Source organism: Bradyrhizobium sp. B025 (assembly GCF_042257955.1).
In the GTDB taxonomy this organism is placed as follows: domain Bacteria; phylum Pseudomonadota; class Alphaproteobacteria; order Rhizobiales; family Xanthobacteraceae; genus Bradyrhizobium; species Bradyrhizobium diazoefficiens.
On record NZ_CP170150.1, the window covers coordinates 8,249,802 to 8,359,950 of the forward strand.

Below are 110,149 nucleotides of genomic sequence, written 5' to 3' on the forward strand. Positions count from 1 at the left end.
GAGAATCCTTCCACTCGACCGAGCGGCGCTGAGCGTGGTCGGAGGCGAGCACCTTCGCTGCCACGTCTCGCGGGCCGCCACCCAGGTCGTGGACGTCGAAGGCGTGCAGGAGCTGAATCAGTCGCCGTTTCTGAAACGACGTCAGCCGCAGCGCCGCCGGGAGAAGACCGGTGCGCTGGCCGCTGAGGCGACGCACGAAGTGTAGCGCCACGTCGGCCCGCAGTTCGCCCATGCCGTCGAGCGGCACAAGCACGGCGGGACGGCGCGCGGCCTGCTCGTCGCGCAAACTGACATGGAGCTCACCCGAGCCGTCGGCGACAACCAGCTCGCGACCGTCAGCATCTGTCCGCCCGACGATCGACAGTCCGAAAGCGTTGCGATCAATCGAATGAACGGTCTCGAAGTCCGGCGGCGCGGGCGTCAGGATCAATGTTCCCGGTGATGCCTCGGGCAGCCAAATGGCTGGTTCGGGCCAAACCGGAGAGGCGGGGTCATGGGCGACACCGCAACCTCCATCGACGTGCGAAACTGGTTCGGATGGTGTTGGGATCGGATTCGCCGCGCGCGATCTGTCGCTCAGTGCGGGCGAAGTCGCGGCGGTAGTCGGCATTGCGACGAAGGAATTCGAGGGCAAAACCCGGGCGCTCAAGACGATTCAGGCGTTCGATGGTCTCCGGCGAGCGCCAGTACTGGGTCGGCATGGTCTGTCTTCTCGTCTTTTTGTTCTGTGCCCCGCACCACGATCCCTAAAGACGCTACAAGAGACCAGACCCGGAGGTTGCATCACGCGAGATCGCAATTTGCGTGATTGGGGCGCAAATCACTGCATCCGCGGTTCCAAAAGGCCCTGATATCCGGCTTCCACCATCCATCGCGCGCGGGCGAGATGGCTATCATGGACATTTTTGGCACGATCTGGTTCGCGCGTGGGGTCGAGGCCGAAGATCACGCTGACCACCTCGCGCCAGTCGGCGCCCTCCTCTTCGGCCATCAACAACCGAACGTAGATAGCAAGATGTTTCTCGTCATAGGCGTTGACGCGATCCGTTATTGGCGGCCGGTCCTGGAATGGCGCGCCGTTCATTGCAATTGCCCCTCAGCATTGATGCAGCGATTAGAATTCATCTAAGCTCCAGAACTTTGCAAGCTGGGAAATCGTCACACTCGAATTGTGCCGTGATGCGCAGATCGCATCGCGGCGCTCCCCGGAAGCGGCACACCAGGGCCTAGCCAGACGATATGAATAGCACAGTGACGCACGAATCGGAACGATCGTTCCTGGAACGATCATTCCGATGTGAGTTCCCTTGTTGCCATGGATCTCAAGGAGGTCATGGCGGTCAATCTGCGTCGGATACGTCATGTGAAGAAAATGACGCAGGAAGAGTTGGCCGATGGCGCTGGACTAAGCGTCCGTTACGTCGGCGCAATTGAACGCGCAGATGTGTCGGCCAGCGTGACCGTGCTTGGCCGAATCGCGGAGGCGCTCGGCGTCGAAGCAACCGATCTCGTCAAGCGAACGACGGTTCATTCCCATCGGGCTCGATGACGCGACAATTTTGTGCCCCACCGCAACACCGGCACGTCGTGAATCAACTCCGCATTGCCTCACGCATAAGTTGATAGTCGGCTTTACGTAAATCTGATCTGTCTCCAAAGCGCATGCCTAGTTCAGAAACGGACGAGCATGCTGGGGAGATGGAGTAGGCCTCATGACTCTGTACGAGCACTTGCCAGCCGACATTCGCGAGACAGTGGATGCTCTGGTCACGGAACTCAGGCCGCAACCTTGGCCAACGCGGTTCTTTGCGCTGATTGGCCTGCTCGGAGAGAAGTTGGAGGCGCGGCGCGAGGCGGAGCCGTGGCATCTGATCCAACAGTGGACCGGCATAGTGACGGCAACGATGGAGCACTTGCTCCCCGACAGTTCGGTTGTCGAATGCCTGGGACTGATGAGCATTAGTTTCAACGACCAGTGGCGCGCTCAGGCGCTTGGCCAGATCGAACGGGATCCCACAGTGCTGGATCGTCTCGTCGCCATTTGTCCGGACTGGGAAGACATCGTCGAGAGCGTGATCGAGGCCAACCAAAGACGTCCAATCAAATCGGCACGCGGCCGCTGATCGGCATCGGTTACGCCCTTGCCGCTTGCGCCGTCACGGCAAACGAGGTGCCTTCGCGCTTCCTCAGCGTGGCGGTGCCCCGCCCGGGCCAGCCGGGCGGGGCATTGCGGATCGGCTCAGTCGCCGTTGCGACGGTTGGGGCGAGACCAGATCAGGCTGAAGCCCTCGCCCTCTTCATCGGCGAAGAGGTTGGCGAAGATCGGGGCGGTGAAGCTCGGATCGTCGAGCTTGAGGCCGAGATAATCGCGGCCTTCGTTGGAGCGCTTGGACCAGGCGGCCCCGATCTCGACCCGGCCGACATAGATCCGGTGGCTGGGGGCGTTGTCGCCCGAGCGGCTGGTTTCGGGGACGATGCGGACGTTCCTCGCCTGGAGCGAGAGAGTGACGATCTCGCCGTTGAACTCGTTGTTGCCGGTCTTCTTGAAGGTGCCGATGGTCGCCATGGTAGTTCTCCTTGATCTCTGTTTTCGAGCCCGCACCTTGCGGCCTCGATGGTGATCGACAGGCCGGAGGCGATCGACGGCGCACCCCGAAGGGGCTGGACAGCAAAGGAGGAACTTTCTTGTCTCGCGCGAGGAATGGCGGCGCAGCCGGCAGGGGAAGAAAGTTGTGACGCCGCTGTTGCGCCAAAGGCGGTCGAGGCTTCAGCCGTCCTTCGGCCAGATCCATCCATCGAAGAGGCCGTTGGTGCGCTCGATCCAAACAGAGCTGACATCAAGGAGAACGTGGCGATTTGGGAGCCCACCGAGAGAGCTGGCCCAACGAATCCAATGCTGCTTAGCCCTCTGTAATCGAGACGGACGGATCTCCGCTTCCGCGATCGCGCGTCGGCAGCACGCCCCATTCACGAGAGCGGCTGGCCGTAGTTGTGATCCGTCACCGTTTGGTCGATGCCGCACAACGACTGCCACGAAACTGCCACTCTGCGATGATCGGTCGTGTCTCGATGCTTGGCCGCTCTGTGTGAAGCTCACAGACTAGAATGCGAGCACGCTGGATGTCTGATCGAGTCAGCCCCTTCCAATGGACGCTGCCGGCTTGCGCCAGGCCTTCCCGCCCCTACAGGGGTTACGACAATTCGCCGCGCGGACCCAGAGGAGGATCTCGCGCAAATGATGACCGCTAAGAGCTCGAGTGAGAAGAGAACCGGATGAGCGACAAAAGCGATCTTGAAAACAGAGCCATCGAAGCGATATGGAACTATCGTGAGGCCTTCGCCGTGGTCGGCCGCCTGGAGCGAAAAGAACGTTCCGCGCATCGAGCGGTGACCAGGATACTGCCTGAATTGGGGCGCGCCTTACGCAGCCAAGACACGCGGTGTCTTAAGAATAGCATTAAGATCGGCTCGGCAGCTGTCTCGCGGCAGAACGAAGCGTGGGCCAACCTAACTGAGGCGACCGCACGTTTGGATTCAGCCCACTCGACTTTGGCCGCCCTCGAGCGCCAACTAGGATATCTTCCAAAGGTCTCAAAACCACGAGATTCAGGCTAGCTCAAAGTATGCCAGGACGTCGAGCTGCGCCTTATCCTAGGCGGAGATTTTCTGCGGCTTGTTTGCCGCTGCGGTTCATCACCAGCTCGTAGCTGACCTTCGCGCCTTCAACAAGCGAGGTATAGCCGGCCTTCTCTACCGCCGAGATGTGCACGAAAACATCGTTGCCACCGTCGTCCGGCGCAATGAACCCATAGCCTTTGGTCGGGTTGAACCACTTAACAGTCCCTAACGCCACGTCATTTGCTCCAAAAAGAAAAAACACCTTCCCATCTAAATCATTGAACGAGCCGATCGCAAGTCTCCGCGCGAAAGCGGCTCGATGGGATCCGTTGTCCCGCCCGTTCGTAGGTCTTGGACAGAAGAAATAGAGTGCCCCACTCGATGAAATGAACGAGCACGCTGAAATCGGCCGGCATTCAAGAACGACGAGGCGAAGGTCACATTTTCTTCGAAAACTCCGTGCTAACTGTCGCCTGCTTGTCGCGGCCGGATGTACGTCGTGGCATCACGGGAGCCCCGGCTTTCATGCCGGGGTTTTTCGTTTCCGGCGCGAGAAGCAGCTTGACCGGATAGGCTCGTCAAATGGCGCAGCCCACTGCGACAATTCGACTTGGATGCGTAAGAATCATCCGGAGCGGCACAGAGCGAAAAGCCGAATAGCAGGCAGATATGGCGCAGAATATCTACGACAATCCCGATTTCTTCGCTGGCTACAGCCAATTGCCCCGGCAGGTGCATGGGCTGGACGGCGCTCCTGAATGGCCGGCGATCCGGGCCATGCTGCCCGATTTGGTCGGGAAACGTGTCGTTGATCTCGGATGTGGCTTCGGCTGGGCCTCGCGCTGGATGCGCGAGCAGGGCGCGGCCTCGGTTCTGGGTCTCGATCTGTCGCAGAACATGATCGAGCGTGCCAGGGCGGACACAGCGGATACGGCCATTGAGTATCGCATCGCCGATCTCGACACACTGGACCTCCCTGAGGCGGCTTTCGACCTCGCCTACAGCGCACTGACCTTTCACTATGTTCAGGACTTTGGCCGTCTCGTACATGTGATCCGCAAAACGCTCGTTCCTGACGGGCATTTCGTCTTTACGATTGAGCATCCGATCTTCATGGCCGCGGCACATCCGCACTGGATTTCCGATGAGGAGGGCCGCAAAACCTGGCCGGTCAATCGATATTCCGTCGAGGGCGAACGTCGGACGGACTGGTTTGCCAAGGGCGTTCTGAAATACCACAGGACACTTGGCACTACCTTGAATACGCTGATCGGCGCAGGCCTTCAAATTCGGCGGATCGAGGAGTTTGCCCCAACACGCGAGCAGATCCAGCAGATGCCGCAATTGGCCGAAGAACTCGAACGCCCCATGATGCTGATTGTATCTGCGTCCACATCGATCGGCGGTAAGCTTCGAAGCCTTCGTGATATCCGGCCGGATTAGGTTCCTGCCGGGCCCGCCCCGGTATTGATATCAGCCCGGCGTCAAGCGCTATCTTGCCGGCCCGTCTGCGGCCATGCCGGTGAAGCGAGCCAAGGCCGTGATGCTGACCGCAACGGCCCCGGCGATCGCGAAGACCGTTTGCCAGGTGGGCGAAGACATCGCCATCTGGGCGATTCCATGCGTCGCGCTGTAACCGGCGACGGTCGCGGGCGCGACATAGAGGATGATGATTAAGAGCCGCAGCCAAGCCCATGTCACGAGGGCGAGCGCGAGTTGGCCGATGCCGAAGGTTACGGCGCCAGCCGCGAACGCAACCGCGATTCCGCCCAGAGCGCCAGCCCCTGTGTGGAAGGCCCGAAGACCAATCGTCACGCCGGCGAAGACGGGCACCGCGAAGACCGCAAGCGTGAAGAGTAGCCAGGCGAAGAAGCCTATGGCGAGGAAAATAAGCAGTGGTCCCAAGGCAATCATGGTGGTGGGCTCCGTGAGATAGGGGTCTGACGGTCGCGCCTTCCACCACCACCACGGCGCAAACGCAGTATAGCAGCAAATGCCAGCGACCGGAATCGTCACAAATCCGGTTGCGGGCGAATGACAAAATGACCATATTGAGCGTCAGGAGCCGATCGCCCGGGCTGCAAGCGACCCAAAAGGCGGCATCTCGATTTCCCAATCGAACACCCGAACGGCAACCATTCTGCCGGCGCGCGGTGGTCATGAAGCGCTTGTGACTGCCACTAAGACGCCGGTGTGAAATGGATTTGCCATGTCTACCATCCAAAAGAAGTGCGCAGACTTTCTGCGTATGACCTTCAACGATCTGGCCGGCGGCAAGCTCGGATCAGGTCACGCCCACGAGATCGTGGCTGCGTATTTCGGCTATGGTACCGCGGCGGCTCTAAGGGCCGAGCCGAAGTATCAGCTTGCGGCTTTGGATAAAGCCGCGATCCTGATGCCTGATCTGCGCTTGATGGATCAGCGCGTGCAGCACCTCAATGGTCTCCCTGCAGGTCTACCCAATGTTGACGAGCTGGCTTCGCTGCTCTCGAGCTTTCTTAACGCAAACGGCTACTTTTCAGGTGAGGTTTGGTACACCCGAGATCTCGAGGAGTATATCGATGTATCCTTCATTCAAGAAGATCCCATGATGATCGAGGACGCTCTCTCGGGTGAGATGGCTATGACGAATGCTTTTTTTGACGAGCTTTACATAGACAAAGTAAGCCTAGACGTCGGAGACGATGTGCTCGTGGCAAATGTCTCAGGTTCTCTCAATGGAGAGAACGATCCGGATAAGCCGTTCCACGGGGATTCGATCGCTTTCACGACGATGATAACATTTGAGCGTGTGGCCGGTCGAACCGGCTATATGCGGCCGGAGCTGGAGACGTCGGGCGCCATTGATGACTCACATTACTATGATCAGGACGCCTGAGGGCAGCTAGGCATTTCATGGCACGATTGGGCTCTCATTTCGTCTGTCGTTCTGCACGACAAGGTACGGCGGCGCTCACGAGCCGCCGTACCTCCAGACCGGGATGCCTAGCTTCTTCGCTTTGTCAGCGAGATTGTCTTGGATGCCGGTGCCAGGAAAGTGCATCACGCCGATGGGTAGCGTCTCCAGCATCGCATCGTTGCGTTTGAACGGCGCGGCCTTGGCGTGCTTTGTCCAGTCGGGCTTGAAGGCGATCTGCGGGACCTTGCGATTGTCGGCCCACTTGGCGGCAATCAGCTCGGCGCCCTTGGGCGATCCGCCGTGCAGCAGCACCATGTCCGGGTGCTTGGCGTGCACCTGGTCGAGCTTAGCCCAAATTAGCCGGTAGTCGTTGAAGTCGAGTCCACCGGTGAGCGCGACTTTCGGTCCGCGTGGCATGAGCACCTGATTTTCGGCGCGCTTCTTCGCGGCCAGGAAATCGCGGCTGTCGATCATCGCTGACGTCAGATTGCGGTGGTTGACCTTCGATCCGTTGCGCGGCCGCCATGCGGAATGGGCGTGGCGTTCGAACTCGTCGGCGGCCTGGTCGCGCATCAGCTCGAAGGCGTTGCGTCGCTCGATCAGCGTTTGCCCTTCTGCCGTCAGACGCTCCAGCTCGACGGATTTGATTTCGCTGCCGTCCTGCTCCCGCTGCGAGCGCTGCTGGGCCAGCTCGTTATCGTCGAGCTCGCGCTCGATCCTGTCGATCGCACGATGGAAGACGTTTACCATCGACCAGAGCAGGTCGTCGAGGTCGGGCTCAAGACGGGTATCGGACAGCGCCACCACCAGGGCATCGAAGATGTCGGCGACGCTGCCGGCGAGGATTCGCGCTTCAGGAAGCCCCCGGGGATCGGGATCATCGTGGAAGGGACGGTAGCCATGGAGCTGGAGTTCCTGGAGGACCTGGTCGGTCGGGGATGAGCTGTGGTGCGGCTCGAAATCGTTGTCGTGGTCGGCGGTCATTGCGGTTTTCCCTCGTCGGATCGACCGCGCCCATCGCGGCCTTCATGGCGACGAAAGCGGCAGGCGGAACGGACTTGCACCCGCAGCGCAGCGGAGGGCCGGAGCCTTGGCGGAGGACCGAAGGGGGCCGACTATTTTGTCTCGCGATGTAAAGGCGGCTCTGCCGCCGACGGAAAATAGTCGGCCCACGAGGTTGCCGGTCCGGGCCGCCTGCCGCCCGATCGCCCTCTCAGAAGGCCGTGGGGCAGTCCTCTGGCGCCGAGGGGAAACACGTTCACCGACCGTGCGGTAACGAAGCGGCCGCGTCGCCCCTCATCCCGTTTCGGCTATGCCGCCAGCTCCATAAAGCGCGCGACGTCCTGCGCCGCGATCTGTACGCGGCTTGCGGCCCGAAGGGCGTCAAATCCGAGCAGGCGAAGATCCTCGTTGAAGTCGCCAAGCTGTGGCGAGATCACGATTGCCTCGATGCCGGCCTCCTGCGCCCGATCCATCAAGGTCGCCATGGCGCCGTCACCGGCAGGATCGTCGTCCCGGGCGATGTAGAGCCGGCGGAGCGTATCCGGAAGAAGGACGGCGGAGAGATGCGCTGCCGAGAGAGCTGCGACCATCGGCATGGTCGGCAGGGCGCAGCGGAGCGACAGCATCGTCTCGATGCCCTCACCGGCCGCCATGACTTCACCAGCGACGCCAAATCGAACAGCGTGACCAAGCAGGTCGCCCATCGCCCGCTTTGGCGTGTCGATTGGCGCCTTGCCCAGCGTCGCCTCGCTGAAACCATGCGGGTCGAGCCAGGTGCGGTGTACGCCAGCCAGCTCGCCGGACAGATCGGTGACGGCGGCGATCATCGCCGGCCAGGTCTCGGTCGGGCTGTGGTCGTCGGGCCGGTAGTAGCAACGTGGGTGAAAGCGCAGGCTTCCGGTTTCGTGCAAAGACGTAATGCCGCGATTGCGGAGATACGCTTCTATGAGTGTGCGTTCGATCGGCTGCGACATGGCAAAGAGCCGACGAGCGGCCTCCGGCGATCCTCGTGCCGCGCTGGAATTGCGGAGCCGCGGCTGATTGGGCTCGGGCTCTGGATGCGGCAAGCTGAGAAACAAGCGCGCCTCGTCGAGGACGTTCTTGAAGTCGACCAGGCGGCAACTCTCGCGAATGACATCGAGCAAATCGCCATGTTCCCCGGTGGCGGCATCGGTCCATTTGCCGGCGGCTCCCTTCGCCGACTGCTTGAGCCGCACGAACATTGAGCGGCCAGGCGTATTGCGGACGTCGCCGACGAGCCAATAGCTACCTTCCCGTCGTCCGGCAGAGAGGTAGTGACGGCACACGGACTCAGCCTGCCGGCCGAGACGCCGTGCGAGATCGTGTGCGTTATCGGCCATCGTCATCCCCAAAAAGAAAAGGTCCGCCGTCGCCAGCGGACCTTGTTGTTGCTCTCGACGGCTTATTCGGCTGCCATAATCTGCTCACCGGCTCGCTGATTGTGGGCGGTCCGCTCTTCTTCGTCTTCCAGTTTGTTTTCGCTAGGCTGCTCTGGAGTTTCCTCGACTATAGATTCGACCGCCGGTTCGTCGCCAATGGCTCGGCCCAGCGTGCGAAGCGGTTCGGGCAGCCAGGCCGTGTCGGTGAGCAAGGTCTGCGCCTCGGCAGCCATGTCACCCTTCTTCAGATGCTCGATCCGATCGGCGGCGCGCTGCCCTTTTGCCTCCACCACGGCCTGGAGGATTCGCGTCTTCGTCACCCGACCGAAGAAGTTGTCTACGGTCGGTTTCCACCCCGCCGCAGCCATGTCGAGATCGACAGCCCGGGCGAGACGGTCGGCGTGAGCGAGCGCACGCGGCCGCCGATTCCAGGGTTCATGCACGGCGTTGACCGACAGGCTGACGACATGGGCAAAGAGCATCGCCTGGCTGTCGCCGTCCCACGCCTGAAGTGCGTCCCAGAGGTCGGCCGATTCCTTCGGCAAAGCCTTCGCCCAGCGCTCGTGCCGAGCGCGGATCGCCTCGGCTAAGGCGCTGTCGTTCAGGCCGAGCGCCTGGGCGCCGAAACTCACGCTCTTCAGATCCAGCTCCAGGCAGCTATCCGAGCCGTAGTGGTAGAAGGTCTTCAATGTCAGAGCATGCAGGGCCGCATGAAAGGCGACCTGCGGCTGCTCACCGAGGGCATGACGCAGGCCGAGTGTCCGATGGGTGGTGAGCTCGGTCATCAGCCGGTCGGAGATGGGCGAAAGGCCCTCGTCCTCCTCCTGCTCGGCGCCGGGCTCGACCGACACGTTGCGCTCGCCGCCTTCGTAGCTCGCGGCCTTGGCCCGTTCGGCCTCACCATCTTCTTCAGCAAGACCGGGCTCCGGCTCCGCCGACGGTTCGTCTTCGGGCCGGACGTAGCCGCGCTCAACACGAAGCTCGCCTTCAGCGCCAATGCTGACGAAGACGCCTGCGCGCACGATCTCGGCCGGGTCGAAAACAACCGGCCGGCTCTCGAGCCCCTCCAAAGCTGTTTCCAGCTCGGACAACCGTTCGTCGACCTCGTCGGGCAGTTCATCGGCGTCCGCGTGTTTCTCAGACAGCTGATCGAACTCTGCTTGCAAGGCGTTGCGGGCCGCTTCCTCCTCGGCAGTGAGGGTGACGATCTCGCCGCGAAGTTGTCGCAGACCGAAAGCGTGGCCGTAAGCGAAATCGGGGGCGACCTCGGTCCACTTCCAACCCTCGGCGGCAATCGTCTCGGATTCCGCCTTCAGCTTGTCGGCCACCATCTGGTCGACGAGCGCGACATCCTGCATCCAGCCGCCATCGTCGCCCTGAAACAGATCTCGCAGCACCGTGCCACCGGCGGCAGTATAGGCGTCAACCCCGATGAACAGCGCCCGCTTGTCGGAAGCGCGGACCGCGCCTTCTGTCAGCATGCGGCGGATGACGTAGGGCTGCTTGTCGTGGGACGCCTTCAGCCGCTCGAACACAACTTCCTGACGCTCGTGGTCGCCAGATACAGCGAAGGCCATGAGCTGGTCGAGCGTCATGCCGTCCTCCGCATAGACGTCGAGCAGCGTCGGCGAAACCGACGCGAGCTTGAGGCGTTGCTTGACGACGTTGACGGAGACGAAGAAGGCGGCAGCGATCTCCTCCTCCGACTGGCCCTTTTCGCGCAGCGCCAGGAATGCCCGGAACTGGTCGAGCGGATGAAGCGGAGCGCGCTGGACGTTCTCGGCGAGCGAGTCTTCCTCAGCGATGCCGCTATCGCGGACGACGCAGGGAACCGGGGCGGTCTTGGCGAGGCGCTTCTGCTTGACGAGCAGCTCCAGCGCGCGGTAGCGCCGGCCGCCAGCCGGGATCTCGAACACGCCGGTCTCGGCGCCGACCTGGTCGACGACGGGCCGGACACTGAGGCCCTGCAGAAGGCCCCGGCGGGCGATGTCCTCTGCTAGCTCCTCGATCGAGACGCCGGCCTTCACGCGCCGGACGTTCGACTGACTCAGCACGAGCCTGTTGAAGGGGATATCGCGCGAGGGCGAAAGGGTGATCTTGCGAACGGTAGTCGCCATGGGATGATACTCCGCGACGGGCGCCGAGAGCCTCTCTCTCGACATCAACTCGTCACGAAGCGCAGCGCCGCCCTCTCACTTTGGAGGGCGGCGTCGCAAAGCCAACGAACAGGAAAGACGGAAAGCCTCGGAACCGGAAAAGCACCGTTCCGTATCTCCGGTTGTCCGGGAATCAGGCCGCGCGGTCGAGCAGCTTCTTCGCCCGTGCCTCCATGTCGAGTCGTGCGTCCTGATGAGTCTTGTCGCGCGCGACGGCTGTGATGCCCTGGACGAAATCAAACACGCTCTCGGGCTTCCGGCCTTCCTCGGACAGAACTGTGTCGATGATCTTCGCCGTCTCGGTCTTGGAGAAGCCGCCCTTGCGCAGAAACTCGCTGCGGTCCTCGTCGGTCCGGGCGACGATCCGCTCCCGCGCCGATTTGATGCCGTTGACGAAGGGCATCGGCGAAGAGTTCGCGAAGCGTGTCAGCGCCGGCGCCGCCTCATGGGCGAAGCGCGTCGCGGCGTATTTCGAATGGCGGATGGTGATCTCCTCGAAATCCTGAACACCCCACAAATTCCGATTCTGACAGACGGCGCGAAGATAGAAGCTCGCTATGCCGAGCGTCTTCGCGCCCACCTCGGAATTCCAGCAGTAGAAGCCGCGGAAGTAGAGGTCCGGCAAGCCGTCGGGCAGCCGGCCGGCCTCGATCGGATTGAGGTCGTCGACCAGAAACAGGAAGACATCGCGATCGGAGGCGTAGAGCGTCGTCGTATCCTGGGTGATGTCGACGCGCGGGTTGTAAACGCCAGTCGACCAATCAAGCACGCCTGGGACCTTCCAGCGCGTGTCACCCGTGCCATTGCCGGCGATGCGCTGAACAGCTGCCACGAGTTCGTGGTCAAATATACGCCCATATTCCGGACCCGTCGCGGCGCGAAGCTCGAGGCGACTGCCCTGCACCTCAAGCGTTTTTATCTGCTCGGCTCGATGAAAGCTGAGGCCGAACTGCAGGTTGATGCCAGCGAGCGGTGCCGGAAGCTGACGGAGGTAAGCCGCCGGCGCTCCGACCAAGCTGGCAAGTTGACCGAAGCTCCAATGAGTCGGCGCGATCGGCGCGTCGCAACCGGGTAGCATCAGCGTCAGGCGCTCGGCATCGTCGCGGTTGGCCTCCACTCGGATCGCGGTGCTCTCGACCGTTCGGGTCCGGCTGCGCTCGCTCCGGCTGCGCACGGCGGAGTAGAGATCCGACAAGGACAGATAGCGTTCGTCCGCCGGCCGCGAGAACCATTCGGATGAAACGCGGCCGATGCGCTCGCCGCGACTCACATCCACCTTGTAGCCGCCGGCGCAGTCGTGGGCAGCGATCAAAACTTCTGCTTGGGTCATGGGACAATCTCCATGACGGGCGCCGGAGGCCTCTCCTCCGATCATCAACCCGTCACGGCGAAGCCGATCCGTCCTCTCACTCTAATGGGGGCGTTGCGGGGTCTCCCCGCAGAAGGGGGTGCGTCGGCGACCGCGGCGCCGACCAGGGGGAAGGCTTTCCCCTCAAAGGCGCACCGCCGGAATTCGCCATATCATCGGAGCAACAGGCTGCGTAACCCGATGGACCAGCTCGGAAAGTTAGTGCGCGCGCAAACAAGGGGAACTGAACATCGGAGCCAACTGGCGGGTGCTTTCGCCATTTTCATACGACAGCTTGACTTGACGTCCCACACACCGGCAGAACGATCCTCCACAGACCACAACGTCAGCGATTGAAACGAAAATGACGTTCGATATCAGGGGCAGCATCAAGAATACGAAGATCAGCTCGAACCTGTATGTCGTTTTTGAGGAACCGATCTCAAATGCGACCGACTCATTCCTTATCCGCAAGCACGAAGACGCCTCTGAAACGGACATGCTGGTTGAAATCGACGTCTAATTTATTCGAGCTGACATGCTCGACGACCGAGAGTCCATGATCGTTTCCTGCAAAGACAACGGATACGGGTTGGGAGACGATCAGCTCAAGGCATTTCTAACCAAAGACACTTCCTACAAGGACGACCTTCCGATCTTCGCGATTGGTCAGTGTACCTGCGGCCGAGAGCCGCAAGTATTTTTGCTACGCTCCGTTACGCTATCTTGCGGCTATCAACGCAGGCTGACGCGTTAACTCGCTCGCGTTTGACGCGAGCTATGCGGGGTCATCGAGAATATCGTTTTCTTCCGTCATTCTGGGTGCCAACATCTCAGTCATCTCGACCGTGACGTTTCGTGCGGCGGAGTGATGGAGAAGACGAATGACGGAGTCCAAATTCCTGACACCGGAGGAAGTGTCTGCACGATACCGTGGCGAGGTCTCCGTGGGTACGCTGCGGAATTGGCGCGCAATGCGAACTGGGCCTGCATACATCAAGATCGGCAAAGCCGTCTTATACCCGGTGGACGAGCTTGACGCATGGGATCGGGGAAATCTGGTGATTTGTAGTGCGTCGAAAGAACTGAACGTGAGCTAGCTTGAGAAAAACAAAATCGCGCTCTAATATGATGACTCAATCCGCTGGCACGCTCGAGACAACGACTCGGTTGCTGTGCTCGGAATGATAGGGAGCTAAAATCGCGAACCGCGCTGCGTTTCCCCTGTTCAGCGGTGCACCGTCAGACCACCGCTTTCATCATAAGTCGGCTCAACACTGACGCCATGTCCTCGCGGCACTCCGTCCGTGACCAAATACTCAGCGCAGAGAAGGCGACGTTGAGTTGAGCGCTCCGAACCGGTCGGTTCAGGCAATCAGCCGTGTCCGATAGGCCTCAAGCCGCGCCAGTCGATCCTGCAGATACGTGCGATATTGGATCAGAAGATCATCTGGACTGGCGAACTCGCCAAGCACCCTTTCCGTCTCTGCCATCGCCTGATCGATGGTGAGGCAGCCCGAACCGTCGCCTGTCATCTGATCGGTCAAGTAGCGCTCGACCTCCAATCGAGTAGGTTCGGGGAGAACCGAGCGCGCTTCGAAATAGATCAACCGGAGCCCGAACCAGCGCAGTCGCTCGTCCTCCATGCCCTGGACGATCGCGAGGCGGTCCTCCCATCGCGCATCGTGGAACGCGGCAATGCGTGCCTCATCAGCAGGACCGGGAAAGCCGCTATAGATGCGCTCTTCGAGGTGCGGAGATAATGCGTAGGGCTCGCGCGCAGCCATGTAAGCAGCCACAAGCCGCGCGCACAGACCAGTGTCCGCCTTCATGAGACAGGCCCGGTCTCCGGTGGCGCCCATCGAACCGCCATCCAGCATATGCTCGGGAGCGTCGTAGAACGCCGTCAGCGTGGGCGCGGCATTGATCCTGAAGCGACGAATCGGACTTGGCTTCTGCGTCAGATGAACTTGCAGTTCGAGATCGCTCATCGCGGCAAGCCGGCCCATGTCTTCGTTGAGACTCAAGCAAAGCCGGCCATTGGCCTGATCGGGATCCCTGCCGATGCAGACGACCGACGTATGATAAGCTTGGCCGCCGAAAAACTCGGTCAACACGAAGCCGTCTTCGACCTCAATGAAATCCGCGACGGTCGCTTTGTTCGAGAAGCGCACGAAGCGCTGCCACAACTCCGGAGACCTTCGATAGACCAATCGGCTCAGTTCGAGCGTCGCAAGCACATCGGACATCGCGTCGTGTGCCCGAGCATGTGCGACGCCATTTGCCGCCGCCAACTGTTGCAAGCGAAATGTCCGCCGCCCTTCTTCGCTGACCGGCACAACTAGTTGCGCAGGCGACACGGCATCGGCGGCCATCACCAGACTGAGCGCATCGGCGCGGCAGTTTCGATGATTACTTGTCAGATATGCCGGATATAGGCACTGGAAGAGGGCGTGGCGCAGCATCTCCTCGTCGAAGCGGATGGAGTTGAAGCCGACGAAAACCGCAGGGCTCCAGGAAATCAAGGTCCGGCGAATATCTCCTACCATGGTGTAGTGCGACGGCAGGCTGGAATCAGTCAACGACTCGATCGGCAATCCGTTCGTCCGAAGCGCCGAAGGATGGGGAAGCACATGTGGCTGAAGGCGCGAGCGCGTCTCGAACCGAGCCACCTCGTTCAGGTTTTCATCGGTGCGAACAGCGGCGAAGTGGAGAATCTGATCGAAGCCACGCTTAAGCCCCGTCGTCTCGGTGTCGAAAAAGACGAAGCTCATGGGTGTGCTACCAACGAGTCAACCGGAAACGCATCGCCGCCGGGCTTACCCTAAACCGGCGCGCGAGACCCTCAATCGCTGCCTCGTCCTCGAGATCCACACCACCGCCTTCCAAGACGGCGGCTAAGAGGTCGCCGGGGATCAACAGCTCTGAGGCGAAGGCGTTGGCTTCGATCTCTATCGGTTCGGTTCCGAGCGCTGAGATATCATCTCGGAAGAGAACGCGTATCCCCTTGTCGACGTGAACGGCTTGTCTGATGTCTTCGTCGTGCAGCACATGATGGGCGAGTTCATGGGCGGCGGAAAAACGCTGGCGGTTGGGATGATGTAGCGCATTGACGCCGATGATGCCGATGCCGTCCTTGATATAGGCCATGCCCGAAAGATCCTCCTCCAGCGGTGCGTACTGAAGGACGATCTTGCGCGATTTAATGATGCGTTCGACAGGGACGGGCGGCGCTGAAACGCCGAACTCCCGAAGGATCGAGCGCGCAGCTTCGCGCGCTCGACCTGGATCAGCGTCCCTCACGATCCGACCTTAGAGCCGCGGCGTGGCGCGAGCGCGCTGCTGATCAAATCAGCGACCTGGGCGCCCGCGTTCTCGGACAGCGACTCCTTCGAAAGCTTCTCATTGACCAGCGTCATCTTCAATTCCTCCCCGATGGACTTATGCGGCATTGGCGGCAGCAGGTCGGCGACCTTCGCGAAATCAAGCGCGGTGGCGAGGGCATAGACATGGTGCAGCAATATGTTCTGCCGGCCGCTCTCGATGTTGGCGATCGACGCGCGAGACATCTTAACTTTGCTCGCCAACTGGGCCTGGGTCAGCGAAAGAGCCTTGCGCCGCGTCGAGACCGCGTTGCCGAACGCTATATAGACCGGATTGCCCGCCATCGCCGATGTTTGCGCTGCTTCGGGCATAATGTCAATCCCGCAAACATTATGTGCTTATTACAAACTTACTAGTGTGATCATTACTTGACATATTGGCCAATCTCAGGAATCCATATCCCGCCGGAGAGCGCGACGCTCACCGACGAGGCGAAGGAACCGAGATGTCGAAGCGCATTCATGTCGTGCCGCACGAATCAGGTTGGGCAACCCGACGTGAGGGGGCGTTGCGGGTGGGGTCCACCCATCACACCCAAGCCGAGGCGACGGAGGCGGCGCGTAGCACTGCGCTTCGCGAGCACGGCGAAGTCGTCATCCACCGTCCCGATGGCCGCATTCGCGACGCCAACTCCTACGGAAACGATCCCTTCCCGCCGAAAGGATAACCCAACGGATCGCTCACCAGGGCGATCCGGTCGGATCGGCGCGCGGAGGTCATTCAAAGAAGAGGACCAATATCGATGTCGAATTTTCCGTCCCTGCGCCGCGATGATCGGCCTGATGATCCCTTTGCCGACCCGCTGGACGCGGTACTCGCCGAGCTTGCCATCAATATTCAGCTTCCGCCCGGCCTGCATGCCAAGGCGGTCGAGCGATATGAGGCGGTCCGACGCTACATCGAACGACCCGGTAGTCCGCTCGAAGGCAGGGTCGCCTGCTTCTATCCCCAGGGCTCCATGGCAATCGACGCAACCACGTCGACCCGCGGCACGGACGACGAGTACGATCTCGATATCGTCGCCGAGATCGAAGGCCCCGACCTCGGTCCCGAGGCGCTGCTGGATGACCTGGAAGCCGCACTCGAGAGCTACCCGGTAAGCAAGGTCGTGCGCCAAACTCGGTGCATCACGCTCTACTACGCCGACGGCATGCATCTTGACATTACGCCGTCGCGGCGGCGGGCGCCGAAGGAGAAGGAAGGCGAGATCCCGCATGCGAAGAAGGGGACTCGCAGCGACCCGGCGCGCTATGTGCCGATGAACTCATATGCCTTCGGGAAGTGGTATTGCGCCCGAACGCCTACCGAGGAGCGGTTCGCGCTGGCGCTGAATCGTCAGCTGTACGAACAGGCCGGAATCGCCTTCGCCGCAGCGGACGTCGAGGACGTTCCGCCGCAAACGCCGCTCATCATCAAGAGCGTGACGACGGTCGCGCTGCAGCTAATCAAGCGGCACCGCAACATCGCCTACGCGACCGAGACGGGCCGGATCCCGCCATCGGTGATGTTGTCGTGCCATGCCGGCCATGCCGCCCGTCCGGGCATGAGGCTTGCGGAAATGCTGATCCGGCAGGCGCGCTGGACGGCCCGCGCGATCGACGACGCCGCGAAGCGCGGCCAGCTCCTGGTCGTGCCCAACCCCGAATTTCCGGTCGAGCGTTTCACCGACCGTTGGCCAGAATCTCAGCTGCAACAGACAACCTATTCTCGCCACCTGCACACCCTCGCTAACGGGCTCGAAGCCGCCCGCACCGGCGACGTGCAGCTGGAGGACTTGCAGGAGTGGTTGCGCGGGCAGTTCGGGGACCGGGTCGTCACGCGTTCTGTCAAAGCTTTCAACCAGCGGCTCGGGCGCCAAGTTCAATCACGGCAGCATGGTTATACGCGCTCCGGCGGCCTGTTCGTTCCCGCCGCGCCGGCGATCATCGGCGCGGCGACCAGCCTGGCGCCAGTCGCGGCTCGCGCACACACCAACATGGGAGAGCGCCGATAAGTGGTGATGACGGTCGACGCCCAGATCACTGACATGGCTTCCTTGTGGCCGAACTTGAAACTCATCGGCCGCCACGGCGCAATCGCGGCGTGGCAGGGCCCTCTCCGGCCTTTGCTTCAGACGTTTCAGGTCGAGATCACTTATCGAGCGCCGCTGGTGATCGAACGGCTCGACGTGCGCATTCTCCAGCCACGCGTCAAAGTCTTGTCACCGCCGTTACGGCACCGTCCGGGCGACCCGGAGGGTAGGCTCCCTCACGTGTACTACGGTTCGGATGGCGAAGTGACGCTATGCATGCTCGATCCCGATTCCGACGATTGGTCGCCGTTCGACAGCCTCTCGCAGACAACTGTGCCCTGGGTGATCGAGTGGCTTGCCGCTTACGAGGGCTGGCGCGCAACGGGTCAATGGACAGCGAGCGGCCGCCACGTCGTAGCAGGTGGCGTCGGTGTCTAAGAGCAGCATTCCGCAAAAGGTCCAATCGGCGCTGTGGGCGCGGGCTGCTGGCCGCTGCCAATATCGTGGATGCAATACTGATTTGGTCGGCGACCTGGTGGCCGGGCGGCAAGACGGGATCTTCGGCTTCATCGCACACATCGTGGCTGACGTCGAAGGCGGCCCGCGCGGCGATCCGATCCGGTCGACTCAGCTCGCGCGTAGTCTGGAAAATCTAATGTTGATGTGCGCCCGACATCACAAGCTGATCGATCTTGACGCCGTCGCCGATCATCCGGAATCTGTTCTGCTAACTATGAAAGCCGAGCACGAGGGCCGGATCGCGATCGTTGCCGGCATCGACGAAGACCGGGCATCTCACGTCATCAGGTTTGGGGCGAGCATTTGTGACAACGAGGCGCTTGTATCGACGCAGGCGATCTTTTCGGCGATGCCGCCCGACCGCCACCCAGCCAGCGGCCAGAGGTTGGATCTTGAAATGGTAGGCTGTGCGTTTCGAGACAACGAGCCTGCCTATTGGACGGTCCAGCGCGAGAACCTGAGACGCCAGTTCGAAGCGAAGGTGCGAGGCCGCGTAGAGCGACAGGAGATTAGGCATCTAAGCGTATTCGCACTCGCACCGCAGCCGCTGCTGATCGAGCTTGGCCGGCTGCTCTGCGATATCGTTCCGGCCGTCGTTCATCAAAGGCATCGCGAACCCGCGAGTTGGCGATGGGCGTCCGATGGCCCCCCGATCACATTCCAGGTCACCGAACCGGATATCGGGCTGTCAGGCTCGGTCGCGCTAAAGCTCGGTGTCAGCGCTACCGTGACCGACGCGCGACTCCAGGCGGTTCTCGGCGACGAAGCCGCGATCTGGTCGCTCTGCGCGGATCAACCTCACAACGACGTCTTGCGGCGAGCTGACGATCAGGCCGCATTTCGGCGCGAACTCCGACGGCTCTACGACCGCATCAAGGCTCGGCATGGCGAGGGAACGCTGCTGCATGTTTTTCCCGCGCTTCCCGCCTCCCTGGCGGTCGAGGTCGGCCGCGTCTGGATGCCCAAATCGGATCTTTCCCTCCGGCTCTACGACAACAATCGATCGCACGGGTTCATACGGACCTTCGATATTCCCTAAACCCGATGCGACAAGCGCGCGGACATCTTCCTGTCCGCAATCCTCCTCGCCGCTGCGATTACCTGGTGGATCAATTAAGTCCGGACCCAAGCCCTCTCTCGTAGAGGCATGTATCCGAACGGGAGAAGCCTATTTTTTCAGGAGGCCACCAAGCCACTTTTGAAGGCTGTCACCGTTCATCAATTCGAGACGCGTCGGCAGAAAGGGAGTTATGAACGGATCAGATATTAGCCTTGGCGGAAAGTCCGACGTTGTAGTCAGGATTCCCTTAGAGGCATTCTGCTCCCCGCTGAGTACGCCCAGCAATGCACGAATGTCATCATATGAAACCTCGTTCCTCGGCTTATACGCCTTCACCGATCCTATGATCTTGATGCAACCAACCCCCTTCGAACAGCTATGACATCCCGTCCGTGATCCCCTGAGCGTGGCGTTAATGTCACCTCGTCGAACCCCGCTTTATCGAAGGCACCAGCGACGATCTCTTCCCAACGCGTCGCAGAAAGTGAATACGCTTGGCTCCAATCCGATTGCAGGCTTGCTACAATTTCATACCAAACCGCTGAGTTTGCCTTTATTAGAAATCCCTCTGCCGTTTTACGATCTGCCAGGACGATCTTGTGATCTGGTGTAATGATTCCCGCTACTCGCAACTCCGCTTGCTTATTCCCCTCGGAAAACCGCCGAGCGATAAACGACTCGAACACTGACGGAAGCCTGTCTTCGTAGATCAAGTCAGTAATTTTGATCTTCTCTGGTGGAATTTCCAGATTCCTAAAATCCACTAGTCGTGTGAACTCTAAAAGAATCGGAAACGCTAATTTCTGCGCAATAGGAAACAGCTTAACGGGCATGTAGAATATCAGTTGCTGCGCTAGGCGAACCCTTACCTCTTCCATCTGCTGCAAAGTAAGCATGGCACGCGCTCTTTACTACAACTGCGCATAGGTTAGCAGTCAGCCGGCTGTCGGGCCTTAACAGCCGGAATAGCCAAATCGCAGTTTCGAATACCGACTCCGTGATCAGCGCCTGCTAAGTTTGACAGATCACGTATCCATGTGCGTTCATTTCGGTACACGCCGAGAAGAATGACATCAACAGCCAATAGAGCTGAACGAAGTATGGGTCTGGCGCTTGGCCGGCTGCGACTTCCTTTAGCGCCTCTTCAACAGCACCGCGGCTCAGCGAAGAGGTCACGATGAAGACCCGACGAATTGCATCCGGCGCAAGCCGCACTTGAGCGAATTCGTTCATTAGCTCGTCGGCATCGCCTCGGACAATCCTCTTGATCCGGGTTTTGACTCCGCTACCGCTTACATACTTGTTGTTCCAACCACGAATTTTCGCTTCCATCGATTCCGGCGGAAGGCTCATACGCTGCAAGTTCTTAATTGCTTGGCTCACGGAGATATGGAACGGCCCAGCACCGAGCGATAGTGGACCATGCTTTGCGTGATAAAAGGTAATTCTAGGCGGGCTGCTGGAGTTGTTTAGCCCAATATAGTCCGCCCATTCGTCGCCAAGATCGTCGCACACAAGCACATCGTCCCCGTCCGCAACACTCGCTTCGATCACACCGAAAGTGGAGTCAGCATCAAAGGTGGCCTTTCGCGTCGAAAAGTTACCCTTTTCATCAGTCACTCCGTCTAGGAGCGGATCAGAGCGCAAATGGCGCAACAGGGCTGCGCCACCATCTACAAAGCCTTCGTCGCGGAACAAGGTCCCGTCGATGTAAGCTAAAGAGAGGGCGTCGAACAGCAATATGAACTTATCCTCGCGATCGATGTAGCGTCGGAGCGAGATCCGATTTGGATCGTGACCGAGAGCATACTCTGTACTTTCGACCTCGATGCCGGCAGTGATCGGCAATTGCAAGTCACGCAATGCTACGCGAGCTTGGTTGATTGCAATTGCTCCAACCGAATCAGCACCGTCGAAGATATCCATCCTCTTTCCGTCGCCGCTGACCCTAAACGCACGATCGAGCTCATTTAACGCTGCATCGATTTCATGCTTGGAGAGTTGAGTGAGTCTACCGCTATCTTCATGTACAAGTCTGATTTCGCGATCGACATGGATCGCATCAACAAATCCCGCAACGTCGACGGCAAAACTTGTTGGACGCGCGGTGCCGCCAATACTCGCCAAATCGATAGCGCGGGCTAAGGTACGGAGAAAGCTGGCAGGTGCAGCTCTTCCACCTACCAGCTCGTCAATTACAGATTTCGCGTACTCCACAAGTGCGAGGTGATCGACCCGATCAGACCGCTGCCCTATCCTGCCGGTGCTAGGAGTTGTAGAATAGTGGTCAGTTCCCGACCGGACCGCGTACGCCTGGGGCACATACCGGTTTGCGCCAGCAGGCCCGACAACATTTTGTAGGTCATCGGCTTCGAACGTTTTACTCCTCATCACGTGCTTGGAGACCGACATGTTTCGAAGCCGAATCTTTTCGAACACCGCTCCCTGCCGTGCGACCGCACGATCCACGCGTTCGGCTGATACTCGACCGAGATAGCGGGTGAAAAATCCTGCCGGAAGATCGAGCTTGGATTTAAGAATCGCGAGATGATCGCGATATTCGATCAAAAGAATAAATCCGCAGATTCGTTCTCGGATTCCTGCGTCTTCGGTTAAGAATGAAGGCGAGCGGTCATAGAGGAAGGAGATCGCAGACCAACGCGCGCGCCCAGCTTGGACGCGCCGATGGTAGAATATGTTTTGGGAGGCCGAGGGCTGGCTTGCCCGAACTTGGCGAAAAAGGTCATCCAATGCGGCATTGCTCATCTGCCGCTTAAGAATGTGAAAATTTGCTGTTTTTGCAACGCGAAGAGAGTCGATCATCCATCCCCCGTCGCGTTTCCACGCGGAAGTACGCCATGTCAATTAAGACGGACCTTCAATATGATCAACTTAAGCGCGAATGCCTCCACGATGCAAATGGAAAGAACATGCCCCCCGCAAAGAAGAGTTAGAAGGCTACTCGATGTCGCGCAGCTCTAGACGGCCTGCTCAATAGCAACGTTAGCCACAAAGTGTCGGCTTATCGACACGTATCCGGTTGATGGGCGTTGAAGGCTATGATCTCTTGACTACGGGGCGACGGCATGCGGAGCGTGCTTGAGGTGCTATGCGACGACAACCCAGTGATCGTTCGATAAAGATTCTGTTCGCTTCTTCGGGGGGCCTATGCGCTTTCCCGGGATGTACAACGCAGCTCGTTCAGCCTCAATCTCGCGCATTACTGGGCGAACTCTGCCACATTCGTGCGGCCTCTCCCGGGGGGCCGAGATTCGATCCCGCGCAATCCGAAGAGTCGCGCAACGACGCAGACAACTTGATCATCCTATGTCCAACGCATCATCGTTTGGTCGATCAGGATCCGACCACTTACACAGCGGATTCGTTGCTTCTCATGAAACGGCGCCATGAGAGCCGCGTCGCAGCATTTCTCAGCTCGGTTGCTGTCGAGCTTACTGACAAGCAGGCTACCGACCTCTCGCGACAGGTGGAGGACGAATCAGTCGACTTCGCAGTTGTCGTCGCGTTGCGGAAGGAATTGGCTGCGCTTAAGCATTATTTTCCTGAGCTGGTACCGATTTCGTCGACATCGGATTCGACCCGCACGTACCTTCGCGGAACGATTCCAACAAGACGCGGCGGCTCGTATCGAGTTGTTGCCACTCTCCTTCATTCGATGGGAAATCTCGATGCCGCACATGCGACATCGGACCTCATCCACAAATGGAAGCCGCGATTTGTACTTGTGAATGGAATTGCTGGTGGAATCTCTAGAAAGGATCAGGGCTTCGGCGATATCGTGGCCTCGAACTCCATTTTCTATTATGAGCTCTCGAAGGTTCGACCCAATCATCAGGAGCATCGAGCTCGGCAATTTCAGGCGGACCCCATCCTCGTGGATGGAATACTGAACTTGACCGACTCAACGTGGCGCGCACATTTGCCTTCAAGGCCCGATGGGAAAAGCGCGAGCGCCATCGAGCCGAGAATTCATGTCGGACCAATTGCCTCTGGAGAGAAGGTGATTGCTTCAAGCGAGGCTGCCCAAGAGCTTCGGTCGTTGCAACGCGATCTCATCGCAATTGAGATGGAGAGTGCAGGAGTCGCTTCTGCGGCATTCAGCGCTGTCAAGAAGGTGGGATTCTTGACGATCCGAGCCATCTGCGACTTCGCCGACGGCAAAAAGAATGACATGTGGCAAGAGTACGCAGCGTATTCCGCGGCTTCGTGCTTGCGAAGCTTCATTGAGTCGCGCCCAGTTTCCCTCTCGGAGGGGGCGTGGCCGAAGTCCGTTGCTTCGGTAGCGGCAACGAAGTCGCGTATTTCGATAGCTCAACGTAAGAAATTGTTCGATGAGCTGTGTACGGCGTTCGATATGGAAGAGTTTAAGAACCTTTGCTTTCTCCTGGGCGTGGACATTGACGAAATTCCCGGCGACCGCAAATCGGCCCGGGTCAGAGAGCTAATTTTACTGTTCGAGCGGCGCGATACGTTGCACGTATTGGAGGAAGCCGTCGATGAAAGGACACGTTAACGGAAAACCTGAGCATTCAGGCTGATGCTTTCGGCGGTGTCCGTAAGCCGTCGATACGCACTGAAATGCATGTCACGGACAGATCGGGCATTGAAACAAGGACTCCAATCGAAGCGGCCAGGACCGAGCGTGAACTCTCGTGACTATCACGAACAATCACCCACTACATGCCCCAGTCTCCGCCTCCTACAGCTCGATCAGAATCTAAAATAACAGCAAACTCAAATAGATAATAGACGCCGCAGGCTCATGCACAACCACCCTAGCGGCGATCCCTCGCCCTCGCAGGCCGACATCCAGATGACGAAAGCGATCATCGACATCGCCAGGCCGCTCGGCATCGCCGTGCACGACCACATCATCGTCGGCAAGAACGGGCATTCCAGCTTGAAGGGGATGAAGCTGATCTAACGACGTCGGCTCTTGGGGCTAAAGCGGACCGTACCGCGAACCTCGCAAAACGACGCGACTGACCCAAAGGCGACATTCAACGTCTGGAGTGATTTCCAGCTTCTGTCTGATCTTCGGATGCTAGCCGGGGAAGTCGCGGAACTCCTTGACGAGATTAAACGGAATTTTCCACCCGGCGCCTCCCCCGCGCATCAGCATCTTGATGTCTTCCGCCCTGTTTTCTTTTCCGGTTTTCGGATCGGTCTCCAGCGTGTGGCCTTGGCTGTCCCAAGGTTTGCTCGCGCTCTTCGAGTAGTAGCCGAGAAAATGGCCGGATTCATGGGCAGACGTGTTAGGCCCGCGTTGCGAGCTGATGAAGGCAAGGTCCAGCGATCGAGCAAATGAGCCATTGGCGGGGCCGCCATTGGACCAAACCTTATCGACGCAAAAAATGGTTAGATGGGCGCCCTGAACTTTGTGTTTGACGAAGAAGCCCTTCAGTTTTTCGACGTCGATCACATCGGGAAAGGTCGCTAGGCTCGCATCCTTCATGCCAGTCGCACTGGCGAGGTCCTGTTTGACGGCAGCCTGCGAGTCGTCGATGACCAGCCAGTCGCTTGGCACCCGCTCGAAGCGGATGTTGGCCTGCGGCCTCCATATATTGTTCATCGTCAGCAATTCATCTTGCTCGTTGCAAGGCTTCTTGGCGTGAAACGCCGGAGCGCCGCCACTCCCCGGAACCATGACGTTACGGAACGCCACCTTGATCTTGATTTCCGGCAGCACGACGACATGGAGCTTGGCTTCGATCTTCCGGCCGGCCGAACGGGCCACCACCTCCAGGCCGGGAAAGCCAATCGGCTTAATCCGGCCATTGATTTCGAAAAACCGTGCATCGCCATTGAAGGTGGTGGGAAGTGACGCCGCCCTGAGCTGCGGATCGATATCGGGTTCGGAGAAGGTGTCTCTGGCTTGCATTACGCGTCTAAGGGTATCGGCGCCATCGATCTCCTTGATCCCGAGGGCATGGGCGTTAGGATCGACTTTGAGCTTTCTTCCGGGATCGATCAGCGCCACGATGTTGGAGCCGCCGAACGGCACCACCATGCCCGGCGGGCTGCGGCGCTCATCGATGCCGGAGCGGCGGAAAACCTCTTGAAAAGCGGCCATGTCTGGTTCTCCTGTCTTAGTTCGGTCCGTCAACGCGAAATTTTGCGCGCGGAATGAGAGCCTCCTTCGGCGGCGGGAACACCATCTGGCCGGCCCCCGCGGCGAGATGCAGAAAATTTCGGCGGCGAAGTTTCATGGCAGTCCCTCCGCAACAATTGGGCACGGACGGCAGTAGGCGTAGCCTACTCCGCTTTGCGGAGAACGCGGAAGGCCAATCAATGTCCGCTTCTGGCCCATCAGAGAAGTGGCGGAACGCTTCATTGAGGTCCGTCCAATCAAACGCCTCATCGGCCGCGCTCCACGGCCAGAACGAAAGCCGTTCCGAGCGATCCGGCGAATGCGCGCGGTGTCAGGCCGGGTATGTGAATGACCGAGGCCACGGCCGACGGCCCGGACTTCCGGCACCACGCACTTTCCTTCATCCGCCTTGAGTAGTCGTAGATCTTGCCGGTGACGATGGGGCGGGCTTGAAAAACGCTCTCAGCGGCGGCAATCTCGGCCTGATTGAGGCCTCGATCTGGAGAATCTCGGCTTATGCCGATCGATGCGAGGATCGACGATGAAGCAGCGGCTTATAATGTGGCTTGCCGTTGTTGCGGGCGTCGCCCTGGTGCTCGCCGTCGCCTGGGCCGCCATCCTGTGGACTCGCCCGGAGCCTATTCGCATCGCCTTCGCCAATTCGCTTTCTGGACCGTCGGCCCCGGCCGGGACGGAAAGCCTGGTCGCGACGCAGCTTGCAATCGACGAGGTGAACGCCAAGGGTGGCGTCAACGGACGGCTAATTGAACTCGTTCTGTTCGACGACGCAAGCGATCCAGCCGTGGCGCGCGCGAACGCGCAGGCGATCGCCGACAGCCCGTGCGTCGCTGTGCTCGGCCATTATCTCAGCTCCGCTTCGCTCGCAGCAGCGCCGGTATATAAGGATGCGCGGATTCCGGCGCTCACGGGAAGCGCGGCTGCCGACGATCTGACATCCACCAATGATTACTATTTTCGTGCGTTGGCGCCGGTCTCCGCGCAGGCGCGCTCGATCGCGGAACATCTGCGCGCCGTGATGAAGGAGCCAAAAGTCCGTCTCGTTCACACGCGCGATTCCTACGGCAAGAGTTTTGAGCATGGATTTGGCGCGGCCTATCCGGCGGAGCAGTTGCACGTGTTCGGACTGGACGTCGCAGCCGGTCAGATCGGATCGATGGATGGGACGCTAGCCGCTGCCGCGCAGGAGCCCGGACCCGGCGTTATCGTCGTCGGCGCGGCACCCGATTTTAGCCCAGACATCGTCAAGGCGCTGCGCCGCCACGGCATCAAGGGAACGATCATCGCATCCCAAGGCGCGGCCCGCGAAAGCTATTTGCAGAATTTCGCCGACGAGCCCGAGGAAAAATCGCATCCGGGTTTCTTCAGCGAGAATCTGTATGCCGCTTCATCGCTGATGTTCGACAGCGCAGGCGTGGCGGCGCAGGCCTTTGCCGTCGACTACAAGGCGAAAGCGGGAACCTCGCCAAGCTGGGTTGCCGGCGGCGCGTATGACGCCGCGCGCCTGATGATCGATGCGCTGAAACGAGCTGCCGTACATCACCGGTTTATGGGGCAGGGGATTCAGAAACGATCCGACAGCAAGCTTGCGGATCGCGACCGGGTGCGCGCCGCACTGGCCGCGATCGACAGTCCGAAATCGGCGGTCGTCGGGCTGACGGGGCGGCTCTATTTCAACGCGAACCGCGACATTCCGCGCCCGATCCGAATGGGTTTCTTCCATTACGGTCGGTTCGTCACGGCGCCGCAGCAACTCGTGCGCATCGATCAGCCTGATGGAATCGATCTCGCCGCGGAACAGGAGAAGGGCCATGTCATCGCGTTCGAGGATCGGCGCTACTGGATTCAGCGCGTCGTCTATACCGGCATCGACATCATTCGCGTCAGCCGGATCGACGTGAAGCAAAATTCGTTCAACGTCGACTTCTATCTCTGGATGCGATTCGCTGGCGACGATGAGGCGCAGACGCACCTCGAATTCCCGGCATTGCTGGATCGCGGGGCGTTCGATCCAGCTCGACCGATTCAGGCTGGACACGAAGACGGCCTGAGCTACCGGCTCTATCGCATCAACGGCGATTTCAAGGCCCATTTCGATCTCCATGATTATCCATTCGACACGCAGCAATTGCATCTACTTTTTCAGAACACGGAACAGCGGAGGGAACTCATCACCTATGTCATCGATCGGTTCGGCTTGCGCCTCGCCGACGACGGAAGCTCGCGGGCCGAGGACGGGGCCTATTCCGGACTTCCGCTCTGGCGATTTCTCGGGCTGAACTATTTCGTCGAATCCCTGTCCAGCGGATCGACGCTCGGAAAGGCGCCTTTGTTTGGTGCCGAGGCAAGGACGGAATTCGCAGGCTTCGATGCGGCCATCATGCTGCGCCGCAGCTCCGCCATCTACATGCTGAAGAACCTACTGCCGCTGTTTCTGCTCGTGCTCGTCGTATTCGCCACACTGTTCTTTCCCGAAACCATGTTTCGTGAACGCGTGACGATCCCAGTGACCTCGATCCTGGCGAGCGCGGTGCTGCTCGTAGCGGTGAACAGTCAGATCGGCGATGTCGGATACACGGTGGTGGTCGAAGAGATGTTCTACATCTTCTTCGTACTATGCCTGATGGCGATGTTGGCGGGCTACAGACATGAAAAACTTCGGGACGCGGGCCGAAAGCGCGTCGCTGTTGTTTCGGATCACGTAGCGCAGATCATTTATGCCGGGACGGTGCTCGCTATCATCGTCGTGCTCTACCGGCGTTATGCCGTGTGAGGAAGCGTGGATACCTCGCCGGCCCGCCACACATCGCCAGGTCGCTCGGCATCGCCGTACACGACCACATCACCGTCGGCAGAAGTGGCCACGCCAGCCTGCGCAGGATGCGGTTGATCCAGGGCTCCAAATCGTGGCGACGGATTGAGAGGAAGTCCCGCCTATCTTATCAGTGCCTGCCGCTGAACCGGCTGCATGGCTCTCAGGCCATCTCACCGAACCAGTTGCCACCCCTTCGGCGTCCAGCGCAGCAGCGCGTCGAGCGCGGCGACGCTGTCTTCGCTTGCATAGAGCACGAGATCGGCCGACGGCGCCGCCACGATCAGGACGCCACCCTGGGCCTGCGCGAGCGGCGCCCAGCTGTCGATCAGCGCAAGCCGGCTGGTCTGATAGTAGTCTCCCTTCAGCGTGCCGAATTGTCCTGATGGGACCGCCTTTGCGGCGGTCGCGAGCGGCTTCATGCTGCTGCGCAGATTGGCGATGGCGATGTCGAAGACCTGGTCCGGCGTCAGGCCGAGCGCAGCACGATCCTTGTCATTGAACACCCGTATCGTCCGCGGCGAATCCAGCACCGGGACGATCACCAGCCCCTCTGCCAGGGGCCGCGTCAGGGCCGGACCGCGCGCATCGACCTCCCGAAGCGCCTGCCGCATGTAATCGGCCGAGCGCACGACCACGCGCAGCGCTGCTCTGGTGGGAGGATCATTCCGATTGCTTGTCGTTGCCACGACGCCGCTGACATAGGTGCCGATCTCCTTGCTGCAGGCGCCCGTGTTGGTCTTGCAGAAGGCGTAGATGCGATCGAGGTTGGCTTGCAGAGGGCCGATCGAAAGCGTCAGCGGCCCCTTGATCACGACAGGGGTGTCACGAATCTCGGCGCGGATGCGCTCGGCCACGAAAGCCGTAAACGCGGGTTCGTCGGCTGGAATCTGTTGCGCGCGGGCGGACCCGGCTCCGACGAGATCGCCCGCTGCGATGACGGCGATCAGAAGCCGGCACATGCGAGATCGGATAGTCATGCGATCCACCACCCCGGGATGGCGGCCCGCGGCCGATGCTCACCCCTCCCCGCCAAGTCAACCGCCGGCCGCCGTCAACCCCGCGACGCCGGCGGCTGAACGATCAATAGCAATATCGGGGATCGACCGGGACGTAGCGGCCGTCGGGGCGCTGCATGTAGCAGCCGCGCTGATAGGCGTAGTAACCGGAGCGGCGGCGCTCGCCCTCGGAAGCGATCGCGGCGCCCGTTCCGGCACCGACGACGGCCCCGATTGCGGCACCGCGGCCTCCACCGATCGCGCCGCCGAGGATCGCCCCGCCGACACCGCCAATGATCGCGCCGCCGACGGCGTCCTGGGCCGCCGCCTCATGCACCGGCATTGCCATCGCAACCGTCAGACACGCAGCGATCCCAAAACTTCCAATGCGAAGACCTCGAAGCATGCTCGACCTCCCCTGTGGTGAGCTGTGTCATAGCGCCGGAAGCGGATTCGGGCCAGAAAAATAGCCAGCGCCGCCACCTGGACGCGCCGTGATGGCGCCGGGGGGCTCTGCGAGGCGGCAGCTCAGACCGTGCCGGGTGCGGTGCACATGCCGGCCATCTCCGTGTCAGGGCTCGATCCAGCGCTGCACGGCCTCGGCGGTGTCGGCGGGCGTGGTGTTGAAGCAGATCGCCGCATTGGGCGCCAGGCGGTGGACGAGGTTGAGCACCTTCTCGAACAGCAGCAGGCGCTGCTTCGGCTCGCGCAGGCCCGCGCCGATCACGATGCAGTCGAAGCTCTCGTCGCGCAACGCCGCCGTCACCGCCGCTTCCGCAGCCGCGTCGAGATCGATCAGGCAGCTCGTGACCTCGTAACCGAGACCGCGCAGGCGCAGCAGCTGGGTCTCGATATAGTTGCGCACGAGCTCCGGCGTGAGCTGCGGGAATGTGCTGTAGTCCGCAACCCCGGGTTCGATGCCGATCGCGAGGACGCGCTTGGCCATGCAAGCCTCCTGAGCAAGCCTCCTGACCGTGTGCGCTGCTAACGGGCGGACGCCCCAGCAGGTTCCAGGATCGCGGTGACCCGCGTTCGCAAGCCACATTCGGCTTGCGACCTCCGACCGCAGTGCTGCCGCCGATTTCCCGCTCAGGCTGTAACCCATTTCACACACGCCGGGCCGGCGACCTGTCACATTCTCGCGGATTACGCCGGCGCCACGCCCTGATTACGGCGCCCGGCTTACTTTGACATGCACGGAGAGTAGATCGTTCATCCATTTGCGGGAGCGGGAAATGTTGTCATTCGAGAGTTTGAAAGACGAATACGAGCGGAATTGGGCCAGCCTCGAGATCAGGCCCTCACGCCTCGCCGAGGCCAATGCGGTCGCACGCAAGGCCCTCAACGGCAAGGCGACCTATCAGCAGATCGAGCGGTTGACCGGCGTCCCCTGGTATTTTGCCGCGCTCTGCCACTATCGCGAATCCAACTTCGATTTCGACACCTATCTCGGCAACGGCGAAACGATCCATCGCGCGACGACCATCGTTCCGAAAGGGCGCGGCCCGTTTGCCACCTTCGTGGACGGCGCCGTGGACGCGTTCAGAATCGAGAATTTCGTTGGCGCTCACGACTGGGGTGTCGCGCGGATTCTGTTCCGGCTCGAGGCGTTCAACGGCTTCGGCTACCACGCCAAGGGCTGCAATTCGCCCTATCTCTATGGCGGCTCGACACTGTACGGCCCGCCCGAGGCAAGGGCCGGCAAATTCGTCCGCGATCACGTGTTCGACTCGAACCACGTCGATTCCCAGCTCGGCACCGCGGTGATCCTGCATGCGATGATGTCGCTCGATTCCTCGATCGCCATCGACGGCAGCACGCAATTCGTCGGCCGCACCGAGCCCGAGGACGACATCGCCTCGACGGTCGTTCTGATGCAGCAGGCGCTCAACAAGCTCGGCGCCAACCCGCCGCTCGCAGAGGACGGCATCAGCGGACCGAAGACCAAGGCTGCGGTCTCGCAGTTTCAGCAGCAGAACGGCCTGAGGGATACCGGCCTTCTCGACGGGGCCACGGTCGCTGCCATCACGCGCGCGACGCAATCGGGCACCGCCGGGCAGACCGGCGATCTGTCCCAGGCCCTGAAGCGGCTCGAGGACCTCGCGCAGTTGCTGCGACCGTCAGCCGGCGGCGTAACGCCGGGGACGACGACACCGGGCAACACGCTGCCCGCCACCAACGACCCGATCAGCCTGTTCGAACGGCTCTTTTCCCTCATCAACAAGACGGCGCCCATGCCAGGACCGGTCACCCCGACCAATCCCGCCCCCGTCGATCAGCTGAAGCAGGTTGTCGACCTGCTCAGCACCTTGCTCAACAAGGACGGCAAGCCCGTGCTCGGCCAGGTCAACGGCGCGCTCGGCGAGACCATCGGCAAGCTGCTCGACGGCAAGAAGACCGCGCTCGGCATCGGCGGCTCGGTGCTCACCGCGCTGCTGTCGTCGGTGACGGCAAGCCCCAATGCGGGCGGCATTGCCGGATTGCTCGGAACGATCGTGTCGGCCGTGCCGGGCCTTGGCCAGTTCGCGATGCCGATCTCGCTGGCGCTCACGGCCTGGGGCGTGCTCGGCAAGCTGGAGAAGTGGGCGCAGGGCACCGCGCCGCCGCCCAAGGCTACAACGTAAAGCCGACGACGTAGAGCCGACGACCTAACCACAACCGCGCAGCCGTTTCAGCGCGCCTCAAGCCATGCCGCCGGCATCGGCAATGTCTGCCGCACGTCGTTCCATCAACCCGCGCTCGCGCGCATTGGTTGCAAGACGGGCGGCGGTCTCGAACGATGCTCGCGCCTCTGCGAAGCGGCCGAGCCTGTGCAGAAGGTCGCCGCGCACGGCCTGAAGATGGTGATAAGTCCTGAGCGCCGGCTCGTCGGCGATCATCTCGACGAGATCGAGCCCGGCCTGCGGCCCTTCGGCCATGCCGAGCGCGACCGCGCGGTTGAGTTCGATCACGGGCGAGCGCACCAGCGTCGCAAGCTGGCCATAGAGCTCCGCGATGCGTCGCCAGTCGGTGCTTGCGGCCGTCTCCGCGGTGGCGTGACACGCGACGATTGCGGCCTGCAGCATGTAGAACCGGCCGGCTCCGCCGAGCTCGCGCGCGCGGTCCAGCGCCCGAAGGCCGCGCGTGATCTGGAGCCGATCCCACAGCCCGCGATCCTGGTCCATGAGCAGGATGGGCTCGCCATCGCGGTCGGTGCGGGCATGCATCCGCGCGGCATTCAGGTCCATCAGCGCCATGAGACCGTGCACCTCGGGCTCGAGCGGCGCGAGCCCGACCAGCACCCGTCCCATGCGCAGGGCCTCGTCACAGAGCTGCGGCCGCAGCCACTCCTCGCCGCGAGAGGCCGAATAGCCCTCGTTGAAGATGAGATAGACAACCTCGAGCACCGAGGCCAGACGCTCGGAAAGCGCCTCGCCGCCCGGCGTTTCGTAGGTGAGGCCCGACCGCGAAAGCGTGCGCTTGGCGCGGACGATGCGTTGGGCGATGGTTGCCTCCGTGACCAGGAAGGCGCGCGCGATCTCGTCGGTGGTCAGGCCGCAGATCATGCGCAACGCGAGCGCCGCGCGGGCCTGCCGCGGCAGCAGCGGGTGGCAGGCCGTGAAGATCAGCCGCAGCCATTCGTCACCGATGTCGTCGTCAAGGGCGGTGTCGAAATCGGGCATCGCGTCCTGTTCCTGCATCAGCTCGTGCGTCAGCAGGTCCTGCTTGCGGGTGAGCATTTTCGCCCGGCGCAAATGATCGAGCGCACGGCGCTTCGCCGTCGCAACCAGCCAGGCGCCGGGATTGTCCGGCACCCCGCTCAGCGGCCAGGCCTCCAGCGCGGCGACGAGAGCGTCCTGGGTCAATTCCTCCGCGAGCGTCACGTCCCGCAGCATGCGCGACAGCGTCGCGATCAGCCGCGGCTGCACGACGCGCCAAGCTGCGTGAATCGCGGCGCGGATCGCGTGATCGATGTCGGCGGCCGTCATCGCCGCCGACCAGAGCCCTTTCCGTTCCGATGGAATCGGAACGGGGCTCTAGATTCTTGTCTTGACGCGTTTTCTTTACGCGAACCGGTATCCGCTTCGCTTGAAAACGCTCTAAGACGAGCGGTGGTGTTCATCAGGCGTGGGCGGCGACCCTGGAATGCGCGTCGATCTCGCACGCCACGTCGACGCCCGGCGTCGCGAATGCCCGCAATTCGCAGGTACCGTCCCATCCCGGCATGTGATCGAGATGCAACTGCATGAATTCCTTCGCCATGGCCAGGGCTTCCGCCTTGTCGCGCAGCTCGAAAATGGCGTAGCCGCCGATCACTTCCTTGGCCTCGACGAAGGGGCCGTCGATGACGCTGAGCTCGCCGTCGACGATCTTCACCCGTGCGCCGGTCGCAAGCGGCATCAGGCCGCCGGTGTCGAGCATTCGACCGGCCTTGATCTCCCGCTCTGATATTTTCTGCATCGCCTCCATCAGTGCCGGGGTCGGGCCCGCCATCGGCTGGCTGGAGGTGACGATGTACATGAAGCGCATGAAAAACTCCCTTGGCGCGAGCAGCGACCGCTCCGGCCGCAAACCGGCTCGCTATGGATGTGACGATTGAGCCTCGGCTAAATCGACATCCCCGAGAGAAATTATTGGCCGGGAGAAATTATTGCCGCAGCATGATCAGGGGATCGGCGGTATCGGGAACGCGCCGCCACTGCGCGTTGTCGTCGGCCTCGAACTGCCAGACATCGCCTGATTTCGACATCAGGATGATCTGGCCGCGTTCGAGCCGCCATTGCGTCGGATTGAACTGCGCGATGCCCGCATCGCATTTCGGCTTCAGGAAGACCTGGAAATTGTCCGGCCCCGCCTCGGTATTGGTCAGCGTCAGCCCGCAGACCGGCTGGCCGTTGGAGCGCACCATCGACCAGTCGCCGATCATCTGGTCCATCGACTTGGCCATCGAACGGGCGGCGGCGAGGTCCTGCAGGATGTAGACACCTTCGCCCTGCCGCAGCCCCTCGAAGATGCCGGCCTCGACCTCGGTGAAGTCGATCACCGCTTCACCGGTCGCATCCTGCAAGCGAACGATGTCGAGACCCCTGACGCTCCAGGCGACGATGTCCTTGGTGAAGGGCAGCGCGGTCTTGCAGGCCGGCTCCAGCTCCAGCTTGAAGCCCTGGCCCGCGGCGTCGCTCTTCATGGTGACCACGCAGGTCTTGCTGCGCTCGGTGGTCGAGAGCTCCCATTGCCCGGGCATCGTCTTCTTCAGGCTCGTCGCATCCTGCGCCAAGGCAGGGCCGACCGCGGCGACACATGCCGCGATGGCCAATGCAGCGACCCGAAGAACGGTCATCAGCGCCCCTTGAACGGCGTTTCCGCAACCGGGGTCAACGGCGCCTTGCCGGCGAACCAGGCCTTGAGGTTGTCGACGACGAGCTGGTCCATCGCGTTGCGCGTCACCACCGAGGCCGAGCCGATATGCGGCAGCAGCACGACGTTCTGCATGCTCTTGAGCTCGTCCGGCACGCTCGGCTCCGCTGCGAACACGTCGAGGCCGGCGGCCAGGATGGTGCCGGATTTCAGCGCCTGCACCAGCGCCGGCTCGTCGACCACCGAGCCGCGCGCGACATTGATCAGCACGCCGCGCGGGCCGAGCGCCTTGAGCACCTCGGCATTGATCATCTTGTTGGTGCTGGCGCCGCCGGGCACGATCACCATCAGCGTATCCACCGCCTTCGCCATCTCGATCAAATCAGGGTAGTGCTTGTAGGAGACGTCCTTGGACGGGTTGCGGGAGTGGTAGACCACCGGCACCAGCGAGGCATCGAGCCGGCGCGCGATGGCCTGGCCGATCCGGCCCATGCCGACGATGCCGACCTTGCGGTCGCGCAAGGAGCCGACGCTGAGCGGATAGTTCTGCGTCTGCCAGAGGCCGGAACGGACGTAGCGGTCGGCCTTGATGAATTCGCGCACGGTGGAGATCAGCAGGCCCATCGCGACGTCGGCGACCTCCTCGGTCAGCACGTCGGGCGTGTTGGTGACGATGATGTTGTGCTCGGCCGCGTATTTGGCGTCAACGTGGTCGTAGCCGACGCCGAAGCTCGCCACCATCTCGATCTTGGGCAATTGCGACAGCGAGTCCCTGTCGGCACGCACCGTGTGATAGGTCACGGCCACGCCGCGGATCTTTTCGCGGATCGCGGGTGTCAGCCGCTCGAGGTCGCCTCGTGTCTCGGCCTTGTGCACGACGAAATGATCGGAAAACCCGTTCTCGAGGATCGGCCGCACCGGCCCATAGATCAGAAGGTCGATCTTTTCGGACGAAATCGAACCGGCGGTCATCAGTTTTCCTTTCCAAGGGCGCTTTCGTGCCAGCGCCGTAAAACGAGGTGGGAAACTAGCGCCAGCACCCCATAGATGACAATCCCGGCCAGCGACAACAGCAGCAGCGCGGCGAACATGCGGGGTATGTTCAATCGGTAGCCTGACTCGGCGATCCTGTAGGCGAGCCCAGAGCCGGCGCCGGCCGTTCCGGCCGCGATCTCGGCCACGACAGCGCCGATCAGCGACAGCCCTCCGGCGATGCGCAGGCCGCCGAGGATATAGGGCAGCGCCGCCGGCAGCTTCAGGAAGCGCAGGGTTTGTGGTGGCGAGGCGCCATAGAGCTGGAACAGGCCGGCCAGATTGCGGTCGACCGAATTGAGCCCGAGCGTGGTGTTGGAGAGCACCGGGAAGAAGGCGACGATGAAGGCGCAGACGACGACCGCGGTCTGCTGCTCCAGATAGATCAGGAGCAGCGGTGCAATCGCGATAACAGGCGTCACCTGGAGGACGACGGCGTAGGGGAACAGCGAATATTCCACCCATTTCGACTGGTTGAACAGCAGCGCCAGCGCGATACCGCCGACGCTCGCTGCCACAAATCCTTCAAGCGTGGTCAGAAGCGTGGTGGCGAGCGATTGTGACAGCACCGCCCAGTCCTTGATCAGCGTCAGGAAGATCACGGAGGGCGCGGGCAGCACGTAAGGCGGGATCTCCCTGATGCGGACCACGAGTTCCCAGGCGAGAAGCCCGGCCGCAAGCACGATGACGGGAAGCACGAAGCGCACCGCGCGGTGCGCGCCGGACGGACTGGCGGTGACGGAGGGCTGCGCGCTCATAGCACCGGTTGCCCCGAATAGGACGGCGCCAGCGCGGCCGACACCTTCCGGCAATAGTCCGAATAGGCGGCCGAGGTGCGAAACTCCTCTCCGCGCGGCTCGACCGTCTCGATGCGGATGTCGGCCTGGATCCGGCCGGGCCGCGCCGTCATGACCACCACGCGCTGCGACAGATAGACGGATTCGAACACCGAATGGGTGACGAAGATGACGGTCTTGCGAAGGCTGCGCCACAGCGCGAGCAGGTCGTTGTTGAGGCGGAAGCGCGTGATCTCGTCGAGCGCCGCGAACGGCTCATCCATCAGGAGAATGTCCGGATCGGTGACGAGCGCGCGCGCCAGCGAGACCCGCATCTTCATGCCGCCGGACAGCTCGCGCGGATAGGCGTCGGCGAAATCGGCAAGCCCGACGCTCGCCAGCGCTTCGTCGGCGCGCCCGCGCGCCTCCGCCTTCGCCACGCCCGCGAGCTTCAACGGCAGCCGTACGTTCTCGCGCACGCTGGTCCAGGGCATCAGGGTCGGCTCCTGGAATACAAAGCCGATGCCATGGCCCGGCTGTGCAGGTCCCTCGTGACGCGCCATCCGCACGATGCCGGACGACGGCGCGCTGAGCTGTGCGATCAGCCGCAGCGCGGTCGACTTGCCGCAACCCGACGGTCCCAGCAGCGAGATGAACTCGCCCTTGCGCACGGCGAGATCGAGCGGCCCGAGCGCCATGACGCCGTTGTCATAGACCTTCGTCACGCCGCGCAGGCTGACGGCGAGCGCCGTCAGGCTGGCCTCGACCCCGGACGAGGTTTTGACTGGTGACATGGACCTTGCGTTACGGCTTGCTCGGGCGCAGCTCGACGCCGACGCCCTTGTTGACGAAGCGCAGCGTATAGGACTTGCGGAAGTCGAGATCCGGCTTCACCACGCCCGCCTTCACCATCTTGTTGAAGAAGGAGGTGTAGCGCTCGTCGCTCATGGCGCCGATGCCGTTCTTCAACGACTCGCCGGAATCGACGATGCCGTATTCCTTCATCCTGGCGACGGAATAGGCGAGCAGATCGTCGGTCATCTCAGGATTGAGCTTCTTGATCATGGCATTGCCGGCGGAATTGTCGCCGTAGATATAGTTGTACCAGCCGATCATGGAGGCATCGACGAAGCGCTGCACCAGATCGGGCTTCTTCTCGGCGATGTCGCGGCGGGTCTCGATCAGGGTCGAATAGGTATTGAAGCCGTAATCGGCGAGCAGCAGCACGTTCGGCTTGAAGCCGGCGGCCTTCTCGACCGCGAAGGGCTCGGAGGTGACGTAGCCCTGCATCGCGCTCTTGGGATTGGCGATGAAGGGCTGCGGATTGAAATTGTAGGGCCGGACGTTCTTCTCGTTGAAGCCGTATTCGGACTTGAGCCACTGGAAGTAGCTGCTCATGCCCTCCTTGGAGACGAACAGAGTCAGCGGCTTGAGGTCCTCGATCTTGGCGACCTTGGCGTCCGGCTGCGTCAGCATCACCTGCGGATCCTTCTGGAACACCGCGGCGATGGTCACGACGGGAACGTTGTTGGCGACCGCATCGAACGACATCAGCGTGTTCGCGGCCATGAAGAAATCGATCTTGCCGGCGATCAGCAGCATCCGGTTGTTCTCGTTGGGACCGCCGGGGACGATGGTGACGTCGAGCCCGTACTTCTTATAGGTACCGTCGGCGACCGCCTGGAAGAAGCCGCCATGCTCGGCCTCGGCGACCCAGTTGGTGCCGAAGGTGACTTTGTCCAGGGTCTCCGCGCGCGCCGGGACGACCGAGACAAGAGCGGCCATCAAGCCCGCCGTTAACGCTCGCCGCAGATGAGAGAGGGTCATAATGGCACTCCGTCGATCGCTTCTGGCCCAATCGCTTCTGGCCCATGTGAAAGCAACGCGATAAAACCGCATGAAGTTCGGGGACGCGAGCCGGCCAGGCCCGCGTCCCCTCATACGCCAAATTACGTGACAAATTCGGGCAAAGAAACCTTGATGATGCCGTCCCGCGACTGGACCGAGATCCGCTGGGCCGACGCCGTCCCTGCGGAGGTGTCGCGCTGGATCGCGGTGCTGCCGCTGGCGGCGACCGAGCAGCACGGCCCGCACCTGCCGCTTGCAACCGACGTGCTGATCGCGGACGCCTATCTGGCGCGCGTGCGCGAGCTTTTGCCCGCGACCATTCCGGCCAGTTTCCTTCCCGTTGAACCGGTCGGAATTTCCACCGAGCATATCGACTATCCGGGCACGCAGACGCTGCCGACCGACGTGGCGCTGAAAAGGTGGACCGCGATCGGCGAGGAGGTCGCGCGGCGTGGGGTGAAGAAGCTCGTCATTATCACCAGCCATGGTGGCAACAGCGCGGCCATGATGCTGGTCGCGCAGGATCTGCGCGCGCATCACAAGCTGTTCGTGGTGACGACGTCGTGGTCGCGCCTGTCGGGCGCCGACAAGCTGTTCCCGGCCGAGGAGGTGCGCCACGGCATTCATGGCGGCGCGATCGAGACCTCGATCATGCTGGCGCGCTATCCCGACCAGGTGCGCAAAGATGCGATCGCGGATTTTCCCGCGAGCAGCGTCGCGATGGAGACGCAGTATCGCTGGCTGTCGACGCAGCGGCCCGCGCCATTCGCCTGGCAGGCGCAGGATCTGAACGCCAGCGGCGCCATCGGCAATGCGACGCTGGCCGTTCCCGAGAAGGGCGCGCAATTGTTGGATCAGGGTGCGCGCGCCTTCTGCGAGCTGCTCACTGAAGTCGATAACTTCGACGTGAACAGGCTCGCCAAGGGCCCTCTCGGCTAGCCAACATCCTCCTGGAATCATTGAGGAAAGGACCTCACCCGGGGGTCGCATCCGCCGTCTTCGAACCGGACGCGCAGAGCCTCCGTCCAACTGGGCACGCGGGCCACAACGGACCGCCTCAACCCGGATGGAGTTTCACATGTCGATCAAGACCAAGATTGCCGCCGCAGCTCTCGCTGCCCTCGCCGTCACCGGCAGCATCGTGTCCACCACCTCCTCGGCCGAAGCCAAGCAGCCCGGCTGGGTCTGGGGTGTGGGTGCCGGCATCGCCACCGCCGCTGTGGTCGGCTCCGCGATCGCCGCCAGCAACGACCCCTATTACTACGGCTATCACCGCTGCGGCTGGGTCGCCCAGTACAACGCCTTCGGCCAGTACGTTGGCCGCGTTCGCAGCTGCTACTGATTTGAGTACCTGAGGCCGATCTCACGTGGATCCTGCGTCCGACACGGGCGCCTCATCCACCCCGTGTCGTGCCCCGACCCCGCCCGGCTGTCCCCCCGGGCGGGGTCAACCATTTGCGGCCAGAAAAGCCCGGCTACCGCTTGGCTCAGACGATCCTTCCGATTGCACGTCTCGCGTGTCAGGATACGGATAGGCGGCTGGAGGGCGAGGGTGAATTGGCGGGTCTCAATTGGATCGATCCTGATTGCGATCCTGACATCGACACAGGCATTTCCCGAGCCGGCCTTACAGCCGCAAACAGCGCCCCAGGGCGACAGCCGCCCCGCCGTGGACCTCGAGCTCGTGATCGCGGTCGACATTTCCTACTCGGTGCAGCCAGATGACCTGGCGGCTCAACGCGAAGGCTATGCCAAGGCCATCGTCTCGGAGGAGTTTCTGCGGGCCTTGCGGACCGGCCCTGTCGGCAAGATCGCGCTGACCTACTTCGAATGGTCATCGACAAGGGATCAGGACGTCATCGTCCCCTGGCGGCAGATCGACGGACCGGAAGCGGCCGAGGCCGTCGCAGCTGAAATCATGAAGGCACCGATCCGCCGCGGTTCGCGCACGTCGATTTCGGGTGCGATCAAGTTCGCCATGCCGCTGTTCGAGCAGAACCCGTACCGGGGCGCGCGCCGCATCATCGACGTTGCGGGCGATGGCCCCAACAACAACGGCGATCCTGTCGCCACCGCGCGCGACACAGCAGTGCAGCAGGGCATCGTCATCACCGGCCTGCCGGTCATGATCAATGCAACGCCTCCTGGTCAGGTGGACATCAGCCATATCGACCATATCGATTGGTACTATGAGGATTGCGTGATCGGCGGTCCAGGTTCCTTCGTCGTGCCCATCACCGATCGCGAAAACTTCAAGGAGGCGATCCGGACCAAGCTGGCGCTCGAGGTCGCGGGCCGTACGCCGGATCAATCGCCGCCCCCCTCAGTGGACAAGAAGCCGCGGGTTCTCTGCACGATTGGTGAAAAACTCTGGCAGCAGCGGTGGGATACGATCGCTCCGGCGACCAATAGTCCGGCGATGAGCAAACCGGCGGCGAACAGTTCGTCGAGCAAGGAGGACGCGCTGCTCGACAAGAAGATCAAGGGCATCTGCCGCGGCTGCTAGGTGCTCCCGCTGGCCAGCGACCGGCCGTCGAGCCTTCGCGATGCCACCACTCTCCCATCCGTCCTGGATAGGTCCTTCCGCAGAGGTCGACTCCGCTCGAGCAGTCGAGATCCTGTCTCCCTGAGCGATGTTGCAGTCACGTCACACAGCGGTGCGAACCATCACTTGCGGCAATCCGCTTCAGTTGCTATTGCGAATTAATCGCAATAAGGTTTGCAGCAGACACGGGGACTTGGGAAGAAATCGCGTCGGATCGAGATCATCTCGGCCGATCGTGCGAACAACCGGAACCTGGTGACAGGACCGTCGCGAATCGGCAGGGATGTCGGCTGCGGCGGATAGAATACATTCGCGTATTGGGGGCGTGCGTTTTGACGTTGAGAGGTCACCGTTACAGGTATTTGCGGACGGCCGCGGCAATCGCCTCGGGCGTGATGGTTTTGCCCGCCGCGAGCCGCGCGGCCGATCTGCCGCTGAAGGCACCGGCGCTGAAGACCGTCTATGACTGGACCGGCCTCTACATCGGCGCGCATGTCGGCGTCACCCGCGGCACGTCGTCGGCGACACTGATCGATCCGACGCTCGCGACCGACGACCATGTGTTTACCGGCGCGACCGGCGGCGTGCAGGCGGGCTACAACTGGCGCCTCAATTCGGGGCTCCTGCTCGGCGTCGAGGGCGACATCTCGTTTCCGAACTATCTGCCGTCCAACCACGTCGTGTCGTCGGCGGCGACCGTGCTGTCGAGCGCGGAGGAGCGCTGGGACTATGTCGCGAGCCTGCGCGCACGGCTCGGCTACGCCAGCGGCAACTGGCTGTTCTACGCGACCGGCGGCGCGGCCTTCACCGGCGAGCGTTTCCTGTCGACGCCGACCGGCGGCACTGAGGAGAAGGTGTTGCACACGCGGTTCGGCTGGACCGCCGGCGGCGGCGTCGAATATGCCTTCGCGCCGCACTGGAGCGCGCGGCTCGAATATCTCTACAGCAAGTTCGACAACGCCAACGTCACCTTCCCGTCCGGCGCGCAATATTCGTCGTCGATGGATTTCCAGAGCCTGCGCATCGGCCTCAATCGCAAGATCGACTGGCCGGGCGTGCCGACCTACAACCCGAAGTCCGACGTCACCGACACCGAGTCCAGCCGCTGGGAGATTCACGGCCAGTCGACCGTGCTGGGGCAGGGCTACCCCGCGTTCCACGCGCCCTATACCGGAACCAACAGCCTGCTCCCGTCGCCGGATTTCCAGCAGACCTGGAGCAATTCGCTCTATCTGAATGCGCGGCTGTGGGACGGCGGCGAGGTCTATTTCAATCCCGAGCTGCTCCAGGGCTTCGGCTTCAACAACACGACGGGCGCTGCGGGCTTTCCCAACGGCGAAGCGCAGAAGTCCGGCTTCCCCTATCCGCACTTCAACGCCTCTCGCCTGTTCGTGCGCCAGACCTTCGGCTTCGGCGGCGAGCAGGAGGAGCTTGCCAGCGGGCAGCTTCAGCTCGCGAGCAAAGTTGACGTCTCGCGCCTCACCTTGCAGGTCGGCAAGTTTTCCGTGGTCGACGTGTTCGACGGCAATTCCTATGCGCACGATCCGCGCAAGGACTTCATGAACTGGTCGATCTGGGCGTCCGGCGCTTTCGACTACGCCGCCGACAAGCTCGGCCTCGGCTACGGCGCGACCGCCGAATTGAACCAGAAGCAATGGGCGCTGCGCGCCGGCTACTTCCTGATCGATGCCGTCTCCAACTCGAACAATTTCGACATGAACGTCGGCCGTCGCGGCGAATATGTCATGGAGCTCGAGACGCGCTACTCGCTGTTCGGCCTGCCCGGCAAGCTGCGCACGCTCGGCTTCGTCAACAGCGCCTTCTCCGGCAGCTACCGCGAGACACTGGACAATCCCGCGTTCGGCGTCGACATCAGCCAGACCCGCCGCGGCCGCCTCAAATACGGCTACGCGTTCAACGTCGAACAGGCCATCACCGACGATATCGGCGTGTTCGGCCGCTGGAGCTGGAACGACGGCCGCAACGAGATCATGGCCTTCACCGACATCGACCGCAGCCTGTCCGGCGGCGTCTCGGTGAAGGGAACGAAATGGGGCCGGCCCGACGACGTCGTCGCCATCGCCGGCGCCATCAACGGCCTCTCGCAGGACCATCGCGACTTCATCGCCGCCGGCGGTCTCGGTCCGCTGATCGGCGACGGCCAGCTCAACTACCGCCGCGAACGCGTGCTGGAGACCTATTACGCCTACGCGCTGAACAAGGCGCTGACCTTCACCGCCGACTATCAGCTCATCGTCAATCCCGCCTACAACGCGGATCGTGGCCCGGTGTCGGTGTTCTCCGGCCGGCTCCACGGCGAGTTCTGAGCGCGCGCGCCTCGTCCTTCGAGACGCCCGCTTCGCGGGCTCCTCAGGATGAGGCTAAGCAGCATTGGTGCCCGTCGAAACTGCGGCCGCGCACTCCGTCCTCATCCTGAGGAGCCGCCAGAGCGGGCGTCTCGAAGGATGGGCCAAAGGGACGTCGCTCTGCAAATACGATTGCGACCCCAGCGGGGAGAGGAGTTCGATTTTCTACGCGGCCCGGATCGCGTCCAGGAACTTTCCGACCTCGGTCTTGAGACGCGTGCTCTCGCCCGACAGCGATCTGGCTGCCGCGAGCACATTCGAGGATGCCGATCCGGTCTGGCTCGCGCCGCGCTGCACGTCGACGATGCTGGCGGAGACCTGCTGGGTGCCGCGGGCCGCCTGTTGCACGTTGCGGGAAATCTCCCGCGTCGCCGCGCCCTGCTCCTCGACCGCCGAGGCGATCGCGGACGCGATCTCGGACATGCGGGTGATGGTGTCGCCGATCGACTTGATGGCGCCGACGGAATCCTCCGTCGCCGTCTGGATTCCCGCAATCTGCTGGCTGATCTCGCCGGTGGCCTTGGCGGTCTGCTCGGCCAGCGCCTTGACCTCGGAGGCGACGACGGCAAAGCCGCGGCCGGCCTCGCCGGCGCGGGCTGCCTCGATGGTGGCGTTCAGCGCCAGGAGATTGGTCTGGCCCGCGATCTGGCTGATGAGCTCGACGACGTCCCCGATCCGGCCGGCGGCCTTGGCCAGCTCGCCGACGTGATCGTTGGTCCGCCCGGCCTGCTGCACCGCTTCGCCGGCGACGCGCGCGGAGTCCTGGACCTGCCGGCTGATCTCGTCGACCGACGAGGCCATTTCCTCCGCCGCCGCCGCAACGGTCTGCACGTTGGTGGAAGCCTGCTCGGACGCGGCCGCGACGGTCGCAGTGACCTTTTCCGATTGATCGGCCGTGCTCGTCAGCGTTCCCGCCGAGGCCTCCAGCTCCGAGGATGCCGACGCCACGGTGTTGATGACGTCGCCGATCATCGCTTCGAAGTCGCGCGCGATCTGGTCCATCCGCTGGCTGCGACGGAGCTTCGCCTCGGCTTCGACCGCGGCCGCCTCGTCGGCCGCCTTCTTGGCCGCGAGCGAATCCTTGAAGTGCCGCAGCGAGCCCGCCACCTGGCCGATCTCGTCGTTGCGGCCCGTCGCGGGGATCTCGACCTCATGCTGTCCGGCGGCGAGCGTGCCGATCACGTCCGCGAGCCGGCTAAGCGGCGTTACCACGCGGCTGCGCAGCATCATGGTCACGCCACCGAGCGTCCCGAGCAGCGCCAGCACCGCCACGCCCGCAAGCGCGAGCATCGCCAGCGCGCCATCGCGCGCGGCCGCGGCGCGCTCGGCCGCTTCGGCCAGCGCGGCGTCGCGCACGCCGTAGAACATCTGGATGGCCGGCACGATGACACCGGCCAACTCTTCGGCGTTGACGCCGTACTTGCCGTCGCTACGCGCCGCCGGCATTTCCTTATCCACGACGAGCGCGGCTTTGCCGAAATAGGAGTCCGTCGCCGCCTTCAGCGCGATGGCGATGCGGGGCGGGCTTCCGAGCTGGTCGATGCCGGCTTCGATTCGCTCGCGGTCGGCCTCGACACGCCCCTGCATGCGATCCATCAGCGAGAACTCGGCCGCGGTGAGCGGCCGGCGTACGCTCAGCGCCGGCGACAGCGTGGCGGCGCGGCTGCCGGCCGAGACGCGCAGATCCTGCGCCGTCCGTGCCAGGCTCAGCAGCGCCGCAAGCGAGGAATCGGCATTGACGACCTTCGCCTCGAGCCGGTTCATGACCGGCTCGATATTGCCGAGCACCTCGGCAACACCGGGCAGGAAACCCTTGATCGCGGCGCTGTCGCGCGCCGCCAGCGGAACACTCATCGCGCGATCTGCCGCAGCGTTGATCTCCTTCAGCCGCCGCGCGGCACGGTCGAGATGCTCGGCAATCGCTCCGCTGTCATCCAGCACCATGATGGCCCGCCTTGCGTTCTCGAAGGCGGTCTCGGCGGCTTTCGCGGCCTTCGCGGCAGCGTCGATCTGGGCCTGCGTCGCAGCGGCTTCCTGGAAGATCGGTCCAATGTAGGGGGCACGGAGACCGGCGACCTGCTGGCTGACCATCAGGGTCGCACCAAAAGCGTCAACCGTCTTGATCGCATCGGAGCGGTTCGTGAAGATGCGCGCCTGGGGTATCAGCACCTCGGCGCCGAGGATGACTGCAAAAACCGTCACCGTCAGCATCGACAGCGCGAAGAGCTTCCCGATCCGCATCCTTGGGTCCCCGAATACATTGCTACAAATGTCGAAAACCTAGCTGGCGGCCACTAAGGGCCCGTTAAGCAACGGCCCGTAGTTCAGCGGAGTGCCTTGGGCCGCGCGGGTCGCCGGAACGCTGTCATCGCCGGGTTCCCCGTGGTGCCAGATGCGACAGAATTGCCGGGATTTTCCTCGCAAAACGCCTATATCAATGCTTGCGTCGCCATCCGGCCGCACTCGCATACCTCCGGAACATCAATGCTCTCGGTCGAACTCGTCATCGTCGTCGTCCTGATCGTCATCAACGGCCTGCTCTCCATGTCCGAGCTGGCCGTGGTCTCGTCCCGTCCGGCCCGCCTCTCGCTGCTCGCCGCCAAGGGCGTGCGCGGCGCCGACCGCGCGCTGACGCTGGCGGCCGATCCCGGCAAATTCCTCTCGACGGTGCAGATCGGCATCACGCTGGTCGGCGTGCTCTCGGGTGCGTTCTCCGGCGCGACGCTCGGGCAACGGCTGGCGCAATGGCTGGTCGAGCTCGGCCTGTCCGCCGGCATCGCCGACATCGTCGGCGTCGGCATCGTCGTCACGCTCATCACCTACGCCACACTGATCGTCGGCGAGCTGGTGCCGAAGCAGGTGGCGCTGCGCGACCCCGAGAGCATCGCGGTCAAGGTCGCGCCCGCGATGCATGTTCTGGCGCGGATCTCGCTGCCGCTCGTCTTCCTGCTCGATCTCTCCGGCAAGCTGATCCTCACGCTGCTCGGCCGCGGCGGCAAGGCCGAGGAGAAGGTCTCGGAAGACGAGATCCATCATCTCGTCAGCGAAGCCGAAAATGCCGGCGTGCTCGAGCCCGGCGAGAAGGAGATGATCGCCGGCGTGATGCGGCTCGGCGACCGGCCGGTCGGCGCCGTCATGACGCCGCGCACGGAGGTCGACGAGATCGACCTGAACGACGCACCGGAAGCCATTCAGCAGATCATCGCCAAGAGCCCGCATTCGCGCTTTCCGGCCTCGGACGGCGAACGCGACAAGCCGATCGGCGTGCTCCAGGCCAAGGACCTGCTGGTCGCGTTCATGAGCGAACGCACGCCCGATCTGCGGGCGCTTGTTCGCGAAGCGCCAAGCATTCCCGCCTCGGCGGATGCCCGCGACGTGCTCGCGATCCTGAGGGCCGCTCCGGTCCATGTCGGTTTCGTCTATGACGAGTACGGCGCCTTCGAAGGCGTGGTCACCGCGGCCGACATTCTGGAATCGATCGTCGGCGCGTTCCATTCCGAGGAAGGCCCGCCGGAGCCGGCCTATGTCAAGCGCGCAGACGATTCGCTGCTGGTCGCCGGCTGGATGCCGGTCGACGAATTCTGCGAGCTGCTCGGCATCGAGCTGCCGCCGCACCACCGCTTCTACACCGTGGCGGGCCTCGTGCTGCAACACTTCAACGTGCTGCCCAATGTCGGCGACGCCTTCGACCTCGGCGGCTGGCACATCGAGGTGGTCGATCTCGACGGAAGAAGGATCGACAAGATTCTGGCGAGCCGTCGGGGTGAGCAGGCGGCGGCGTGAGTGCGCGCTTGCGTGAAGTGACGCATGCTGTCGCGCCAATCTCCACTCGTCGTCCCGGACAAGCGCGCCTCAAGCGCGCGCCGATCCGGGACCCATACTCCCAGGAAGCCGTTTGGCGAAGACTGGGTGTTCGGTACTACCACCAACCGCAATCGATCGATCACGCGGTATGGGTCCCGGATCTGCGCTGACGCTTGTCCGGGACGACAGCTGAGATTGTGGCTCGCGCTCATGCCAGATGCAGGCGCCTACCCGAACCTCACACCGATCCGCTTTTCCTTGCGCCAGACCACGGTGCACGCCAGATGCTTTCCGTCGGCCTGGATGAGCAGGGTGAAGTGTTCGGGAATGCCGACCGGGCTGGTAACGTCGAGGGCTGCGCCGGTGTCCGAGAAATTGCGGACGGTGCAGTCGATCGCGCCGCCGCCGAACTCGATCGTTCCGGCCTTCAGCACGCGATGCCTGGCTTTGTTGCGTCGCTCGTCCATGGGATGAACTATACCCAAAGTTGAATCAGACGTTAAGCCCCCGCTCTGCTCGCGACAATTTCATGGTCTCGCGCGGGCCGCATCATGCCGTGGCCCGGCGCCTCACAGCGCCGGCTGGAACGTCTCCGCCCGCGCCATCCGCCAGGCGTCGCGGAAGCGCGGGTCCTCCGTGCCTTCGAGCAATTCTCCCGGACGCAGCGCCGGATAGAGCTGCGCGAAAGATTGCACCTGGGTCGTCGACCTGCGTTGGCTGAAGTGGATCGGGCGCAGCTGCTGGGGATGTTCGAGGCCGGCCGCGGCGATCAGCTCGGTCAGCGAATGCAGCGTGGCATGGTGGTAATTGTGCACGCGGTCGATCTTGAGCGGCACGTAGAGCGCGCGCGCCCGCGTCGGGTCCTGCGTCGCGACACCGGTCGGGCAGCGGTCGGTGTGGCAGCTCAGCGACTGGATGCAGCCGAGCGAGAACATGAAGCCGCGCGCCGAATTGCACCAGTCGGCGCCGATCGCCATCGCCCGCGCCATGTCGAACGCGGTGGCGATCTTGCCGGAGGCGCCGAGCTTGATGCGGTCGCGCGCATTGATGCCGATCAGCGCGTTGTGCACGAAATTGACGTCCTCGCGCATCGGCATGCCGAGATGGTCCATGAACTCCAGCGGCGCCGCGCCGGTGCCGCCCTCGTTGCCGTCGACGACGATGAAATCGGGATAGATGCCGGTCTCCAGCATCGCCTTGCAGATCGCCAGGAATTCCCAGGGATGACCGATGCACAGCTTGAAGCCGGCCGGCTTGCCACCGGAGAGGCGGCGCATCTCAGCGATGAACTGCATCATGCCAACGGGCGTCGAGAAGGCGCGGTGCGAGGCCGGCGAGATGCAGTCCTCGCCCATGGACACACCGCGGATCTTGGAAATCTCCTCCGAGACCTTCGCCGCTGGCAGCACGCCGCCATGGCCGGGCTTGGCACCCTGGCTGATCTTGAGCTCGACCATCTTGATCTGGTCCTGGCCGGCGACGCGCGCGAACGCTTCGGGATCGAACGAGCCGTCGAGATGGCGGCAGCCGAAATAGCCGGAGCCAATCTCCCAGATGATGTCGCCGCCCATCTCTGCGTGATAGGGGCTGAAGCCGCCCTCGCCGGTGTCATGGGCAAAGCCGCCCTTCTTCGCGCCGGCATTGAGCGCACGCACCGCGTTCGGGCTGAGCGCGCCAAAGCTCATCGCCGAGATGTTGAACACCGAGGCCGAGTAGGGCTTCTTGCAGTCCGGTCCGCCGACGACGACGCGAAACTTCTCCTCGGCATGCGCCTTCGGCGACACCGAGTGATGCATCCACTCATAGCCCTCGCGGTAGACGTCCTCCTGGGTGCCGAACGGACGCTTGTCGAGCTGCATCTTGGCGCGCTGATAGACCACCGCGCGGGTGTCGCGCGAGAACGGCATGCCGTCCTTCTCGCTCTCGAAGAAATACTGCCGCATCTCGGGGCGTATCTCTTCGAGCAGGAAGCGGATATGCGCCGAGATCGGGTAGTTGCGCAGCACCGCATGGCTCTTCTGGAGCAGGTCGCGGACGCCGAGCAGCGTCAGGGCGCCGAAGATCAGGATCGGGATCAGCAGGATGTCGAAGATCTTGCGGTCGGCGATGCCGAAGCCGATCAGGAGCGCGGTGACGACCGCGCAGATCGTCAGCACTATGAAGCGCGGCGAGAATGGCATCAGCAGGGTTTCCATGGCCCCCTCTTCCAACGGCCCACGCTTCGATTTTGGCGCTTTGCTATTTTCGTCGGCCACGATTCCCATCCTCTCGCCAGCTTGAGGCGGTACGATACGCCCGCGCCTGTCATACGGATATGACGCGGCCCTTGTTTCAGGCTAGCGAATTCCGCCGCCGCAGATCAATCCGCCGAGAGGTTAGGCTTTTGCAGTGCAGCAGAGGGAGTGGGGATGGGAATAGTGGGGCGGCCGGGCAAGGTGCTTTACCCACCGCCGTCGTCCTGGCGAAAGCCAGGACCCATTACCCCTAAACGGGGTTGCGCGAAGACTGACAACGACCAGCCTTCGCCAAACTTGACTCGGTGGGTATGGGTCCTGGCTTTCGCCAGGACGACACCGAGAGGATAAACGAGCGGTGCTTACCGCTCGACGAACGCCTTCTCGATCACGAAATGGCCGGGCTTGTTGCCGCTTCCCTCGATGAAGTCGCGGCCTTCGAACATCACCTTCAGCTCTTCCAGCATCGCCGGGCTGCCGCACATCATGATGCGGTCGGTTGCGATGTCGAGCGGGCCCTGTCCGATGTCGTTGAAGATCTGCTCGGAGCTGATGAGGTCGGTGATGCGGCCCCGATTGCGGAACGGCTCGCGGGTCACGGTCGGATAATAGACCAGCTTGTCCGCGAGCAGCTCGCCGAACAGCTCGTCCTCGCGCAGATTGGCGACGAGCTTCTCGCCGTAAGCGAGCTCGGAGACCTGGCGGCAGCCATGCACCAGCACGATGGTCTCGAACTGCTCGTAGACATCGGGGTCCTTGATCAGGCTCGCGAACGGCGCGAGGCCCGTGCCGGTCGAGAGCAGCATCAGCCGCTTACCCGGGATGAGGTTGTCGGTGATCAGCGTGCCGGTCGCCTTGCGGCCGACCAGGATGGTGTCGCCCTCCTTGATCTTCTGGAGGCGCGAGGTGAGCGGACCGTCCTGAACCTTGATCGAGAAGAACTCGAGCTCTTCCTCGTGGTTGGCGCTCGCCATGCTGTAGGCGCGCAGCAGCGGACGGCCGTCGACCTCGAGGCCGATCATCGCGAACTGGCCGTTCTGGAAGCGGAAGCCGGTATCGCGCGTGGCGCGGAAGCTGAACAGCGTGTCGGTCCAGTGCTGGACGGAAAGAACCTTCTCTCGGTAAAACGCGCTCATGATTTTCGATATTCCGAATAATTGCGGTTTTAGGGCAAAAGCGTTGCCCGGCCCTGAAAGCGGGGCGGACACCATTGCCATGGCGGAGGATTTCGCGTGTGTGATCTACGCCATTGAGACCAATAATCAACCTCGTTTCGGATGCAATTGATGCCGATCAAACCGGCATTTGCGGTGGAATTGGCCGCATCATTAATGAATCTGCTGCGTGGCACGCACAGAGGGCAATTTCTTTTCCCTTTCGGGCTCGATGGCAGCACTTAATTTCCGTCGCGCTCGCGAGAATTTCATTAAGAATAGCTCTGATCTTCACCCCGGCTTGGCGCCGATGCCCGCATTTTTGCGGCTTTTGGCGACAGGAATGACTGAGACCCATGGCCAGCAGCGAACGCATCTTCGTCCAGGCGATCAGGCGCTATTGCGCCCGACATGGCATTGCCGTCGACATCCGCGCCGGTGGCTGGCTGATCGCGATGCGCCGGGGCGAGGCGCGCCACTTCGCCTTCGGCTACGACATCGGCCTCAACAGCGCCATCGCGCATCGCCTCGCCAACGACAAATCGGCGACCGCCGAGGCGCTGTCGCTTGAAGCCGTGCCCTGCATTCCTCATCATCTCTTCCTCAACCCGAGCATGGGCGCGCATGTCGCCGGCCCTGGTTGGCGTGAAGCGATGCTGGCGCTGCTTGCGCAGCACCCGCAAGGTGTGGTGGTGAAGCCGAACGAGGGCACGTCTGGACGCGCGGTGTTCAAGGTGAAGAGCGCTGCCGAGCTCGATCGCGCCGTCAGCGAGGTTTTTTCGTCGGGCCTCGGCCTCGTGATCGCGCCTTATGTCGAGATCGAGGAGGAGGTCCGCGTGATCCTGCTCGATCGCAAGCCGATGATCGTCTACCGCAAGGACCGGCCGTCGGTCGTCGGCGACGGAGAGCATACGTTGCGCGAGCTCGCGATCGCGGCGGGACACGACAGGCAGCTCCGCGAGCTCGAAGCGCGCGAGGTGAATGCGGTCGTCCCGAACGGCAAGCGGCGCATCCTGAACTGGCGGCACAATCTCGACGCCGGCGCGCGGCCGGTGCTGATGGAGAATGGCGAGGTGCGCGCGGCATGCGTGAAGCTCGCCGTCGACGCCGCCAACGCCATCGGCATCGCCTTCGCCTCGATCGACGTGGTGCGCGTGGATGGCGCCTGGCGCGTGCTCGAGATCAATTCCGGCGTGATGATGGAGGCGCTGGCGAAGCTCCATCCGGAGCTGGTGCAGGAGACGTACGACGCGGCGCTGGACCGGGTGTTTGGGAAGAGATAGCAGCCGCGAGCTCGCTGCGCCCTCTCCCCTTGTGGGAGAGGGTGGCTCATCGCGTAGCGGTGAGACGGGTGAGGGGTCTCTCTCCGCGCGTGAAACTCTTGCGTCTGAATTTGCGGAGACAACCCCTCATCCGGCGCTTCGCGCCACCTTCTCCCACAAGGGGAGAAGGGAAGGCAGCGAGCCTGCGGCACGGCGCGATCACTAATTATTCGCGCTCGCCGAATCATCCATCGCCTTGAAGGCTTCCTCGAGTTGCAGCGAGATCGGCACGTTGAGCCGTTCGCCGGTCGGAAGCCTGGCGGTGAACCATTTGTTGTAGAGCGGGACGAGGTCGCGGTTGGAGCCGAGCTTGCGGAAGGTGCGCTCGACCACGGCCGACAATTGCGGCTCGCCTTTCCTGAACATGATGCCGTAGGGGTCGTAGGACAGATAGTCGCCGGTGACGCGGTACTTGTCCTGCGCCTTGTGGCGCGCGATCAGGCCGGAGAGCAGGATGTCGTCGGTCGCGAACGCATCCGCCTTGCCGTCCGCGAGCATCTGGAACGATTGCTCGTGATCGGCGCCGACGGCGATGGTCAGCCCCAGCGAGGATTTCTTGTCGGCCGCCTGGATCGCCTGCTCATTGGTGGTGCCCTTCGTCACCACGATGGTCTTGCCCTTCAGGTCGGTCAGCGACTGGACGCTGGACGCCTTCGGCACCATCAGCTTGGTACCGGCGACGAACATCAAGGGGGAGAACGCGACGCGCTTGGCGCGCTCGGCATTGGCCGTGGTCGAGCCGCACTCCAGGTCGATCTTGTTCTGGAGCACCGCTTCGATGCGGTCGTCCGAGGTGACCTTGACGTAGTCGATCTTGAGATTGGGATCGTCGACCTCGACGCCGATCTCCTCGACGATGGCCTCGCAGAGTTCGAGGCTGTAGCCGATCGGGCGGCCCGACTGGTCGAGGAAGGAGAACGGCGGCGAGCTCTCGCGATAGCCGAGCCGCACGACATGCGCCTTCTTGATGGCCGACAGCGTCGGGCTGAGCCCTTCGCTCCCGGTCTGGGCGAGTGCTGTGGTCGCGAGCAACGATGCCGCGAGCCAGAGGCAGCCGCCGATCACTGACCTTGTCAGTGTCTGGCCCATGGTGTGCTCCTAACCATGGCCGGCCATGGCGGGCACTTCGCCCGGCACCATGTCATCAGGAACGGCGTCGCCCGGTCCCATCGCATGCTCGGGCCCAAGCTCGCCTTCCCACTTCGCGACGACCGAGGTCGCGAGCGTGTTGCCGATCACGTTGGTCGCGCTGCGGCCCATGTCGAGGAAGGTGTCGATGCCCATGATCATGAGCAGGCCGGCCTCGGGGATGTTGAACTGCGCCAGCGTCGAGGCGATCACGACGAGGGAGGCGCGCGGCACGCCGGCGACGCCCTTCGAGGTGATCATCAGCGTCGCCAGCATCGCGAGCTGCGTGCCGAGCGGCATGTCGATGTGGTAGCTCTGCGCGATGAAGATGCTCGCGAAGGTGCAGTACATCATCGTGCCGTCGAGGTTGAAGGAATAACCGAGCGGCAGCACGAAGCTCGAGATCCGCGACGAGGCGCCGAAGCGGTTGAGGCCCTCCAGCGTCTTCGGATAGGCCGCTTCCGAGCTCGCGGTCGAGAACGCGATCATCAGCGGCTCGCGGATCAGCTTCAGCAGGTGGCTGTAGCGCGGCCCGATCACCATGAAGCCCACGATCACCAGGATCGTCCACAGGAGCGCCAGCGAGAGATAGAAGCCGCCCATGAACACGACGAGCTTCCAGAGCACCAGCAGGCCGTTCTTGGCCACCGTCGCCGTGATGGCGGCCCACACCGCGAGCGGCGCGAACAGCATCACATAGCTCGTCACCTTGAGCATGATGTGGCCGATATCGTCGATCAGCGCCAGGATCGGCTTGGAGCGCTCCGGCATCGCGCCCATCGCCACCGAGAAGAACACGGCGAAGATCACGATCTGGAGGATCTCGTTCTGCGCCATCGCGTCCGCGATCGAGGTCGGGATCAGATGGGTCAGGAATTTCTCGATCGAGAAGGCCGAGACCGGCAGGCCGGTCGATTGGCCTGCCGCAGGCAGCGTGCCGGGGAAGTTGGCGCCGGGCTGAAGCAGATTGACCATGATCAGGCCGAGCATCAGCGAGACGAAGGAGGCGCTGATGAACCACCCCATGGTCTTGGCGAAGATGCGGCCGAGCTTGGCGCCCGAGCCCATATGGGCGATGCCGCCGACCAGGGTCGCAAACACCAGCGGCGCGATGATCATCTTGATCAGGCGCAGGAACATCATGGCGATCAGGTTGATGGACGAGGCCCAGTCGGCGCGCGTATCGGGCAGGAAGTTGTAGATCGCCGAGCCCATGATGATGCCCAGCACCATCGCGCCCAAGATGTATTGCGTAAACCTGTTCGACATTGCTTACCCCCACGTACACCGGCGCTTCATGATGTCGCAGATATGACGGCTGCGCAACTCGCTTGGCGGGTGGCCGCGTTGGCCGGATGTTCCCGTTGTGAAACGGCCCCCCGCGATCTAGCCTTCATGCAGCGCACAACGAATGCGCCTGCACGTTTTCTTTGCGGCAGCTGCATCAATAATCGTCAAACAAACGGAGAGGGAAACGCCATGAGCGGCAGCATCAATCGCCAGATTCTTCTGGTCGAAAAACCCAGCGGCAAGCTCGGCCCTGAACATTTCAAGATGGTCGATGGCGCGATGCCGGAGCCGAAGGACGGCGAGGCTTTGCTGCGCGTGCGTTACATCTCGCTCGACGCCGCCAACCGCGCCTGGATGCATGGCGCGACCTATCGTTCAGCCGTCGAAGCGAACAGCGTGATGGCCGGCGGCGGCATCGCCGAGGTCGTCAGCTCGAAGGCGCCGGGGTTGGCTGCCGGCGACATCGTGTTCGGCGACACCGGCTGGCAGGAGTTTGCCGCAGTGCCGGCAAAGCATCTCACCAAGATGCCGAAGCTGGAACCGATGACGCATCTGCTCAGCGTGTTCGGCATCGCCGGCCTCACCGCCTATTTCGGCCTGCTGGAGGTCGGCAAGCCCAAAGAGGGCGAGACCGTCGTGGTCTCCGCGGCGGCCGGCTCGGTCGGCTCGATCGTCGGGCAGATCGCCAAGATCAAGGGATGTCGCGTCATCGGCATCGCCGGCGGCGCCGACAAGTGCAACTGGCTGACCTCCGAGCTCGGCTTCGATGCCGCCGTCGACTACAAGGACGGCGCGGTGTTCAAGGCCGTGCGCGCGTCCGCGCCAAAGGGCATCGACGTCTATTTCGACAATGTCGGCGGCGACATTCTGGAAGCCTGCCTGCCGCAGATGAACAATTACGGCCGCATCGCCTGCTGCGGCGCGATCTCGCAATATGACGGTGCGCCTGCCGCGCACGGTCCGCGCGGCGTACCCGGCCTGATCGTGGTGAAGCGGCTCGTCATGCAGGGCTTCATCGTGATGGACTACATGAAGGACAGCCAGCGCGCGCTCGCCGAGCTCCAGGGCTGGGTCAAATCCGGCAAGCTGAAGGTGCAGGAGGACATCATCGACGGATTGGAGAACACGCCGAAAGCGCTGATCGGATTGCTCGCGGGCGAGAACCGCGGCAAGCGCATGGTCAAGCTCTGACGACGTATTGCTTGAGCATGATCTCCGCGCAAACGCGTTCCGCGTCTGTCGCGAGGGAAAACCACTGCACACTTTGCGCTGACGCGGCCCTTCGGGTCCGGATCATGCTCTAGTTACGTCGCAATTGCGCCGGCATTATCCACTTGCGGTAGAGGCCAAAGCATCCAAAGATACCGCGCGCGAGGCATCACTCGCGACGATTGCGCTTGAATCACATTTGAAAATCGTCGGCGCTACCGACAGGGCGGGAATTCACTCAGATGTTCAACACGTTGAAACATGCATCAACGCGCACGGCGTTGCTCGCGGCCGTGCTCTTCGCAACTGCAACAGGCGCGTTCGCGCAAGCGCCGACCGACGCGCAGAAGAGCGCGATCCGGTCCGCATGCCGCTCGGACTTCATGGCGCACTGCTCGAGCGTCACGCCCGGCGGCGTGGAGGCGTATCAATGTCTGGCGAAGAACATGTCGAGCCTGTCACCTGGATGCCAGACCGCGGTTCGCGCGGTCGAGCCCGCTGCGGCTCCGAAGACCGAAGCCGCGCCGGCCGCACCAAAGACCGAAGCTGCGCCCAAGACCGAGTCCAGGACGGAAACGGCGCCTGCGGCGCCGAAGGCTGAATCGGCGCCCGCCGAAAAGCCCGCCGCCGCACCAGCGCCGAAGGCAGCTGCCGCCAAGCAACCGAGCAGCGCCCAGGTTGCTGCGGTCAAGAGCGCGTGCCGCGCCGACTATCCCAAGGTCTGCGCTAGCGTGCCGCCGGGCGGTGCGCCCGCGCTCGAATGCCTTGAGAAGAACAAGGCAAAGGTTTCGCCCGCCTGCGAGAAGGCCCTGGGCGCCGCGGCCGGCGGCGGCGCGGCAGCAACGGCAGCGCCTGCGGGCGCAGCCCCTGCGGCGGCGGCAGCACCGGCGGCCGCGCCAGCCGTGATCGTTCTGCGCCCGCTGCGGCCGCGCGAAGAGCTGTTCATCGTCCGATCGGCCTGCGGCGCCGACATCCGCACGCTGTGCGCCGGCGTCGCGCCCGGCGGCGGCCGCATCGTGCAATGCATCGCCAGCAATGCCGCGTCGCTGTCGCCCGCGTGCAAGGACGTGCTGGCGCCGTTCGCGGCGCGATAAGGCAGCGCACGGCGACGCGCCGGAGTGCACGACACCGATCGGCGGCATGCGCGAATGAATTCTCGCACGCCTGCCGCGATCAACCTTTGCGGATATCGATTTCGATCACGACAAGACCGGGAGGACAACATGCGTTCATTGCTGCTGGTTGCTTCTGCACTCCTCGCCTTCGGGGCGACCATGACGTTCGAGGCCACCGACGCCAACGCGGTGGTGTGCGCCCGCGGCGTCTATCGCGCCGGCTGCGCCGGGCCGAACGCGGCCGTCGTGGTCCGCAAGCCGGTTCCGGTGGTCCGCTGTACCAGGGTGCTGGTGGACGGGGTCTACGTGAAGCGTTGCGTCTGATCGCCGGGTGGCCAAGAGGGCGCGCTTTGGCTATGGTTCGCTCCTGACGGTTTCGGACACGCGCAAGACGCAGGTCCGGAAGCGAGCTTTGGCGCGCCGCGCTTGGCCGATAATTCTGCTGGCGCGGGAGGCCGGAGCACATTAGTCTACCCCTAGATAGTAAGTATACTGTCAATTAGGGAGGCAGACGTTGCGGATCGCCGTGATTGGCGGGGGGCCCGGCGGGCTCTACTTCGCCTATCTCTGGAAGAAGCGTCATCCCGAGGATCAAGTCGACCTGTTCGAACAGAACCCGGCCGACGCGACCTGGGGTTTTGGCGTGGTGTTCTCCGACCAGGCCCTGGAGTTCCTGCGCGCCGACGACCCCGAGACGGTCGATGCGATCGCGCCGCATATGGAGAGCTGGGAGAACATCACGCTCAACCTGCAGGGCGGCAGCGTCGCCATCGACGGGGTCGGCTTCTCCTCGATCGGGCGGCTCGAGCTCTTGCAGTTCCTTCAGCAGCGCGCGCTCGATGTCGGGGTCACGCCGCGCTTCGACACGCAAATTCACGGGATCGACCAGCTCAACGGCCACGATCTGATCGTCGCCGCCGACGGCTTGAACTCGCTGGTGCGCCGCGCTTACGAGGGCGATTTCGGCACCTCGCTGTCCTACTCCTCCAACAAGTTCGTCTGGTACGGCACCTCGAAGCGCTTCGACACGCTGTCACAGACTTTTGTGAAGACCGACCGCGGCGCCTTCAACGCCCATCACTACCGCTATTCGCCGACCATGAGCACCTTCCTGGTCGAGTGCGACCACGCCACCTGGCAGGCCTATGGCTTCGCCTACAAGGACGTCGAACAGTCCAAGGGCGTCTGCGAGGAGGTGTTCGCCGACACGCTCGGCGGCCACTGCCTCGTCTCCAACAAATCGGTGTGGCGCAATTTTCCCTGGGTCTGGAACGAGCACTGGTCGTTCAAGAATATGGTGCTGATCGGCGACGCGCTGCACTCGGCGCATTTCTCGATCGGCTCCGGCACGCGGCTCGCGATCGAGGACGCGATCGCGCTGGTCAAGGCGCTGGAATCCGATGCGCATCTGAACACCGCATTGCTTCGCTACCAGGCCGCGCGCAAACCGGTCGTGCAGAAGCTCGTCGACGCCGCACGAACCAGCGCCTCCTGGTACGAGAACTTTGCCCAGCACATGCAGCTCGACCTGATGGATTTTGCTTACAGCTACATCACCCGCTCCGGCCGCATCGACGATTCCCGGCTGCGGGCCATGTCGCCGGCCTTCATGGCGCGTTACGAGGCCGCCAAGAACGGTGGGGATGCGGCCAGTGAGGCTACCGCATGAGCAGTGAGATTTGCGACCAGGTGCCCGCGGACAGCGCGGGCGCACGCGAGATCGGCTTTGCCGTTCCGGAAATCTACAACGCCAGCCGCGTGCTGTTCGACAATCTCGGCAAGGGATATGGCGACAAGCTCGCGCTGATTGGTCCGGCGGGCACGCGCACATATGCCGAGCTCTGCGCGGAGGCTTGCCGCTGGGGCAACGGCTTCATCTCGCTCGGCCTGAAACGCGGCGATCGCGTGCTGCTGTTCCTCGACGATACGCCGGCTTATCCCGCCGCCTTCTTCGGCGCCGTGCGTGCCGGCTTCGTGCCGCTCCTGATCAACACGCTGACGCCGCCGGATCTGTTGCAATTCTATCTCGCCGATTCCGGCGCGACCGTCGCGGTGGCCGAGTCCGAATTCTGCGCGCGCTTCAATGCAGAGGCGTGCAAGGACACGAGCCTGCGTACGCTGATCGTCGTCAATGGCGAAATGGGCGAGCGTGCTGCGCCTGCGGCGGTCGCGGCGGCAAGCTGGCTTGCGCAATTCCCGGCCGAGCTTGCGGAAGCGGACACCCATCGCAACGAGATGGCGTTCTGGATGTACTCGTCCGGCTCGACCGGCCGGCCCAAGGGCATCGTGCACCTCCAGCACGACATGACCTATAGCGAGCTGGCCTTCGCGCAGAATGTGTTGAAGCTGACGCCTGACGACATCTGCTTCTCGGTGCCGAAGATCTTCTTTGCCTACGGGTTCGGCAACTCCGTCACCTTCCCGTTCTCGGTCGGCGCGGCGACGCTGCTGCTGCCGGGACAGCCGAAGCCGGCGACGATCTTCGCGGCGATCGAGCAATACAGGCCGACCGTCTTCTTCGGCCTGCCGACGCTTTACACCTCGCTGACCAAGGCCGAGGGCGCGCAACAGACGAACTTCTCGTCGCTGCGCATGGCGCTCTCCGCAGCCGAAGTGCTCTCGGCCGAAGTCTTCAACGGCTGGAAGGCGCTCACGGGGCTCGAAATCGTCGAAGGCCTCGGCTCGACCGAGGTGCTGCACATCTATCTCTCCAACCGTCCCGAACGGAAGAAGCTCGGCGCCGCGGGTCTGCGCGTGCCCGGCTACGAGGTCGCGCTGCGCGACAAGGACGGAAGCGAGGTCGGCGACGGCGAGGAAGGCATCTTGTGGGTGCGCGGCGATTCCAACACGCCGCTGTACTGGAATCGGCCGGACAAGTCCGCCGAGACCATCCGCGAGGGCGGGTGGATCTACACCGGCGACCGCTTCGTCCGCGATGCCGACGGCTTCCACTTCTTCCGCGGCCGCGCCGACGATCTCATCAAGATCTCCGGCCAGTGGGTCTATCCGCTCGAGGTCGAGCTCTGCCTCGCCGATCACCCCGACATCCGCGAATGCGCGGTGTTCGCCGCCGAGCTGCCGGACCGTCGCATGACGCTGAAGGCGGTGGTGGTGATGAACAGCCGCACCACCGACCAAGGCGAAGCGACGCGGCGGCTACAGGATTACGTGAAGGGCAAGCTCTTGCCCTACAAATATCCGCGCGAGGTGATCTTCATCGACGAACTGCCGAAGACGGGGACGGGGAAGATCGACCGGCAGGCGTTGCTGCGGATGTGAGGCCGACGGCGCTGCCACACATTCGCTGTCGTCCCGGCAAACCCTCGCCTCACCCGCCCTTCCCCAGATGCTCCAGCGCGTCCTCGGCCCGCAGCGGCACCCGCGAGACTTCGTTGTTGAGATCGACGAGCTGCACCAGAAGTCCCATCAGCGCCTTGCGCTCAGTGGGCTTCAGCGGCTCCAGCATGCGCGCCTGGGCGCGTTCGACGGCGGGAATGATCTCGCGCAGGATCGCGGCGCCTGATTTGGTCAGGTAGAGCAGCTTGATCCGCTTGTCCTCGGGCGCGGGCTTGCGCTCGATATAGTCCTTGGCCTGAAGCCGTTCGATCACGCTGCCGAGGGTGGAGCGGTCGAACGCGATCACCGCCGACAGCCGCGTCGCATCGATGCCGGGATGGGTGTGGATCGCGATCAGCGCCCCATACTGCACCGGCGTGAGATCGAACGCCTTGCACTCCTCCATGAAGATCGAGACCGCGATCTGCTGCATGCGCCGGAACAGATAGCCCGGCGCGGCATAGACCGCGTCCATCGTGATCGGGGGAGGAGGCTTACTCGGCATCGGGCTGCTTCTCCGGTGCGGCATCGGCGAACGCCGGCAGCGCCTTGGCGGCAGCCTCCGCCTTCAGCAGGCGCGGATAGGCCGAGACGTCGACGCCGAAGCGGCGCGCGTTGGCAAGCTGCGGCACGAGGCAGAGATCGGCGAGCGTCGGCGCATCGCCGAAGCAGAACGGGCCCGGCTCGTCCCTGATCAGCGTTTCGCACGCCGACAGTCCCTCGCGGTTGACCCAGGCGGCCCAGTCCTGGACCTTCTCCTCCGCAAGCCCGAGCTCGCGCAGCCGCGCCAGCACCTTCAGGTTCTGCACCGGATGGGTGTCGCAGGCGATCGCCAGCGCAAATGCCCTCACCTTGGCGCGTCGCAGCGGATCCTTCGGCAGCAGCGGTGGATTGGGGTGCGTCTCGTCGAGCCATTCGATGATCGCGACCGATTGGGTCAGCACCGCACCGCCATCGTTCTCCAGCGCCGGCACCAGCCCTTGCGGATTGATGGCGAGATAGGCGGGCGCGCATTGCTCGCCCTTGCGAAGATGATGCGGCAGATGCTCGGCGCCGAGGCCCTTCAGATTCAGCGCGATCCGCACTCGGTAGGCGGCGCTGGAGCGGAAATAGCCGTGCAGCTTCATCGAAACCCTCCCTTTTGTTTTGTCATTCCGGGGCGATGCGTCAGCATCGAACCCGGAATCTCGAGATTCCGGGTTCGGCTCTTCGAGCCGCCCCGGAATGACCTTCCCCCTGCGTTGACGCTACCTAGATCGTCAGTATACTGTCAATCAACAAAACGACGGGAGCCGCACCATGGAAGCCGTGACCAAGACGCCGGAACGCGAGGCGTTCTACAAGAAGATCGACGGCGAAAATCTCACCGCGCTGTGGACGGTGATGGGCGATCTGATCACGCCGGAGCCGAAGAGCGCCTGCCGGCCGCACCTCTGGAAATTCGACGTCATCCGCGACTACATGCGTGAAGCCGGCAAGCTGATCACGGCCAAGGAGGCCGAGCGCCGCGTGCTGGTGCTGGAGAACCCGGGCCTGCGCGGGCAATCAAAAATCACGACCTCGCTCTATGCCGGCGTACAGATGGTGGTGCCCGGAGACGTCGCTCCCGCGCATCGGCACAGCCAGTCGGCGCTGCGCTTCGTGCTCGAAGGCAAGGGCGCCCACACCGCCGTCGACGGTGAGCGCACCGCGATGGAGCCCGGCGATTTCATCATCACGCCGTCGATGACCTGGCACGATCATTCCAACGAGACTGACGAGCCGATGTTCTGGCTCGACGGCCTCGATATCCCGCTGGTGCAGTTCTTCGACTGCTCCTTTGCGGAAGGCTCGAAGGAGGACCAGCAGAGGATCACGAAGCCCGCCGGCGACAGCTTTGCGCGCTATGGCCACAATCTGCTGCCGGTCGACGTGAAGCGGAGCTCGAAGACCTCGCCGATCTTCAGCTATCCCTATGCCTATACCCGCGAGGCGCTGGAGAAGGCTCGCGCGAGCCAGGAATGGGACGCCTGTCATGGGCTGAAGCTGAAGTTCAGCAATCCCGAGACCGGCGACTTTGCGATGCCGACCATCGGCACCTTCATCCAGTTGCTGCCGAAGGGGTTCAAGACTGCGCGATACCGCTCCACCGATGCGACGGTGTTCTGCCCGATCGAAGGCCGCGGCCGCAGCCGCATCGGCGATGCCGTTTTCGAATGGGGCCCGCGCGACCTGTTCGTGGTGCCGAGCTGGCACTGGGTGACGCACGAGGCCGACGACGACGCCGTGCTGTTCAGCTTCTCGGATCGGCCCGTGCAGCAGAAGCTCGACCTGTTTCGCGAGGATCGGGGGAATGCGTAAGGCGGGGTGCTATAGCCTTACATTCGGTGTCGTCCCGGCGAAGGCCGGGACCCATACCGCGTGATCTATCGACGGCAGGTGGTGTGAGTACCAGCGAAGAGTAACTACCAGTCTTCGCCAAACTTCTCCCTGGGGTTATGGGTCCCGGCCTTCGCCGGGACGACAATGGAGGTTTTGGCGCGCGTCTCCATCCACATCGTCGCTGCGCTCGCAATGACGGAGTATGTCTCACCGCCAGTGCAGCAACCGCGTCTCCAGCAGATTGATCACCTTGCCCACCGCGAGGCCAAACACCGACAGGATCACCACGCCCGCGAGCAGCTGATCCGTCTGCATCAGATTGCCGGCCTGGAGCACGAAGGCGCCGATGCCGTATTGCGCGCCGATCATCTCGGCGCTGACGACGAGCAGCAGCGCCACCGAGGCGGTGATGCGGAAGCCGGCGAGGATCGCCGGCAGCGCGCCCGGCCAGATCACCTTGCGCACAATGGTGGCGAAGGGCACGTTGAAGCTCTGCGCCATGCGGATCAGGTTGCGCGGCACCGCATCGACGCCGCTATAGACCGAGATCGCGGTCGAGAAGAACACACCCAAGGCAATGGTCGTGATCTTCGGCTCTTCGCCGATGCCGAGCCAGAGGATCAACAGCGGCAGCAGTGCGATCTTCGGGATAGGGAACAGCGCCGAGATGAAGGTGATGCCGACGCTGCGCGCGAGCCGCGACAGGCCAATGGCAAAGCCGACGGCGACGCCGGCCGCCGTTCCCAGCAGCCAGCCGACACCGATGCGCAGCAGCGAGGCCGAGAGGTGCTGCCAGAGCGCGCCTGACATCGCGAGCTCGTAGATCGCGCGCACGATCGCCAACGGCGCCGGCAGGAACAGCGGATTGACGAGACCGGCGCTCCCGGCCGCCTGCCAGATCGCGATGACGAGGGCGAGCGCGATCCAGCCGCCGAAGCGGCTACTCGCCGGCACGAAGCCCGCGCCGCGAAAGCGGACGCGACGGGTCGCCTCGCTCTTGACAGGTGTCTCCGCCACCGGCGCGCGATCAAGCATGCTGGACCTCGCGCTCGGCATCGATCGCCTCTTGGCGGATCAGCGACCAGATCTGGTTCTGAAGCAACAGCAGCTTTTCGCGCGCCGCGGTTTCGCCGCGCTCGGCGCGCGTCATCGGCACGGTGACGACCTCGCGGATCCGCCCGGGCCGGCGCGACAGCACCACGATGCGGTCGGCGAGCCGCGCCGCCTCTTCGAGATTGTGCGTGACATAGACCGCGCCCATGCCGCCGTCGGCGAGAAGGCGGACGAAGTCCTCCATCAACAACTCGCGGGTCTGCGAATCCAGCGCCGAGAGCGGCTCGTCCATCAGCAGGATGGCAGGCCTGACCGCCAGCGCCCGCGAAATCCCGACGCGCTGGCGCATGCCGCCGGAGAGCTGCTTTGGATAGGTCTTGCGAAAATCGGTCAGGCCGGTGCGGCGCAGCGCATCCTCGACCAGCGCGCGGCGCTGCGCCGCCGAGAGCTGGGCGTGCAGCAGCGGGAATTCAACGTTCTCCTCGACCGTCGCCCAGGGCAGCAACGCAAAATCCTGGAACACGAAGGTGAGCGGATTGAGACTGTCCGCCGGCGGCGCCCCGCGCAGCTCTGGCGCGCCGGAGGTCGGCTGCAACAGCCCGCCGAGGATCGACAGCAGCGTGCTCTTGCCGCAGCCGGAAGGACCGACGATCGCGACCACCTCGCCGGCGCTGACGGTGAAGGAGACGTCGTCGAGCACGGCGAGGTCGCCGAAGCGGTGGGTGATGTGGTTGGCGATCAGGTCCATGCTGTCTCGTCTATCCGGTTCTCCGTCGTTCCGGGATGATCCGAAGGATCAGACCCGGAACCTCGAGATTCCGGGTTCGATGCTTCGCATCGCCCCGGAATGACGGAAGCATCAATCCGCCTTCACATAGTCCTTCGCGATGATCGTATTGGCGTCAAAGCCCTTGTCGGCAAAGCCCTGCTCCTGGAGCCATTTGATCTGGTTGTCGACGTTCTTGACGTCGAGCTTGCCGTCGGGATCGATGTAAGCGCAATTGCCGACCACCTGCTCGACCGGCAGATTGGTGTACTTCGCGATGATCTCCAGCAGCGGCTTGGTCTGCTCGTTGACGGGCGCCACGCCGTCCTTCATCGCGGCGAGGATCACGTCGTGGTATTCGCGGTCAGCCTTTGCCAAAGCGCCGAGCAGCTTGGTCACCAGCGCCTTGTTGGTCAGCGTCTTCGGCGAGGCGAACACTGCGCCGAGCTGCCAGGGCGTCTCGTCACCGACCCAGCCCAGGAACTTCGCGCCGCCCTCATCCATCAGTTTTCGCGCGGTAGAAATCGGCAGTAGCGCGGCATCGACAGTCTCGCCTTTCAGCGCGGCCGCCGCATTGGACAGCGACTGCAGCGGGATGATCTTCACGTCGGCGAGCTTGAAGCCGTATTTGTCGGCGAGCAGCCCAAGCGAATAATGGAAGGATGATCCGACCTGCGTGACCGCGACGCGCTTGCCCGCGAGGTCCTTCGGCGTCTTCAGCCCGGCCGCGTAAGCGTTGTTGCTGGCGAAATAGCCGATCAGGGGATAGCCGGCTTTTTCGCGGCTCATGCCGCCGATCACCTTGAGCACGCCCTTGCCGGCGAGATTGTAGAGACCGGCGGTGAACGCGGTGACGCCGAAATCGACGTCGCCCGAGGTGGTGGCGACCGCGATCGGCTGCGCCGCGTCGAAGAACTTCAGCTCGACGTCGAGCCCGGCCTCGCGAAAATAGCCCTTGTCCTGCGCGATGAAGACCGGCGCGGAGGAGGACAGGCGGAGCACGCCGATCCTGGCCTTCAGCGCGTCCTCAGCCTGCGCCGCGCCCATCGCCATGATCGCCACCAGGCCCGCAAGCGCGAGCCGCGCAATCCCGATCATCCGGTTTCCTCCGTCGTTGTCTTGGTCGTTCTCTTGCAGCCCGTCAAAGCCCTTCGGGCACGGGCTGGTCCCGTCCGATGAAGGCGCCCTGTTGTTTCAACGTTTCCTGCAATTTTTCAATGGGGATGTCACGCGGGATCCGATTTCCGGAGAGCGCCAGCGCGGCGGCGGAACCTGCGGCCTCGCCCATCACGAAACAGGCACCCGAGACGCGGGCGGCCGACTGGCCCTCATGGGTCATCGAGGCGCAGCGGCCGGCGACCAGCAGATTGTCGACCCCCTCGGGCACCAGCATCCGGTACGGTAGTTCGTTATAGCCGCGCGATTCCGGGATTGGCGGAAAAGTGAAGATCACATCGCCGGGAACGTGAGCCTCGATCGGCCAGCCGTTGACGCCGATGGAATCCTCGAACGAGGCACAGCCGAGCACGTCCTCGCCGCTGAGCTGGTAGCCGCCCTTGATGCGGCGGGTCTCGCGGATGCCGAGTTGCGGCGGCAGGTCCACGATGTAGGACTTCTCAAACCCCGGCACGGTGCGCAGGAATTCGAACGCGGCGAGCGCCTGCCTGCGGCCCTCGATCTCGCCGCGGGTGAGATCGTCGGGCTCGATGCCGTTGATGGCGTGGCCATCCTCGCGCGCGACCTGCGTGAAATTCACCCTCCATTCGATGCCGGATTTCTGCGGCCGCACGATGGCACTTTTCCGCGGGAATTTGTGGGTGCCGGCGGCGAGCGCCTTTTCCATCAATTGCGGGATGGTGCGCCAGGCCTCGCCCGCCTTTTCCGGATCGATATTGTTGAGGCGGAGCATCATCGACGGGTAGAGCGGATGGCCGTGTTCGTCGCCGACTTCGAACGGCGCCCCGGCCCAGACCGCGAGATCGCCGTCACCGGAGCAGTCGATGAAGATCTCCGAACGCACGGCCTGCCGGCCGGCCTTGGTCTCGACCATCAGCGCGTCGATGCGGCTGCTATCGCCCATCACCACGCCGGCGCCGAGCGCGTGGAAGAGGATATTGACCTTGTGGCTTGCCAGGAGTTCGTCGGCCGCAATCTTGTAGGCCGCGGTGTCGTAGGCCTGGGCAAAGACCTTGCCGAGGATCAGATGCGGGGTGTTCAGGCCGTTGAGCAGGTCGATCCGCGCCAGGAGCTCGGACGCCAGGCCCTGCACCAGCCGGTGGGCCTGGCCGTAGACGTTGCCGTGCAGGCCGCAGAAATTGGTGACGCCGGCCGCGGTGCCCATGCCGCCGAGGAAGCCGTAACGCTCGATCAGCAGCGTCTTCCGCCCTGCCCGCGCCGCCGACGCCGCCGCGATAATGCCGGCCGGACCGCCGCCGAGCACGACCACCTCATATTCGCCGTAGAGCGGCACCTGGCGCGCTGGTTCTTCGATCGTCGTGGCCCGCATGGCGCGTCCTATCCCTGAAAATCCTTGCTTGGGACCGACTATGAATTAACGCGAGGCGGGCTACAATCCACCAAATTACGCGATCAGCTTTCTCGAATCGCGAAAGGTCAGAGATGGACATCCTGGTGAACCTTCAGGCGTTCCTCGCCACCGCGGACGCGGCCGGCTTCTCCGCCGCTGCGCGAAAGCTCAATGTCTCGACCTCCGTGGTGGCCAAGCGCGTCACGCAGCTGGAGGCGCGGATCGGCACGCCGCTGTTTCACCGCTCGACCCGGCAATTGCGGCTGACCGACGCCGGCCAGCGCTATGTGCATCGCGCGCGTGGCGTCGTCACAGACGCCACCGACCTGCTCTCGCGCATGGGCGAGAAGGGCCACGATCTCGTCGATCACCTCCGCATCAAGGCGCCGACCTCGCTGACGGTGGCGCGCCTCGCCGACGCCTTCAGCGCCTTCCAGACCCAGAATCCGCGACTGAAGCTCGAGATCGTGCTGATCGACCGCCCGGTCGATCCCGTCACCGAAGGCTTTGATATCGCCATCGGCGCCTTCCCGCACTCCTTCGGCGGCGTGGTCGACGAGCCGCTCTGCGCGCTGAAGCGGCTGCTCTGCGCTTCCCCCGCCTACTTGAAGAAGCACGGCACGCCAAAGCATCCGCGCGACCTCGTCGAGCATCGCTGCCTCAGCTTTCTGCCGACGGGACCGGAATGGATTTTTGACGGGCCGCGCGGCCGCATCAGCATCCAGGTCAGCCCGCTGCTCTCCTCCAACGAGGGACACGTGCTGGCGCGCAGCGCCATCGCCGGCAACGGCATCGCACTGATCTCGCATTATCTCGTCGCCGATGCCTTGCGCGACGGCACGCTCAAGCCGGTGCTGCGCGACTTTCCGATTCCGGAATTGTGGGTGAAGGCCGCGATCCCCGAACGCCGGCGCAACGCGGCGGCGGTGCAGGCGCTGCTCACCCTGCTGAAAACGTCACTCGCGTCGTCGCTGTAAGCCGCGTCGCGCGGCTGTCACAAGATCGCAGTTGCTCTTGATTGTCGGACCTGAGAGAAGGGCCGCCATGGATTCGATAGTCGTGAAATTCGCCCTGCCAGCCCTGATCGCTCTTGCGATCTCCACCACTCCCGCCGCAGCCGTGCAGCAGAACTGCCGCTTCATCCAGGCCAAGGCCGATCGCGAGGCCTGCTACATGCGGCAGGAGGAAGAGCTGGCCGCAAAGCGCAAGCCTGCTGAACCGGTCGATGAAGGCAAGACTCTCGAAACGCTGCGGCAGATGCGGCAGGATGACGATGCCGTCTATCGCAGCATCAACAACATCTGCCGCGGCTGCTGAGCCGAGAACGCTCAGCCTTTCCCGCCACCCCAATTCCCCGCCCGCTTTTCGGCGAACGAGGCCAGCCCCTCCGCCGCCTCCGCGCTCTGGCGCTTGACCGAATGCAGGTGCACGAGCCGCGTGTACGCCGCATCGTCCACCGCCATCCCGCCGAACGAGCTCTCCAGCGCGAGCCGCTTGGTCTCGGCCATCGCCTCGGGTCCGTTGGCGAGGAGCTGCTCGACCACCTTTGCACCGGCGGCCTCCAACTCGGCGAGCGGCACGACCTCGTGGACGAGACCGATGCGGCGGGCGTCTTCGGCGCCGAAACGTTCGCCTGTCAGCGCGTAGCGACGGACTTGCCGTACACTGATGGCATCGCAAAGCTGCGGGATGATGATTGCGGCGGTCAGGCCCCAGCGCACCTCCGTGATCGAGAACAGCGCATTGTCCGCGGCGATCACGACGTCGCAGGCCGCGATTACGCCGGTGCCGCCGCCGAAGCAGCCGCCCTGCACCAATGCGACGGTCGGAATCGGCAGCGTGTTGAGCCGCTGCACGGCCTCGAAGGTCGCCCGCGACGCCGCCTCGTTGGCCTCGGCCGATTGCGGCCGCACGCCGTTGATCCATTTGAGGTCGGCGCCGGCCTGGAAATGCTTGCCGTTGCCCCGGAGGACCACGACCCGCAAATTGGGCTTGTTGCCGAGATCGTCCATGGCCGCGAGCACGCCCGCGATCAGCGCGCCGTCATAGGCGTTGTTGACCTCCGGCCGGTTCAACGTGACGGTCGCAACCCCACGCTCATCCAAAGTCCACAAAACGGGGTTGGCAGTCATCGGCGATCCTCCGGTCGTTTGTTTGCCCTGCACTATGGCCGAGGCCACGCGCCCTGATCCATATCTTTCCGGCGTGGGGCGGCCGCGTCCATCGCATGGCGGCTTGTGTCATGCTGGCTCGGGGTGGCAGCAAAGGGATCAGGACGGCACATCATGCGCATTTGCATTTTCGGCGCGGGCGCCGTCGGCAGCCACATTGCGGTCCGGCTGGCGCGCGCCGGCCATGAGGTCTCGTGCGTGATGCGGGGGGCGCATCTGGAGGCGGCGCGTGCGGGCGGCCTGAAGCTGCGTGTCGGCGATTCCGAGGTCACCGCCAAGGTGAACGCCTCCGGGGATCCCGCCCAGCTCGGCCCGCAGGACGTCGTGATCAGCACCTTGAAGGCCACCGCGCTGACCGGACTGGTCTCCAGCATCAAGCCGCTGCTGCAAGACGACACGGCGATCGTGTTCGCGCAGAACGGCATTCCCTGGTGGTACGGGATCGGCCTGCCGCCGCGGCACCCGACGCCGCCGGACATTTCCTTCCTCGACCCGGGCGGGCGCCTGCGCGCCTGCATCCCGAAGGAGCGGATCATCGGTGGTGTCATCTTCTCCTCCAACGAGGTGGTCGCGCCCGGCGTGGTGCAGAACCTCACCCCGGACCGCAACCGCCTGCTGATCGGCGAATGCGACGACCGCAATTGCGAGCGCATCACGAAACTCCGCGGCGTCCTCAACGATGCGCGGCTGGAATCGCCGCCGGTGGCCGAGATCCGCGAAGCGATCTGGTCAAAGCTGCTGACCAACATGTCGCTGTCGGTGCTGTGCCTGCTGACCGGCCAGACCGCACGCGGCGTGCGCGACGACCCCGCCTTTGCCGAGGTCATTCCGCGCATGTTGAACGAGGCCAACGACATCGCGCAGCACTTCATTCCCGAGGTCAAGCGCGTCACGCGCAGCGGCCCCGCCCCCAACCACAAGCCGTCGCTGCTGCAGGATTACGAGATCGGCCGCGCCATGGAGATCGACGTGCTGGTGAAGGCGCCCGCCGCCTTCGCGCGCACCTCGGGCCTGCCGACGCCGACCCTCGACCTGATCGCCGCGCTGGCGATCCAGAAGGCGCGCGACAAGGGGCTTTATTCGGCCTGAGTTCAGGCGAGCCCGCCGATCCAGGTCGTGAGCGCGTCGAGCACCTCGGTGAGCGCCTCTTCGTTGCTACGGCCGGACTTCTTCAGCACCGCGAAAGAGTGATCGCCGCCCTCGACCTCATGCAGCGTCGCCTTCGGGCCAAGCCCTTCGACGACGGGCTTGAGGATGCCGAGGTCGGCAAGCTTGTCGCGCGTGCCTTGCAGGAACAGCATCGGGATAGCGATGCCCGCGAGGTGCTCGGCGCGCTCCGCCGACGGCTTGCCGTCGGCATGCAGGGGAAAGCCGAGGAAGGCGAGCCCTTTGACACCAGGCAATGGAGCCTTGGACTGCGCCTGCGAGGTCATCCGCCCGCCGAAAGACTTGCCGCCGGCGACGAGCGTCACGCCGGGGCACAGCCGCGCCGCCTCCGCGACCGCCGCGCGGATGGCGGCGTGCGCGACCGCCGGCTGGTCGGGACGTCCTTGCTTCTTTTCCATATAGGGGAAATTGAAGCGGAGCGTCGCGATGCCGCGCTCCGCGAGGCCTTCCGCAACCTTGTCCATGAACGCATGCCGCATGTCGGCACCTGCGCCGTGCGCCAGCACGTAACAGGCGCGCGCATTTTCGGGCTGCGTCAGGATCGCGGAGACCGTGCCGATGCGCTCGATGTCGAGCTTGAGCTCTTGAGTTTTGGTCGCCACAATCAGCCATCCCGACAGACGCTGCTCCGGCCGCCTTGGTAGCGTCACCGGCGCAGCCTGAAAACACAATAATTGTCGCCGCCGACCAGCCTACCAAGCCGGAACGACGCATCAACCGAGGTGACCATGTCCTACCGCTCCTCCTGGATGACCGAAGAGCTCGGCGTCTTTCGCGACCAGTTCCGGAAATATCTTGCCAAGGACCTGGCGCCGCATGCCGAGAAATGGCGCGAGCAGAAGATGGTGGACCGCTTCGCCTGGCGCGGGCTCGGCGAGATGGGCGCGCTCTTGGCGAGCGTGCCGGAGGAATATGGCGGCCTGGGCGCAACCTTCGCCTATGACGCCGCCGTGCTGGATGATCTCGAGAGCACGGTGCCGGAGCTGACGACCGGCGTCTCCGTGCACAGCGCCATCGTCGCGCACTACATCCTCAATTACGGCTCGGAGGAGCAGAAGAAGCGCTGGCTGCCGAAGATGGCGAGCGGCGAGATGGTCGGCGCCATCGCCATGACCGAGCCCGGCACCGGCTCTGACCTCCAGGCCGTGAAGACCACGGCGAAGAAGCAGGGCAATTCCTACGTCATCAACGGCCAGAAGACTTTCATCACCAATGGCCAGGCCGCCGATCTCGTCGTCGTGGTCGCGCGCACGGGCGAAGCCGGTGCGAAAGGCATTTCGCTGATCGTGGTCGAGACCGCAGGCGCGGACGGCTACAAGCGCGGGCGCAACCTCGACAAGATCGGCCTGCACGCTTCCGACACGTCGGAGCTGTTCTTCGACAACGTCACGGTGCCGCCGGAAAACCTGCTCGGCAAGGAGGAAGGCCAGGGTTTTGTCCAGCTGATGCAGCAATTGCCGCAGGAGCGCCTCGCGCTCGCGGTCGGCGCCGTCGCCTCGATGGAGCGCGCGGTCAAGCTCACCACCGAGTACACCAAGGAGCGCAAGGCCTTCGGCAAGCCGCTGATGGATTTCCAGAACACCGCCTTCACGCTCGCCGAGCGCAAGACCGAAGCGATGATCGCGCGCGTCTTCGTCGACTGGTGCATCGAGCGCCTGGTCGCCGGGGATCTCGACACCGTCACGGCGTCGATGGCGAAATACTGGTGCTCGGACAAGCAGGTGCAGACCGCCGACGAATGCCTGCAGCTGTTCGGCGGCTACGGCTACATGCAGGAATACCCGATCTCGCGCATCTTCATCGATTCCCGCATCCAGAAGATCTATGGCGGCACCAACGAGATCATGAAGCTGTTGATCGCAAGGTCGCTGTGATCCGGCTGGTTACCTCATCCGCTTGTCGGCCGCGATGAAGTCGATGAAGGTCCTCACCTTCGCGGAGAGGTATTTGCGGCTCGGATAGACCGCGAACAGGCGCCCTTCGAAGATGATGTCGTCGGGCAGGATGTGCACGAGCCGGCCGGCGGCGATGTCGTCCGCGACCAGCCATTTCGGCAGGAAGGCGAAGCCCATGCCTTCCAGCGCGGCCATGTGGAGCAGCGTCTCGTTGCCGCTGCGCAGGACCGGGTTGAGCTTGATGGTCTCGACCGTGCCGTTCCTGTTCACGGAGAAGCTCTCTCCCGGATAAAGCGCATAGTGCAACAGCGCCTGGCCTGAGAGATCGGCGAACTTCGTCGGGCGTCCGGCGCGTTTGAGGAACGCAGGGGCTGCAACCAACAAGAAGGGGACCTTGGTGATGGGACGCGCGATCAGCGCCTCGTCCGGCGTGCCGGTCGCGCGCAAGGCGAGATCGAATCCCTCCTCGACCAGATTGACCAGCCGCCCGCTGAGATCGACGTCGAGGCACACCTCCGGATAGCGAGCCTGGTAATCCGCCAGCACGCCCGCAAAGATCGCATTCGCCATCCACACCGGCGCGGTCAGCCGCAACGTACCGCGCGGAACGACGGTCGCCTTGCTGACGGCGGCCTCGACCTCGTCGAGCGAATCCAGCATCTGCCGCGCCTGCTCGAAATAGAGCGCGCCGCTCTCGCTCAGGCTGACGCGCCGGCTGGTGCGGTTGAGCAGCCGCGTGCCCAGCCGCTTCTCGAGCTGCATCACGTGCTTGCTCGCCATGGCGGGCGAAATGCGCAGGCGCTGCGCCGCGGTCGCAAAGCTCTTCAGCTCCGCGACCAGGCAAAACACCCTCATGCTGACCAGCGAGTCCATGAAATCATCAACATCCAGGAAAGGAATCAATCATGGAACGCATAATGATCAAATGAGGCGAAACCATCAAATGGTGGCGACCCACAGACCCTGGAGACCCACCATGACCGCCACCACCTTCGAAACCGCCACCCCGGGCCGCGCCCTTCGCATCGGCCTCTGGGCCGCACAGGGCCTGATCTTCTTCGTCTTCGCCTCGGCCGGGCTGGTCAAGCTGCTCACGCCTATCCCTCAGCTGGCCGCGATGATGCCCTGGGCCGGGCAGTATTCCGAAACTTTCGTCCGAATCATCGGACTGATCGACCTTGCCGGCGGGATCGGCATCCTGCTTCCGGCCCTGACGCGGATCCTGCCGCGGCTGACGGTGCTGGCCGCGCTCGGCTGCACCGTGTTGCAGGTGTTCGCGCTCGTCTTCCACCTCTCGCGTGGCGAGACTGATGTCACGCCGCTCAATGTCGTCCTGCTCGCGCTCAGCCTGTTCGTGCTGTGGGGACGCGGCCGCAAGGCGCCGATTACGCCGCGTCAGCTCTGACCGGCAGGAACGCCGCCGCCATGATCTCAGCCAATGGATGGTCCCGGAGGGGTCTGCTCGCAGGCACCGCGATCCTCACCGCGGGCGGCGCCGCCGCCAGGGAGGATCGTCTCGCCGACGGCGTCGTGATCCTGATCGACAGCAACGAGCCCTATGTCATGGGACATGCGATCAGCTACTCGGCCAACCTCGCAAAGCACTTTGCCGACAAGGGCGCGCGATTGCTGATCGAGGTCGTCGCCAACGGCAAGGGCATCGACGTCTTCCGGGCGGACAAGACTGCGCTGGTCGAGCCGCTCGCGACGCTGCGGCAGTCGGTGCCCAATCTCACCTACAGCATGTGCGCGTCGTCGAAGGCGATCGCCGAAGCCAAGGAGCAGGTCTCGATTCCGTTGATATCGGGCGCGAGCCTCGTCCCGTTCGGGATCGGCCGCGTCGTCGATCTGCAATTGAAGGGCTGGGCCTATATCCATGCGTGAGAAGCCTCGTGCGCCCGGCACGACACTGTCCAGGCGAGCGCTGCTGATGGCCGCGCCGGCGGCCCTTGTCCCTCCGCGCGCAAGCCGCGCGCAGGGCGGCGATCCCGCCTGGCCGCCGGTGTTGGAGGCCGGCCGCAGCCAGTTTACCGTCGTGCGGCCTCGCGCAACGATGCCGCAGCTCAGGCTTCAGGACCTGCACGGAAAAGACGTTGTGCTGACGGCGCGGCCGGGCCGGATCACGCTCGTCAACTTCTGGGCGACGTGGTGCGCGGCCTGCCGGCTCGACCTGCCTGTGCTCGCAAGCCTCGCGGGATCGCGGCCGGATCGGCTCGACGTTGTCGCGATCTGCACCGATACGAAGGACCTGCGCAAGATCCGCGCGTTCCTCGGCGGTCTCGCCGTGCAAAACCTCGCCTGCTACATCGATGCGTATGACACGACGGAAGCCTCAGCCTCGGCCTTCACGCTCGTCGGCATGCCCGTGACCTATCTGGTCGGCGCGAGCAACCACATCGAGGGTTACATTACCGGCGCACCCGACTGGCTCTCGCCGGCGGGCGCGCGGTTGCTGCAATTCTATCGCGAGCAAGCCTGATCCGCTCAATTCGGATGCCACCAGCGGCCACCGATGACCACGCCCTCCGAAACGATCTTGCGATCGCCGATCAGGTGCTCGCCGACGACGTCCTCATAGTCGAACTGGCCCTGCCTGACCGAAATCAGCGTGGCGTCGCCGACGCAGCCCGGCTTGAGGCTGCCGAGCTCGGGGCGGCGCAGCGCCATCGCCGCGTTCACCGTCGAAGCGGTGACCACATCGGACAGCTCCATGCCCATGCACAGGAACTTCGACATGGTCGTGACCTGGTCGAAGGCCGGGCCATCGATGCAGAGCTGATGGATGTCGGAGGAGATCGTGTCCGGATAGAAGCCGTTGGCGAGCATCGCGCGCGCGGTCTTGAAGGCAAACGAGCCCTTGCCGTGGCCGATGTCGAACAGCACGCCGCGCTCGCGCGCATCCAGCACCGCCTTCTTCACCGTGCCCTGCGCCGTCGCCGGCGTGTTGGGGAAAGGGCGGAACGCATGGGTCAGCACGTCGCCGGGCCGCAGGCGCGCCAGCACGTCCTCATAGCTCGGCGGCGGATGATCGATATGCGCCATCAGGGGCATGCCGACCTCGTTCGCGACCTCGAGCGCGATGTCGAGCGGCACGGCCCCCGACGTGCCCGAGGAGTGCAAGCCCACGCGCACCTTGATGCCGACGATGAGATCGCGGTTGGCATCCGCCACCTTGGCCGCCTCGATCGGATTCATCAGCCGCAACTCCTCGCTCTCACCCACCATGATCCGGTGCGAGAAGCCGAAGATGCCGGCATGCGAGACGTGCAGGTAAGCGAGAATGCGGACCTGGCTCGGCTCGATCACATGCTTGCGGAAGCCCGCGAAATTGCCGGGCCCCGCGCTGCCGGTGTCCACCGCCGTGGTGACGCCGGAGAGGCGGCAGAATTCCTCGGCATCGATGCCGAGCGAGGTGCCGCCCCAATAGACATGGGTGTGGAGATCGATCAGCCCCGGCGTCACGATGTAGCGTGACACGTCGCGCACCTCCGTGCCCGGATCCGCCTTGAGCCCGCTGCCGATCGCAGCGACCTTGCCGCCGGCAAAGCCGACATCGGTCACGGCGTCGAGCTTCTGGGACGGGTCGACCACACGGCCGCCGCGCAGGATCAAGTCGAAAGGCATTGTCGTCTCCGGATGGGCAGTGAGGCGTGGCTAGCAGGTCAGCCGGGCCAGCAAGGAAGGAAGCCGTTCGCTTCTAGCAATTTTTGCGCCGATGGACCCGCCAAATAGCGGCCAATGCCCATGACAAAATGGCGATCCCGGGATGACTCGAACATCCGACCTACGGTTTAGGAAACCGCCGCTCTATCCGGCTGAGCTACGGGACCGCGGAACCCGCGGGAGGCGGGTTTCGACCCCTCTTAGCAGAGCGGGATTGGGATCGCCAGTCGCCAGACGGGGTCAGCGATGCGCCGCGCCGATGGTCGTCAAACTGCGTTAGGGGTGTACCATGGTCCCAGCCCAAAACCGGGTCCAGGAGCCGGCACCATGATCGAGGGCATCAGTGCCATCACACTCGGCACCCATGACATGGCGCGCGCCGTGCACTTCTACCGTTCGCTCGGGTTCGAACTCCTGTATGGCGGCGAGGCCGCTGCATTCACCAGCTTTCGCGCCGGGACCGGCTATCTCAACCTGACCGCACAACCGGACGACAAGCACTGGTCCTGGTGGGGGCGCGTCATCTTCTACGTCGCCGATGTCGACGGGACCTACGAGCGCGCCCGCGCAGCCGGTTGGCAGCCATCGAGCACGCCTCGCGATGCGGAATGGGGTGAGCGCTACTTCCATCTCACCGACCCCGACGGCCACGAGCTCAGTTTCGCGCGTCCGGTGTCCTGACCGAATAAGTCACACCCGCTGACGTTCCCAACGCACAAGTAGCGCTGTCTCAGCCGCCGTGGCAAGCTCGGCGCGGTTGCCTCAAGCGAGAATTGTATCTGGGTTCTAACGAGGGAGGACGACCATGGTAACCTATGTCGTGCTGGGAAACTTCACTGATCAGGGAGTCCGCAACGTCAAGGACTCGCCGAAGCGGGCCGACGCCTTCAAGGAGATGGCCAAGACGTTCGGAGTGACCGTGAAAGAGATCGTCTGGACGCAGGGACGGTATGACGTTGTAACCGTTCTCGAGGCTCCAGATGAGGCTGCCGCGATGTCGCTCAGCCTTAGTCTCAGCGCACTCGGCAATGTCCGCACCGAAACGCTGCGCGCGTTTTCGGCGGCAGATATGACAAAGATCGTCGGCAAGATGCTCTGACGCTCAAGCCCGCGCGAGCGCACTGGACCCGGGATGGCAATCCCGGGAATAGGCCTTTCATGCCCTGATATTGTTCTCGCGCACCACCTTGCCCCAATAGGCGACCTGCTTGTCGAAGAAGGTCTTGAAGGCGGCGCCGTCCTCGAGCAGCAGCGTCATGTGCTGGGTCTCCTTGAGCTGGGCTGCGGTCGCGGGTTCGCTCAGGATCTCCCTGGACGCCGTCGCCATGGCGGCGACGATCTCAGGCGGCGTGCCGGCGGGCGCGAAGATGCCCCACCAGGCCAGCGTCTCGAAGTCCGGAAAGCCCGCCTCGATCGCGGTCTGCGTATCGGGCAGCGCCGGCAGCCGCTCGCGGCCGAGCTGCAGGATCGGACGCAGCATGTTGGAGCCGAGCTGGGCTGCGACCAGCGCCGCCGATCCCGCGATCAGATCGACATGGCCGCCGAGCACGTCGTTCATCGCGGGGCCGCCGCCGCGATAGGGCACGTGCATGATCTCGACCCCGGCCTTGTTGCCGAGCACGGTCATGGCGAGATGGCCGAGCGTGCCGATGCCGACGGAGGCGTATTTCACCGCGCCGGGCGTCGCCTTGCAGGCCGCCACCACGTCGGCAAAGCTCTTGTAGGGACGGCCGGCGCCGGCCGCGATCACGTAAGGCGCGGTACCGACCAGCAGCACCGGCATCAGCTCGCGCTCGACGTCCACCGGCGGCTTGTCGAGGATCGACGGGATCACCGCGTGGGAATCGAAGGTGACCAGGAACGTCGCGCCGTCCGCCGGGCTCTTGGCGACCTGCGCGGCGCCGATCGCGCCGGCGGCGCCCGACTTGTTCTCGACCACGACGATGCGGCCAAGCTTGGTTTGCAGATTGCTCTGGAGCAGCCGCGCCATCGCGTCGGTCGAGCCGCCCGGCGGAAACGGCACGACCAGAGTGATCTTGCCGGCCTGCGCCGCCGCGGGCGCCATCGCAAGGATTGCGGGCGCTGCCAGCAGCGCCCGTCGTGTGATCGTCATGGTCCCCTCCCTTGTGTTTCCGCGCCCGGCTTTTGCTCTTTGGCGCTTAGGTCGTCCCGAAACCCGACCCGGGTTTTCTGTATTCTGGCCGCGGTGGACTGAAGATGTCCAGCACGCGGGCGCCCTCGGGGCCGGCGCGCATGGTGTGCGGCACATTGCCCGGCGTGCGCCAGAAGTCGCCCTTCTTCACGGGGATCTCCTCATCGCCCTGGACGCGGATGGCGGAGCCGTCGAGCAGCACGCCCCATTGCTCCTCGGGATGATGATGCAGCGTGCCTTTCGCATGCGGCGCCAGCGTCACCACCGACAGCATCGCCTGCTCGCCGGAGAAGATGCGCGTGGTCACCCCCGCCGCAAGCTCGCGGAACAGCCCGTCGCTGGCGTCGTCGAGATTGTGGAACTCTTCCTTCTGGCTCACGCCATCCTCCCCTTCGTTCTCGCGTCGATCAGGACTTGCCGTAGGAGCCCTGATAGCGGCCCTCGCGGATCGCCTTCAGTGTCTCCTCCTCGCGCGCGACCTGGGCGCGCACGGCTTCCAGCAGCGCCGCCGCACCAGCCGCGGGAAACGACACCACGCCGTCCTCGTCGCCGACGACGATGTCGCCGGGCGAGATCACGCTGCCGCCGACAGAGACCGGCACGTTGATTTCGCCGGGGCCGTTCTTGTAGGGGCCGCGATGGATCACCGCGCGGGCATAGCAGGGGAAGTCATCAGCCGCGAACGCCGCGACATCGCGGATCGCGCCGTCGATGACGTAGCCTTCGGCTTTGCGCCATTGCGCGATGTTCTTCATGATCTCGCCGACCAGCGCGCGGGTCTCGTCGCCGCCGCCATCGACCACGATGACGTCGCCGGGACCGACCAGATCGAGCGCGCGGTGGATGGCGAGATTGTCGCCGGGCCGGGTGCGCACCGTGAAGGCCGTGCCCACCAGCTTGCCGCCGCGATGATAGGGCTTCAGCCCCACCGCGCCCGGCAAGCGGGCGAGGTTGTCTGAAATGACCGAGGTCGGCGCACCTCGAAAACCCTCGATGATGTCGACCGGCGGCTTCGGCACGCTGTTGGCTACGATCGTGATGGTCATGTCCCAAAATCCTTCCGTAGTTTTCTCACTCGGCGTGCGCCCGCGCCTTCGCCGGCCAGATCCGGAAGGCGCGCCCCTCCTTCATCCACGCCGCGCGCTCGTCGCGCAACAGCGTGCGGCGCACTTTTCCGGAATCATCGCGCGGCGGGGCGCTGACGATCTCGAAACTCTCGGGGTGCTTGTAGCGGCTGAGCCTGTCCTTCAAGAACTCCGCCATGCCGTCGGCGATAACCTGGCCGTCCGCATCCAGCTCCGGCTCGATGATGGCATGCACGCGCTGGCCCAATTCCGGATCAGGCAATCCCACCACCACGCAGGAGCGCACGCCGGGGCAGGCGGAGACGGCGGCCTCGACTTCGGCCGGATAGATGTTGGCGCCGCCGCGCAGCACCATGTCGGCGAGGCGGTCGCCGAGATAGAGATAGCCTTCCGCATCCAGCCTGCCGATATCGCCGAGCGATTCCCAGCCGTCGGCGCGCCGCTTCGGCTCGGCGCCGAGATAGTGATAGGTGGCGTCCTTGCCGTCATTGTTGAGGAAATAGATCTCGCCGGTCTCGCCCGGCGCGACGTCGTTGCCGTCCTCGCCGATGATGCGCAGGCGCGCCATCTCGCCGATCTTGCCGACCGAGCCCTTGTGGGTCAGCCATTCCGTGCCTGATATGATGCAGGAGCCTTGCCGCTCGGTGCCGCCATAGAGCTCCCAGACCCGCTCGGGCCCGAGCCAGGCGATCCAGTTCTCCTTCAGCCAGGGCGGCATCGGAGCCGCCATGTGAAACACGGTCTGAAGGCTCGAGACATCGTAGGCGTTGCGCACGTTCTCAGGCAGCGCCCAGATCCGGTGCATCATGGTCGGCACGAAATTGACCCACTGCACGCGCTCGCGTTCGATCAGCCGCAGCGTCTCCTCGGCGTCGAACTTGACGAGGCCGGTGAGCTGGCCGCCGGCGAACAGCGCGGTGTGCGACACGATGAACGGCGCATTGTGGTAGAGCGGGCCGGGATTGAGCAGCGAGACCCCGAAGGGGATGTTGAGCGCCGGCGCGGCGACGGTGTCGGTCACCGCCGGGTGATGATCGAGGATCACTTTCGGGCGGCCGGTAGAGCCGCCTGAGGTCATGGCCTTCCAGTAGCGCGCCACCGGCGGCGTCAGCGGCTCGTCCGAAAATCCTTCCGGCACGAAATCCGCAGGCAGACGGTTCGGCGCGTTCCAATCGGCCTCGCCGCCGACCACCAGCGCAGGCTTGAGGATGTCGAGCACCGCGGCGGCTTCGCCGCGCGGCAACCGCCATGACAGCGAGGTCGGTGTCGCCCCGCACTTCCAAATCGCAAACGAGGTCTCGAAGAATGCATTACCGTTGGGAAGACCGATCGCGACGAAATCGCCGGGCTTGACGCCCTTGGCCGCAAATGCCCGCGCGCGCCGGTTGGCGCCGCGCTCGAGCTCGTCCCATGTCAGCGTATCCTGCCCGTGGCGGACGGCGATCGTGCCTTGGGGTTTGCGCTCAGCGTACCAGCGCGGCACGTCGGACAGGGGCAGCAGCATCAGGCGTTTCCACTTCGTCTTCTTGGCGGCGCCTCGGGGTGAGATGCTCGCGGTGCGAAGTGTAACAGCCGGAGCCGGAGCTTCAAGGCAGCGGCGTCAGCGCTCGGCGCCGCAGCCCGGAATATCGAACAGGGCCGCGAGCCCGCATTTCGAGGTCAGCATCTTGTCGCCGTCATGACCGACGCCGGGAACGTCCCAGACCCGGTGGTTTGGCGTACCGTGATCGCGCTTGGCCATCGCGTCCACGTAAGCGTGGCCGCGGGCGTAACGATAAGGCCCCTGCGCCTCCGCCATGCAGCTCTTGTCCAGCGCGGAATGCTTCGGGTTGGTGTCGAGCGTGCCAAGCAGATAGATCACCTCGCGCTCGACATAGCGCTGCTCGAGCGCCGCCGGCGTCGCGTCGGCGAGATAGGGCGGCCGGTCGCCCATGCCGTATTTCCAGTTGTTGTAGCCCGGACAGGACGCGGCAATTGCGGGCACCGGCCGGTCGGCGCTGAAATAGGCATAGGACGAGGGGTTGGCGACGACATAGCGGACGTCGATGTGCTGGCGCGACAGCGCCGTCTCGCCCTTGCCGGCGATGGCATAGCGTTGCACGACCTGTCCGCCGCCGGAATGGCCGGCAACCACGACCTGCTTCAGGTTCGGGAAGACGCGCCGGTCGGCGAGTCTTGCGAGGATCGCATCGAGCGCCTCGAACGAGGAGACCGGATTGGGCGCAAGCGCGGCATCGCCGCCCTCCCATCCCTCCAGCGACCAGCGCAGCGTGTCCTCCGTCAGCTTGTGCGCTTCGATATCGATCTCGGCGAGAAACTGCGGCACGATCATCAGTGCGGCCTTGCCGTCGTCGCCCGCCGCGGCCTGCGCGTTGTTGGCCGATATGTAATATTCGTCGGCGTTGCGCAGGCGTCCGTGCAGCACGATGACGGCGCGCGAGATCGCGGGCTGCGGCATCGACCAGTCGCGGGAGAGGTAGAGCCGCAGCGTTCCCCGGCCGCCGACCGAGAGCCGTGCATCCCCGATCGCCTTCACCGGCTTGCGGTTGGGCGCATCTTCGTCCGCTGCAAAGGCATGGCCGCAGATCAGCACCAGGACGAGTGCGGCAAGACAGGCCAGCGCTCTCATGACGAACATTCCCCTTCGCCTCCGAATGGATAGAACTCTAAGCGCATGACGTGCCGTACGGCTGTGACTCCCGCGCCACGTCAAGCAAAAAATGTCAGCATTGCAGTCATGAAATTCCCGAGTTCCATGGGTGACAAGCCGGCGATAAAGAGGCAAAAATTGGCCCGACTCAGTTCGGGTTGAGTTTTGCAAGGAATGCTCTCGTAGAATGTGGTCCGTGTTTGCATCGCGTCGTGCGGCGCTTCTCGTTGCTGCAGCAGGATTTTTTCTGCTGACGCACGCGCATGCCCAGGCGCAATGGTGGAAGCGCGCGCCTGTCGACTTCGAGGAATGCGCTGATGCCGCCGAGAAGGCCACGACCAAGGCCGAGAAAACGTCGGCGCTTGCGGATTGCAACGCCAAGTTCGCCGGACGCCGCAAGCCGGGCGGCGGCTACTCCTATTACGACTTCCTCCAGGACCGCACCTTCGATATCGCAGGTCCAAACCCGACGCCGGAAGAGCAGAAGAAGATCGACGAAGCCTACACCGCCTATCTCGCCAATCAGCGCCGCAGCAATGAAGCGGCCCAGGCCACCGCGCGTCAGCAGCGCGAGCAGCAGGAACAACAGGTGCAGCAGCTCCAGCAGGTTGCGCTGCGGACCGACGTCGAGCGCGTGCCTGTTCCGGTCGAGCGGCCGAAGGTGCAGCAGGCCGTGGGCCCGAGACCGAAGGGCGCACCCTGCACCAAGGGCTCGTTCTCCTGCGAATGGCCGCGGCTGTCGGAAAGCCTGAACGATCTGAAGAAGCTGTTCAGCCCGACGCCGAGCAAGCCGGCGAAGAAGGGGTGAGCTTCTCGCACTGACCGTAGGGTGGGCAAAGGCGCGCGCTTCGCGCCCCGTGCCCACCATTCCGGCAAGAAGGAAGATGGTGGGCACGCTTCGCTTTGCCCACCCTACATCCTCAGTTCGGCTGCTTCTTCTTGCTGCGCTTCGGTTTGACCACCGGCGCATTCGTCGGCACCGCCGCCGGTGAACTGCCCAACTGCGACCTGCTCTCCTGCAATCGCCTGTCATAACCGGGAGAGTTCATGACCGTCGGCGGCCGGGCTTCCGCAAACGTGGACGCGCCGCAGAGCACGGCCAGTGCGAATCCGATCATCAAGAAACGCCTCATCGTTGCTCCTCCGGTCGCGCGGCATGCACTCAGGCGCTACCCGCGAATCTGCTGCGGCGTCAGCCCGGGAGGGCCGTTGCCGGCGACTTCAGCTTCCTTGATCAGCGCAACAATGCGGCGCATCAGCGGCACATTGACATTGCTCTGCTCGGCAAGCGCGATGACCGCGCCCTGGAGATAGTCGATCTCGGTCTTGCGGCCCTGCTTCAGGTCCTGCCACATCGAAGAGCGCGCCTCGGGATCGATCTTCATGGTCCGCCCCAGGATCGCGTTGAAGATCATGTCGGGCAACCTCAGCAATGTCGGCGTCCAGTTCAGCGGGATCGGCGTCGCGGAGACCGGATTGATGCCGGCGGCCTTCATCGCAGCCAACCCCTCTGCCATCTGTTCGGCGAACAGTTTTCGCCAGTTGCGGCTTGCCAGTTGCGCGGCGAGCGGCATGTCCGACAATGCGCTGAGCGCGTTGTTCAGGTTGATGATCAGCTTGCCCCATTGCACGCCGGTGATGTCGCGGCTCGCGCGCATCGACAGACCGGGCACCGAGAGCGCCGCGGCCGTGTTCTCGGCGTCCTCTCCGACATGGATGTCGCCGGAGGTCGAGCGGTGGAAGCGCCCCTCGCCCATCGCGATCACGTTGAACGGCACCATGCCGGCGAGCACGCGCCGGCCGCCGAGGCGCTCGCGCAGCACCGCGACATTGCCGACGCCGTTCTGAAGCGAGACGATGACAGCGTCCTGCGGCGCGTGCTGCGCGATCTGGTCCGCGACATCGGCGGTGTCGGCGCTCTTCACGGTCACCAGCACGATGCCGGCACTATGGAAGATCGCGGGATCCTCCGACAGCGCGAGCTGGCCGGCCCCGAGCTTCTTCTCTGAGCCGTCGAAATCGGTCAGCCGCAGGCCGAACCGCTCGATCTCGGTCTTCACCCGCGGCCGCACCAGCAGCGCGACGCGACCGCCGGCAGCCGCCAGCATGCCGCCGACGAAACAGCCGATGGCGCCCGCGCCGGCCACCACGATCGGTCGATCCGCAACCACCTGACCTCAACTCCCTGAATGACCGGCCTTCGATAGCAGAGCCGGGGGCCTCGCGGCTACGGCGCATCCGCCTTGTAACGGTCATGAGAGCCCCATATGTTTTCGCCCCGGGGGGCTTGTCAGCGGCGAGCGCTCGCCGAACGGGAACGGCAAACTCGCCGAACGAGAACGCCAAAGGAGAGCACCATGGGTCTACTCGACGTCCTCAACGGCATGCAGAACGGCCCGCACGGATCGCGCACGGGCGAGCAACCATCCTCCGGCGGCATGTCGCCGATGACCAAGGCGCTGCTCGGCCTGCTCGCCTGGAAGGCATTCAAGCATCTGACAGCAGGCCAGCCGGGCGACGCGCCCGCCCCGCAGCAGCGCTCACCGCTGCCGCCTCCGACGCCTGTCAATACGGGCGACGCCACGCTTCCCGGAGGGAGCGGCGGCGGTCTCGGCGATCTGCTCAAAGGCGGCCTCGGCGGTCTGCTCGCGGGCGGCGCGGCCGGCACCGTGCTGAGCGGCGGGCTCGGCGATCTCCTCAATCAGCTCCAGCAGGGCGGCCACGGTGAGACCGCGAATTCCTGGGTCGGCAAGGGCCAGAACAAGCCGATCGCGCCCGGCGATCTCGCCAGCGCACTCGGCGCGGACCAGATCGAGAGCCTGTCCGCCCAGAGCGGCCTGTCGCGCGAGGAGCTGCTCTCCGGCCTCAGCCAATATCTGCCGCAGGTGATCGACCACCTGACGCCGGATGGACGGCTGCCGACCGAGAACGAACTCTCGGGCAGAATTTAGTCAAGATTGATCTGCGCGTTCTCGGGAAGGGGAGCATTGTCATGAGCATGGGCGGCCTGTTGTGGATCATCGTCGTCGGCTTCATCGCCGGTCTCATCGCGCGCTGGCTCGCGCCGGGGCCGAACAATCCGAGCGGCTTCATCCTCACCACCATCCTCGGCATCGCCGGTGCGTTTCTGGCGACGTTCGTCGGCCAGGCGATCGGGCACTACGGCGCGGACCAGGGCGCCGGCTTCATCATGGCCACGATCGGCGCGGTGGTGGTGCTGTTCATCTGGCACCGGCTGGTGGCGAGCGGCGTGATCAAGGGGTAGCCACCGTCATTCCGGGGCGCGCAACGCGCGAACCCGGAATCTCGAGATTCCGGGTTCGATGCTAACGCATCGCCCCGGAATGACGTCGTGTAGAGTCACGCAATCAAATGCATGCCAGCGTCCATGCGCACGACCTCGCCAGTCATGTTGCTGGAGGCCGGCATCGCCAGGAAGCAGACGAGCTGCGCGATGTCGTCGGCGGTTGACGCGACCTTCAGCGGCACCTTCGCCACCACGCTGTCGCGCACCTGCTTTGCGCCGGCCTCGCCGCGGCCCTTGGTGAACCAGGGCGTGTCGATATAGCCGGGGCATACCGTGTTGACGCGGATCAGGGGCGCCAGCGCGCGCGACAGCGACAGCGTCATCGTGTTCAGCGCGCCCTTGCTCGCGGCATAGGCGATCGACGAGCCGACGCCGCTGATGCCGGCGACCGACGACACGTTGACCACCGCCGACGGCCGCCCCGACGCCTTCGCGCCGGCTTCCAGCAGGCTGCGCGCCGCGCGCACCATCTGGAACGGGCCGATGGTGTTGACGCCGTAAAGGCGCTGGAAATCTTCCGCCGACAATCCGTCGAGATCGGCATGGGCGACATGCTTGGTGGTGCCGGCATTGTTGACGAGCACGTCGAGCCGGCCCCAGCCGCTGGCTGCCGCAACGATCTTGCGGCAATCCTCATCCTTGGAAACGTCGCCCTGGGCGACCAGGACTTCCGCAGCGCCCGCGTTGCGGCAGAGCTCTGCCGTGGCCTCGGCTTCCTTCTGGCTCGACGAATAGTTGATGACGAGCCGCGCCCCGCTCCGTGCGAGAATTTCCGCGGTCGCTGCGCCAAGTCCGGATGCGGACCCCGTCACGATTGCGCATAAGCTGTCTTTGGCCATCCGGATTTCCTTCCCCTGTATCTGATGCAAGCCTTGGGTCGCTGGCCCTGTTTAGCGAGTTTGCCGCACCCTGCAAATCGAGCAAACTCCGCTAAGCGGAATTAGTCCAGATCGGTTCTCGCGCCCATGCCGGTGCCGCAGATGGGCTTGCGATCAACGCTTGTCAGGGCCATGGCTTTTTCAGATCATCGGGCGCAAGAAGAGACCGCGCGCCGGCTTGACTTGGCGGGACGCGCCAATGGCAAAGCACGGGGAACGCTGTGGCGGAGAGTGACAATATCGTCGTCGAGACCGCGGAAAAAATCTTCGCCGATCTCGCCGACCCGCAGACCATCAACAACGACAAGAAGGATTCCTGGCAGGCGCCGCTATGGCAGGCGCTGAGCGAGGCCGGACTGCCGCTGTCCTGGGTGCCGGACGATCTCGGCGGCTCCGGCGCAAGCCTTGCCGACGGTTTTGCGCTGCTCAACGCGGCCGGCCGCTTCGCGGTCGCGGTTCCCCTCGCCGAGACCATGTTGGCGGGCTGGCTGCTCGCGCAGGCCAGGATCGCCTCGCCCGAAGGCGAGATGACGGTCGTCCCGGCGAGCCCGAAGGATCGCGTCACGCTCGATGCCGACGGCGCGCTCTCCGGCCGGGCCCGCGGCGTGCCCTTTGCCAAGGCCGCGAAACATTTTGCCGTGCTGGCGCATGGCAAGGACGGCGCCGTGATCGCACTGGTCGATGCCAGCAAGGGCCGGATCGAATCCGGCCTTAATGTCGGCTACGACCACAGCGACACCGTCACGCTCGACAAGGCCCAGCCAATCACCATCAAGCCGGCGCCGAAGGGCTTTGACCAGACCGCCCTGATGCTGATGGGCGGCGTCGCGCGCAGCCTCCAGATCGCGGGCGCGCTGGAAGCGATGCTCGACATCTCCGTGCGCTACTCCAACGAGCGCGTCGCCTTCGAGAAGAAGATCTCGAAATTCCAGGCCGTGCAGCACAATCTCGCGCGGCTTGCCGGCGAATCCGCCGCAGCGCTCGCGGCCGCAACCTCCGCGGCCGATGCCATTGCAAACGCAACGTCGTTCAACGACGAGGTCTACCTGGAGGCCGCCTCGGCAAAGATCCGTTGCGCGGAAGCCGCCGAAAAAGGCGGCGCCATCGCGCACCAGGTCCATGGCGCGATCGGCTTCACCATGGAGCACATCCTGCACCGCTATTCGCTGCGGGCGCTGGCCTGGCGCGACGATTTCGGTTCGGAAAGCCACTGGGCCGTCGAGCTCGGCAAGCTGGTCGCAAGGCGCGGCGCCGACGAACTGTGGCCGCTCGTAGCTTCGCGTTGATCGGGAGACGAAACACATGACCGCTGCCCTCCGTTTCGATCCGATCCGCCTGCCCGAGAAGTGCGAGCAATTGCGCAAGGAAGTGCGCGCGTTCCTCGCCGAGGAGATCGCCGCCGGCACTTTCGATCCGCACAAGCCCAACCGCGAAGACACCGACGCGCCGGAATTTTCCCGCCGGGTCGGCGCCAAGGGCTGGCTGGGCATGACCTGGCCGAAGAAATATGGCGGCCAGGAGCGCTCGTTCCTCGAACGCTACGTGGTGACCGAGGAGATGCGCGTGGCGAATGCGCCGACGCGACGCTTCTTCGTCGCCGACCGCCAGAGCGGGCCGGTGCTGCTGAAATACGCCCCTGAACACATCAAGATGGAGATCCTGCCGCGCATCTGCCGCGGCGAGATCTGCTTTGCGATCGGCATGAGCGAGCCGAATTCCGGCTCGGACCTGTTCGCGGCGAAGACCCGCGCGACCAAGACCGACGGCGGCTATCTCATCAACGGCACCAAGATCTGGACCTCGTCGGCGCATATCGCCGACTACATGATCGCGATCTTCCGGACGTCGCCGCCGACCAAGGAGAACCGCCGTCACGGCCTGACGCAGTTTTTGGTCAAGATGAAGCAGCCGGGCATCCAGGTGAACCCGATCGGCCAGATCACCGGCCAGTACGAGTTCAACGAGGTCGTCTTCACCGACTTCTTCGTCCCTGACGATCACGTGCTCGGCGAGGTCGACGGCGCCTGGAAGCAGGCGACGAGCGAGCTTGCCTACGAACGTTCGGGCCCCGAGCGCTTCCTGGAAACGTACTATGTGCTCACCGAGCTGGTCCGCGCGGTCGGTCCCGATCCGGACACGCGCAGCGCCGAAGGCATCGGCCGGCTGGTGGCACAGCTCCACACCATGCGGCGCATGTCGGTCTCCGTCGCCGGCATGCTGCAAGCCGGCAAGGAGCCGGTGGTGGAAGCCTCCATCGTCAAGGACATCGGCACGGTCTGGGAGCAGCAGCTTCCGCATCGCGTGCGCGATCTCGCCGCCTTCGTCGAGGAGACCGCGACCAACCGCGAGACGCTGGAGCGGCAGCTCGACTTCGCCATCAAGACCGCACCGAAACTCACCATCCAGGGCGGCACCACCGAGGTGCTCCGCGGCATCATCGCGCGCGGGCTTGGCTTGCGCTAGCGCTGATGAAAGCAAGCTCCCGGCCACGCGCTCCGTTCACCTCTCCCATAGGGAGAGGTGGTTCTTCGCTACGGACAGATCGAGATATAGGAGGCCACATGAGCACGTATACAGATATCGGCGTCGACAAGGTCGGGCATGTCGGCACCATCGAGATCCGCCGTCCGCCGCTCAACTTCTTCGACATCTCGCTGATCAACCAGATCGCGGACGCGCTCGACGAGTTCGACCGCGACATCGAGATCCGCGCCTCGGTGCTCTCGGCGCAGGGCAAGGCGTTCTGCGCCGGCGCCAATTTTGGCGACCCTGCGCGACAAGCCCAGGAAGCGCGCGCGGCCGAGAAGAAGGGCGACCCGGCCGACAACCTTGGCCCGATCAGCCATCTCTACATCCAGGCCGTGCGCATCTTCCGCGCCAAGAAGCCGATCGTCGCCGCCGTGCAGGGCGCGGCGATCGGCGGCGGCCTGGGCCTCGCGGTGTCCGCGGACTTCCGCGTCACCTGCCCCGAAGCACGCTTCTCCGCGAACTTTACAAAACTCGGCTTCCACCCCGGCTTCGGCCTGACCGTGACGCTGCCGGAGCTGATCGGCAAGAACAACGCCGAGCTGATGTTCTACACCAGCCGCCGCGTCACCGGCGAAGAAGCGGTCAAATGGGGCCTCGCCAACGAGCTGGTGCCGCAGGACCAGGTGAAGTCGGCCGCGCTGAAGCTCGCCGGCGAGATCGCCGAGTGCTCACCGCTCGGCCTGCTCTCGACGCGCGCGACGATGCGCGCCAGCCTCGCCGACCGCGTCATGGCCGCCACCAACCACGAGCTCGCCGAGCAGACCCGCCTGCGCGCGACGGAAGATTTCAAGGAGGGTGTGAAGGCGACGGAAGAACGGCGCGCGGCGAATTTCAAGGGGCGGTGAGCGGGCTGCCTTTCGCCATATCATTCACGCGCCTCCACAACTTCCCCTGTCGTCCCGGCGAAGGCCGGGACCCATAACCCCAGGGAGAAGTTGTGGAGCGAAGCAGGAAACCACGAGTCTTCGCCAAACCACTCCCTGTGGTTATGGGTCCCGGATCTGCGCTTCGCTTGTCCGGGACGACAGCGGTGTTTGTGGTGCGCTACTTCCGCCCCACCACCAGCGCATCCACGATCGTCACGCCCTGCCCTTCGGCGTGCACCAGCACCGGGTTGAGCTCGATCTCCGCGATGTCCCTCGCATGCCGCGCGGCGAGCACGGAGACGTCCGCGATCAATTGCGATAGCGCCACGACATCCGCCTTCGCTGCTCCGCGAAAACCGTTCAGCAATGGCGCCGCCTTCAAACCCTTGAGCATCGCCCCCGCCTCCTCCGCACTCACAGGCGCCGGACGATAGGCGACGTCACGGAACAGCTCGGTGGTGATCCCACCGAGACCCACCATCACCATCGGACCAAAGGTCTCGTCCGTCATCGTGCCGACGATGATCTCGACGCCCTGCTTCGCCATCGGGCCGACCAGCACGCCCTGGATCACCGCCTCCGGCCGGTGCTTGCGCGCATTGCCCAGCAGCGCCTCGAACGCCAGAAACACCTCGCCCTTGGCGGCGATGTTGACGCGCACGCCGCCGATCTCGCTCTTGTGCGCGATGTCGGGCGACTGGATCTTCATCACCAGCGGGAAGCCGACGCGGGCGACCGCTTCATCGAGCCCGGCCTTGTCCTTCACCAGCACTTCGTCCGGCAGCGCGATGCCGGCGGCGCGCAGCAACGCCTTGCTGTCGGCCTCTGACAGAACCGGCGAGGTCAGATGCGCGGAGAGATCGCGCGACGGCAACCGCGCCTCGTCCGCGGGCTTCGGTAGCTCGAAACGGGCGTAATCCACGAGTTGCCGCATCGCGACGCCGGCATGGGACAGGCCGGAGAGCACGACGACGCCGGATTTGGCAAGCTCGCGCCGTGCGAAGTCGGACGGCACCGTGTAGGAATAGAACAGCACCGGCTTGTGCTGCGCCGCCAGCACCGGCGTCAGCTCCTCCTCCCTGAAGGGCTTGCGCATCTCGCTCGACAGCGACAGCACGACCAGGATCGCGTCGACCTCGTCCGAGGCCGTGAGCAGATCGACGCTCTTCTGAAGACCGCCCGACGTGACGCCCTGCGCGGTGACGTCGATCGGATTGCGCGCGGTGCCGTAGGACGGCATCAGCGTCTTGATCTCCGCCTGGACCGGTTCGGACAATTCCGGCACCTGCAAGCCCCGCAGCGCCACCGCATCCGCGCCCCAGATGCCGGCGCCGCCGGAGACGGTGACGACCGCAACGCGATCGCCCTTCGGCAACGGGTTGCTCGCCAGCACGGCGGCAATCGTCAGCGCCTCGTCGAGATCGTTGGAGACGATGAAGCCGTATTTCGCGAACACCGCATCATACGCTGCCGACCAGCCGGCCATGCTCGCGGTATGCGAGGCCGCGGCGCGCTGGCCTGCGCCGGAGCGGCCGACTTTCGTCACGATGACGGGCTTCTTCACCTCCGCGGCGCGCCGCGCCGCCGCGAGAAACTTGCCAACGTCGCGGATGCCTTCGATGAACAGCAGGATCACGTCGGTCGAGGAATCCTGCACCAGGTAATCGAGGAATTCGCCGGCGCCGAGATCGGATTCGTTGCCGGCGCTGACGACGTAGCTCACGGCGACACCGAGCGCCCGGGCGCGGTGATAATAGGCAAAGCCGATGCCGCCGCTCTGCGCGACGATGCCGATTCGTCTTTGCGTGGCGACGAGCGGCACCACACCCGGCTTGACGTCCACGGCCGGGCTGAACGTCGCCGCCACGCGCTGCATCTGGCTGAAAAAGCCCTCCGCGTCGGGGCCGGAGATCCGCATGCCCGTGCGCTTGGCCAGCGCCGCGATCGCATCCTGCATCGCCGCACTGTCGCCGCCCTCCTCCGCAAAGCCGGAGGAGATGATGACGGCGTTCCTGACGCCGGCGACGGCGCATTGCTCGAGCGCAGGCAGCACGGCACGGGCGGGAATGATGACGACGGCGAGATCGATCGGCGCACGGATCTCCGCGATCGACTTGTAGCAGGCGAGCCCGTCGATCTCGGCGTAGTTCGGGTTCACCGGATAGATCTTTCCGGGATACTCGTTCTTGCGCAGCATCGCGAGCAGCCGCCCGGGAATCTTCTCGTGATCGCGCGAGGCGCCGATCAGCGCGATGCTGGCGGGCGAAAAGAAGCCGTCGAGCGGATGGGACATTGGGAGGCGAGTCCTTTTTCGTGGAGCCGTGCACTCTCTCAAACCGTCATCCCCGCGCAACGGCGAAGCCGTTGTCGCTGGAGGCGCGAGATCAGCGGCGCAAACTGCGCCGCTGGGCGAGCCTCGAAGGATGAGCGGCCCGGCCGGTGGCCGTTCATCCTTCGAGGCTCCCTGCACGGCGCTGCGCACCGTACAGCTCGCACCTCAGGATGACGGTTTGAGAGCTACGAAGGCGAGAGCTCAAGCGGTGAGCCGGAACGTCACTCCACCCAGCAGGAACTCGTTGCCAGCCACCGCGAGGCCTTTCGCCCTGGCCGCATGCAGCACGCCCGCGACATCAGCCACCCGGAACTCCAGCGCGCTCATGATCTCGCTACGCCCCTTCACGAAACGAAAAGTTGCGTTGGGCAGCCTCAGCTCCGCATCGCTTGGCGCAACCCCGATGATCCCGCCCCAGTGCTCCGCCAGCCCCGCTGGATCCGGGCTCTGCATCTCCACCGCTGTCAGCGCCTGCGTCACATCCTTGCGGATGAATTTCTGCCAGTCCGGTCCCGCCGGCGGATACGGCCCCAGAATGTCGTCGCTGCCTTTGGTGTGGTTGAACTCGATGAAGGCCGCGCGGCAGTCGCGCGGATGGAGCTGCACGCCGTGATACGGCGCGTGGTCGATCACGTTCGCCGTGCGCACGCCGAGCGCGTTGGCGTTGCGGCCGCGCTCGTCCGGATCGTTGCAGCAGAAGATCGCCATGTAGCCGCCGCGGCCGCCGGTCTTCTCGATGAAGCGGCCGGCGGTGGTGCCGTCCTTGAAGGGTGCGACCACCTCCAGCAGGATCGTGTCGACCGGGAGCAGGGCGTTCTCCAGGCCGTATTTTGCGACATTGCCGTCGCGGTAGCAGACAGCGAGGCCCATGATCTCCGCGATGTCGGAGATCACGGGCGTGAGCTGCGGCGCGACCAGGCAGATCTGTCGCAAGCGCACATAGGGCGCCATGGTCATGCGCCCTTGAAGGTCGGCTTGCGCTTCTCGACGAAGGCCTTTGCGGCCTCCTTGTGGTCCTCGGTGTCGCCGCAGCGGGTGTGATGGATCGCCTCGCCGTCGAAGCAGTCTTCCAGCGCCAGATGCTCGGCATTGTTGATGTTGCGCTTGATGAAGCCGAGCGCGATCGAGGGGCCCTGCGCCAGCGACAGCGCGAGCTCGTGGGCGGCAGTGTCGATCTCGGCGTCGGGCACGACCTTCGTCACCATGCCGATGGCCTGCGCCTCCTTCGCGGTGAGCACCGGCGACATCAGATAGAGCTCGCGCGCCCGCGCGCTGCCGAGCAGCTGGGTCAGGAAATAGGTGCCGCCGTAATCGCCGGAGAAGCCGACCTTGGCGAAGGCGGTGGTGATCTTGCAGGATTCAGAGGCGATGCGCAGATCGCAGGACAGCGCCATCGAGAGGCCGGCACCGGCCGCGGCGCCGTCGAGCTGCGCCACCACGGGTTTCGGCATCTGGTGCAGGATGCGCGAGACCTCCATGCCGCGGCGCAGATTCGCAAGCTTCTGCTCGAACGGCAGCGGCGCGCGGCCCTCCGCCATCGACTTGACGTCACCGCCGACACAGAACGAGCCCCCGGCGCCCTTGAACAGCACCGCGCGCACCTCCGGATCGTCAGCCGCGCGCCGCGCCGCCTCGACCAGCCCGCGCACCATGTCCGGGTTGAGCGCGTTCTTCCGTTCGGGGCGATTCATCGTGATGGTGAGCAGCCCGCCTTCGAGCTTTTGCAGGACCATGTCGTTGCTCATGGGACGTCTCCCTCTTGTTGTTTGTTGTTTCGTCATTCCGGGGCGCGCCGACCGTTAGATTGTCGTTCCGGGGCTCGCGAAGCGAGAACCCGGAACCTCGAGATCCCGGGTTCGCTTCGCGCCCCGGGATGACGTCATGACTTACGTCACGCCGTCACTTCTTCACCAGCGGGCAGCGCGACTGCTCCAGCGACTGGAACGCTTCGCTGCCGGGCACGGTGGCGAGCAGCTTGTAGTCGTCCCAGCGGCCCTTGGATTCCGACGGCTTCTTCACCTCGAACAGGTACATGTCGTGGATCATGCGGCCGTCCTCGCGGATCTTGCCACCCTTGGCGAAGAAATCGTTGATCGGCGTCTCCTTCATCACCTTGATCACCGCAGCCGCATCCGTAGTGCCCGCCGCCTTCACGGCTTTCAGGTAATGCGTCACGGAGGAGTAGACGCCGGCCTGCGCCGAGGTCGGCGGCCGCTTCATGCGCTCGGTGAAGCGCTTGGAGAATGCACGCGTGTCGTCGTTGAGGTCCCAGTAGAAGGCTTCCGCCAGCAGCAGGCCTTGCGCGGTCTCCAGTCCGATCGAATCGATATCGGTCACGAAGGCCAATAGCGGCGAGACCTTCTGGCCGCCCTTGGTGATGCCGAACTCGGCCGCCTGCTTGATGGCATTGACGGTGTCGCCGCCGGCGTTGGCGAGGCCGATCACCTTGGCCTTGGAGGCCTGGGCCTGGAGCAGGAAGGATGAGAAGTCCGACGTGTTGAGCGGATGGCGCACGCCGCCGAGCACCTTGCCGCCGGTCTTGGTGACGACGGCGCTGGTGTCCTTCTCCAGATCCTGGCCGAAGGCGTAGTCGGCGGTGAGGAAGAACCAGGTGTCGAGGCCCGACTTCACGGCCGCAAGGCCGGTCACGTTGGCCTGGCCGTAGGTGTCGAACACGTAGTGCACGGTGTAGGGACCGCAGGCCTCGTTGGTGAGACGGATCGAGCCCGGGCCGTTGAACATGATGATCTTGTTGCGTGCCTTCGCGATCTCGCCCGCCGCAAGCGCGGTCGCGGAGGCCGCGACGTCGTAGATCATCTCGACGCCCTGGTTGTCGAGCATGTCGCGGGCGATGTTGGCGGAGAGATCCGCCTTGTTGAGATGGTCGGCCGCCAACACCTGGATCTTGCGTCCCAGCACCTCGCCGCCAAAATCCTCAGCGGCCATCTTGGCTGCGGTCTCGCTGCCGGGACCGGTGATGTCGGCATAGAGGCTCGACATATCGAGGATGCCGCCGATCTTCAGGGGCGGCTTGTCCTCGGCCTGCACGGCACTCGCACTCAGGGCCAACGCGGCGGCAAAAATGCCCGGCAAGATTCTCGTCATCGAAAAAGACCTCCCTTATCGCGCCGTACTCTGATGGCGGCTTGGTTATTGCTCTTGGTTATCGCTATTGCCGCAATCATGCCGCATGCGCGAGGGGGCAGCAAGCGCGAGGGGCGTGCAGGTCGCGCGATCGTCACGCGTTTTCCGCAAAGCGGAATGGTGGAATGACGCAAGACGTTTCCGCACCGTCATTGCGAGCGCAGCGAAGCAATCAGACTGTCACCGCGGGGACAGTCCTGGATTGCCTCGCTGCGCTCGCAATGACGCATGTGAGGCAATGGCTGAGCGTCACACGGCCACTGGATCGGATCGAAGCACTTCGTCGTTGGCCTCGTCTGAGTTAAGAGTGAAGCGTAACGCAACCTCTCCGGGCAACGTGACGCGACTGCTTCACCTCATCGTCGCACTTCTTCTCGTCGCGGGTCGCACTGCGTTCGCGGCGCCGTGCGAGTTCGAGTCGCAGGGCGATGGCCGCGTCGCCGCGATCGTCGATGCGCGCAGCGTGCGTCTGGACGACGGCCGCGAGATCCGCCTTACCGGAATCGAGCCGACCGCAACGACGAAGCAGGCGCTGGCTTCGCTGCTCGTCCGCCGCGACGTGACGCTGCGGAGCGCCGACGACACGCCGGACCGCTATGGGCGCCAGGGCGGGTTGATCTTCATCGGCGACAGCGACACCCCGGTGCAGGCGCTGCTGCTGGCCCAGGGCGACGCCATCGTCTCCGCCGAGATCGCCGACGGGGACTGCGCGGCCGCCCTGATGTCGTCCGAGGCCGAGGCGCGACGCCAAAAAAAGGGCAACTGGGCTGACCCGTCGGCCATAAAAAACGCGGAAAGTCCGGACGATATTTTGGCCGGGATCGGGCGTTTTGTGGTGGTCGAGGGCAAAGTCCTGTCGGTCCGGCAAGCTGGGGCAATGACCTACCTCAACTTCGGACGGAACTGGACACGCGGCTTTGCCGTGACTATTTCAAGGCGCGCGTTACCGGCGTTCGAAACCGCCGGGATAGCCCTTAAGTCCCTGGAAAATCGACGTATTCGAGTCCGGGGCTGGGTTGAGGGGAATACGGGGCCGCGTATCGATGTGCGCCTCGTTGGACAGGTCGAGTTGCTGGGTGCAAACGAGCCGGCAGGGGTAAGGCCTTAAACGGGCCGGGCACGGGTTAAGCGACGTGAATGGGGTGCTAGAACAGCACTGGACGGGTGAAGGCCGCCGCCTTCGGGCTGCGCCGGCCGTGCTATGCCTTTTGCTGGGCACGGCGCTCGCCGGTTGCGGCGACATGAACCGGTTCCAGACCGCGGCGGCCCCGCCGGTGGTCGCGATGCCCAAGCCGAAGCCGGCCGTCGCGCAGACCCCCGCCACCGAAAAGGAGCACGAGCGCATCCTGGCGAGCTATGGCGGCACCTATGACGACCCGAGGCTCGAATCGCTGGTCACCAAGACCGTCGACCGGCTCGTCGCCGCCTCCGACCGCCCCGACCAGGGCTACCGGGTCACCATTCTGAATTCCGGCGCGGTCAACGCCTTCGCGCTGCCGAACGGCCAGCTCTATGTCACGCGCGGTCTTCTTGCGCTTGCAAGCGATACGTCGGAATTGTCCTCCGTGCTCAGCCACGAGATGGCGCATGTGCTGTCCAAGCACGCCGCGATGCGCGAGGACCAGGCGCGCCAGGCCGCGATCGTCACCCGTGTTGTCACCGACATGAGCAACGATCCCGATCTCACCGCGCTCGCGCTGGCCAAGACCAAGCTCACCATGGCGAGCTTTTCGCGCAACCAGGAGTTCGAGGCGGACGGCATCGGCGTCGGCATCTCCGCCAAGGCACATTTCGACCCGTATGGTGCCGCGCGCTTCCTTTCCGCGATGGAGCGCAATGCCGAGCTCAAGGCCGGCAAGACCTCGCTCGATCCGCGCGCGCAGGACTTCACCTCGTCGCATCCGGCAACTCCGGAGCGTGTGCAGAACGCGCAGACCATCGCGCGGCAATACGTCGCTCCGGAAGGAGGCGAGCGCGACCGCGAGAGCTATCTCGCTGCGATCGACAACCTCGTCTATGGCGAAGACCCGAGCGAAGGTTTTGTCCGCGGCCGGCGTTTCCTGCATCCGAAGCTCGGCTTCACCTTCCAGGCGCCGGACAATTTCACGCTCGACAACACCGCGCAGGCGGTGATCGGCGTGCGCGACGGCGGCTCGCAGGCGATGCGCTTCGACGTGGTGCGGGTGCCGGCCGAGCAGTCGCTCGGCGATTACCTCAATTCGGGCTGGATGGAAGGCGTCGAGAAGGCGTCCACGGAAGACATCACCATCAACGGCTTCCCGGCCGCGTCCGCCACCGCCAAGGGCGACCAGTGGCAGTTCAAGGTCTATGCGCTGCGTTTCGGCAGCGACGTCTACCGCTTCATCTTCGCGGCACGGCAGAAGTCGACCGAGAGCGAGCGCAATGCGCGCGAGACCGTCAACTCGTTCCGTCGCCTGACCCTCGACGAGATCCAGGCCGCCCGCCCGCTGCGCATCAAGGTCATCACCGTGCAGCCCGGCGACACCGTGGAATCGCTCTCCCACCGCATGGCCGGCGTCGATCACCCCGCCGAGCGCTTCCGCGTGCTCAACGGCCTCGATCGCAACGCGCAGGTGAAGGTGAGGGATCGCGTGAAGGTCGTGGCGGATTGACGCTGCGCTAAGCGCGCGTCATCCCGGGGCGCGCTTGGCGCGAACCCGGGATCTGGAGCCACGAAGACACTGCCGTAGGGTAGGCAAAGCGTAGCGTGCCCACCATTTCCGATCGAAATCGTTGAGAGAGGTGGGCACGGCGCCATGCGCCTTTGCCCACCCTACAAGCTCCGCACTTGACTAAGCGCCCGCGTCCATGTCGCCCGCCTCGCGCTGGCCGCTGAGCCAGAGCGCGAGCAGCGTCCAGAACGCGCCCGAGAGCAGATACGCACCCGAGGCGATGACACCGAGATTTGTGGCGAGCAACAGCGCGACCAGCGGCGCGAAGCCGGCGCCGAACAGCCAAGCCATGTCGGAGGTCAGCGCCGAGGCCGTGTAGCGATACGCCTGCTTGAAGTTCGAAGCGATCGCGCCCGAGGACTGGCCGAACGACAGGCCGAGCAGGATGAAGCCGATCACCATGTAGATGGTCTCGCCGAACGCGCCGGCGTCGAGCAGCTGCGGAGCGAAGCCGCTGTAGACCGCGATCGCGATCGCCGATCCCATCAGCAGCGACTTGCGGCCGACGCGGTCGGCGATGATGCCGGAGGCCACGATCGCGGCGACGCCGAACACGGCGGCGACGATCTCGATGATCAGGAAGCGCACCGGGCTTTCGCGGGTGAACAGGAACACCCAGGACAGCGGAAACACCGTGACCATGTGGAACAGCGCAAAGCTCGCCAGCGGCGCGAATGCGCCGAGCATGATGTTCTGGCCTTCGCGCGCGACCGTCTCGGAGATGCGCGCGGGCTGCAATTCACGGGTCTCGAACAGCGTCGCGTATTCTTCCGTCGTCACCATGCGCAGGCGCGCGAACAGCGCCACGACGTTGATGGCGAAGGCGACGAAGAACGGATAGCGCCAGCCCCAGTCGAAGAAATCGTCGGCCGAGAGGTTGCCGGCGAAATAGGCGAACAGCGCGCTCGCCACGATCAGCCCGAGCGGGGCCCCGAGCTGCGGCACCATCGCGTACCAGCCGCGCTTGGAGGGCGGAGCGTTCAGCGCCAGCAGCGAGGCCATGCCGTCCCAGGCGCCGCCCCAGGCCAGACCCTGCGCGATACGCGCCAGCGCCAGCAGCCAGATCGCGGCGCTGCCAATCTCGGAATAGCCGGGCAGGAACGCGAGCGCCACGGTGGCGGTGCCGAGCAGGAACAGCGCCGAGACCAGCTTGGCCGTCTTGCCGTACTCACGGTCGACCGTCATGAAAATGACGGTTCCGATCGGCCGGGCCATGAAGGCCAGCGCGAAAATCATGAAGGAATAGAGCGTGCCGGTCAGTTCGCTGGTGAACGGAAACACCAGGCGCGGGAACACGATCACCGAGGCGATCGCGTAGACGAAGAAGTCGAAGAATTCCGAGGTGCGGCCGATGATGACGCCGATGGCGATCTCGCCGGGACTGGCCTGGTCGTGGCCGTGCTCGCCCGAGTGGAGGTCTGCCATTGCAGGGGTCTGTGCCGTCGCCATTCGTGCGCCCTTAACGTCCTGAAAACCAAAGCCGACCGCCCGGCGGGGCGCCAGGCAATCCGGGCCTGTCTGGCCCAACATTCCGCACTGCAACATTGGACAAATTGTCCAATGTCCGGATTGCTGCGCCGCAGCTACCCGTTGGCCCCGCAAAGGAAACTCATTCTCAAAGGCTCGGCCCGTGTCCCGTCTCAAGATCCTGGCGCTGCTACCCTTGGCAGCCGCGCTCAGTGGCTGCAACTACGTCGTGCTGGCGCCAGCCGGCGACATCGCTGCCCAGCAGCGCGACCTCGTCATCATCTCCACCGTCCTGATGCTCCTGATCGTCGTCCCCGTGATGGCACTGACGGTGCTGTTCGCCTGGCGCTACCGCCAATCCAACACCTCGGCCCGCTACGAGCCGGATTGGGACCACTCGACCAAGCTCGAGCTGGTGATCTGGTCGGCGCCGCTGCTGATCATCATTTGCCTGGGCGCGCTGACCTGGATGGGCACGCATCTGCTCGACCCCTATCGCACGCTCGGCCGCATCCACGCCGACCGCGCCGTGGACCAGTCCAAGGCCCCGCTCGAGGTCGACGTCGTCGCGCTCGACTGGAAGTGGCTCTTCATCTATCCGGACTACGGCATCGCCACCGTCAGCGACCTGGCGGCGCCGGTCGATCGCCCGATCAACTTCCGCATCACCGCCTCCTCGGTGATGAACTCGTTCTACATCCCCGCGCTCGCCGGCCAGATCTACGCGATGCCGGGCATGGAGACCAAGCTCCACGCCGTCGTGAACCACACCGGCACCTACAAGGGCTTCTCGGCGAACTACAGCGGCGCCGGCTTCTCCGGCATGCACTTCGACTTCCAGGGCCTCGACGACAAGGGCTTTGACGCCTGGATCGCCAGCGCCAAGTCCGCCGGCGGCTCGCTCGGCCGCGCCGAATATCTCCAGCTCGAAAAGCCGAGCCAGAACGAGCCGGTGCGGCGCTACGGCACCATCGATACCGATCTCTACCGCCTGATCCTCAATATGTGCGTCGAGACCGGCAAGATGTGCCAGAGCGAGATGATGGCGATCGACGCCAAGGGCGGCCGCGGCCATGAAGGCCTGAACAACACCCTGCCGCTCGCCTACGACAAGTACGCCCGCCGCGGCACCGCGCTCGGGCCCGAGCCGACCTTCGTCGCCGGCACCTGCACGCCGGATGCGCCGCAGGGCCAGACCACCGCGTCGATCAAGGCGCCGGCCGACACCGCGCCGCTGCTCGGCGCCGGCCTGAAGCGGCCGACCTTCACGCCGCTCAAGTCCTCGTCCTTCTTCCTCGGACAGCGTCCGAAGTCAGACTCCTAAAGAGAGCTCGCATGTCTCCTGATCTTCTCAAGCTCATCTTCGGCCGGCTCGGCCTCGAGTCACTGCCACTGCACGAGCCGATCGTCGTCGGCACCTTCGTGGTGGTCGCGCTCGGCGGCGCCACGCTGCTCGGCGGCCTCACCTATTTCCGTCTCTGGGGCTACCTCTGGCGCGAATGGTTCACCACGGTGGACCACAAGCGCATCGGCATCATGTACATGATCCTCGGCATCGTGATGCTGCTGCGCGGCTTCGCCGACGCGCTGATGATGCGCGGCCAGCAGATGCTCGCGTTCGGCGGCTCCGAAGGCTATCTCAACGCCCATCACTACGACCAGGTCTTCACCGCCCACGGCGTGATCATGATCTTCTTCGTGGCTATGCCGCTGGTCACGGGCCTGATGAACTACGTCGTTCCGCTCCAGATCGGCGCGCGCGACGTGTCGTTCCCGTTCCTGAACAATTTCAGCTTCTGGATGACGGTCGGCGGCGCGGTGCTGGTGATGGCCTCGCTGTTCATCGGCGAGTTCGCCCGCACCGGCTGGCTCGCCTATCCGCCGCTGTCGAACATCGGCTACAGCCCTGATGTCGGCGTCGACTATTACATCTGGGCGCTGCAGGTCGCCGGCGTCGGAACGACGTTATCCGGCATCAACCTGATCTGCACCATCGTCAAGCTGCGGTGCCCCGGCATGACCATGATGAAGATGCCGGTGTTCACCTGGACCTCGCTCTGCACCAACATCCTGATCGTCGCCTCCTTCCCGGTTCTGACCGTCGTGCTCGCGCTGCTCTCGCTCGATCGCTACGTCGGCACCAACTTCTTCACGAACGATTTCGGCGGCAGCCCGATGATGTACGTGAACCTGATCTGGATCTGGGGCCATCCCGAGGTCTACATCCTGGTTCTCCCCGCCTTCGGCATCTTCTCGGAAGTCACCTCGACCTTCTCCGGCAAGCGCCTGTTCGGCTACACCTCGATGGTCTACGCCACGGTGGTCATCACCATCCTGTCGTATCTCGTGTGGCTGCACCACTTCTTCACGATGGGCTCGGGCGCCAGCGTGAACTCGTTCTTCGGCATCACCACGATGATCATCTCGATCCCGACGGGCGCGAAGATGTTCAACTGGCTGTTCACGATGTATCGCGGCCGCATCCGCTACGAGCTGCCGATGATGTGGACGATCGCCTTCATGCTGACCTTCGTGCTCGGCGGCATGACCGGCGTTCTGCTGGCGGTGCCGCCGGCCGACTTCGTGCTGCACAACAGCCTGTTCCTGATCGCGCACTTCCACAACGTGATCATCGGCGGCGTGGTGTTCGGCGCGTTCGCCGGAATCAATTATTGGTTCCCGAAGGCGTTCGGCTTCAAGCTCGATGTGTTCTGGGGCAAGCTGTCGTTCTGGTTCTGGGTCGTCGGCTTCTACCTCGCCTTCATGCCGCTCTATGTGCTCGGCCTGATGGGCGTGACCCGCCGCCTGCGCGTGTTCGACGATCCGTCCTTGCAGATATGGTTCGTCATCGCCGCGATCGGCGCCGGCCTCGTCTTCCTCGGCATTCTCAGCATGCTGATGCAGTTCGCGGTCAGCTTCCTCAAGCGCGAGCAGCTTAAGGACGTCTCCGGCGATCCCTGGGACGCGCGCACGCTGGAATGGGCGACCTCCTCGCCGCCGCCGGACTACAACTTCGCCTTCACCCCCGTCGTTCACGACAATGACGCGTGGTGGGACATGAAGAAGCGCGGCTACCAGCGTCCGCTCATCGGGTTCAAGCCGATCCACATGCCGAGCAGCACCGGCACCGGAATCATCCTCGCCGGCCTGGCAACCGCGATGGGATTCGGCCTGATCTGGTACATCTGGTGGCTGGCCGCCGCGAGCTTCATCGCGATGCTCGCCGTCGGGATCGGTCACACCTTCAACTATCACCGCGACTTCGACATTCCGGCTGACGACGTCATCCGGACCGAGGACGCGCGCACCAAACTGCTCGCCGGAGCCAAGTAAATGACTGTCGCTGTCAATCCCTCGCAGACCGGCGAGCCGGTCTTCTATCTCGCCGACGAACACCCGCATCCGGAAGGCTACAGCACCTCGCTCGGCTTCTGGATCTACCTGATGAGCGACTGCCTCATCTTCGCGATGCTGTTCGCCGCCTTCGGCGTGCTCGGCGCCAACTACGCCGCCGGCCCCGCGCCGAAGGACCTGTTCGACCTCGACCTGGTCGCGGTGAACACCTCGATGCTGCTGCTGTCGTCGATCACCTACGGCTTCGCGATGTTGACGATGCAGCAGAACAAGATCGCGCAGACGCAGATGTGGCTGGCGATCACCGGCCTGTTCGGCGCCGCCTTCATCGGCATCGAGCTGACCGAGTTCGCCCACATGATCCATGAAGGCGCAACGCCCCAGCGCAGCGCCTTCCTGTCCGCCTTCTTCACCCTGGTCGGCACCCACGGCCTGCACGTCAGCTGCGGCCTGATCTGGCTGGTCACGTTGATGGTGCAGGTCTGGAAGTTCGGCCTGATCGAAGCCAACCGCCGCCGCCTGATGTGCCTGTCGATGTTCTGGCACTTCCTCGACGTGGTCTGGATCGGCGTCTTCACCTTCGTCTATCTCCTGGGAGTTCTGCGATGAACACCGATACCCACGCCGTCCACGCGGGCGACCATCACCACGACGACGGCCACGCCCACAGCACGTTCTCGGGCTACATGCTCGGCTTCGTGCTCTCGGTGGTGCTCACCGCGATCCCGTTCTGGCTGGTGATGAGCGGCGCGCTGCCGAGCAAGCAGATCACCGCGCTGGTCATCATGGCCTTCGCGGTCGTGCAGATCGTCGTGCACATGATCTACTTCCTGCACATGAACACGAAATCCGAGAACGGCTGGAGCATGATGGCGCTGATCTTCACCATCGTCATGGTGGTGATCGCGCTGTCCGGCTCGCTGTGGGTGATGAACCACCTCAACAGCAACATGATGCCGATCCACCAGATGAGCGGAATGAAGTGAGCGAATTGGGGACCGTGACGAGCAAGGCAGGACGGGCGCGCCGTAAGGCTGCGCGCCCGTCCTTCTGGCTCACGGTCCTCTCGCTCACGGCCTTTGCCGCTCTGATCGCGCTCGGCGTCTGGCAGATCGAACGCCGCGCCTGGAAGCTGGCGTTGATCGACCGCGTCGAGCAGCGCGTCCATGCCCCGGCCCAGCCGATCCCCTCGCCCGCTTCGTGGCCTGCGGTCTCCGCCACAAGCGACGAATACAGGCATGTCACCGTCGCCGGCCGCTTCCTGCATGACCGCGAGACGCTGGTTCAGGCCGTCACCGAGGAAGGCCCCGGCTATTGGGTGCTGACGCCTCTCAAGCGCGACGATGGCACCCAGGTCCTGATCAATCGCGGCTTCGTGCCGCCCGAGCGGCGCGAGGCATCGACGCGCCGGAACGGCAATCCGGACGGCGAGGTCGAGATCACCGGCCTGCTGCGCATGACGGAGCCAAAAGGCGGCTTCCTCCGCAACAACGTGCCCCAGCACAACCGCTGGTACTCGCGGGATGTCGCCGCGATTGCGGCGGCGCGCGGCCTCCACGATGTCGCACCCTTTTTCGTCGATGCCGATGCCGGATCACAAACCGCCCAAGGCCCCATCGAGGGCCCCATCGGCGGATTGACCGTGATCCGCTTTCCCAATAACCACCTGATCTACGCGCTGACGTGGTTTGCCCTGGCGTTCATGCTGGCCGGTAAACTTTTCGTCACATTCGGCGGCGGGCTGTTCCGCCGCGGGCGCTTCGTCCACGAACCGGCCGGCGGCTCCGATGCTGCCGCCCGCAGGACGGGATCAGATGCTGGAACGATCGTCGAACAGACCTGACGACCGAAGAACGCCTCCCCAGGCGTTTGGCGAGCTCGCCGTCACGCTGCAATCGCAGGCGGACGCGCGCAGCGAGCTGATCGGCGCTGCGCCGACCGACGACGAGACCAACCGCAAGAACATGGCGTTGCTGATCCAGTTGCGCTGGACCGCGGTGGTCGGCCAGATCGTGACCATCGGCGGCGTGCATTTCTGGCTCGGCATCCCCCTGCCGCTGGAGCGGATGGGCGCCGTGATCGGCGCGCTGGTGCTGCTCAACGTCTCGAGCCTGGTCTGGGTGCGCCATCGCGCCGCGATCTCCAGCAACGAGCTGCTGGTCGCCTTGATGCTCGACGTCGCCGCGCTGACCGCGCAGCTCTATCTCAGTGGCGGCGCCACCAATCCGTTCACCTCGTTATTCCTGCTCCAGGTGACGCTGGGCGCGGTGCTGCTCGATGCGCGCTCGACCTGGTCGCTGGTGGCGCTGACCTGCGCCAGCTTTGTCTGGCTGACATTGGCGTACCGGCCGCTCGACCTGCCGCCGAACCCGATCAGCGAGGCCTACAGCCTCACCGTGGCCGGCATGCTGTTGGGCTTCGTGCTCAACGCCGTGCTGCTGGTCGTGTTCGTCACCCGCATCAACAGAAACCTGCGCGAGCGCGACGCGCATCTGGCGGCGTTGCGCCAGCATGCGGCCGAGCAGGACCACATCGTCCGTATGGGCCTGCTTGCCTCCGGCGCGGCGCACGAGCTCGGCACCCCGCTGGCCTCGCTCTCGGTGATCCTCAGCGACTGGCGCCGCATGCCGGATCTCGCCGCCGATCAGGAACTCGCCGAGGATCTTGCGGAGATGGAGACCTCGCTGCAACGCTGCAAGTCGATCGTGACGGGCATTCTGGTGTCCGCCGGCGAAGCGCGCGGTGAAGGTTCCTCGCCGACGACGGTGACGGCCTTCGTCACCGCACTGGTCGATGAGTGGCGCAACGCCCGTTCGGCGCGCACGCTCTATTTCGTCAACACGTTCGGCGAGAACGTCGCGATCGCCTCGGACGTCGCGCTGAAGCAGGTGATCTTCAACGTGCTCGACAACGCCTATGAGGTCTCGCGCGACTGGGTCGAGCTTCTGGCCGAGCGCGAGGGCGACAATCTCGTGCTGTCGATCAGCGACCGCGGCCCGGGCTTTGCGCCGGAGATGCTGGCGCAGCTCGGCAAGCCCTATCACTCAAGCAAGGGCCGCGCCGGCGGCGGGCTCGGCCTGTTCCTGGTGGTCAACGTTGTGCGCAAGCTCGGGGGCAGCGTAACCGCCGAGAACCACAGGAAGCGCGGCGCCACCGTCCGCCTGACCCTGCCGCTCGCAACGCTCGCGATCGGAGGCAGCTTTGACGCCTGACCGTTCGCTCATCGTCGTCGAGGACGATGAAGGCTTTGCGCGCACGCTGAAACGCTCGTTCGAGCGCCGCGGCTACGAGGTCGTGCTCGCCGGCTCGATCGAGGAGGTGCGGAAAGTGCTGGAGGAGCGATCCTTCGGCCACGCCGTGGTCGATCTCAAGCTCGGCGGCGCTTCGGGCTTGGCTTGCGTCGAGCTGCTGCACACGCACGACGAGGAGATGCTGATCGTGGTGCTGACCGGCTTTGCCAGCATCTCGACTGCCGTCGAGGCGATCAAGCTCGGCGCCTGCCACTATCTGGCCAAGCCGTCGAACACCGACGACATCGAGGCCGCCTTCAACAAGGCCGAAGGCAATGCCGAAGTCGCGCTCGATGCGCGGCCGACATCGATCAAGACGCTGGAATGGGAACGCATCCACCAGACCCTGATCGAGACGGATTTCAATATTTCGGAGGCGGCGAGGCGGCTCGGCATGCACCGGCGGACGCTGGCGAGGAAGCTGGAAAAGCGGCCGGTGAAATGAGGCAAGGCCTCCTTCTCCTCGTCGTCCTGGACCAGCGAGCAAAGCGAGCGCCGATCCGGGACCCATCACCACAGGCTGCGGTTTGACGAAGGCTGAAACTCCGAGCCGTCGCAGCAACTCAAACCTGGGGTAATGGGTCCTGGCCTTCGCCAGGACGACGCTTGGTATGACCCTGCCCCCAAGCAAAAAGCCCGGCCGCAAGGCCGGGCTTTTGATCTGTTGCGATCGACGCGACGTGGCGCTTACGCCGCCTCGTCGGCGACGGTGGTGTCGTCGCCATCGGTATCGTCGGCATCGCCCTCGGCATCCGCCTCGCCCTCGGTGGCTTCCGCCTTGGCGTTGCGGCGCGGGCTCTTGGCGAGCTGGGCCTCGATCTCCTTGACCGCTTCGGTCTCGGTCGAGTGCTGCACTACCGCGATCTCGCGGGACAGACGATCGAGTGCGGCTTCATAGAGCTGGCGTTCAGAGTAGGACTGCTCGGGCTGCGACTCGGAGCGATAGAGGTCGCGCACGACTTCCGCGATCGCGACGATATCGCCCGAATTGATCTTCGCTTCGTATTCCTGGGCGCGGCGCGACCACATGGTGCGCTTGACGCGGGCGCGGCCCTTGAGCGTTTCCAGCGCCTTCTTCACCAGCGCGGGCTCGGACAGCTTGCGCATGCCGACGTTCGCGACCTTGGCGGTCGGAACGCGCAGCGTCATCTTGTCCTTGATGAAGTTGATGACGAACAGCTCGAGCTTCGCACCGGCGATCTCCTGCTCCTCGATGGCCAGGATCTGGCCGACGCCGTGAGCGGGATAGACGACGAATTCGTTGGCCTTGAAGCCCTGGCGCTGGGTCACGACCTTCTTTTCCTCGACCTTCGGCGCAGCAGCCGCCGGCTTCACGGCCGGCTTGGCAGCGACAGGAGCCTTGGCAGGAGCAGCAACAGAGGCCTTCGGCGCAGCGGGCTTGGCAGCGGGAACCTTAGCAGCAGCAGGCTTGGCAACGGTCGCTTTCGCGGCCGGTTTGGCAGTCTTGTTAGGCATTGCGCTTCTTTTGTTCTTCGAGGACTTTGCAGCCGGCGCCTTAGTCGCGGTCCGACCCTTGGATGCGCTACGGCTGGCCGCGGCGACTTTTTTGGCCTCCTTATGGGAAGCCCTCGCTGAAGTACTCTTTTTACGCGTTTTCTGTGACACAGCCTGCGCGCGGAAACTGCCACGCCCCTGTTCGACATTTGGTTTCACGGGAACCCAGAGGGGCCAACGGGGCTGACGGGGTTCGGCTTAATGTGCCCAATATAGCACATTTCCCGCAAAAATCAATGATTTAGGGGTCTTTAGGCCTGGTTTTCGGCGCGAACGAAGGTATTAGGGTTAAGTTTGGGTCCGAATTAGTCTCCGGAGCCGGGGTTCGGAGAAAAATATTTCTCGAACTTGCCCTCCATACCGTCGAATTCCTTGGCGTCGGCGGGTGATTCTTTCTTCTGGGTGATGTTCGGCCAGCTCTTGGCGTAGTCGGCGTTGACCGAAAGCCACTTTTCCAGGCCCGGTTCCGTGTCCGGCTTGATGGCGTCGGCGGGGCATTCCGGCTCGCACACGCCGCAGTCGATGCATTCGTCAGGATGGATGACGAGCATGTTGTCACCCTCGTAGAAACAGTCGACCGGGCAGACCTCGACGCAGTCGGTGTACTTGCACTTGATGCAGTTTTCAGTGACGACGTAAGTCATCCAACGCTCCGAAAAGCTCTTTTAAAAGTCGCGGCTTGCGTAGCGCGGATGGCCCGGCGCCGCAAGGTCGGGGACGGCCGATCATGACGGCTTTGCGCGATTGATCGACCAAGAAATGAATTCAAAGCGCAATTAATTGCGCTTTCCTTCGCCGAGCTCCTCGTAGAGCACGCGCGCCGAGGCGGCATCGCCGCGGCGCTCGTTGAAGGCTATCACTTTCAACACGCGCACGGTGCGGTCGAGCGCGATGGTGAGCACGTCGCCCACCTTGATCGCATGCCCGGGCGAGGTCTCGCGCGTGCCGTTGACGCGGACATGGCCGGACTCGACGAGTTCAGCCGCGGAGGTGCGCGCCTTCACCACCCGCGCGTGCCACAGCCATTTGTCGATGCGCTGCCGCTCGGTCGTGGGCTACTCCTTGCGCCCCGCGAGCTGCTCCTTCAGCGCAGCGAGCTTTGCGAAGGGCGAATTGGGATCGACCGGCCGATCGCGCTCGCGCGGGTTCGCGCTCGAGGCGTAGGGACGCAGCGACGGCCCGCCCTGGCGGTCACGGCCCTTGTCGCGGTCGCGGCCACGATTGTCGCGGCCCTTGTCGCGATCGCCGCCGAACTTGCCCTTGTTGCGATCGCGATCCTTGTCGCGATCCTTGCCCTGGAAGCTGCGGTTCTTGTCGTCGCGTCCCTCGGGACGCGGCGCGCCGTCGGCGCCACCTTCGCGGCCCTTGCGGAAATCTTTCCGATGCCCGCCATGGCGATGACGCTCGCCGCGCTTCTCGCCGTCGGCTGCTTGCGCGGCCTCGCCCTCCACGGGCGCAGCACCCGCCTCGGCGCCCGCCTGCGGACGCGGCTGATGATGGTGACGCTGGTGGCGATGGCGCTCGTGGCGCGGCTTGCGATCCTCGTGACGGCCGCCGGGACGCCAGACCTCGACGAGCTCCGGCTCGGCGGGCGCGGCAGCGGCCTCGACCGGCGCTGCGGCATCGGGCGATGCAGCAGCTTCGACCGCGGCGGCTTCAGCCGGCGCGGCTTCAAGGCCGGCAGCCTCGGTGGGCGCAGCCGCCTCTTCGGCCGGCGGCGCGATGCCGGGCGCATCTTCGGGCGTGACGGGAGCCTCTAGCGATGCTTCGAGCGCCGGCTCTTCGTGCGCGGGCTCGTCGTGCTGCTCCATGCCGGGCGCGTCTTCGACGGTGACGGCTTCGGCTGCGACTTCGATCGGTGTGTCTGCGGCGACAGCGCCCTCGACCGGCGATTCGGTCGCGGGCGTCTCGGCGGAAGCCTCTGCGCTGGACGCTTCCACAACAGGCGCAACAGGCTTCGGCGGCAGCGGCGGGCGCTTCTCCATGCGATAGCCGAGCGCGCGCAGCACCGAGGCGAAATCTTCGCCCGCCGAACCCGTGAGCGAGGTCATCGCCTGGGTCACGATAAAGCTGCGGCCGTCGAACGCGCCGGCGGGCTTTTCGCCGGGCGAGTTCTCGCGCCAGGCCAGCGCCGGACGGATCAGGTCGGCCAGGCGCTCCAGGATGTCGACGCGCACGGCACGCTCGCCGGCCTGCTTGTAGCCGAGCACGCGATAGGCATCGCGCGGCAGAGCCTTGTCGACCGGGAACGAAGTGCGGCCCGAAGATGCCAGATGCTGCGCGCCCGAGAGCGAGGACAGATCGACATTGTCCTGCTTCAGCGCCCACAGCAGCGCGGCCAGCGCACGCGCGGCGGGCTTCAAGAGGCCGGGGAAATAGAGGTGATAGGCGCCGAAGCGGACACCGTATTTGCGTAAAGTGGCGCGCGAGGGCTGGTCGAGATCCTTCAGCTCGTTGGCGATCCTGGGACGCTCGAGCACGCCGAGCGCCTCGACGAGCTGATAGGCGATGCCGCGGGCAATGCCGGTGACGTCCTCGGCCTTGGAGAGCTCGAACATCGGCCCGAGCAGCTTTTCGATATGCGTCTTGAGCCAGAGGTCGAGGCGCGCCTGCACCTTCTCGCGCGGGCTGCCGGTCAGGCGCTCGTCGGAGATGATGCGGATGCGCGGATGCAGCGCGTCCTCTGCGGCGGACAGCCGCGCCACGGCATCGCCGGTCCAGCGGATGGTGCCTTCCGAGGTCAGCACGAACTGCTCGTCCGGCGCGTTGCCCAGTTTTTCGGCGCGCGCGTTGATCTCGCCGGCGAGCACCGCTTGGGCCGCAGCCTGCAAGGCTTTCGCATCGGAGCCGGCTTCCGCCGCATCCGGTGCAAAGGTGAAGCCATCGAGACGGCCGATGACATGGCCTTCGACGATGACTTCGCCGGTCTTGCCGATTTCAGTATTCAAGCTCGTGTTCTCCCGCAGGCGGCGCATCAATACACTGGTCCGGCGATCAACGAAACGCTCAGTCAAGCGTTCATGGAGCGCATCCGACAATTTATTTTCGACCTCCCGCGTAATCCCCTGCCAGTGTTCGGGGTCGGCGAGCCAGTCCGGCCGGTTGGCGACGAAGGTCCAGGTGCGAATCTGCGCGATCCGGCCCGACAGCGTGTCGATATCGCCGTCGATGCGGTCGGCCTGGTCGACCTGGGCCGCGAACCAGGCATCTGGAATGCGGCCCTTCTGCATCAGGAAGCCGTACAGCGTGGTCACGAGCTCGCCATGGGCCGCCGGCGACAGTTTTCGGTAGTCGGGGACCTGGCAGGCCTCCCACAGCCGCTCCACGGCCAGCTTGCCATGTGCGGAATCGCGCACATCGGCGTCGCGGGCGACGTGGTCGAGCACGCGCATGTCCTCGGCGATCGGCGCGCGCGTCAGCGCCTCATGGCCGGGGGAGAGGTTCAGCGACA

Annotated in this window: 110 protein-coding genes, 1 tRNA gene and 3 pseudogenes (2 of these 114 only partly in view); 53 read left to right on the forward strand and 61 right to left on the reverse strand. The window is 64.1% G+C overall.

The window, feature by feature from the left end:
* From ACE10W_RS39060 to ACE10W_RS39070, 3 genes are all read right to left on the reverse strand, one after another.
* A protein-coding gene (locus tag ACE10W_RS39060; RefSeq protein WP_014490271.1) for a DUF2285 domain-containing protein crosses the window boundary here: on the reverse strand, positions 1–430 show its 5' portion. Its footprint begins 86 nt before the window's first position; only the first 430 of its 516 coding nucleotides appear in the window; the start codon lies at positions 428–430; the stop codon falls past the left edge of the window.
* Positions 431–491: 61 nt separating this feature from the next.
* Positions 492–701, reverse strand: coding sequence for a transcriptional regulator domain-containing protein (locus ACE10W_RS39065; RefSeq protein WP_014490272.1), 210 nt, complete (start codon positions 699–701; stop codon positions 492–494).
* Between the two features lie 119 nt (positions 702–820).
* Complete coding sequence (locus ACE10W_RS39070) at positions 821–1,084, reverse strand: hypothetical protein (protein ID WP_011082886.1); 264 nt, start codon at positions 1,082–1,084, stop codon at positions 821–823.
* 231 nt (positions 1,085–1,315) lie between these two features.
* Here ACE10W_RS39070 and ACE10W_RS39075 point away from each other — a divergent pair, with 231 nt between their 5' ends.
* Complete coding sequence (locus tag ACE10W_RS39075) at positions 1,316–1,549, forward strand: helix-turn-helix domain-containing protein (protein ID WP_016841283.1); 234 nt, start codon at positions 1,316–1,318, stop codon at positions 1,547–1,549.
* A 163-nt stretch (positions 1,550–1,712) separates the two neighbouring features.
* Positions 1,713–2,123, forward strand: a complete 411-nt coding sequence (locus tag ACE10W_RS39080) for a hypothetical protein (protein ID WP_011082888.1) — start codon at positions 1,713–1,715, stop codon at positions 2,121–2,123.
* A gap of 116 nt (positions 2,124–2,239) precedes the next feature.
* Here ACE10W_RS39080 and ACE10W_RS39085 read toward each other — a convergent pair whose 3' ends face one another.
* Entirely contained in the window at positions 2,240–2,566 is a 327-nt protein-coding gene (locus ACE10W_RS39085; protein WP_011084751.1) for a DUF736 domain-containing protein, read from the reverse strand.
* 707 nt (positions 2,567–3,273) lie between these two features.
* Here ACE10W_RS39085 and ACE10W_RS39090 point away from each other — a divergent pair.
* Positions 3,274–3,615, forward strand: a complete 342-nt coding sequence (locus tag ACE10W_RS39090) for a hypothetical protein (protein WP_011082890.1) — start codon at positions 3,274–3,276, stop codon at positions 3,613–3,615.
* Positions 3,616–3,646: 31 nt separating this feature from the next.
* On the opposite strand, the gene ACE10W_RS39095 is transcribed toward ACE10W_RS39090, so the two are convergent.
* The gene (locus ACE10W_RS39095) at positions 3,647–3,853 is read right to left on the reverse strand and encodes a cold-shock protein (RefSeq protein WP_014490275.1); all 207 of its coding nucleotides are present in this window, start codon (positions 3,851–3,853) and stop codon (positions 3,647–3,649) included.
* Positions 3,854–4,287: 434 nt separating this feature from the next.
* On the opposite strand from ACE10W_RS39095, the gene ACE10W_RS39100 reads away from it, so the two are divergent.
* Entirely contained in the window at positions 4,288–5,061 is a 774-nt protein-coding gene (locus ACE10W_RS39100; protein ID WP_011082892.1) for a bifunctional 2-polyprenyl-6-hydroxyphenol methylase/3-demethylubiquinol 3-O-methyltransferase UbiG, read from the forward strand.
* Positions 5,062–5,109: 48 nt separating this feature from the next.
* On the opposite strand, the gene ACE10W_RS39105 is transcribed toward ACE10W_RS39100, so the two are convergent.
* A complete protein-coding gene (locus ACE10W_RS39105; protein WP_014490276.1) occupies positions 5,110–5,532 on the reverse strand; it encodes a hypothetical protein in 423 nt (140 codons plus the stop codon).
* Between the two features lie 295 nt (positions 5,533–5,827).
* On the opposite strand from ACE10W_RS39105, the gene ACE10W_RS39110 reads away from it, so the two are divergent.
* Positions 5,828–6,496, forward strand: coding sequence for a hypothetical protein (locus ACE10W_RS39110; RefSeq protein WP_011082894.1), 669 nt, complete (start codon positions 5,828–5,830; stop codon positions 6,494–6,496).
* A gap of 75 nt (positions 6,497–6,571) precedes the next feature.
* Here ACE10W_RS39110 and ACE10W_RS39115 read toward each other — a convergent pair whose 3' ends face one another.
* From ACE10W_RS39115 to ACE10W_RS39130, 4 genes are all read right to left on the reverse strand, one after another.
* Entirely contained in the window at positions 6,572–7,501 is a 930-nt protein-coding gene (locus ACE10W_RS39115; protein ID WP_011082895.1) for a DUF2493 domain-containing protein, read from the reverse strand.
* A 326-nt stretch (positions 7,502–7,827) separates the two neighbouring features.
* The gene (locus tag ACE10W_RS39120) at positions 7,828–8,886 is read right to left on the reverse strand and encodes a toprim domain-containing protein (protein ID WP_011082896.1); all 1,059 of its coding nucleotides are present in this window, start codon (positions 8,884–8,886) and stop codon (positions 7,828–7,830) included.
* Between the two features lie 56 nt (positions 8,887–8,942).
* Entirely contained in the window at positions 8,943–11,036 is a 2,094-nt protein-coding gene (locus tag ACE10W_RS39125) for a ParB/RepB/Spo0J family partition protein (RefSeq protein ID WP_014490278.1), read from the reverse strand.
* 172 nt (positions 11,037–11,208) lie between these two features.
* On the reverse strand, positions 11,209–12,405 hold the full coding sequence (locus tag ACE10W_RS39130; protein WP_026192137.1) for a hypothetical protein: 1,197 nt from the start codon (positions 12,403–12,405) through the stop codon (positions 11,209–11,211).
* Between the two features lie 382 nt (positions 12,406–12,787).
* On the opposite strand from ACE10W_RS39130, the gene ACE10W_RS39135 reads away from it, so the two are divergent.
* Entirely contained in the window at positions 12,788–12,946 is a 159-nt protein-coding gene (locus ACE10W_RS39135) for a hypothetical protein (RefSeq protein ID WP_016839828.1), read from the forward strand.
* A 361-nt stretch (positions 12,947–13,307) separates the two neighbouring features.
* On the forward strand, positions 13,308–13,523 hold the full coding sequence (locus ACE10W_RS39140) for an AlpA family transcriptional regulator (protein ID WP_011082899.1): 216 nt from the start codon (positions 13,308–13,310) through the stop codon (positions 13,521–13,523).
* A gap of 267 nt (positions 13,524–13,790) precedes the next feature.
* Here ACE10W_RS39140 and ACE10W_RS39145 read toward each other — a convergent pair whose 3' ends face one another.
* From ACE10W_RS39145 to ACE10W_RS39155, 3 genes are read right to left on the reverse strand one after another with little or no spacing between them, the layout of a single operon-like run.
* Positions 13,791–15,197 (reverse strand): exodeoxyribonuclease I, encoded by a 1,407-nt coding sequence (locus ACE10W_RS39145; protein WP_011082900.1) that lies wholly within the window; start codon positions 15,195–15,197, stop codon positions 13,791–13,793.
* A gap of 7 nt (positions 15,198–15,204) precedes the next feature.
* The gene (locus ACE10W_RS39150; RefSeq protein ID WP_011082901.1) at positions 15,205–15,726 is read right to left on the reverse strand and encodes an ImmA/IrrE family metallo-endopeptidase; all 522 of its coding nucleotides are present in this window, start codon (positions 15,724–15,726) and stop codon (positions 15,205–15,207) included.
* Entirely contained in the window at positions 15,723–16,118 is a 396-nt protein-coding gene (locus ACE10W_RS39155; RefSeq protein ID WP_011082902.1) for a helix-turn-helix transcriptional regulator, read from the reverse strand. Before ACE10W_RS39155 ends, ACE10W_RS39150 begins: the two co-directional genes overlap by 4 nt.
* A 134-nt stretch (positions 16,119–16,252) precedes the next feature.
* On the opposite strand from ACE10W_RS39155, the gene ACE10W_RS39160 reads away from it, so the two are divergent.
* From ACE10W_RS39160 to ACE10W_RS39175, 4 genes are all read left to right on the forward strand, one after another.
* Positions 16,253–16,474, forward strand: coding sequence for a DUF2188 domain-containing protein (locus tag ACE10W_RS39160; RefSeq protein WP_011082903.1), 222 nt, complete (start codon positions 16,253–16,255; stop codon positions 16,472–16,474).
* Between the two features lie 75 nt (positions 16,475–16,549).
* Positions 16,550–17,800 carry a nucleotidyltransferase gene (locus ACE10W_RS39165; RefSeq protein ID WP_011082904.1) on the forward strand — a complete coding sequence of 417 codons (1,251 nt, stop codon included), beginning with the start codon at positions 16,550–16,552 and terminating at the stop codon, positions 17,798–17,800.
* Positions 17,801–17,806: 6 nt separating this feature from the next.
* Complete coding sequence (locus ACE10W_RS39170; protein WP_202557271.1) at positions 17,807–18,256, forward strand: hypothetical protein; 450 nt, start codon at positions 17,807–17,809, stop codon at positions 18,254–18,256.
* Positions 18,240–19,376: an SAVED domain-containing protein gene (locus ACE10W_RS39175; protein ID WP_011082906.1), complete on the forward strand. Its 1,137-nt coding sequence runs from the start codon at positions 18,240–18,242 to the stop codon at positions 19,374–19,376. The genes ACE10W_RS39170 and ACE10W_RS39175 overlap by 17 nt, the downstream gene beginning before the upstream one ends.
* Positions 19,377–19,505: 129 nt before the next feature.
* On the opposite strand, the gene ACE10W_RS39180 is transcribed toward ACE10W_RS39175, so the two are convergent.
* The 3 genes from ACE10W_RS39180 to ACE10W_RS39190 all read right to left on the reverse strand — a co-directional run bounded on the left by ACE10W_RS39180 (position 19,506) and on the right by ACE10W_RS39190 (position 22,220).
* Positions 19,506–19,733 (reverse strand): restriction endonuclease, encoded by a 228-nt coding sequence (locus tag ACE10W_RS39180; protein ID WP_071908403.1) that lies wholly within the window; start codon positions 19,731–19,733, stop codon positions 19,506–19,508.
* A 5-nt stretch (positions 19,734–19,738) separates the two neighbouring features.
* Positions 19,739–20,293, reverse strand: coding sequence for a restriction endonuclease (locus tag ACE10W_RS39185; RefSeq protein WP_011082907.1), 555 nt, complete (start codon positions 20,291–20,293; stop codon positions 19,739–19,741).
* Between the two features lie 115 nt (positions 20,294–20,408).
* The gene (locus tag ACE10W_RS39190; protein WP_011082908.1) at positions 20,409–22,220 is read right to left on the reverse strand and encodes a hypothetical protein; all 1,812 of its coding nucleotides are present in this window, start codon (positions 22,218–22,220) and stop codon (positions 20,409–20,411) included.
* A gap of 286 nt (positions 22,221–22,506) precedes the next feature.
* On the opposite strand from ACE10W_RS39190, the pseudogene ACE10W_RS39195 reads away from it, so the two are divergent.
* From ACE10W_RS39195 to ACE10W_RS39205, 3 genes and pseudogenes are all read left to right on the forward strand, one after another.
* Positions 22,507–22,695 (forward strand): annotated as a pseudogene (locus tag ACE10W_RS39195) (hypothetical protein); the annotation flags it as partial.
* A 96-nt stretch (positions 22,696–22,791) separates the two neighbouring features.
* Positions 22,792–23,931, forward strand: coding sequence for a 5'-methylthioadenosine/S-adenosylhomocysteine nucleosidase (locus ACE10W_RS39200; protein ID WP_223153803.1), 1,140 nt, complete (start codon positions 22,792–22,794; stop codon positions 23,929–23,931).
* A gap of 246 nt (positions 23,932–24,177) precedes the next feature.
* Positions 24,178–24,342 (forward strand): annotated as a pseudogene (locus ACE10W_RS39205) (JAB domain-containing protein); the annotation flags it as partial.
* A gap of 120 nt (positions 24,343–24,462) precedes the next feature.
* On the opposite strand, the gene ACE10W_RS39210 reads toward ACE10W_RS39205, so the two are convergent.
* Positions 24,463–25,491 (reverse strand): hypothetical protein, encoded by a 1,029-nt coding sequence (locus ACE10W_RS39210; protein ID WP_161532549.1) that lies wholly within the window; start codon positions 25,489–25,491, stop codon positions 24,463–24,465.
* A 559-nt stretch (positions 25,492–26,050) separates the two neighbouring features.
* On the opposite strand from ACE10W_RS39210, the gene ACE10W_RS39215 reads away from it, so the two are divergent.
* A complete protein-coding gene (locus ACE10W_RS39215) occupies positions 26,051–28,300 on the forward strand; it encodes an ABC transporter substrate-binding protein (protein ID WP_304549215.1) in 2,250 nt (749 codons plus the stop codon).
* A gap of 212 nt (positions 28,301–28,512) precedes the next feature.
* Here the strand turns inward: ACE10W_RS39215 and ACE10W_RS39220 are convergent, their stop codons facing one another.
* The 3 genes from ACE10W_RS39220 to ACE10W_RS39230 form a co-directional block, all read right to left on the reverse strand.
* A complete protein-coding gene (locus ACE10W_RS39220) occupies positions 28,513–29,319 on the reverse strand; it encodes a hypothetical protein (protein WP_304549216.1) in 807 nt (268 codons plus the stop codon).
* Between the two features lie 103 nt (positions 29,320–29,422).
* A complete protein-coding gene (locus tag ACE10W_RS39225; protein ID WP_011082914.1) occupies positions 29,423–29,743 on the reverse strand; it encodes a YMGG-like glycine zipper-containing protein in 321 nt (106 codons plus the stop codon).
* Between the two features lie 165 nt (positions 29,744–29,908).
* Positions 29,909–30,283: a hypothetical protein gene (locus tag ACE10W_RS39230; protein ID WP_028175101.1), complete on the reverse strand. Its 375-nt coding sequence runs from the start codon at positions 30,281–30,283 to the stop codon at positions 29,909–29,911.
* A gap of 289 nt (positions 30,284–30,572) precedes the next feature.
* Here ACE10W_RS39230 and ACE10W_RS39235 point away from each other — a divergent pair, with 289 nt between their 5' ends.
* Positions 30,573–31,961, forward strand: a complete 1,389-nt coding sequence (locus tag ACE10W_RS39235; RefSeq protein ID WP_161532551.1) for a peptidoglycan-binding protein — start codon at positions 30,573–30,575, stop codon at positions 31,959–31,961.
* A 57-nt stretch (positions 31,962–32,018) separates the two neighbouring features.
* Here ACE10W_RS39235 and ACE10W_RS39240 read toward each other — a convergent pair whose 3' ends face one another.
* The 7 genes from ACE10W_RS39240 to ACE10W_RS39270 all read right to left on the reverse strand — a co-directional run bounded on the left by ACE10W_RS39240 (position 32,019) and on the right by ACE10W_RS39270 (position 38,309).
* Positions 32,019–33,305: an RNA polymerase sigma factor gene (locus ACE10W_RS39240; RefSeq protein WP_304549220.1), complete on the reverse strand. Its 1,287-nt coding sequence runs from the start codon at positions 33,303–33,305 to the stop codon at positions 32,019–32,021.
* Between the two features lie 133 nt (positions 33,306–33,438).
* The gene (locus ACE10W_RS39245) at positions 33,439–33,846 is read right to left on the reverse strand and encodes a YciI family protein (protein ID WP_011082918.1); all 408 of its coding nucleotides are present in this window, start codon (positions 33,844–33,846) and stop codon (positions 33,439–33,441) included.
* 118 nt (positions 33,847–33,964) lie between these two features.
* On the reverse strand, positions 33,965–34,657 hold the full coding sequence (locus tag ACE10W_RS39250) for an AprI/Inh family metalloprotease inhibitor (protein WP_304549221.1): 693 nt from the start codon (positions 34,655–34,657) through the stop codon (positions 33,965–33,967).
* Entirely contained in the window at positions 34,657–35,646 is a 990-nt protein-coding gene (locus tag ACE10W_RS39255; protein WP_011082920.1) for a 2-hydroxyacid dehydrogenase, read from the reverse strand. The genes ACE10W_RS39250 and ACE10W_RS39255 overlap by 1 nt, the downstream gene beginning before the upstream one ends.
* On the reverse strand, positions 35,646–36,464 hold the full coding sequence (locus ACE10W_RS39260) for an ABC transporter permease (RefSeq protein WP_011082921.1): 819 nt from the start codon (positions 36,462–36,464) through the stop codon (positions 35,646–35,648). The genes ACE10W_RS39255 and ACE10W_RS39260 overlap by 1 nt, the downstream gene beginning before the upstream one ends.
* Positions 36,461–37,276, reverse strand: a complete 816-nt coding sequence (locus ACE10W_RS39265; protein WP_028175105.1) for an ABC transporter ATP-binding protein — start codon at positions 37,274–37,276, stop codon at positions 36,461–36,463. The genes ACE10W_RS39260 and ACE10W_RS39265 overlap by 4 nt, the downstream gene beginning before the upstream one ends.
* A gap of 10 nt (positions 37,277–37,286) precedes the next feature.
* Complete coding sequence (locus tag ACE10W_RS39270) at positions 37,287–38,309, reverse strand: ABC transporter substrate-binding protein (protein WP_011082923.1); 1,023 nt, start codon at positions 38,307–38,309, stop codon at positions 37,287–37,289.
* Positions 38,310–38,462: 153 nt separating this feature from the next.
* Between ACE10W_RS39270 and ACE10W_RS39275 the strand changes: the two genes are divergently transcribed.
* From ACE10W_RS39275 to ACE10W_RS39290, 4 genes and pseudogenes are all read left to right on the forward strand, one after another.
* Complete coding sequence (locus ACE10W_RS39275; RefSeq protein ID WP_011082924.1) at positions 38,463–39,269, forward strand: creatininase family protein; 807 nt, start codon at positions 38,463–38,465, stop codon at positions 39,267–39,269.
* A 139-nt stretch (positions 39,270–39,408) separates the two neighbouring features.
* Positions 39,409–39,672 (forward strand): hypothetical protein, encoded by a 264-nt coding sequence (locus ACE10W_RS39280; protein ID WP_028175107.1) that lies wholly within the window; start codon positions 39,409–39,411, stop codon positions 39,670–39,672.
* Between the two features lie 210 nt (positions 39,673–39,882).
* A pseudogene (locus ACE10W_RS39285) lies at positions 39,883–40,716 on the forward strand (DUF1194 domain-containing protein); the annotation flags it as partial.
* Between the two features lie 554 nt (positions 40,717–41,270).
* On the forward strand, positions 41,271–43,202 hold the full coding sequence (locus tag ACE10W_RS39290; RefSeq protein ID WP_304553930.1) for a carbohydrate porin: 1,932 nt from the start codon (positions 41,271–41,273) through the stop codon (positions 43,200–43,202).
* Between the two features lie 204 nt (positions 43,203–43,406).
* Here ACE10W_RS39290 and ACE10W_RS39295 read toward each other — a convergent pair whose 3' ends face one another.
* Entirely contained in the window at positions 43,407–45,482 is a 2,076-nt protein-coding gene (locus tag ACE10W_RS39295; protein WP_304549225.1) for a methyl-accepting chemotaxis protein, read from the reverse strand.
* 243 nt (positions 45,483–45,725) lie between these two features.
* Here ACE10W_RS39295 and ACE10W_RS39300 point away from each other — a divergent pair, with 243 nt between their 5' ends.
* Positions 45,726–47,024 (forward strand): hemolysin family protein, encoded by a 1,299-nt coding sequence (locus ACE10W_RS39300; protein ID WP_028175109.1) that lies wholly within the window; start codon positions 45,726–45,728, stop codon positions 47,022–47,024.
* A gap of 248 nt (positions 47,025–47,272) precedes the next feature.
* On the opposite strand, the gene ACE10W_RS39305 is transcribed toward ACE10W_RS39300, so the two are convergent.
* The 3 genes from ACE10W_RS39305 to ACE10W_RS39315 form a co-directional block, all read right to left on the reverse strand.
* Positions 47,273–47,512 carry a PilZ domain-containing protein gene (locus ACE10W_RS39305; protein ID WP_011082930.1) on the reverse strand — a complete coding sequence of 80 codons (240 nt, stop codon included), beginning with the start codon at positions 47,510–47,512 and terminating at the stop codon, positions 47,273–47,275.
* 102 nt (positions 47,513–47,614) lie between these two features.
* Complete coding sequence (locus ACE10W_RS39310) at positions 47,615–49,240, reverse strand: FMN-binding glutamate synthase family protein (RefSeq protein WP_375762486.1); 1,626 nt, start codon at positions 49,238–49,240, stop codon at positions 47,615–47,617.
* A gap of 401 nt (positions 49,241–49,641) precedes the next feature.
* Positions 49,642–50,415 (reverse strand): ferredoxin--NADP reductase, encoded by a 774-nt coding sequence (locus ACE10W_RS39315; protein WP_028175111.1) that lies wholly within the window; start codon positions 50,413–50,415, stop codon positions 49,642–49,644.
* On the opposite strand from ACE10W_RS39315, the gene ACE10W_RS39320 reads away from it, so the two are divergent.
* Positions 50,414–50,566, forward strand: coding sequence for a hypothetical protein (locus ACE10W_RS39320; RefSeq protein ID WP_156149860.1), 153 nt, complete (start codon positions 50,414–50,416; stop codon positions 50,564–50,566). The genes ACE10W_RS39315 and ACE10W_RS39320 overlap by 2 nt on opposite strands.
* A 223-nt stretch (positions 50,567–50,789) precedes the next feature.
* Positions 50,790–51,716: a RimK family alpha-L-glutamate ligase gene (locus ACE10W_RS39325; protein WP_304549229.1), complete on the forward strand. Its 927-nt coding sequence runs from the start codon at positions 50,790–50,792 to the stop codon at positions 51,714–51,716.
* 201 nt (positions 51,717–51,917) lie between these two features.
* Here the strand turns inward: ACE10W_RS39325 and ACE10W_RS39330 are convergent, their stop codons facing one another.
* Both ACE10W_RS39330 and ACE10W_RS39335 read right to left on the reverse strand, forming a co-directional pair.
* Complete coding sequence (locus ACE10W_RS39330; RefSeq protein ID WP_304549231.1) at positions 51,918–52,844, reverse strand: amino acid ABC transporter substrate-binding protein; 927 nt, start codon at positions 52,842–52,844, stop codon at positions 51,918–51,920.
* Between the two features lie 9 nt (positions 52,845–52,853).
* Positions 52,854–54,152 (reverse strand): dicarboxylate/amino acid:cation symporter, encoded by a 1,299-nt coding sequence (locus ACE10W_RS39335; protein ID WP_304549232.1) that lies wholly within the window; start codon positions 54,150–54,152, stop codon positions 52,854–52,856.
* A gap of 210 nt (positions 54,153–54,362) precedes the next feature.
* Between ACE10W_RS39335 and ACE10W_RS39340 the strand changes: the two genes are divergently transcribed.
* The 5 genes from ACE10W_RS39340 (at position 54,363) to ACE10W_RS39360 (ending at position 59,776) form a co-directional block, all read left to right on the forward strand.
* Positions 54,363–55,364 carry an NADP-dependent oxidoreductase gene (locus ACE10W_RS39340; protein WP_304549234.1) on the forward strand — a complete coding sequence of 334 codons (1,002 nt, stop codon included), beginning with the start codon at positions 54,363–54,365 and terminating at the stop codon, positions 55,362–55,364.
* Positions 55,365–55,624: 260 nt separating this feature from the next.
* Entirely contained in the window at positions 55,625–56,476 is an 852-nt protein-coding gene (locus ACE10W_RS39345) for a cysteine rich repeat-containing protein (protein ID WP_304549236.1), read from the forward strand.
* Between the two features lie 129 nt (positions 56,477–56,605).
* Entirely contained in the window at positions 56,606–56,821 is a 216-nt protein-coding gene (locus ACE10W_RS39350; RefSeq protein ID WP_038966627.1) for a hypothetical protein, read from the forward strand.
* A gap of 190 nt (positions 56,822–57,011) precedes the next feature.
* Positions 57,012–58,166 (forward strand): FAD-dependent monooxygenase, encoded by a 1,155-nt coding sequence (locus ACE10W_RS39355; RefSeq protein ID WP_028175116.1) that lies wholly within the window; start codon positions 57,012–57,014, stop codon positions 58,164–58,166.
* Positions 58,163–59,776 (forward strand): benzoate-CoA ligase family protein, encoded by a 1,614-nt coding sequence (locus tag ACE10W_RS39360; protein WP_304549238.1) that lies wholly within the window; start codon positions 58,163–58,165, stop codon positions 59,774–59,776. Before ACE10W_RS39355 ends, ACE10W_RS39360 begins: the two co-directional genes overlap by 4 nt.
* A 49-nt stretch (positions 59,777–59,825) precedes the next feature.
* Here the strand turns inward: ACE10W_RS39360 and ACE10W_RS39365 are convergent, their stop codons facing one another.
* Both ACE10W_RS39365 and maiA read right to left on the reverse strand, forming a co-directional pair.
* Positions 59,826–60,338, reverse strand: coding sequence for a MarR family winged helix-turn-helix transcriptional regulator (locus tag ACE10W_RS39365; protein WP_027545167.1), 513 nt, complete (start codon positions 60,336–60,338; stop codon positions 59,826–59,828).
* Positions 60,328–60,960, reverse strand: a complete 633-nt coding sequence (maiA, locus tag ACE10W_RS39370) for a maleylacetoacetate isomerase (protein ID WP_011082941.1) — start codon at positions 60,958–60,960, stop codon at positions 60,328–60,330. Before maiA ends, ACE10W_RS39365 begins: the two co-directional genes overlap by 11 nt.
* A 172-nt stretch (positions 60,961–61,132) precedes the next feature.
* On the opposite strand from maiA, the gene gtdA reads away from it, so the two are divergent.
* Positions 61,133–62,173 (forward strand): gentisate 1,2-dioxygenase, encoded by a 1,041-nt coding sequence (gene gtdA / locus ACE10W_RS39375; protein WP_011082942.1) that lies wholly within the window; start codon positions 61,133–61,135, stop codon positions 62,171–62,173.
* 228 nt (positions 62,174–62,401) lie between these two features.
* Here the strand turns inward: gtdA and ACE10W_RS39380 are convergent, their stop codons facing one another.
* The 4 genes from ACE10W_RS39380 to ACE10W_RS39395 all read right to left on the reverse strand — a co-directional run bounded on the left by ACE10W_RS39380 (position 62,402) and on the right by ACE10W_RS39395 (position 66,519).
* Complete coding sequence (locus tag ACE10W_RS39380) at positions 62,402–63,229, reverse strand: ABC transporter permease (protein ID WP_375762487.1); 828 nt, start codon at positions 63,227–63,229, stop codon at positions 62,402–62,404.
* Positions 63,222–63,995, reverse strand: a complete 774-nt coding sequence (locus tag ACE10W_RS39385) for an ABC transporter ATP-binding protein (RefSeq protein ID WP_375762488.1) — start codon at positions 63,993–63,995, stop codon at positions 63,222–63,224. Before ACE10W_RS39385 ends, ACE10W_RS39380 begins: the two co-directional genes overlap by 8 nt.
* A gap of 111 nt (positions 63,996–64,106) precedes the next feature.
* Positions 64,107–65,111, reverse strand: a complete 1,005-nt coding sequence (locus ACE10W_RS39390; RefSeq protein WP_011082945.1) for an ABC transporter substrate-binding protein — start codon at positions 65,109–65,111, stop codon at positions 64,107–64,109.
* Positions 65,112–65,154: 43 nt separating this feature from the next.
* Positions 65,155–66,519 (reverse strand): FAD-dependent oxidoreductase, encoded by a 1,365-nt coding sequence (locus tag ACE10W_RS39395; RefSeq protein WP_370204952.1) that lies wholly within the window; start codon positions 66,517–66,519, stop codon positions 65,155–65,157.
* A gap of 113 nt (positions 66,520–66,632) precedes the next feature.
* On the opposite strand from ACE10W_RS39395, the gene ACE10W_RS39400 reads away from it, so the two are divergent.
* Positions 66,633–67,517, forward strand: a complete 885-nt coding sequence (locus ACE10W_RS39400; protein ID WP_028175123.1) for a LysR family transcriptional regulator — start codon at positions 66,633–66,635, stop codon at positions 67,515–67,517.
* Between the two features lie 67 nt (positions 67,518–67,584).
* Positions 67,585–67,857 (forward strand): hypothetical protein, encoded by a 273-nt coding sequence (locus tag ACE10W_RS39405; RefSeq protein ID WP_304549247.1) that lies wholly within the window; start codon positions 67,585–67,587, stop codon positions 67,855–67,857.
* Positions 67,858–67,868: 11 nt separating this feature from the next.
* Here ACE10W_RS39405 and ACE10W_RS39410 read toward each other — a convergent pair whose 3' ends face one another.
* Entirely contained in the window at positions 67,869–68,672 is an 804-nt protein-coding gene (locus tag ACE10W_RS39410) for an enoyl-CoA hydratase-related protein (RefSeq protein ID WP_304549248.1), read from the reverse strand.
* A gap of 153 nt (positions 68,673–68,825) precedes the next feature.
* On the opposite strand from ACE10W_RS39410, the gene ACE10W_RS39415 reads away from it, so the two are divergent.
* Entirely contained in the window at positions 68,826–69,800 is a 975-nt protein-coding gene (locus ACE10W_RS39415) for a ketopantoate reductase family protein (RefSeq protein ID WP_161532566.1), read from the forward strand.
* A 2-nt stretch (positions 69,801–69,802) separates the two neighbouring features.
* On the opposite strand, the gene ACE10W_RS39420 is transcribed toward ACE10W_RS39415, so the two are convergent.
* Positions 69,803–70,480 carry an alpha/beta family hydrolase gene (locus ACE10W_RS39420; protein WP_028175126.1) on the reverse strand — a complete coding sequence of 226 codons (678 nt, stop codon included), beginning with the start codon at positions 70,478–70,480 and terminating at the stop codon, positions 69,803–69,805.
* A 126-nt stretch (positions 70,481–70,606) separates the two neighbouring features.
* Here ACE10W_RS39420 and ACE10W_RS39425 point away from each other — a divergent pair, with 126 nt between their 5' ends.
* Positions 70,607–71,752, forward strand: coding sequence for an acyl-CoA dehydrogenase family protein (locus ACE10W_RS39425; protein WP_304549250.1), 1,146 nt, complete (start codon positions 70,607–70,609; stop codon positions 71,750–71,752).
* 9 nt (positions 71,753–71,761) lie between these two features.
* Here the strand turns inward: ACE10W_RS39425 and ACE10W_RS39430 are convergent, their stop codons facing one another.
* On the reverse strand, positions 71,762–72,646 hold the full coding sequence (locus ACE10W_RS39430; protein ID WP_161532568.1) for a LysR family transcriptional regulator: 885 nt from the start codon (positions 72,644–72,646) through the stop codon (positions 71,762–71,764).
* A gap of 103 nt (positions 72,647–72,749) precedes the next feature.
* On the opposite strand from ACE10W_RS39430, the gene ACE10W_RS39435 reads away from it, so the two are divergent.
* Genes ACE10W_RS39435 through ACE10W_RS39445 form a run of 3 tightly spaced genes read left to right on the forward strand, consistent with a single transcriptional unit; the run spans position 72,750 to position 74,252 of the window.
* Positions 72,750–73,178, forward strand: a complete 429-nt coding sequence (locus ACE10W_RS39435; protein WP_028175129.1) for a DoxX family protein — start codon at positions 72,750–72,752, stop codon at positions 73,176–73,178.
* Positions 73,179–73,198: 20 nt separating this feature from the next.
* A complete protein-coding gene (locus ACE10W_RS39440) occupies positions 73,199–73,657 on the forward strand; it encodes a DsrE family protein (RefSeq protein ID WP_304549252.1) in 459 nt (152 codons plus the stop codon).
* Positions 73,650–74,252, forward strand: a complete 603-nt coding sequence (locus ACE10W_RS39445; RefSeq protein ID WP_304549254.1) for a TlpA disulfide reductase family protein — start codon at positions 73,650–73,652, stop codon at positions 74,250–74,252. Before ACE10W_RS39440 ends, ACE10W_RS39445 begins: the two co-directional genes overlap by 8 nt.
* A 5-nt stretch (positions 74,253–74,257) precedes the next feature.
* On the opposite strand, the gene ACE10W_RS39450 is transcribed toward ACE10W_RS39445, so the two are convergent.
* Both ACE10W_RS39450 and ACE10W_RS39455 read right to left on the reverse strand, forming a co-directional pair.
* The gene (locus ACE10W_RS39450; protein WP_304549256.1) at positions 74,258–75,397 is read right to left on the reverse strand and encodes an amidohydrolase/deacetylase family metallohydrolase; all 1,140 of its coding nucleotides are present in this window, start codon (positions 75,395–75,397) and stop codon (positions 74,258–74,260) included.
* 129 nt (positions 75,398–75,526) lie between these two features.
* Positions 75,527–75,603: transfer RNA gene (locus tag ACE10W_RS39455), tRNA-Arg, on the reverse strand.
* 160 nt (positions 75,604–75,763) lie between these two features.
* Here ACE10W_RS39455 and ACE10W_RS39460 point away from each other — a divergent pair.
* Together ACE10W_RS39460 and ACE10W_RS39465 are read left to right on the forward strand one after the other, a co-directional pair.
* Complete coding sequence (locus ACE10W_RS39460; protein ID WP_304549257.1) at positions 75,764–76,117, forward strand: VOC family protein; 354 nt, start codon at positions 75,764–75,766, stop codon at positions 76,115–76,117.
* A gap of 124 nt (positions 76,118–76,241) precedes the next feature.
* Positions 76,242–76,535, forward strand: a complete 294-nt coding sequence (locus tag ACE10W_RS39465; RefSeq protein WP_011082959.1) for a GYD domain-containing protein — start codon at positions 76,242–76,244, stop codon at positions 76,533–76,535.
* A 57-nt stretch (positions 76,536–76,592) separates the two neighbouring features.
* On the opposite strand, the gene ACE10W_RS39470 is transcribed toward ACE10W_RS39465, so the two are convergent.
* The 5 genes from ACE10W_RS39470 to ACE10W_RS39490 all read right to left on the reverse strand — a co-directional run bounded on the left by ACE10W_RS39470 (position 76,593) and on the right by ACE10W_RS39490 (position 81,302).
* Positions 76,593–77,549 carry a tripartite tricarboxylate transporter substrate-binding protein gene (locus ACE10W_RS39470; RefSeq protein ID WP_304549259.1) on the reverse strand — a complete coding sequence of 319 codons (957 nt, stop codon included), beginning with the start codon at positions 77,547–77,549 and terminating at the stop codon, positions 76,593–76,595.
* Between the two features lie 46 nt (positions 77,550–77,595).
* Entirely contained in the window at positions 77,596–77,967 is a 372-nt protein-coding gene (locus ACE10W_RS39475) for a cupin domain-containing protein (RefSeq protein WP_304549261.1), read from the reverse strand.
* Positions 77,968–77,995: 28 nt separating this feature from the next.
* The gene (locus ACE10W_RS39480; protein WP_304549262.1) at positions 77,996–78,634 is read right to left on the reverse strand and encodes an RraA family protein; all 639 of its coding nucleotides are present in this window, start codon (positions 78,632–78,634) and stop codon (positions 77,996–77,998) included.
* A 25-nt stretch (positions 78,635–78,659) separates the two neighbouring features.
* Complete coding sequence (locus tag ACE10W_RS39485) at positions 78,660–80,177, reverse strand: AMP-binding protein (protein ID WP_304549263.1); 1,518 nt, start codon at positions 80,175–80,177, stop codon at positions 78,660–78,662.
* A 96-nt stretch (positions 80,178–80,273) separates the two neighbouring features.
* The gene (locus tag ACE10W_RS39490) at positions 80,274–81,302 is read right to left on the reverse strand and encodes an alpha/beta hydrolase (protein WP_028175136.1); all 1,029 of its coding nucleotides are present in this window, start codon (positions 81,300–81,302) and stop codon (positions 80,274–80,276) included.
* Positions 81,303–81,510: 208 nt separating this feature from the next.
* Here ACE10W_RS39490 and ACE10W_RS39495 point away from each other — a divergent pair, with 208 nt between their 5' ends.
* Complete coding sequence (locus ACE10W_RS39495; RefSeq protein WP_038966637.1) at positions 81,511–82,131, forward strand: hypothetical protein; 621 nt, start codon at positions 81,511–81,513, stop codon at positions 82,129–82,131.
* 112 nt (positions 82,132–82,243) lie between these two features.
* Here ACE10W_RS39495 and ACE10W_RS39500 read toward each other — a convergent pair whose 3' ends face one another.
* Together ACE10W_RS39500 and ACE10W_RS39505 are read right to left on the reverse strand one after the other, a co-directional pair.
* Complete coding sequence (locus ACE10W_RS39500; protein WP_304549264.1) at positions 82,244–82,456, reverse strand: hypothetical protein; 213 nt, start codon at positions 82,454–82,456, stop codon at positions 82,244–82,246.
* Positions 82,457–82,492: 36 nt separating this feature from the next.
* Positions 82,493–83,494, reverse strand: coding sequence for a 2-dehydropantoate 2-reductase (locus tag ACE10W_RS39505; RefSeq protein WP_304549265.1), 1,002 nt, complete (start codon positions 83,492–83,494; stop codon positions 82,493–82,495).
* Positions 83,495–83,680: 186 nt separating this feature from the next.
* Here ACE10W_RS39505 and ACE10W_RS39510 point away from each other — a divergent pair, with 186 nt between their 5' ends.
* Together ACE10W_RS39510 and ACE10W_RS39515 are read left to right on the forward strand one after the other, a co-directional pair.
* Positions 83,681–84,274, forward strand: coding sequence for a YidB family protein (locus ACE10W_RS39510; RefSeq protein WP_304549267.1), 594 nt, complete (start codon positions 83,681–83,683; stop codon positions 84,272–84,274).
* Between the two features lie 41 nt (positions 84,275–84,315).
* Positions 84,316–84,588 carry a GlsB/YeaQ/YmgE family stress response membrane protein gene (locus ACE10W_RS39515; RefSeq protein WP_161532573.1) on the forward strand — a complete coding sequence of 91 codons (273 nt, stop codon included), beginning with the start codon at positions 84,316–84,318 and terminating at the stop codon, positions 84,586–84,588.
* 95 nt (positions 84,589–84,683) lie between these two features.
* On the opposite strand, the gene ACE10W_RS39520 is transcribed toward ACE10W_RS39515, so the two are convergent.
* A complete protein-coding gene (locus ACE10W_RS39520) occupies positions 84,684–85,469 on the reverse strand; it encodes an SDR family NAD(P)-dependent oxidoreductase (RefSeq protein ID WP_011082969.1) in 786 nt (261 codons plus the stop codon).
* Between the two features lie 260 nt (positions 85,470–85,729).
* Between ACE10W_RS39520 and ACE10W_RS39525 the strand changes: the two genes are divergently transcribed.
* The 3 genes from ACE10W_RS39525 (at position 85,730) to ACE10W_RS39535 (ending at position 88,882) form a co-directional block, all read left to right on the forward strand.
* Complete coding sequence (locus ACE10W_RS39525) at positions 85,730–86,794, forward strand: acyl-CoA dehydrogenase family protein (protein ID WP_028175141.1); 1,065 nt, start codon at positions 85,730–85,732, stop codon at positions 86,792–86,794.
* A gap of 16 nt (positions 86,795–86,810) precedes the next feature.
* Positions 86,811–87,971, forward strand: a complete 1,161-nt coding sequence (locus ACE10W_RS39530; protein WP_304549270.1) for an acyl-CoA dehydrogenase family protein — start codon at positions 86,811–86,813, stop codon at positions 87,969–87,971.
* Positions 87,972–88,069: 98 nt separating this feature from the next.
* Positions 88,070–88,882: an enoyl-CoA hydratase/isomerase family protein gene (locus ACE10W_RS39535; RefSeq protein ID WP_304549271.1), complete on the forward strand. Its 813-nt coding sequence runs from the start codon at positions 88,070–88,072 to the stop codon at positions 88,880–88,882.
* 199 nt (positions 88,883–89,081) lie between these two features.
* On the opposite strand, the gene ACE10W_RS39540 is transcribed toward ACE10W_RS39535, so the two are convergent.
* From ACE10W_RS39540 to ACE10W_RS39555, 4 genes are all read right to left on the reverse strand, one after another.
* A complete protein-coding gene (locus tag ACE10W_RS39540; RefSeq protein WP_304549273.1) occupies positions 89,082–91,196 on the reverse strand; it encodes an acetate--CoA ligase family protein in 2,115 nt (704 codons plus the stop codon).
* Between the two features lie 240 nt (positions 91,197–91,436).
* A complete protein-coding gene (locus ACE10W_RS39545) occupies positions 91,437–92,186 on the reverse strand; it encodes a hypothetical protein (RefSeq protein ID WP_304553931.1) in 750 nt (249 codons plus the stop codon).
* A 2-nt stretch (positions 92,187–92,188) separates the two neighbouring features.
* The gene (locus ACE10W_RS39550) at positions 92,189–92,980 is read right to left on the reverse strand and encodes an enoyl-CoA hydratase (RefSeq protein WP_011082975.1); all 792 of its coding nucleotides are present in this window, start codon (positions 92,978–92,980) and stop codon (positions 92,189–92,191) included.
* A 154-nt stretch (positions 92,981–93,134) separates the two neighbouring features.
* Positions 93,135–94,340 (reverse strand): ABC transporter substrate-binding protein, encoded by a 1,206-nt coding sequence (locus tag ACE10W_RS39555; protein ID WP_011082976.1) that lies wholly within the window; start codon positions 94,338–94,340, stop codon positions 93,135–93,137.
* A 346-nt stretch (positions 94,341–94,686) separates the two neighbouring features.
* Here ACE10W_RS39555 and ACE10W_RS39560 point away from each other — a divergent pair, with 346 nt between their 5' ends.
* Both ACE10W_RS39560 and ACE10W_RS39565 read left to right on the forward strand, forming a co-directional pair.
* Positions 94,687–95,487 carry a thermonuclease family protein gene (locus ACE10W_RS39560; RefSeq protein WP_370204961.1) on the forward strand — a complete coding sequence of 267 codons (801 nt, stop codon included), beginning with the start codon at positions 94,687–94,689 and terminating at the stop codon, positions 95,485–95,487.
* Positions 95,488–95,620: 133 nt separating this feature from the next.
* Positions 95,621–97,012, forward strand: coding sequence for a M48 family metalloprotease (locus tag ACE10W_RS39565; protein WP_304549277.1), 1,392 nt, complete (start codon positions 95,621–95,623; stop codon positions 97,010–97,012).
* A 180-nt stretch (positions 97,013–97,192) separates the two neighbouring features.
* Here the strand turns inward: ACE10W_RS39565 and ACE10W_RS39570 are convergent, their stop codons facing one another.
* Positions 97,193–98,521: an MFS transporter gene (locus ACE10W_RS39570; protein ID WP_304549278.1), complete on the reverse strand. Its 1,329-nt coding sequence runs from the start codon at positions 98,519–98,521 to the stop codon at positions 97,193–97,195.
* A 181-nt stretch (positions 98,522–98,702) separates the two neighbouring features.
* On the opposite strand from ACE10W_RS39570, the gene cyoA reads away from it, so the two are divergent.
* The 7 genes from cyoA to ACE10W_RS39605 are packed head-to-tail and all read left to right on the forward strand — an operon-like array spanning position 98,703 to position 105,628.
* Positions 98,703–99,863, forward strand: coding sequence for a ubiquinol oxidase subunit II (gene cyoA / locus ACE10W_RS39575; RefSeq protein WP_304549279.1), 1,161 nt, complete (start codon positions 98,703–98,705; stop codon positions 99,861–99,863).
* An 11-nt stretch (positions 99,864–99,874) separates the two neighbouring features.
* The gene (gene cyoB / locus ACE10W_RS39580) at positions 99,875–101,872 is read left to right on the forward strand and encodes a cytochrome o ubiquinol oxidase subunit I (protein ID WP_011082982.1); all 1,998 of its coding nucleotides are present in this window, start codon (positions 99,875–99,877) and stop codon (positions 101,870–101,872) included.
* Complete coding sequence (cyoC, locus tag ACE10W_RS39585) at positions 101,873–102,502, forward strand: cytochrome o ubiquinol oxidase subunit III (RefSeq protein ID WP_011082983.1); 630 nt, start codon at positions 101,873–101,875, stop codon at positions 102,500–102,502.
* Positions 102,499–102,879 carry a cytochrome o ubiquinol oxidase subunit IV gene (cyoD, locus tag ACE10W_RS39590; protein ID WP_304549282.1) on the forward strand — a complete coding sequence of 127 codons (381 nt, stop codon included), beginning with the start codon at positions 102,499–102,501 and terminating at the stop codon, positions 102,877–102,879. The genes cyoC and cyoD overlap by 4 nt, the downstream gene beginning before the upstream one ends.
* A complete protein-coding gene (locus ACE10W_RS39595) occupies positions 102,876–103,736 on the forward strand; it encodes an SURF1 family protein (RefSeq protein ID WP_304553932.1) in 861 nt (286 codons plus the stop codon). Before cyoD ends, ACE10W_RS39595 begins: the two co-directional genes overlap by 4 nt.
* Entirely contained in the window at positions 103,708–105,105 is a 1,398-nt protein-coding gene (locus ACE10W_RS39600) for an ATP-binding protein (protein WP_304549283.1), read from the forward strand. Before ACE10W_RS39595 ends, ACE10W_RS39600 begins: the two co-directional genes overlap by 29 nt.
* Positions 105,095–105,628, forward strand: a complete 534-nt coding sequence (locus tag ACE10W_RS39605; protein WP_027545216.1) for a response regulator transcription factor — start codon at positions 105,095–105,097, stop codon at positions 105,626–105,628. The genes ACE10W_RS39600 and ACE10W_RS39605 overlap by 11 nt, the downstream gene beginning before the upstream one ends.
* 242 nt (positions 105,629–105,870) lie before the next feature.
* Here the strand turns inward: ACE10W_RS39605 and ACE10W_RS39610 are convergent, their stop codons facing one another.
* The 4 genes from ACE10W_RS39610 to ACE10W_RS39625 form a co-directional block, all read right to left on the reverse strand.
* Positions 105,871–106,659 carry a CarD family transcriptional regulator gene (locus ACE10W_RS39610; RefSeq protein ID WP_161532582.1) on the reverse strand — a complete coding sequence of 263 codons (789 nt, stop codon included), beginning with the start codon at positions 106,657–106,659 and terminating at the stop codon, positions 105,871–105,873.
* A gap of 344 nt (positions 106,660–107,003) precedes the next feature.
* A complete protein-coding gene (gene fdxA, locus ACE10W_RS39615) occupies positions 107,004–107,342 on the reverse strand; it encodes a ferredoxin FdxA (protein ID WP_011082989.1) in 339 nt (112 codons plus the stop codon).
* Positions 107,343–107,474: 132 nt separating this feature from the next.
* Positions 107,475–107,705 carry a S4 domain-containing protein gene (locus tag ACE10W_RS39620; protein ID WP_011082990.1) on the reverse strand — a complete coding sequence of 77 codons (231 nt, stop codon included), beginning with the start codon at positions 107,703–107,705 and terminating at the stop codon, positions 107,475–107,477.
* A 48-nt stretch (positions 107,706–107,753) separates the two neighbouring features.
* Positions 107,754–110,149 carry the 3' portion of a helicase-related protein gene (locus ACE10W_RS39625; RefSeq protein ID WP_304549286.1) on the reverse strand. 979 nt of this gene lie beyond the right edge of the window, so the window shows 2,396 of its 3,375 coding nt (coding positions 980–3,375); the start codon falls outside the window, past its right edge; it ends in the stop codon at positions 107,754–107,756.

Coding starts and splice junctions, on each gene's coding strand:
- cyoC (WP_011082983.1), top strand. CDS start 101,873: ATGACTGTCGCTGTCAATCCCTCGCAGACCGGCGAGCCGGTCTTCTAT.
- ACE10W_RS39200 (WP_223153803.1), top strand. CDS start 22,792: ATGAAACGGCGCCATGAGAGCCGCGTCGCAGCATTTCTCAGCTCGGTT.
- ACE10W_RS39395 (WP_370204952.1), bottom strand. CDS start 66,519: ATGCGGGCCACGACGATCGAAGAACCAGCGCGCCAGGTGCCGCTCTAC.
- ACE10W_RS39145 (WP_011082900.1), bottom strand. CDS start 15,197: ATGAGCTTCGTCTTTTTCGACACCGAGACGACGGGGCTTAAGCGTGGC.
- ACE10W_RS39495 (WP_038966637.1), top strand. CDS start 81,511: ATGTGGTCCGTGTTTGCATCGCGTCGTGCGGCGCTTCTCGTTGCTGCA.
- ACE10W_RS39170 (WP_202557271.1), top strand. CDS start 17,807: ATGACGGTCGACGCCCAGATCACTGACATGGCTTCCTTGTGGCCGAAC.
- ACE10W_RS39265 (WP_028175105.1), bottom strand. CDS start 37,276: ATGTCACCAGTCAAAACCTCGTCCGGGGTCGAGGCCAGCCTGACGGCG.
- ACE10W_RS39335 (WP_304549232.1), bottom strand. CDS start 54,152: ATGTCGAACAGGTTTACGCAATACATCTTGGGCGCGATGGTGCTGGGC.
- ACE10W_RS39540 (WP_304549273.1), bottom strand. CDS start 91,196: ATGTCCCATCCGCTCGACGGCTTCTTTTCGCCCGCCAGCATCGCGCTG.
- ACE10W_RS39400 (WP_028175123.1), top strand. CDS start 66,633: ATGGACATCCTGGTGAACCTTCAGGCGTTCCTCGCCACCGCGGACGCG.
- maiA (WP_011082941.1), bottom strand. CDS start 60,960: ATGAAGCTGCACGGCTATTTCCGCTCCAGCGCCGCCTACCGAGTGCGG.
- ACE10W_RS39320 (WP_156149860.1), top strand. CDS start 50,414: ATGATTTTCGATATTCCGAATAATTGCGGTTTTAGGGCAAAAGCGTTG.
- gtdA (WP_011082942.1), top strand. CDS start 61,133: ATGGAAGCCGTGACCAAGACGCCGGAACGCGAGGCGTTCTACAAGAAG.
- fdxA (WP_011082989.1), bottom strand. CDS start 107,342: ATGACTTACGTCGTCACTGAAAACTGCATCAAGTGCAAGTACACCGAC.
- ACE10W_RS39260 (WP_011082921.1), bottom strand. CDS start 36,464: ATGAGCGCGCAGCCCTCCGTCACCGCCAGTCCGTCCGGCGCGCACCGC.
- ACE10W_RS39185 (WP_011082907.1), bottom strand. CDS start 20,293: ATGCTTACTTTGCAGCAGATGGAAGAGGTAAGGGTTCGCCTAGCGCAG.
- ACE10W_RS39470 (WP_304549259.1), bottom strand. CDS start 77,549: ATGACGATCACACGACGGGCGCTGCTGGCAGCGCCCGCAATCCTTGCG.
- ACE10W_RS39490 (WP_028175136.1), bottom strand. CDS start 81,302: ATGAGAGCGCTGGCCTGTCTTGCCGCACTCGTCCTGGTGCTGATCTGC.
- ACE10W_RS39085 (WP_011084751.1), bottom strand. CDS start 2,566: ATGGCGACCATCGGCACCTTCAAGAAGACCGGCAACAACGAGTTCAAC.
- ACE10W_RS39160 (WP_011082903.1), top strand. CDS start 16,253: ATGTCGAAGCGCATTCATGTCGTGCCGCACGAATCAGGTTGGGCAACC.
- ACE10W_RS39425 (WP_304549250.1), top strand. CDS start 70,607: ATGTCCTACCGCTCCTCCTGGATGACCGAAGAGCTCGGCGTCTTTCGC.
- ACE10W_RS39485 (WP_304549263.1), bottom strand. CDS start 80,177: ATGCTGCTGCCCCTGTCCGACGTGCCGCGCTGGTACGCTGAGCGCAAA.
- ACE10W_RS39450 (WP_304549256.1), bottom strand. CDS start 75,397: ATGCCTTTCGACTTGATCCTGCGCGGCGGCCGTGTGGTCGACCCGTCC.
- ACE10W_RS39550 (WP_011082975.1), bottom strand. CDS start 92,980: ATGAGCAACGACATGGTCCTGCAAAAGCTCGAAGGCGGGCTGCTCACC.
- ACE10W_RS39310 (WP_375762486.1), bottom strand. CDS start 49,240: ATGGAAACCCTGCTGATGCCATTCTCGCCGCGCTTCATAGTGCTGACG.
- ACE10W_RS39090 (WP_011082890.1), top strand. CDS start 3,274: ATGAGCGACAAAAGCGATCTTGAAAACAGAGCCATCGAAGCGATATGG.
- ACE10W_RS39445 (WP_304549254.1), top strand. CDS start 73,650: ATGCGTGAGAAGCCTCGTGCGCCCGGCACGACACTGTCCAGGCGAGCG.
- ACE10W_RS39520 (WP_011082969.1), bottom strand. CDS start 85,469: ATGGCCAAAGACAGCTTATGCGCAATCGTGACGGGGTCCGCATCCGGA.
- cyoD (WP_304549282.1), top strand. CDS start 102,499: ATGAACACCGATACCCACGCCGTCCACGCGGGCGACCATCACCACGAC.
- ACE10W_RS39110 (WP_011082894.1), top strand. CDS start 5,828: ATGTCTACCATCCAAAAGAAGTGCGCAGACTTTCTGCGTATGACCTTC.
- ACE10W_RS39065 (WP_014490272.1), bottom strand. CDS start 701: ATGCCGACCCAGTACTGGCGCTCGCCGGAGACCATCGAACGCCTGAAT.
- ACE10W_RS39070 (WP_011082886.1), bottom strand. CDS start 1,084: ATGAACGGCGCGCCATTCCAGGACCGGCCGCCAATAACGGATCGCGTC.
- ACE10W_RS39100 (WP_011082892.1), top strand. CDS start 4,288: ATGGCGCAGAATATCTACGACAATCCCGATTTCTTCGCTGGCTACAGC.
- ACE10W_RS39380 (WP_375762487.1), bottom strand. CDS start 63,229: ATGCTTGATCGCGCGCCGGTGGCGGAGACACCTGTCAAGAGCGAGGCG.
- ACE10W_RS39105 (WP_014490276.1), bottom strand. CDS start 5,532: ATGATTGCCTTGGGACCACTGCTTATTTTCCTCGCCATAGGCTTCTTC.
- ACE10W_RS39140 (WP_011082899.1), top strand. CDS start 13,308: ATGACGGAGTCCAAATTCCTGACACCGGAGGAAGTGTCTGCACGATAC.
- ACE10W_RS39330 (WP_304549231.1), bottom strand. CDS start 52,844: ATGGGCCAGACACTGACAAGGTCAGTGATCGGCGGCTGCCTCTGGCTC.
- ACE10W_RS39460 (WP_304549257.1), top strand. CDS start 75,764: ATGATCGAGGGCATCAGTGCCATCACACTCGGCACCCATGACATGGCG.
- ACE10W_RS39075 (WP_016841283.1), top strand. CDS start 1,316: ATGGATCTCAAGGAGGTCATGGCGGTCAATCTGCGTCGGATACGTCAT.
- ACE10W_RS39440 (WP_304549252.1), top strand. CDS start 73,199: ATGATCTCAGCCAATGGATGGTCCCGGAGGGGTCTGCTCGCAGGCACC.
- ACE10W_RS39530 (WP_304549270.1), top strand. CDS start 86,811: ATGACCGCTGCCCTCCGTTTCGATCCGATCCGCCTGCCCGAGAAGTGC.
- ACE10W_RS39315 (WP_028175111.1), bottom strand. CDS start 50,415: ATGAGCGCGTTTTACCGAGAGAAGGTTCTTTCCGTCCAGCACTGGACC.
- ACE10W_RS39275 (WP_011082924.1), top strand. CDS start 38,463: ATGATGCCGTCCCGCGACTGGACCGAGATCCGCTGGGCCGACGCCGTC.
- ACE10W_RS39435 (WP_028175129.1), top strand. CDS start 72,750: ATGACCGCCACCACCTTCGAAACCGCCACCCCGGGCCGCGCCCTTCGC.
- ACE10W_RS39135 (WP_016839828.1), top strand. CDS start 12,788: ATGACGTTCGATATCAGGGGCAGCATCAAGAATACGAAGATCAGCTCG.
- ACE10W_RS39215 (WP_304549215.1), top strand. CDS start 26,051: ATGAAGCAGCGGCTTATAATGTGGCTTGCCGTTGTTGCGGGCGTCGCC.
- ACE10W_RS39430 (WP_161532568.1), bottom strand. CDS start 72,646: ATGGACTCGCTGGTCAGCATGAGGGTGTTTTGCCTGGTCGCGGAGCTG.
- ACE10W_RS39570 (WP_304549278.1), bottom strand. CDS start 98,521: ATGGCGACGGCACAGACCCCTGCAATGGCAGACCTCCACTCGGGCGAG.
- ACE10W_RS39295 (WP_304549225.1), bottom strand. CDS start 45,482: ATGCGGATCGGGAAGCTCTTCGCGCTGTCGATGCTGACGGTGACGGTT.
- ACE10W_RS39610 (WP_161532582.1), bottom strand. CDS start 106,659: ATGCCTAACAAGACTGCCAAACCGGCCGCGAAAGCGACCGTTGCCAAG.
- ACE10W_RS39415 (WP_161532566.1), top strand. CDS start 68,826: ATGCGCATTTGCATTTTCGGCGCGGGCGCCGTCGGCAGCCACATTGCG.
- ACE10W_RS39125 (WP_014490278.1), bottom strand. CDS start 11,036: ATGGCGACTACCGTTCGCAAGATCACCCTTTCGCCCTCGCGCGATATC.
- ACE10W_RS39565 (WP_304549277.1), top strand. CDS start 95,621: ATGAACCGGTTCCAGACCGCGGCGGCCCCGCCGGTGGTCGCGATGCCC.
- ACE10W_RS39240 (WP_304549220.1), bottom strand. CDS start 33,305: ATGACGGCCGCCGACATCGATCACGCGATCCGCGCCGCGATTCACGCA.
- ACE10W_RS39250 (WP_304549221.1), bottom strand. CDS start 34,657: ATGACCGTTCTTCGGGTCGCTGCATTGGCCATCGCGGCATGTGTCGCC.
- cyoB (WP_011082982.1), top strand. CDS start 99,875: ATGTCTCCTGATCTTCTCAAGCTCATCTTCGGCCGGCTCGGCCTCGAG.
- ACE10W_RS39515 (WP_161532573.1), top strand. CDS start 84,316: ATGAGCATGGGCGGCCTGTTGTGGATCATCGTCGTCGGCTTCATCGCC.
- ACE10W_RS39340 (WP_304549234.1), top strand. CDS start 54,363: ATGAGCGGCAGCATCAATCGCCAGATTCTTCTGGTCGAAAAACCCAGC.
- ACE10W_RS39385 (WP_375762488.1), bottom strand. CDS start 63,995: ATGGACCTGATCGCCAACCACATCACCCACCGCTTCGGCGACCTCGCC.
- ACE10W_RS39500 (WP_304549264.1), bottom strand. CDS start 82,456: ATGAGGCGTTTCTTGATGATCGGATTCGCACTGGCCGTGCTCTGCGGC.
- ACE10W_RS39290 (WP_304553930.1), top strand. CDS start 41,271: ATGGTTTTGCCCGCCGCGAGCCGCGCGGCCGATCTGCCGCTGAAGGCA.
- ACE10W_RS39365 (WP_027545167.1), bottom strand. CDS start 60,338: ATGCCGAGTAAGCCTCCTCCCCCGATCACGATGGACGCGGTCTATGCC.
- ACE10W_RS39255 (WP_011082920.1), bottom strand. CDS start 35,646: ATGACCGCCGGTTCGATTTCGTCCGAAAAGATCGACCTTCTGATCTAT.
- ACE10W_RS39235 (WP_161532551.1), top strand. CDS start 30,573: ATGTTGTCATTCGAGAGTTTGAAAGACGAATACGAGCGGAATTGGGCC.
- ACE10W_RS39325 (WP_304549229.1), top strand. CDS start 50,790: ATGGCCAGCAGCGAACGCATCTTCGTCCAGGCGATCAGGCGCTATTGC.
- ACE10W_RS39225 (WP_011082914.1), bottom strand. CDS start 29,743: ATGCTTCGAGGTCTTCGCATTGGAAGTTTTGGGATCGCTGCGTGTCTG.
- ACE10W_RS39080 (WP_011082888.1), top strand. CDS start 1,713: ATGACTCTGTACGAGCACTTGCCAGCCGACATTCGCGAGACAGTGGAT.
- ACE10W_RS39390 (WP_011082945.1), bottom strand. CDS start 65,111: ATGATCGGGATTGCGCGGCTCGCGCTTGCGGGCCTGGTGGCGATCATG.
- ACE10W_RS39410 (WP_304549248.1), bottom strand. CDS start 68,672: ATGACTGCCAACCCCGTTTTGTGGACTTTGGATGAGCGTGGGGTTGCG.
- ACE10W_RS39300 (WP_028175109.1), top strand. CDS start 45,726: ATGCTCTCGGTCGAACTCGTCATCGTCGTCGTCCTGATCGTCATCAAC.
- ACE10W_RS39545 (WP_304553931.1), bottom strand. CDS start 92,186: ATGGCGCCCTATGTGCGCTTGCGACAGATCTGCCTGGTCGCGCCGCAG.
- ACE10W_RS39155 (WP_011082902.1), bottom strand. CDS start 16,118: ATGCCCGAAGCAGCGCAAACATCGGCGATGGCGGGCAATCCGGTCTAT.
- ACE10W_RS39130 (WP_026192137.1), bottom strand. CDS start 12,405: ATGACCCAAGCAGAAGTTTTGATCGCTGCCCACGACTGCGCCGGCGGC.
- ACE10W_RS39165 (WP_011082904.1), top strand. CDS start 16,550: ATGTCGAATTTTCCGTCCCTGCGCCGCGATGATCGGCCTGATGATCCC.
- ACE10W_RS39510 (WP_304549267.1), top strand. CDS start 83,681: ATGGGTCTACTCGACGTCCTCAACGGCATGCAGAACGGCCCGCACGGA.
- ACE10W_RS39480 (WP_304549262.1), bottom strand. CDS start 78,634: ATGACCATCACGATCGTAGCCAACAGCGTGCCGAAGCCGCCGGTCGAC.
- ACE10W_RS39245 (WP_011082918.1), bottom strand. CDS start 33,846: ATGCGCTTCATGTACATCGTCACCTCCAGCCAGCCGATGGCGGGCCCG.
- ACE10W_RS39280 (WP_028175107.1), top strand. CDS start 39,409: ATGTCGATCAAGACCAAGATTGCCGCCGCAGCTCTCGCTGCCCTCGCC.
- ACE10W_RS39190 (WP_011082908.1), bottom strand. CDS start 22,220: ATGATCGACTCTCTTCGCGTTGCAAAAACAGCAAATTTTCACATTCTT.
- ACE10W_RS39350 (WP_038966627.1), top strand. CDS start 56,606: ATGCGTTCATTGCTGCTGGTTGCTTCTGCACTCCTCGCCTTCGGGGCG.
- ACE10W_RS39360 (WP_304549238.1), top strand. CDS start 58,163: ATGAGCAGTGAGATTTGCGACCAGGTGCCCGCGGACAGCGCGGGCGCA.
- ACE10W_RS39600 (WP_304549283.1), top strand. CDS start 103,708: ATGCTGGAACGATCGTCGAACAGACCTGACGACCGAAGAACGCCTCCC.
- ACE10W_RS39210 (WP_161532549.1), bottom strand. CDS start 25,491: ATGGCCGCTTTTCAAGAGGTTTTCCGCCGCTCCGGCATCGATGAGCGC.
- ACE10W_RS39305 (WP_011082930.1), bottom strand. CDS start 47,512: ATGGACGAGCGACGCAACAAAGCCAGGCATCGCGTGCTGAAGGCCGGA.
- ACE10W_RS39120 (WP_011082896.1), bottom strand. CDS start 8,886: ATGACGATGGCCGATAACGCACACGATCTCGCACGGCGTCTCGGCCGG.
- ACE10W_RS39555 (WP_011082976.1), bottom strand. CDS start 94,340: ATGACGAGAATCTTGCCGGGCATTTTTGCCGCCGCGTTGGCCCTGAGT.
- ACE10W_RS39270 (WP_011082923.1), bottom strand. CDS start 38,309: ATGACCCTCTCTCATCTGCGGCGAGCGTTAACGGCGGGCTTGATGGCC.
- ACE10W_RS39230 (WP_028175101.1), bottom strand. CDS start 30,283: ATGGCCAAGCGCGTCCTCGCGATCGGCATCGAACCCGGGGTTGCGGAC.
- ACE10W_RS39115 (WP_011082895.1), bottom strand. CDS start 7,501: ATGACCGCCGACCACGACAACGATTTCGAGCCGCACCACAGCTCATCC.
- ACE10W_RS39405 (WP_304549247.1), top strand. CDS start 67,585: ATGGATTCGATAGTCGTGAAATTCGCCCTGCCAGCCCTGATCGCTCTT.
- ACE10W_RS39465 (WP_011082959.1), top strand. CDS start 76,242: ATGGTAACCTATGTCGTGCTGGGAAACTTCACTGATCAGGGAGTCCGC.
- ACE10W_RS39345 (WP_304549236.1), top strand. CDS start 55,625: ATGTTCAACACGTTGAAACATGCATCAACGCGCACGGCGTTGCTCGCG.
- ACE10W_RS39535 (WP_304549271.1), top strand. CDS start 88,070: ATGAGCACGTATACAGATATCGGCGTCGACAAGGTCGGGCATGTCGGC.
- ACE10W_RS39220 (WP_304549216.1), bottom strand. CDS start 29,319: ATGACTATCCGATCTCGCATGTGCCGGCTTCTGATCGCCGTCATCGCA.